General features: G+C 69.4%; 95 protein-coding genes, 1 tRNA gene and 1 riboswitch (2 of these 97 only partly in view). Of the genes, 54 read left to right on the top strand and 42 right to left on the bottom strand.

Annotated elements, in window-relative coordinates; all coding sequences use genetic code 11:
• A protein-coding gene (locus TSO352_RS17080) for a type II toxin-antitoxin system RatA family toxin (protein WP_109108524.1) crosses the window boundary here: on the top strand, positions 1–287 show its 3' portion. The gene continues 169 nt to the left of window position 1, outside the view; the window shows 287 of its 456 coding nt (coding positions 170–456); the start codon falls outside the window, past its left edge; its stop codon occupies positions 285–287.
• A gap of 88 nt (positions 288–375) precedes the next feature.
• Here the strand turns inward: TSO352_RS17080 and TSO352_RS17085 are convergent, their stop codons facing one another.
• From TSO352_RS17085 to TSO352_RS17095, 3 genes are read right to left on the bottom strand one after another with little or no spacing between them, the layout of a single operon-like run.
• Positions 376–564 (bottom strand): 4-oxalocrotonate tautomerase, encoded by a 189-nt coding sequence (locus TSO352_RS17085; RefSeq protein ID WP_109108525.1) that lies wholly within the window; start codon positions 562–564, stop codon positions 376–378.
• 40 nt (positions 565–604) lie between these two features.
• Positions 605–1,108 (bottom strand): CinA family protein, encoded by a 504-nt coding sequence (locus TSO352_RS17090; RefSeq protein ID WP_109108526.1) that lies wholly within the window; start codon positions 1,106–1,108, stop codon positions 605–607.
• Positions 1,109–1,151: 43 nt separating this feature from the next.
• Entirely contained in the window at positions 1,152–2,309 is a 1,158-nt protein-coding gene (locus TSO352_RS17095) for a bifunctional 2-C-methyl-D-erythritol 4-phosphate cytidylyltransferase/2-C-methyl-D-erythritol 2,4-cyclodiphosphate synthase (protein ID WP_109108527.1), read from the bottom strand.
• A gap of 161 nt (positions 2,310–2,470) precedes the next feature.
• Here TSO352_RS17095 and ccsA point away from each other — a divergent pair, with 161 nt between their 5' ends.
• The 13 genes from ccsA to TSO352_RS17160 all read left to right on the top strand — a co-directional run bounded on the left by ccsA (position 2,471) and on the right by TSO352_RS17160 (position 15,390).
• Entirely contained in the window at positions 2,471–3,301 is an 831-nt protein-coding gene (gene ccsA, locus TSO352_RS17100) for a cytochrome c biogenesis protein CcsA (RefSeq protein WP_109108528.1), read from the top strand.
• A 161-nt stretch (positions 3,302–3,462) separates the two neighbouring features.
• Positions 3,463–4,449 carry a tRNA dihydrouridine synthase DusB gene (gene dusB, locus TSO352_RS17105; protein ID WP_109108529.1) on the top strand — a complete coding sequence of 329 codons (987 nt, stop codon included), beginning with the start codon at positions 3,463–3,465 and terminating at the stop codon, positions 4,447–4,449.
• Positions 4,450–4,463: 14 nt separating this feature from the next.
• The gene (locus TSO352_RS17110) at positions 4,464–5,645 is read left to right on the top strand and encodes an ATP-binding protein (RefSeq protein WP_109108530.1); all 1,182 of its coding nucleotides are present in this window, start codon (positions 4,464–4,466) and stop codon (positions 5,643–5,645) included.
• Positions 5,645–7,090 carry a nitrogen regulation protein NR(I) gene (ntrC, locus tag TSO352_RS17115; RefSeq protein ID WP_109108531.1) on the top strand — a complete coding sequence of 482 codons (1,446 nt, stop codon included), beginning with the start codon at positions 5,645–5,647 and terminating at the stop codon, positions 7,088–7,090. The genes TSO352_RS17110 and ntrC overlap by 1 nt, the downstream gene beginning before the upstream one ends.
• Before the next feature lie 271 nt (positions 7,091–7,361).
• The gene (locus tag TSO352_RS17120) at positions 7,362–9,650 is read left to right on the top strand and encodes a PAS domain-containing sensor histidine kinase (protein WP_109108532.1); all 2,289 of its coding nucleotides are present in this window, start codon (positions 7,362–7,364) and stop codon (positions 9,648–9,650) included.
• Entirely contained in the window at positions 9,640–11,040 is a 1,401-nt protein-coding gene (locus TSO352_RS17125; protein WP_109108533.1) for a sigma-54 dependent transcriptional regulator, read from the top strand. Before TSO352_RS17120 ends, TSO352_RS17125 begins: the two co-directional genes overlap by 11 nt.
• A gap of 40 nt (positions 11,041–11,080) precedes the next feature.
• Entirely contained in the window at positions 11,081–11,374 is a 294-nt protein-coding gene (locus TSO352_RS17130; RefSeq protein WP_247872210.1) for a type II toxin-antitoxin system Phd/YefM family antitoxin, read from the top strand.
• A complete protein-coding gene (locus TSO352_RS17135; protein WP_247872211.1) occupies positions 11,346–11,789 on the top strand; it encodes a type II toxin-antitoxin system VapC family toxin in 444 nt (147 codons plus the stop codon). Before TSO352_RS17130 ends, TSO352_RS17135 begins: the two co-directional genes overlap by 29 nt.
• Before the next feature lie 40 nt (positions 11,790–11,829).
• Positions 11,830–12,558 (top strand): HAD family hydrolase, encoded by a 729-nt coding sequence (locus tag TSO352_RS17140; RefSeq protein WP_109108535.1) that lies wholly within the window; start codon positions 11,830–11,832, stop codon positions 12,556–12,558.
• A 61-nt stretch (positions 12,559–12,619) separates the two neighbouring features.
• Entirely contained in the window at positions 12,620–12,868 is a 249-nt protein-coding gene (hfq, locus tag TSO352_RS17145) for an RNA chaperone Hfq (protein ID WP_012974114.1), read from the top strand.
• A gap of 52 nt (positions 12,869–12,920) precedes the next feature.
• Positions 12,921–14,225 carry a GTPase HflX gene (gene hflX, locus TSO352_RS17150; RefSeq protein ID WP_109110697.1) on the top strand — a complete coding sequence of 435 codons (1,305 nt, stop codon included), beginning with the start codon at positions 12,921–12,923 and terminating at the stop codon, positions 14,223–14,225.
• 151 nt (positions 14,226–14,376) lie between these two features.
• Positions 14,377–14,697, top strand: a complete 321-nt coding sequence (locus tag TSO352_RS17155; protein WP_247872213.1) for a hypothetical protein — start codon at positions 14,377–14,379, stop codon at positions 14,695–14,697.
• 81 nt (positions 14,698–14,778) lie between these two features.
• Positions 14,779–15,390: a hypothetical protein gene (locus TSO352_RS17160; RefSeq protein WP_247872214.1), complete on the top strand. Its 612-nt coding sequence runs from the start codon at positions 14,779–14,781 to the stop codon at positions 15,388–15,390.
• A gap of 19 nt (positions 15,391–15,409) precedes the next feature.
• On the opposite strand, the gene TSO352_RS17165 is transcribed toward TSO352_RS17160, so the two are convergent.
• Complete coding sequence (locus tag TSO352_RS17165; protein WP_109108537.1) at positions 15,410–16,090, bottom strand: aspartyl/asparaginyl beta-hydroxylase domain-containing protein; 681 nt, start codon at positions 16,088–16,090, stop codon at positions 15,410–15,412.
• 118 nt (positions 16,091–16,208) lie between these two features.
• Between TSO352_RS17165 and TSO352_RS17170 the strand changes: the two genes are divergently transcribed.
• On the top strand, positions 16,209–17,036 hold the full coding sequence (locus TSO352_RS17170; protein ID WP_109108538.1) for an inositol monophosphatase family protein: 828 nt from the start codon (positions 16,209–16,211) through the stop codon (positions 17,034–17,036).
• 28 nt (positions 17,037–17,064) lie between these two features.
• On the opposite strand, the gene TSO352_RS17175 is transcribed toward TSO352_RS17170, so the two are convergent.
• From TSO352_RS17175 to TSO352_RS17190, 4 genes are all read right to left on the bottom strand, one after another.
• Positions 17,065–17,892: a universal stress protein gene (locus TSO352_RS17175; protein ID WP_109108539.1), complete on the bottom strand. Its 828-nt coding sequence runs from the start codon at positions 17,890–17,892 to the stop codon at positions 17,065–17,067.
• A 147-nt stretch (positions 17,893–18,039) separates the two neighbouring features.
• Entirely contained in the window at positions 18,040–18,981 is a 942-nt protein-coding gene (locus tag TSO352_RS17180) for an ABC transporter substrate-binding protein (protein ID WP_109110698.1), read from the bottom strand.
• Positions 18,982–18,997: 16 nt separating this feature from the next.
• Positions 18,998–19,765, bottom strand: a complete 768-nt coding sequence (locus TSO352_RS17185; RefSeq protein ID WP_109108540.1) for an ABC transporter permease — start codon at positions 19,763–19,765, stop codon at positions 18,998–19,000.
• Complete coding sequence (locus TSO352_RS17190) at positions 19,762–20,493, bottom strand: ABC transporter ATP-binding protein (protein ID WP_109108541.1); 732 nt, start codon at positions 20,491–20,493, stop codon at positions 19,762–19,764. Before TSO352_RS17190 ends, TSO352_RS17185 begins: the two co-directional genes overlap by 4 nt.
• A 35-nt stretch (positions 20,494–20,528) precedes the next feature.
• Positions 20,529–20,635: riboswitch (TPP riboswitch) on the bottom strand.
• Positions 20,636–20,754: 119 nt separating this feature from the next.
• Here TSO352_RS17190 and TSO352_RS17195 point away from each other — a divergent pair.
• The 3 genes from TSO352_RS17195 (at position 20,755) to TSO352_RS17205 (ending at position 23,217) form a co-directional block, all read left to right on the top strand.
• Entirely contained in the window at positions 20,755–21,894 is a 1,140-nt protein-coding gene (locus TSO352_RS17195; RefSeq protein ID WP_109110699.1) for an acetoin utilization protein AcuC, read from the top strand.
• 166 nt (positions 21,895–22,060) lie between these two features.
• Entirely contained in the window at positions 22,061–22,660 is a 600-nt protein-coding gene (locus tag TSO352_RS17200; RefSeq protein ID WP_109108542.1) for a hypothetical protein, read from the top strand.
• On the top strand, positions 22,657–23,217 hold the full coding sequence (locus TSO352_RS17205) for a hypothetical protein (RefSeq protein WP_109108543.1): 561 nt from the start codon (positions 22,657–22,659) through the stop codon (positions 23,215–23,217). Before TSO352_RS17200 ends, TSO352_RS17205 begins: the two co-directional genes overlap by 4 nt.
• A 66-nt stretch (positions 23,218–23,283) precedes the next feature.
• Here TSO352_RS17205 and TSO352_RS17210 read toward each other — a convergent pair whose 3' ends face one another.
• Positions 23,284–24,804, bottom strand: coding sequence for a hypothetical protein (locus tag TSO352_RS17210; RefSeq protein ID WP_109108544.1), 1,521 nt, complete (start codon positions 24,802–24,804; stop codon positions 23,284–23,286).
• Positions 24,805–25,091: 287 nt separating this feature from the next.
• Between TSO352_RS17210 and TSO352_RS17215 the strand changes: the two genes are divergently transcribed.
• From TSO352_RS17215 to TSO352_RS17225, 3 genes are all read left to right on the top strand, one after another.
• Entirely contained in the window at positions 25,092–25,826 is a 735-nt protein-coding gene (locus tag TSO352_RS17215; RefSeq protein WP_247872215.1) for a hypothetical protein, read from the top strand.
• Positions 25,827–25,984: 158 nt separating this feature from the next.
• On the top strand, positions 25,985–26,410 hold the full coding sequence (locus TSO352_RS17220; RefSeq protein ID WP_109108546.1) for a response regulator: 426 nt from the start codon (positions 25,985–25,987) through the stop codon (positions 26,408–26,410).
• 319 nt (positions 26,411–26,729) lie between these two features.
• Positions 26,730–27,215: a single-stranded DNA-binding protein gene (locus TSO352_RS17225; RefSeq protein WP_109108547.1), complete on the top strand. Its 486-nt coding sequence runs from the start codon at positions 26,730–26,732 to the stop codon at positions 27,213–27,215.
• A 102-nt stretch (positions 27,216–27,317) separates the two neighbouring features.
• Here the strand turns inward: TSO352_RS17225 and TSO352_RS17230 are convergent, their stop codons facing one another.
• Positions 27,318–28,220 carry a LysR family transcriptional regulator gene (locus tag TSO352_RS17230; protein WP_109110700.1) on the bottom strand — a complete coding sequence of 301 codons (903 nt, stop codon included), beginning with the start codon at positions 28,218–28,220 and terminating at the stop codon, positions 27,318–27,320.
• A gap of 124 nt (positions 28,221–28,344) precedes the next feature.
• On the opposite strand from TSO352_RS17230, the gene TSO352_RS17235 reads away from it, so the two are divergent.
• Positions 28,345–29,532 carry an MFS transporter gene (locus TSO352_RS17235; protein ID WP_109108548.1) on the top strand — a complete coding sequence of 396 codons (1,188 nt, stop codon included), beginning with the start codon at positions 28,345–28,347 and terminating at the stop codon, positions 29,530–29,532.
• A 6-nt stretch (positions 29,533–29,538) separates the two neighbouring features.
• Here the strand turns inward: TSO352_RS17235 and TSO352_RS17240 are convergent, their stop codons facing one another.
• On the bottom strand, positions 29,539–30,303 hold the full coding sequence (locus tag TSO352_RS17240) for a class I SAM-dependent methyltransferase (protein WP_109108549.1): 765 nt from the start codon (positions 30,301–30,303) through the stop codon (positions 29,539–29,541).
• 102 nt (positions 30,304–30,405) lie between these two features.
• On the opposite strand from TSO352_RS17240, the gene TSO352_RS17245 reads away from it, so the two are divergent.
• A complete protein-coding gene (locus tag TSO352_RS17245; protein ID WP_109108550.1) occupies positions 30,406–31,248 on the top strand; it encodes a helix-turn-helix transcriptional regulator in 843 nt (280 codons plus the stop codon).
• 16 nt (positions 31,249–31,264) lie between these two features.
• Here TSO352_RS17245 and TSO352_RS17250 read toward each other — a convergent pair whose 3' ends face one another.
• The 6 genes from TSO352_RS17250 to TSO352_RS17275 all read right to left on the bottom strand — a co-directional run bounded on the left by TSO352_RS17250 (position 31,265) and on the right by TSO352_RS17275 (position 42,073).
• Entirely contained in the window at positions 31,265–34,585 is a 3,321-nt protein-coding gene (locus tag TSO352_RS17250) for a M10 family metallopeptidase C-terminal domain-containing protein (RefSeq protein WP_109108551.1), read from the bottom strand.
• A 331-nt stretch (positions 34,586–34,916) separates the two neighbouring features.
• Positions 34,917–34,991: transfer RNA gene (locus TSO352_RS17255), tRNA-Gln, on the bottom strand.
• 116 nt (positions 34,992–35,107) lie between these two features.
• The gene (locus TSO352_RS17260; RefSeq protein WP_109108552.1) at positions 35,108–37,213 is read right to left on the bottom strand and encodes a glutamine amidotransferase; all 2,106 of its coding nucleotides are present in this window, start codon (positions 37,211–37,213) and stop codon (positions 35,108–35,110) included.
• The gene (locus tag TSO352_RS17265) at positions 37,214–39,973 is read right to left on the bottom strand and encodes a DUF4159 domain-containing protein (RefSeq protein WP_109108553.1); all 2,760 of its coding nucleotides are present in this window, start codon (positions 39,971–39,973) and stop codon (positions 37,214–37,216) included.
• A 198-nt stretch (positions 39,974–40,171) separates the two neighbouring features.
• Complete coding sequence (locus TSO352_RS17270; RefSeq protein ID WP_109108554.1) at positions 40,172–41,071, bottom strand: DUF58 domain-containing protein; 900 nt, start codon at positions 41,069–41,071, stop codon at positions 40,172–40,174.
• 36 nt (positions 41,072–41,107) lie between these two features.
• The gene (locus TSO352_RS17275) at positions 41,108–42,073 is read right to left on the bottom strand and encodes a MoxR family ATPase (RefSeq protein WP_109108555.1); all 966 of its coding nucleotides are present in this window, start codon (positions 42,071–42,073) and stop codon (positions 41,108–41,110) included.
• A gap of 109 nt (positions 42,074–42,182) precedes the next feature.
• Here TSO352_RS17275 and TSO352_RS17280 point away from each other — a divergent pair, with 109 nt between their 5' ends.
• Genes TSO352_RS17280 through TSO352_RS17290 form a run of 3 tightly spaced genes read left to right on the top strand, consistent with a single transcriptional unit; the run spans position 42,183 to position 44,963 of the window.
• On the top strand, positions 42,183–42,929 hold the full coding sequence (locus TSO352_RS17280) for a DUF1285 domain-containing protein (RefSeq protein WP_247872216.1): 747 nt from the start codon (positions 42,183–42,185) through the stop codon (positions 42,927–42,929).
• A 32-nt stretch (positions 42,930–42,961) separates the two neighbouring features.
• Positions 42,962–43,621 (top strand): CoA pyrophosphatase, encoded by a 660-nt coding sequence (locus TSO352_RS17285; protein ID WP_109108557.1) that lies wholly within the window; start codon positions 42,962–42,964, stop codon positions 43,619–43,621.
• 55 nt (positions 43,622–43,676) lie between these two features.
• A complete protein-coding gene (locus TSO352_RS17290) occupies positions 43,677–44,963 on the top strand; it encodes a CCA tRNA nucleotidyltransferase (RefSeq protein ID WP_109108558.1) in 1,287 nt (428 codons plus the stop codon).
• Here the strand turns inward: TSO352_RS17290 and TSO352_RS17295 are convergent.
• From TSO352_RS17295 to TSO352_RS17305, 3 genes are all read right to left on the bottom strand, one after another.
• Positions 44,939–46,153, bottom strand: coding sequence for a DUF2252 family protein (locus tag TSO352_RS17295; RefSeq protein WP_109108559.1), 1,215 nt, complete (start codon positions 46,151–46,153; stop codon positions 44,939–44,941). The two genes, TSO352_RS17290 and TSO352_RS17295, sit on opposite strands and share 25 nt — an antisense overlap.
• A gap of 448 nt (positions 46,154–46,601) precedes the next feature.
• Positions 46,602–48,155: an exopolyphosphatase gene (gene ppx, locus TSO352_RS17300; RefSeq protein ID WP_348770639.1), complete on the bottom strand. Its 1,554-nt coding sequence runs from the start codon at positions 48,153–48,155 to the stop codon at positions 46,602–46,604.
• Positions 48,156–48,177: 22 nt separating this feature from the next.
• Positions 48,178–50,325: an RNA degradosome polyphosphate kinase gene (locus TSO352_RS17305; protein WP_109108560.1), complete on the bottom strand. Its 2,148-nt coding sequence runs from the start codon at positions 50,323–50,325 to the stop codon at positions 48,178–48,180.
• A 175-nt stretch (positions 50,326–50,500) separates the two neighbouring features.
• Between TSO352_RS17305 and TSO352_RS17310 the strand changes: the two genes are divergently transcribed.
• From TSO352_RS17310 to trmFO, 5 genes are all read left to right on the top strand, one after another.
• Entirely contained in the window at positions 50,501–51,019 is a 519-nt protein-coding gene (locus TSO352_RS17310) for a histidine phosphatase family protein (protein ID WP_109108561.1), read from the top strand.
• An 82-nt stretch (positions 51,020–51,101) separates the two neighbouring features.
• The gene (locus TSO352_RS17315) at positions 51,102–52,736 is read left to right on the top strand and encodes a CYTH and CHAD domain-containing protein (protein ID WP_109108562.1); all 1,635 of its coding nucleotides are present in this window, start codon (positions 51,102–51,104) and stop codon (positions 52,734–52,736) included.
• Positions 52,737–52,898: 162 nt separating this feature from the next.
• Positions 52,899–55,766 carry an excinuclease ABC subunit UvrA gene (uvrA, locus tag TSO352_RS17320; RefSeq protein WP_109108563.1) on the top strand — a complete coding sequence of 956 codons (2,868 nt, stop codon included), beginning with the start codon at positions 52,899–52,901 and terminating at the stop codon, positions 55,764–55,766.
• Positions 55,767–55,829: 63 nt separating this feature from the next.
• Positions 55,830–56,027 (top strand): hypothetical protein, encoded by a 198-nt coding sequence (locus TSO352_RS17325; RefSeq protein ID WP_109108564.1) that lies wholly within the window; start codon positions 55,830–55,832, stop codon positions 56,025–56,027.
• Positions 56,028–56,213: 186 nt separating this feature from the next.
• Positions 56,214–57,557 (top strand): methylenetetrahydrofolate--tRNA-(uracil(54)-C(5))-methyltransferase (FADH(2)-oxidizing) TrmFO, encoded by a 1,344-nt coding sequence (gene trmFO, locus TSO352_RS17330; protein ID WP_109108565.1) that lies wholly within the window; start codon positions 56,214–56,216, stop codon positions 57,555–57,557.
• A gap of 19 nt (positions 57,558–57,576) precedes the next feature.
• Here trmFO and TSO352_RS17335 read toward each other — a convergent pair whose 3' ends face one another.
• On the bottom strand, positions 57,577–58,431 hold the full coding sequence (locus TSO352_RS17335) for a phytoene/squalene synthase family protein (RefSeq protein ID WP_109108566.1): 855 nt from the start codon (positions 58,429–58,431) through the stop codon (positions 57,577–57,579).
• 123 nt (positions 58,432–58,554) lie between these two features.
• On the opposite strand from TSO352_RS17335, the gene TSO352_RS17340 reads away from it, so the two are divergent.
• The 4 genes from TSO352_RS17340 to TSO352_RS17355 all read left to right on the top strand — a co-directional run bounded on the left by TSO352_RS17340 (position 58,555) and on the right by TSO352_RS17355 (position 62,414).
• Positions 58,555–59,427, top strand: coding sequence for a squalene/phytoene synthase family protein (locus TSO352_RS17340; RefSeq protein WP_109108567.1), 873 nt, complete (start codon positions 58,555–58,557; stop codon positions 59,425–59,427).
• 123 nt (positions 59,428–59,550) lie between these two features.
• Positions 59,551–60,435, top strand: a complete 885-nt coding sequence (gene hpnD / locus TSO352_RS17345) for a presqualene diphosphate synthase HpnD (protein WP_247872218.1) — start codon at positions 59,551–59,553, stop codon at positions 60,433–60,435.
• A complete protein-coding gene (gene hpnE / locus TSO352_RS17350) occupies positions 60,436–61,815 on the top strand; it encodes a hydroxysqualene dehydroxylase HpnE (protein ID WP_109108569.1) in 1,380 nt (459 codons plus the stop codon).
• Between the two features lie 5 nt (positions 61,816–61,820).
• Complete coding sequence (locus tag TSO352_RS17355) at positions 61,821–62,414, top strand: superoxide dismutase (protein WP_109108570.1); 594 nt, start codon at positions 61,821–61,823, stop codon at positions 62,412–62,414.
• 94 nt (positions 62,415–62,508) lie between these two features.
• Here the strand turns inward: TSO352_RS17355 and TSO352_RS17360 are convergent, their stop codons facing one another.
• The 4 genes from TSO352_RS17360 to yajC all read right to left on the bottom strand — a co-directional run bounded on the left by TSO352_RS17360 (position 62,509) and on the right by yajC (position 66,075).
• Positions 62,509–62,886, bottom strand: coding sequence for an Mth938-like domain-containing protein (locus TSO352_RS17360; protein ID WP_109108571.1), 378 nt, complete (start codon positions 62,884–62,886; stop codon positions 62,509–62,511).
• A 39-nt stretch (positions 62,887–62,925) separates the two neighbouring features.
• Positions 62,926–63,882, bottom strand: a complete 957-nt coding sequence (gene secF / locus TSO352_RS17365) for a protein translocase subunit SecF (protein ID WP_109108572.1) — start codon at positions 63,880–63,882, stop codon at positions 62,926–62,928.
• A gap of 11 nt (positions 63,883–63,893) precedes the next feature.
• A complete protein-coding gene (gene secD / locus TSO352_RS17370; protein ID WP_109108573.1) occupies positions 63,894–65,492 on the bottom strand; it encodes a protein translocase subunit SecD in 1,599 nt (532 codons plus the stop codon).
• A 151-nt stretch (positions 65,493–65,643) separates the two neighbouring features.
• Positions 65,644–66,075, bottom strand: coding sequence for a preprotein translocase subunit YajC (gene yajC / locus TSO352_RS17375; protein WP_109108574.1), 432 nt, complete (start codon positions 66,073–66,075; stop codon positions 65,644–65,646).
• A 225-nt stretch (positions 66,076–66,300) separates the two neighbouring features.
• On the opposite strand from yajC, the gene TSO352_RS17380 reads away from it, so the two are divergent.
• Entirely contained in the window at positions 66,301–67,158 is an 858-nt protein-coding gene (locus TSO352_RS17380) for an ATP-binding protein (RefSeq protein ID WP_109108575.1), read from the top strand.
• Here TSO352_RS17380 and TSO352_RS17385 read toward each other — a convergent pair.
• The 4 genes from TSO352_RS17385 to serS are packed head-to-tail and all read right to left on the bottom strand — an operon-like array spanning position 67,115 to position 71,074.
• On the bottom strand, positions 67,115–68,374 hold the full coding sequence (locus TSO352_RS17385) for a LysM peptidoglycan-binding domain-containing M23 family metallopeptidase (protein WP_109108576.1): 1,260 nt from the start codon (positions 68,372–68,374) through the stop codon (positions 67,115–67,117). The two genes, TSO352_RS17380 and TSO352_RS17385, sit on opposite strands and share 44 nt — an antisense overlap.
• A complete protein-coding gene (locus TSO352_RS17390; protein ID WP_109108577.1) occupies positions 68,371–69,024 on the bottom strand; it encodes a protein-L-isoaspartate(D-aspartate) O-methyltransferase in 654 nt (217 codons plus the stop codon). The genes TSO352_RS17385 and TSO352_RS17390 overlap by 4 nt, the downstream gene beginning before the upstream one ends.
• On the bottom strand, positions 69,021–69,803 hold the full coding sequence (gene surE, locus TSO352_RS17395) for a 5'/3'-nucleotidase SurE (RefSeq protein WP_109108578.1): 783 nt from the start codon (positions 69,801–69,803) through the stop codon (positions 69,021–69,023). Before surE ends, TSO352_RS17390 begins: the two co-directional genes overlap by 4 nt.
• Positions 69,803–71,074 carry a serine--tRNA ligase gene (gene serS / locus TSO352_RS17400; protein ID WP_109108579.1) on the bottom strand — a complete coding sequence of 424 codons (1,272 nt, stop codon included), beginning with the start codon at positions 71,072–71,074 and terminating at the stop codon, positions 69,803–69,805. The genes surE and serS overlap by 1 nt, the downstream gene beginning before the upstream one ends.
• 242 nt (positions 71,075–71,316) lie before the next feature.
• Between serS and TSO352_RS17405 the strand changes: the two genes are divergently transcribed.
• The 6 genes from TSO352_RS17405 to TSO352_RS17430 all read left to right on the top strand — a co-directional run bounded on the left by TSO352_RS17405 (position 71,317) and on the right by TSO352_RS17430 (position 80,006).
• Positions 71,317–72,540, top strand: a complete 1,224-nt coding sequence (locus tag TSO352_RS17405; RefSeq protein ID WP_109108580.1) for an MFS transporter — start codon at positions 71,317–71,319, stop codon at positions 72,538–72,540.
• Between the two features lie 109 nt (positions 72,541–72,649).
• Positions 72,650–73,255 (top strand): cupin domain-containing protein, encoded by a 606-nt coding sequence (locus tag TSO352_RS17410; protein ID WP_109108581.1) that lies wholly within the window; start codon positions 72,650–72,652, stop codon positions 73,253–73,255.
• A 463-nt stretch (positions 73,256–73,718) separates the two neighbouring features.
• Positions 73,719–75,008 carry a type III PLP-dependent enzyme gene (locus TSO352_RS17415; RefSeq protein WP_109108582.1) on the top strand — a complete coding sequence of 430 codons (1,290 nt, stop codon included), beginning with the start codon at positions 73,719–73,721 and terminating at the stop codon, positions 75,006–75,008.
• A gap of 160 nt (positions 75,009–75,168) precedes the next feature.
• A complete protein-coding gene (locus tag TSO352_RS17420) occupies positions 75,169–76,590 on the top strand; it encodes a saccharopine dehydrogenase C-terminal domain-containing protein (RefSeq protein ID WP_109108583.1) in 1,422 nt (473 codons plus the stop codon).
• Positions 76,591–76,745: 155 nt separating this feature from the next.
• Entirely contained in the window at positions 76,746–79,112 is a 2,367-nt protein-coding gene (gene lptD, locus TSO352_RS17425; RefSeq protein ID WP_109108584.1) for an LPS assembly protein LptD, read from the top strand.
• A 168-nt stretch (positions 79,113–79,280) separates the two neighbouring features.
• Positions 79,281–80,006, top strand: a complete 726-nt coding sequence (locus tag TSO352_RS17430; protein ID WP_109108585.1) for a hypothetical protein — start codon at positions 79,281–79,283, stop codon at positions 80,004–80,006.
• A gap of 9 nt (positions 80,007–80,015) precedes the next feature.
• Here TSO352_RS17430 and TSO352_RS17435 read toward each other — a convergent pair whose 3' ends face one another.
• Genes TSO352_RS17435 through TSO352_RS17450 form a run of 4 tightly spaced genes read right to left on the bottom strand, consistent with a single transcriptional unit; the run spans position 80,016 to position 84,394 of the window.
• Positions 80,016–82,046: a tetratricopeptide repeat protein gene (locus TSO352_RS17435; protein WP_109108586.1), complete on the bottom strand. Its 2,031-nt coding sequence runs from the start codon at positions 82,044–82,046 to the stop codon at positions 80,016–80,018.
• A complete protein-coding gene (locus TSO352_RS17440; RefSeq protein WP_109108587.1) occupies positions 82,031–82,399 on the bottom strand; it encodes a YdbL family protein in 369 nt (122 codons plus the stop codon). Before TSO352_RS17440 ends, TSO352_RS17435 begins: the two co-directional genes overlap by 16 nt.
• Positions 82,396–82,677, bottom strand: coding sequence for a YnbE family lipoprotein (locus tag TSO352_RS17445; protein ID WP_109108588.1), 282 nt, complete (start codon positions 82,675–82,677; stop codon positions 82,396–82,398). The genes TSO352_RS17440 and TSO352_RS17445 overlap by 4 nt, the downstream gene beginning before the upstream one ends.
• A gap of 7 nt (positions 82,678–82,684) precedes the next feature.
• On the bottom strand, positions 82,685–84,394 hold the full coding sequence (locus TSO352_RS17450; protein WP_109108589.1) for a YdbH domain-containing protein: 1,710 nt from the start codon (positions 84,392–84,394) through the stop codon (positions 82,685–82,687).
• Between the two features lie 188 nt (positions 84,395–84,582).
• On the opposite strand from TSO352_RS17450, the gene TSO352_RS17455 reads away from it, so the two are divergent.
• Positions 84,583–85,152, top strand: a complete 570-nt coding sequence (locus tag TSO352_RS17455; protein ID WP_109108590.1) for a peptidylprolyl isomerase — start codon at positions 84,583–84,585, stop codon at positions 85,150–85,152.
• Positions 85,153–85,225: 73 nt separating this feature from the next.
• Here TSO352_RS17455 and TSO352_RS17460 read toward each other — a convergent pair whose 3' ends face one another.
• Entirely contained in the window at positions 85,226–87,877 is a 2,652-nt protein-coding gene (locus tag TSO352_RS17460; RefSeq protein WP_109108591.1) for a serine/threonine-protein kinase, read from the bottom strand.
• Between the two features lie 258 nt (positions 87,878–88,135).
• Here TSO352_RS17460 and TSO352_RS17465 point away from each other — a divergent pair, with 258 nt between their 5' ends.
• Positions 88,136–89,032 (top strand): aldose 1-epimerase, encoded by an 897-nt coding sequence (locus tag TSO352_RS17465; protein ID WP_109108592.1) that lies wholly within the window; start codon positions 88,136–88,138, stop codon positions 89,030–89,032.
• Positions 89,033–89,038: 6 nt separating this feature from the next.
• On the opposite strand, the gene TSO352_RS17470 is transcribed toward TSO352_RS17465, so the two are convergent.
• Together TSO352_RS17470 and TSO352_RS17475 are read right to left on the bottom strand one after the other, a co-directional pair.
• Positions 89,039–89,899, bottom strand: coding sequence for a lysozyme inhibitor LprI family protein (locus tag TSO352_RS17470; protein ID WP_109108593.1), 861 nt, complete (start codon positions 89,897–89,899; stop codon positions 89,039–89,041).
• A 28-nt stretch (positions 89,900–89,927) separates the two neighbouring features.
• Positions 89,928–90,857 carry a hypothetical protein gene (locus TSO352_RS17475; protein WP_247872219.1) on the bottom strand — a complete coding sequence of 310 codons (930 nt, stop codon included), beginning with the start codon at positions 90,855–90,857 and terminating at the stop codon, positions 89,928–89,930.
• Between the two features lie 238 nt (positions 90,858–91,095).
• On the opposite strand from TSO352_RS17475, the gene TSO352_RS17480 reads away from it, so the two are divergent.
• From TSO352_RS17480 to TSO352_RS17495, 4 genes are all read left to right on the top strand, one after another.
• Positions 91,096–94,449, top strand: coding sequence for a transglutaminase family protein (locus TSO352_RS17480; protein WP_109108594.1), 3,354 nt, complete (start codon positions 91,096–91,098; stop codon positions 94,447–94,449).
• Between the two features lie 158 nt (positions 94,450–94,607).
• A complete protein-coding gene (locus TSO352_RS17485; RefSeq protein WP_109108595.1) occupies positions 94,608–96,662 on the top strand; it encodes a di-heme-cytochrome C peroxidase in 2,055 nt (684 codons plus the stop codon).
• A 298-nt stretch (positions 96,663–96,960) separates the two neighbouring features.
• On the top strand, positions 96,961–99,507 hold the full coding sequence (locus TSO352_RS17490; RefSeq protein ID WP_247872220.1) for a circularly permuted type 2 ATP-grasp protein: 2,547 nt from the start codon (positions 96,961–96,963) through the stop codon (positions 99,505–99,507).
• A 4-nt stretch (positions 99,508–99,511) separates the two neighbouring features.
• On the top strand, positions 99,512–100,447 hold the full coding sequence (locus tag TSO352_RS17495) for a transglutaminase family protein (RefSeq protein WP_247872221.1): 936 nt from the start codon (positions 99,512–99,514) through the stop codon (positions 100,445–100,447).
• On the opposite strand, the gene TSO352_RS17500 is transcribed toward TSO352_RS17495, so the two are convergent.
• From TSO352_RS17500 to TSO352_RS17520, 5 genes are all read right to left on the bottom strand, one after another.
• Positions 100,448–100,837 (bottom strand): response regulator, encoded by a 390-nt coding sequence (locus tag TSO352_RS17500; protein ID WP_109108596.1) that lies wholly within the window; start codon positions 100,835–100,837, stop codon positions 100,448–100,450.
• Complete coding sequence (locus TSO352_RS17505) at positions 100,830–102,401, bottom strand: ATP-binding protein (protein WP_109108597.1); 1,572 nt, start codon at positions 102,399–102,401, stop codon at positions 100,830–100,832. The genes TSO352_RS17500 and TSO352_RS17505 overlap by 8 nt, the downstream gene beginning before the upstream one ends.
• Before the next feature lie 215 nt (positions 102,402–102,616).
• On the bottom strand, positions 102,617–104,224 hold the full coding sequence (locus tag TSO352_RS17510; RefSeq protein ID WP_109108598.1) for a peptide chain release factor 3: 1,608 nt from the start codon (positions 104,222–104,224) through the stop codon (positions 102,617–102,619).
• Between the two features lie 135 nt (positions 104,225–104,359).
• Positions 104,360–105,400 carry an aspartate-semialdehyde dehydrogenase gene (locus TSO352_RS17515; protein ID WP_109108599.1) on the bottom strand — a complete coding sequence of 347 codons (1,041 nt, stop codon included), beginning with the start codon at positions 105,398–105,400 and terminating at the stop codon, positions 104,360–104,362.
• Positions 105,401–105,679: 279 nt separating this feature from the next.
• Complete coding sequence (locus tag TSO352_RS17520) at positions 105,680–108,178, bottom strand: glycogen/starch/alpha-glucan phosphorylase (protein ID WP_109108600.1); 2,499 nt, start codon at positions 108,176–108,178, stop codon at positions 105,680–105,682.
• Positions 108,179–108,360: 182 nt separating this feature from the next.
• Between TSO352_RS17520 and TSO352_RS17525 the strand changes: the two genes are divergently transcribed.
• The 3 genes from TSO352_RS17525 (at position 108,361) to TSO352_RS17540 (ending at position 111,862) form a co-directional block, all read left to right on the top strand.
• Entirely contained in the window at positions 108,361–108,846 is a 486-nt protein-coding gene (locus TSO352_RS17525; RefSeq protein ID WP_247872222.1) for an N-acetyltransferase, read from the top strand.
• A gap of 502 nt (positions 108,847–109,348) precedes the next feature.
• A complete protein-coding gene (locus TSO352_RS17535) occupies positions 109,349–109,822 on the top strand; it encodes a sigma-70 family RNA polymerase sigma factor (RefSeq protein WP_109108603.1) in 474 nt (157 codons plus the stop codon).
• Between the two features lie 438 nt (positions 109,823–110,260).
• Positions 110,261–111,862 (top strand): methyl-accepting chemotaxis protein, encoded by a 1,602-nt coding sequence (locus TSO352_RS17540; protein ID WP_247872223.1) that lies wholly within the window; start codon positions 110,261–110,263, stop codon positions 111,860–111,862.
• A 107-nt stretch (positions 111,863–111,969) separates the two neighbouring features.
• Here the strand turns inward: TSO352_RS17540 and TSO352_RS17545 are convergent, their stop codons facing one another.
• Complete coding sequence (locus tag TSO352_RS17545) at positions 111,970–112,830, bottom strand: SDR family oxidoreductase (protein ID WP_109108604.1); 861 nt, start codon at positions 112,828–112,830, stop codon at positions 111,970–111,972.
• A gap of 354 nt (positions 112,831–113,184) precedes the next feature.
• Between TSO352_RS17545 and TSO352_RS17550 the strand changes: the two genes are divergently transcribed.
• From TSO352_RS17550 to TSO352_RS17560, 3 genes are all read left to right on the top strand, one after another.
• Positions 113,185–113,409 carry a hypothetical protein gene (locus TSO352_RS17550; protein WP_109108605.1) on the top strand — a complete coding sequence of 75 codons (225 nt, stop codon included), beginning with the start codon at positions 113,185–113,187 and terminating at the stop codon, positions 113,407–113,409.
• Positions 113,410–113,593: 184 nt separating this feature from the next.
• Positions 113,594–115,084 (top strand): hypothetical protein, encoded by a 1,491-nt coding sequence (locus TSO352_RS17555; RefSeq protein ID WP_109108606.1) that lies wholly within the window; start codon positions 113,594–113,596, stop codon positions 115,082–115,084.
• Positions 115,085–115,183: 99 nt separating this feature from the next.
• Positions 115,184–115,343 carry the beginning of a glycosyltransferase family 4 protein gene (locus TSO352_RS17560; protein WP_247872224.1) on the top strand. It continues 1,049 nt past the right edge of the window, so 160 of the gene's 1,209 nt are visible here — the first part of the coding sequence; its start codon is at positions 115,184–115,186; the stop codon falls past the right edge of the window.

The following is a 115,343-nucleotide window of genomic DNA, read 5'->3' on the forward strand; positions in this document are numbered from 1 at the left end:
TGGTCCGCGAACGCTTCACCTCACGGGTGGAGTTGAACGAGCCCGAGTGCCGGATCAACGTCCAGTACACCGAGGGGCCGTTCCAGTACCTGAACAACCACTGGATCTTCAACGACCATCCCGGCGGCTGCTGCGTCGACTTCTTCGTCGATTTCGAGTTCCGCTCCAAGATGCTCCAGAAGATCATGGGCCTGCTGTTCAACGAGGCGGTGCGCCGCATGGTGCAGGCGTTCGAGACGCGGGCGAACCAGCTCTACGGGCCGGCCGGGGCCACGCAATCGGCGTGAGGCCCCGTGCCATGCGGAGGGCTCTGCCCGCGAAGCCAAGGCCCGCGGGCGCGGGCCGCCCGGCGTCTGAGGGAGCAGAAAAACTGCGTCAGGTCTTGTCGGACCACAGCTCGCCGCCGCTGGCCCAGTCGCTCTTCTTCACATCCTGAAAGATGATGTCGACCGCCGAGGGCGAGCAGCCGAGCACCGCGACGGTGGCCTCGGTCAGCGCCTTGGCGTAGGCGCGCTTCTGTTCGACGGTCCGGCCTTCGAAGAGCTGGATGTTGATGGTCGGCATCGATTTTCCCTTTCCTGTAAAAGAGCTTGCCCGGCGGTCTTCAGCGCAGGCTCGAGGTTGGCCGGGCCAGCCGCAGCCGCTCCAGCGCCGCCTGGACGGTTGCCATCCGCACGGCGTCGCGGTCGCCGGGGAAGGTGTACTCCTTGGCCTTGGCGGCGCCGCCGCGCACCGCGGTGGCGATGTAGACCCGGCCGACCGGCTTGTCGGCGGTGGCGCCGCCGGGGCCGGCGATGCCGGTCACCGCGACCGTGACGTCGGCCCGCGATTTGGCCAGCGCCCCGACCGCCATCGCCACGGCGACCTCCGGGCTGACGGCGCCGTGGGCGTGCAGCAGGCTGGCCGGGACGTTCAGCATCTCGGTCTTGGCGATGTTGGTGTAGGTGACGAAACCGCGGTCGACGACCTTCGACGAACCGGCGATGTCGGTCAGCGCCCCGGCGATCAGTCCGCCGGTGCAGGATTCGGCGGTCGCCACCATGTAGCCGGCCAGCCCATATTCGGCCAGCGTCTGGGCGGCGAGTTCGCGGATGTGGTCGGGAAACATGTCGGCCTCTCCCGGCTCGTGTCGCCGTGCTGTTTGACGGATCTTATCCCGGAAGCCGGACGGTCGCCACCGCCTGCGCGGCGATGCCCTCGCGCCGGCCGGTGAAGCCCAGCTGTTCGGTGGTCGTCGCCTTGACGCTGACCCGGCCGACCTCGATGCCCAGGATTTGAGCAACGCGCTCGGCCATGGCGGCGCGGTGCGGACCGACCTTCGGGCGCTCGCAGATGATGGTGATGTCGGCGTGGGCGATGACGCCGCTGCGCTCCGCCACCAGATCGGCGGCGTGGCGCAGGAAGCGGGCGCTGTCGGCCCCGCGCCAGCGCGGATCGGTCGGCGGGAAGTGGCTGCCGATGTCGCCGGCGGCCAGCGCGCCCAGGATGGCGTCGGTCAGCGCGTGCAGGCCGACGTCGGCGTCGGAATGCCCCTCCAGCCCATGGCTGTGCGGCACGCGCAGGCCGCACAGCGTCACGAAGTCGCCGTCGGTGAAGCGGTGGACGTCGAAGCCGCTGCCGGTGCGGATGTCGTTCAGACCGGCCATCACGATCCGCGCGGCGCGGGTCAGGTCGTCGGGGGTGGTCACCTTGAAATTGTCCTCGTTCGACGGCACCAGCGCGACCGGCAGCCCGGCGCGCTCGGCGACCGCGGCGTCATCGGTCAACGACAGGCCGGATGCTGCGCGGTGCGCCTCCAGAATGGCGGGAAAGCGGAAGCCCTGCGGAGTCTGCGCCCGCCACAGCCCCTCACGGTCGACGGTGCCGGCGCTGACGCCGTCCGTGCCGCGCTTCAGGGTGTCGGCGACCGGAACCGCGGCGATGGCGCCCGGCGCGCTGTCCAGCGCGGCGATCACCCGGGTGATGGTGTCGGCGTCGACCAGCGGGCGGGCGGCGTCGTGGATCAGCACGAGGTCGGGCGCGCCGGCCAGCGCCAGCGCCTCCAGCCCGTTGCACACCGACTCCTGCCGGGTGGCTCCGCCGGCCACCGGCTCCGCCAGCCCGAGGCCGCCGACCGCAGCGTCATAAGCGTCGCGCCACGCCGGGTCGATGACGACGCGCACGCCGCTGACCTGGGGGTGGCGTCGGAACGCCTCCACCGTCCGCCGCAGCACGGGTGCGCCGGCGAGGTCGAGATACTGTTTCGGCCGTTCGGCTCCGAAGCGTTGGCCGGAACCGCCGGCGACGATCAGAGCGATGCAGGTGGGCATGGGGCGAACCGTACGATATGATAGCCACTTGACGGAAACGTCGCGGAGCCTAGCCTGTCGCCGTGGTTCCGCCAAGTGTCGAGCCCGACCCGCACCGGAGACGATCTCCGGCGGGCCGGCGCCGGCATGACGTGGCGGAAAACGGGAGTGCGTTCGGGTCCATGTCGCAGAACATCCTACTCAGCCTCACGGCGCTGGTGGCCTTGCTGCCGGCCGCCCTCTATCCCTATCGTCGCATCGCCGGGCAGGGGGTGGACGGGCGTGGCTGGTCCTTTTGGGGCGCCTTGCTGCTCGCCGCCGCCGGTCCCGGCATGTGGGCGATCTTCCAGGTCGCCGGGCAGTGGCACACCGGCTTCTCCACCGCCCTGTGGGTCACCACCGCCGCCTGCATGGCGCTGTTCATCGGGCTCAGCCTGATCCACCGGACGGCGTGGCGTCTGGCGCCGCTGCTGCTGCCCTATCTGCTGGCGGTCTGCCTGCTGGCAACGCTGACGGAGGACGCGCCGGCCCCGCTGCTGCGTGGCAACGCGCCGGGCGTGTGGATCGACCTGCACATCGCGGTGTCGGTGTTCACCTACGCCCTGTTGACACTCAGCGCCGTCGCCTCTTTCGCGGCAGTGATCCAGACCCGGGCGCTGAAGAGCAAACGGCCGACGCCGCTCAGCCGTTTCCTGCCGCCGGTGGCGGAGAGCGAGCGGCTGCAACTGGCGCTGCTGGTGGCGTCGGAGGTGGTGCTGGGTGCCGGACTCGCCACCGGCATGGCGGTGCTGTATTTCGAACGCGGTCTGCTGTTCCGCCCCGACCACAAGACCTTGCTGTCGCTGGCAACCTTCGTGGTGATCGGCATTTTGCTGCTGGCGGAATACCGCACCGGGGTGCGCGGGCGGACCGCGGCGCGCACGATGTTGATCGTCTATCTGCTGGCGACGCTGGCCTATCCCGGCGTGAAGTTCGTGTCCAACGTCCTGCTCGGGCAATGGACCTGGAGTTGACCTCCACCCGCTGAAGGCCGGTTGCAGCCCGTGCCGGGTTGAGTCGAGGGCAGGGGAGCCGTACGGCTTTGGCTTCGCCCTTGCACACTGGCGTATCTGCGTGATAGCCTGCCCAAAATGTTGGCACTTTGTTGATTTGCCCATCAATCGGGCAGGTGAGAATGACCATTCAAATCGGCCCCATCACGCTCGCCGGACCGGTAATCCTGGCGCCCATGTCGGGCGTGTCCGACCTGCCGTTCCGCCGTCTGGTGAAGCGCGCGGGCTGCGGCCTTGTCGTGTCGGAGATGATCGCCAGCCAGGCGATGATCCGCGAGAACCGCCAGACCCTGCGGATGGTCGAAACCGAACCGGAAGAATTTCCGATGGCGGTGCAACTCGCCGGCTGCGAGCCCGAGGTGATGGCCGAGGCGGCAAAGCTGAACCAGGATCGTGGCGCCGCCATCGTCGACATCAACTTCGGCTGCCCGGTCAAGAAGGTGGTCAACGGCCACGCGGGCTCGTCGCTGATGCGGGACGAGGCGTTGGCCGGCCGCATCCTGGCGGCGGTGGTCAAGGCGGTGGACATCCCGGTCACGCTGAAGATGCGGCTGGGCTGGGACGACGGCAACCGCAACGCCCCGAACCTCGCCCGCATTGCCCAGGACTGCGGCATCAAGATGGTGACGGTCCACGGCCGCACCCGCATGCAGTTCTACACCGGCACCGCCGACTGGACCTATGTCCGCCAGGTGAAGGACGCGGTGTCGATCCCGGTGGTGGTCAACGGCGACATCGACAGCCTGGAGGCGGTCGACCGTGCGCTCGCCGAGTCCGGCGCCGACGGCGTGATGATCGGCCGCGGCAGCTACGGCCGGCCCTGGTTCCCGTCGCAGGTCATGCATCACCTCAGCAGCGGCGAGCGTCTGCCCGACCCGCCGCTGCACGAGCAGATGGGCATCCTGCTGGAGCATTTCGACAGCATGCTGAGCCACTACGGCCGTGACGGCGGCATGAAGGTCGCGCGCAAGCATGTCTCCTGGTACTCGACCGGCCTGCACGGCTCCAACGAGTTCCGGCAGGAGGTGAACCGCTTGGGTGATCCCGACGCGGTGCGCGACCGCATCCGTGCCTTCTATGAACCGGCAATCGAAAGGATGGCCGCCTGATGGACCCCGTACCCATGACCGCCCCGACCCAACGCGGCCGGCCCCGGTCCGGCGGCGCGCGGTCGCCCCGGCTGGAGGCCCTGGTGGTGCTGAACAGCCTGCCCGATCCGGTGCTCGTGGTCGATGGCGACGGCGAGATCCGCTTCGTCAACCTGGAGGGGCAGGAGTTCTTCGACCTGTCGGCCAACGCCATGGAAGGCATGCCGCTGCCCGACCTGCTGCCGCCCGACAGCCCGGTGATGGGGCTGATCGAGCAGGTGCGCCGCGGCAGCCGCCGGGTGTCGCAGGACGGGGTCATCATCGACACCCCGCGCATCGGCCCGCACCACGTCACGGTCCAGGTCGCGGCGATGGGCGATCCACCGGACCATGTGGTGCTGACCATCCACGAGCGGTCGCTGGCCCGCAAGATCGACAATTCGCTGACCCATCGCCATGCCGCCCGTTCGGTCACCGCGATGGCGGCGATGCTGGCGCACGAGGTGAAGAACCCGCTGTCGGGCATCCGCGGTGCGGCGCAGTTGCTGGAAGAGAATGCTGACGAGCAGGACCGGGTGCTGACCCGGTTGATCTGCGACGAGGCCGACCGTATCGTCGCGCTGGTCAACCGGATGGAGGTGTTCTCCGATGAACGGCCGCTGGAGCGGGCGGCGGTGAACATCCACACGGTGCTGGAGCATGTGCGGAAGGTCGCCCAGAGCGGCTTTGCCCGAAAAATACGCTTTGTCGAGCGCTACGACCCGTCGCTGCCTCCTGTTTATGGCAATCGCGACCAACTTGTGCAGGTTTTCCTGAATCTGGTGAAAAATGCGGCAGAGGCTGCACCGGAATCGGGCGGCGAGATCACGCTGATCACCTCCTACCAGCATGGTGTGCGCATGGCGCTGCCGGGCGGCGACGTGCGGCAGCATCTGCCGTTGCTGGTGTCGGTGCAGGATAACGGCGACGGCATTCCGGAAGATCTCCAGTCGAACCTGTTCGATCCCTTCGTGACCAGCAAGGTGAACGGGACTGGCCTTGGTCTTGCATTGGTGGCGAAACTCATCGGCGACCATGGCGGAACCATCGAGTTCGACAGCCAGCCTCGCCGAACCGTCTTCAAGGTGTCGCTGCCGATGTACGATGATTCGAAATTCGATGGTTCGAAGAGTGCCGAAACCGGCCCGCTGACCAGAGGCGGCCGAGGGAGTCGTTGATGAGCGCGGCGACCATTCTGATCGCGGATGACGATCGCGCCATCCGCACCGTCCTGACGCAAGCGCTCGCCCGCCTCGGGCACGAGGTGCGCACCACCGGCAACGCCGCCACGCTGTGGCGTTGGGTGGCCGACGGGCAGGGGGATCTGGTCATCACCGACGTGGTGATGCCGGACGAGAACGGCCTGGACCTGATCCCGCGCATCAAGAAGCTGCGGCCCGAGCTGCGCGTCATCGTGATGAGCGCGCAGAACACGCTGATCACCGCCGTCAAGGCGGCGGAGCGCGGCGCCTTCGAGTATCTGCCGAAGCCCTTCGACCTGAAGGAGCTGATGTCGGTGGTCGAGCGGGCGCTGAACACCAACAACCCGCCCGCCGCCATGCCCGGCGGCGACATGGAGGGTGAGGAGCAGCTTCCGCTGATCGGCCGGTCGCCGGCGATGCAGGAAATCTACCGGGTGCTGGCCCGTCTGATGGGCACCGACCTGACGGTGATGATCACCGGCGAGTCCGGCACCGGCAAGGAGTTGGTCGCCCGCGCGCTGCACGACTACGGCAAGCGGCGCAACGGCGCCTTCGTCGCCATCAACATGGCGGCCATCCCGCGCGAGCTGATCGAGTCCGAGCTGTTCGGCCATGAGAAGGGCGCCTTCACCGGCGCAACCAACCGGTCGACCGGCCGGTTCGAGCAGGCGCAGGGCGGCACCCTGTTCCTGGACGAGATCGGCGACATGCCGCTCGACGCCCAGACCCGGCTGCTGCGCGTCCTGCAGGAGGGCGAATACACGACGGTCGGCGGCCGCACCGCCATCAAGACCGACGTGCGCATCATCGCCGCCACCCACCGTGACCTGCGCACCCTGATCCGCCAGGGCCTGTTCCGCGAGGATCTGTTCTACCGGCTGTGCGTCGTGCCGATCCGCCTGCCGCCGCTGCGCGAGCGGACGGAAGACATCCCGCTGCTGGTCCGCCACTTCCTCAACCTCGGGATCAGCCAGGGGCTTCCGGCCAAGAGCATCGACCAGGCGGCGATGGACCGGCTGAAGCGCTACCGCTGGCCCGGCAACGTCCGCGAGCTGGAGAACTTGGTCCGCCGCCTCGCCGCGCTCTACTCGCAGGAGGTCATCGGCATCGACGTGGTGGAGGCCGAGCTGGCCGACGCCACCCCGGCGGCCCAGCCGGTGGAGGAACCGCAGGGCGAAGGGCTGTCCTCGGCGGTCGAGCGCCACCTGAAGGACTATTTCGCCGCCCACAAGGACGGCATGCCGTCGAACGGCCTGTACGACCGCGTGTTGCGCGAGATCGAACGGCCGCTGATCTCGCTCAGCCTGTCGGCGACGCGCGGCAACCAGATCAAGGCGGCGCAACTGCTGGGCCTGAACCGCAACACCCTGCGCAAGAAGATCCGCGACCTCGACATCCAGGTGATGCGCGGCATCAAGTAGCGGCGACCCGGGCTCCGCAACCCGCCCGTGCCAAAATTGTGACACAGCTTTGGCGCGGGCGCCGGGGGCGGCGGACAGGGCGACAATCGTGCAATCGGGCCGCGATCGCTCGACATAGAGCGTCCTGTCCGAAAGACAGAGCCATTGCAGCTTGGCAGAGCCGCAACAGAGGTGTATCTTTCCGGCAACAGATTAGCGCCGGACCATGTCTTCGACCTCTGAGAACCCGACATCGAGCCCCGCGCCCGGTCCGTCCCCCGGACCGACGCCTGTGTGGCAGAAACTCCTCCTGTGGTCCCGGCGGGTCGGCCTGGGCAAGCGGATGGCGTTCGCCCTGTCGATCGCGGCGCTCGCCGCCGGCTTCGCCACCTACGCGGCGATGACCGAAAGCGCGCCGTTCGGTCAGGCCAACCCGCGCACCGTCACGCTGCTGCTGACGCTCGACCTTGCCATCCTGCTGACGCTGGGCGTGCTGATCGCCCGGCGCATCGTGGCGATCCTGATCGGGCGGCGCCGCGGGTTGGCGGGATCGCGGCTGCACACCCGGCTGGTGCTGGTGTTCAGCGTGCTGGCGGTGGCCCCGGCCATCATCATGACCGTCTTCTCCACCGTGTTCTTCTATGTCGGGGTGCAGAGCTGGTTCAGCGACCGGGTGCGCACGGCGGTGAACGAATCGCTGGTGGTCGCCAGCGCCTATCTGCACGAGCATCAGCAGAACATCCGCGCCGACGCACTGGCCATGGCCAACGACCTGTCGCAGGAGGCGCGGCTGTCGAGCGATCGCCAGCGCTTCGAGCAGATCGTCGCCACCCAGGCGATGCTGCGCGCGCTGTCGGAGGCGATCGTCTTCAACGGCTCCACCGGGGCGATCGTCGCGCGCTCCGGCTACACCTTCACCCTCGAATTCGACCCGATCCCGGAAGACAAGCTGCAGCAGGCCCGCAACGGCGAGGTCGCGCTGATCGTCAACGAGTCGGACGACCGGGTGCGCGCTCTGGTCAGCCTCGACCGCGTGTCCGACACCTTCCTCTATGTCGGCCGCATGGTCGAACCGCGGGTGCTGCAGCACATGGCCTCGGCCGAGGGGGCGGTGAAGGAGTACACCGCGCTGGAGAACCAGCGCGGCAGCCTTCAGGTCACCTTCACGCTGATCTTCCTGGTGGTGGCGATGCTGCTGCTGCTGGCGGCGGTGTGGGCTGGGCTGAACTTCGCCACCCGGCTGGTCCGCCCGATCAGCGCGCTGATCGGCGCTGCGGAGCGGGTGCGCGCCGGCGACCTGACCGTCCGCGTGTCGGAGCCGCCGGGGGAGGACGAGTTCGTCCTGCTGTCCCGCGCCTTCAACCGCATGACCACCGAGATCGAAGGCCAGCGGCGGGAGCTGCTGTCGACCAACCGCCTGCTGGACGAACGGCGCCGCTTCACCGAGACGGTGCTGTCCGGCGTGTCGGCCGGTGTGCTGGGGCTGGACGCCGACGGCGTCATCAACCTGCCGAACCTGTCGGCGGCGCGGCTGCTGGGCGAGAACGATCCCGACCGGCTGGTCGGCGTGCCGCTGGTCGAGCTGCTGCCCGACATGGGCGACCTGATGGAGAACGCGCCGCGCCGGCCCGGCCGCGTGGTGCAGGACCAGATCCAGATCCGCCGTCCGGGCCGGCCGATGCTGACCCTGCTGGTTCGCATCGCGGCCGAGGTGCGCGGCGGCGACGTGCGCGGCTATGTGGTGACCTTCGACGACATCACCGAACTGGTGTCGGCGCAGCGCAAGGCCGCCTGGGCCGACGTGGCGCGGCGCATCGCCCACGAGATCAAGAACCCGCTGACGCCGATCCAGCTGTCGGCCGAACGGCTGCGCCGCAAATACCTGAAGGAGATCTCCAGCGACACGGAGGTCTTCACCATGTGCACCGACACCATCATCCGGCAGGTCGACGACATCCGCCGCATGGTCGACGAATTCTCCGCCTTCGCGCGCATGCCGCAGCCGGTGATGAAGCCCTGCAACATCAACGATCTGGTGCGTCAGGCGGTGTTCCTGCAGTCGAGCGCGCACAGCACCAAGATCCATTTCGACACCCGACTGCCCAGCGGCCCGCTGACCGTCGCCTGTGACAGCCGGCAGATTTCCCAGGCGCTGACCAACCTGCTGCAGAACGCCGCGGACGCCATCGAGGGGCGGGCGCCAGCGCCCGACGGGACGGAGCTGCCGCCCGGCGAGGTGTCGATCGCGGTCGAGGATGATGGCGAGAAGGTCACGGTCGTCGTCGAGGACAACGGCAAGGGCCTGCCCACCGACGAGCAGCGCGACCGGCTGACCGAACCCTATGTGACGACGCGGGTCAAGGGCACCGGCCTGGGGCTCGCCATCGTCAAGAAGATCATGGAGGACCATGGCGGCGTGCTGACCCTGGAGGACCGCGACGGCGGACCCGGGGCGCGCGTGATCCTGGTCATTCCACACCCGGTTGCGACCGTGGCGGACGCAGGCGCGGACGCGGGCGGCCGTGACGACAGGCCGGCGGAGACCGGCGGAGAGATGAGGCACGAAGCCCATGGCGCATGATATTCTGATCGTCGACGACGAAGCCGATATCCGGATGCTGATCGCCGGCATTCTGAACGACGAAGGCATCAAGACCCGCGAGGCCGCCGACGCCGATCAGGCCTTCGCCCAGGTGGCGGCGCGCCGGCCCAGCCTCGTCGTGCTCGACATCTGGCTCCAGGGCAGCCGGCTGGACGGCCTGCAGATCCTGGAACAGCTGATGCGGGACCACGGCAACCTGCCGGTCATCATGATCTCCGGCCACGGCAACATCGAAACCGCGGTGCAGGCGATCAAAGTCGGCGCCTACGACTTCATCGAGAAGCCGTTCAAGGCCGACCGCCTGCTGCTGATGGTGGAGCGCGCCATCGAGGCGGCGCGGCTGAAGCGCGAGAACCAGGAACTGAAGCTGCGGGCTGGCGGCGACATCGACCTGATCGGCCGGTCATCGGCGATCAACCAGGTGCGGCAGTCGATCGACAAGGTCGCCCCCACCGGCAGCCGCGTGCTGATCTCCGGCCCGGCCGGCGCCGGCAAGGAGGTGGTGGCCCGGATGATCCATGCCCGCTCGCGGCGCTCCGGCGGCCCCTTCGTCGGGCTGAACTGCGCCACCATGCGGCCGGAGCGGCTGGAGATGGAACTGTTCGGCACGGAGGCCGGCGTCGACGGTCCCGGCCGCAAGATTGGCACCTTCGAGCAGGCCCACGGCGGCACGCTGCTGCTGGACGAGGTCGCCGACATGCCGCTGGAAACCCAGGGCAAGATCGTCCGGGCCCTGCAGGAGCAGGTGTTCGAGCGGGTCGGCGGCGGCCAGCGCGTCGAGGTCGACGTCCGGGTGATCGCCACCTCCAACCGCGACCTGCAGGCGGAGATCGAGCAGGGCCGCTTCCGGCAGGACCTGTTCTACCGCCTGTCGGTGGTGCCGATCCGCGTGCCGTCGCTGGCCGAGCGGCGCGAGGACATCCCGGTTCTGGCCCGCCACTTCATGCAGCGTTCCGCCGAGGCGTCGGGCCTGCCGATCCGCGAGTTCGGCGAGGACGCAATGGCGGCGCTCCAGGCCTATGACTGGCCGGGCAACGTCCGCCAGCTCCGCAACGTCGTCGACTGGCTGCTGATCATGGCCCAGGGCGACCCGAAGGAGCCGATCCGCGCCGACACCTTGCCGCCGGAGATCGGCGCCATCACCCCCACCGTGCTGAAATGGGACAAGGGCGGCGAGATCATGGGCTTGCCGCTGCGCGAGGCGCGCGAGGTGTTCGAACGCGAGTATCTGTTGGCCCAGGTCACCCGCTTCGGCGGCAACATCTCGCGCACCGCGTCCTTCGTCGGCATGGAACGCTCCGCCCTGCACCGCAAGCTGAAGTCGCTCGGCGTGCATGGCAGCGAGAAGGGGAAGATGTTCATCGAGTGAGCGGCGGCTTGCATCCCGGCGCAGAAATGGTCATATAAGAATGACCATTTCTTTGGAGGTCAAGATGGGCTTGCCGGTGGTGACCGTCAGCGTGACGGAGTTCAAGGCGAAATGCCTGTCGCTCTTCGATGATCTGGAAGATCGCCGGGTTGCCAAGATCGTGGTGACCCGCCATGGCCGGCCGGTTGCAGAGTTGAATCCGCCCGACCGGGAATTGCCGCCGCTGTTCGGCGCCCATCCGGGGTCCGCAATGGTGGTGGGGGACTACGACCTGACACAACCGACATTCGAAGACGATGTCTTCGATGCAGAACGTGGGATCCTTCATCGGTGACCGCGGCATGATCCTTCTCGATACCCACGCGATACTCTGGCTCGACGCCGGGATCGAGATCACATCCGCGGCCCGCGACCGGGTCGAAGAGGAGAGGGGGGCAGGCGGAGTTCTGATCTCCACCGTTTCGGCGTGGGAAATTGGGACGCTGGCTCGCAAGGGTCGGATTCGCCTGGATCTGGAGCCGTCCACCTGGATGCAGCGCTTCCTCGCTGGTGCCGGGCTGCGCTGCATACCGTTGTCCGTCGAGGCGGCGCTCGGCGCGTCGAGTTTGCCGGAGCCGCTGCACAACGACCCTGCCGACCGGATGCTGATCGCCACCGCCCGTGAATTCGGCATTCCCCTGATGACCCGGGACCGACTGATTCATGACTATGCCGCCTCGACGGGCACCATTCGGGTGATCGGCTGCTGAACTGCAGACCGCGATCCCGCGACTTCACCGGAGCATCCTCTTGTCCGCCCCCATCACCCTGCCGCGCGCCGTCATCTACGACTGGGACAACACCCTGGTCAGCAACTGGGACACCGTGCGCGAGGCGCTGAACCACGCGCTGGTGTCGTTCGGCCTTGACCCGTGGAGCGCCGAGGAGGCGCGGGAGCGCATCAAGGCGTCGTTGCGCGACAGCTTCCCACGCATCTTCGGCGAGCGCTGGACCGAAGCGCGCGACCTGTTCTACGGCTATTTCGCGGCGCATCACCTGGACGGGTTGAAGCCGTTGCCCGGCGCCGGGGCGCTGCTGCGCCATTTCCACGAGCGCGGCGTCTATCAGGCGGTCGTGTCCAACAAGAACGGCACGTTCCTGCGGGCGGAGGCCGAGGCGCTGGGCTGGACCGGCTATTTCGGCCGGCTGGTCGGCGCCCAGGACGCGGAATTTGATAAACCGCACCTCGCCCCGGTGCGGATGGCGCTGGAACCGGCGGGGCTGGAACCGGGGCCGGACGTCTGGTTTCTCGGCGATGCCGACATCGACATGGAATGCGCCCATGGCGCCGGGCTCGTTCCGGTGCTAATAGGGCTCGGCGAGGGGAGCGGCTTCGACCGCTTTCCCCCCGCCCATCGTCACGCCGACTGCTCGGCCCTGCACAGCGTCGTGTATGGCTTGGTTGGCGGCGATGGTGATACCATATCCCTCAACACGGTTGTCGAGACGGTACCCACGCGCACCAAACCTTCACCGTAAACGGGGAGCGGACCGCCTAAGACAAGGGGTCCCAAGAACATTGAAGAAGGGGGCATGTTAAATGTCTGAAAAAAGCCAGAACGTGCAGGACGTGTTTCTCAATCACGTCCGCAAGAACAAGACTCCCGTAACCGTCTTTCTCGTGAACGGCGTGAAACTCCAGGGTATCATCACTTGGTTCGACAACTTCTCGGTTCTTCTGCGTCGCGACGCGCACTCTCAGCTTGTGTACAAGCACGCGATCTCGACGGTCATGCCCGCGCATCCCATTCAACTGTTCGAGCCGCCCAAGGAAGGTGAAAGCGTCTGATCCCTTGACCAATGGCGACGGCGGGGCCCCCCAGGGCGCCGCGCGGGCCATCGTGGTCCACCCCGTCCTCCGCAGCGAGGCGGACGGGGACATGCGTCCTCCCGAATCCCGGCTTGAGGAGGCGGTCGGTCTTGCCCAGGCGATCGAGCTGGACGTCGTCCACGCCGAAAGCGCCAAGGTGAACCGCCCGCAGCCTTCGACCTTGCTCGGCTCCGGCACGGTGGAGCATCTGGCGGAGATCGTGGAGGAGAACGAGGTTTCCCTCGTCATCATCGACCATGGTCTGTCGCCGGTGCAGCAGCGCAACCTGGAACGGGCGCTGAAGGCGAAGGTCATCGACCGCACCGGCCTGATCCTGGAGATCTTCGGTGCCCGCGCCCGCACGCGGGAAGGCATGCTCCAGGTCGAGCTGGCGTCGCTGACCTACCAGAAATCGCGGCTGGTGCGGTCCTGGACCCACCTGGAGCGTCAGCGCGGCGGTTTCGGTTTCCTCGGTGGCCCCGGTGAATCCCAGCTTGAGCTTGACCGGCGTCTGATCGGCGACCGCATCATCAAGATCAAGAAGGAGCTGGAGGATGTCCGGCGCACCCGCGGCCTGCACCGAAAGGCGCGCGCCAAGGTGCCTTATCCGGTGGTGGCGCTGGTCGGCTACACCAACGCCGGCAAGTCCACGCTGTTCAACCGGCTGGCCAACGCCGACGTCTTTGCCCAGAACCTGCTGTTCGCCACGCTCGACCCCACCATGCGGCAGGTGACGCTGCCGTCGGGGCGCAAGGTGATCCTGTCGGACACGGTGGGTTTCATCTCCGACCTGCCGCACGGCCTCGTCGCCGCCTTCCGCGCCACGCTGGAGGAGGTGGACGCCGCCGACATCATCCTGCATGTCCGCGACATCGCCCACATCGACAGCGACGCCCAGAAGGCCGACGTCCATGAGGTGCTGTCCGGCATGGGCATCGACCCGGAGACCGACGACCGGGTGATCGAGGTGCTGAACAAGATCGACGCGCTGGACGGCGACAGCCGCGCGGCGATCCTGACCCAGACCGCGCGCAACCCGCGGGCGGTGGCGGTGTCGGCCCTGTCCGGCGAGGGCATCGACGACCTCGACCGCCTGCTGGACCAGCGGATGAACGTGCACCGGCAGGTTGTCGACCTGGAGGTGGACCTGGAGGACGGCGCAGCGCTCGCCTGGCTCTATGCCAAGGGTGAGGTGCTGGAACGCCGCGACGACGAGGAGAGGGCGCACCTGCAGGTGTCCATCGATCCCGCCGACCTCGCACGGTTCGAAAAGCGGTTCCAGCCGTCCTCCGAACTGCCGTCGGACCCGCCCGGTCCGCCGCCGACGACGCCGTAAGGCGGACCTCGCCGAAGGGTATGGGGTGCAACCATAGGCTATGACCTGTTGCACCCCACTCCGGTCTTAAGACGAATGCGGCGTGGTCATTTCCTCCTGGGGCTCCGATGATGACAACGGAGCAAGGGCGCTCCCAGGAGGAGGACTGCCAATGCGGTTGCAAACCGACCCATCGTGCTTTTCGATCACGGCTTTCCTCGCCGATCAGGTTGCGCTGGTGGCCCGACAGGAGAAGCTTCCGCCCGGCGCGGCGCTTTTGCGCCTGCAGGAACTGTCGCGAACTCCCGAAGGACGGGCCACCCTGATGCGGCTGATCACCGCGGCCGCCGAACGGGAACCGAACGCCGACGAAGCGGCGAAGATCGCCGCCATCTGCCTTGAACTGACGGCGTGGGGCTATGGCGACAGCCGGCCGCGCGGCCGTTTCACCGACGGAACCGGCCGCGGACCGACCCACCGCGCCGCGGCATGACGCAAGCGGGGTTGTTGATGGGTGACGGCGTGGGCGGTGGCAGGCCATAATGGGTCCGTTCGCCATCGTCGCGGTTTCGTCGTGTTCCGTCCCGTCCCGTTGCCCATCCTGACCAGAACCGACCGCGTCTCCACCGTGTGGCGGGCGTTGCCGGTTCTGTTGGCGTTTGCTGCCGTGCCGATGGCGTGGGCCGAACCTCTGCCGCCCGGTGCGCCGCTGCCGCCCGGCTATGTCGAGGAACCGGAGGTACCGCCCGAAGACCCGCTTCCGCCACCGCCGGAGCCGCTGCCGGTGGCTCCCGACGAACCGGTGATCGTGGCGCCCGACGCGGTGGAACTGCTGAAGGAATGCAAGCAGCCGGTCTTCACCGACTGTTTCCGCCTGTGGCAGCCGCCCCCCCCACCACCCGCGCCGCCCGAACCGGAAAAGGACACCGCCGGCCCGGCGCCGCCGGCGCCCCCCGACCCGAGGGCGCCGCGCGAACCGGCGCAGGGCGGCCCGGTGCCGCCCCGGCCGCCCGATCCCGGCAAGGAGGCAGCGGCCGCCGCGGCCGATCGGGCGACCCTAGACGCGCTGTCGAAGGCGCTGAAGGACAGCGGGTTGGGCGACAAGGTGCTGCTGACCAACCCGGCCGGCGGCGACCCGACCCTGAAACTCGACAGCATGCCCGCCAAGCCCCCGTCGAAGCGCTGAGGTCCGGAGGGGGCAGGGGTCAGGCCGGCGCCATGCTCCGATACTGGAAGGCGGTCATGGCGCGCTGCGACAAGTCATACCGGCGTGCCACGTCGCTGCTCAGCGCCGCGGGGGCGAGGCTGCGGGCGTGGTCGTCGCTGGCGATGTCGACCAGCAGGACGATCCGCTGGGATTCGGGGGCGTTTTCCACCTGATGGGGAAAGGTGAAGTCGCCCGTCCACACAACGCCCGGCGGATAGGCGGCGGCACCGTCGCCGATCAGCGTCAACGCGCCCGGCGGCGCCAGGACCGGCACGATCAGCCGCGCCTCGGGCAGGTGCAGCGCCTGGTTGTCGAAATGCCAGCGCAGGAAGCCGCCCGGCGCCTGACGGTGGAGGTCGCAGCCCAGGACGCGGCAACCCAGCGCCTCCAGCAGCCGGCGCGCGCTCGGCATCGTCTGCAAGGCCGGTGTGGCGACGCCTTCCCGGAAGCAGCCGTCGGATCCCTGCAGGCGCCGTTCGACCAGACAGATCGACGACCAACTGCCGTCGTCGGCCAACATCAACCGCTGATCGGCGGGCCATTCCGCGTCGAGCGCGGCGAACTCCCGCTGAAGCGGCACCGGGTCGGCGGTGACGCTCAGCGGCGCGTGCAGCATCAATCCGCTGCCGACGGTGACCTGCTGCCAGGGATGCAGGACGGGTTGCGCAGGGTGGTGCATGGGGGCCGCGACCAATTCGGTTGTATATCCTCGCGATCATTAAACCATCTTGCGGTGGCCTGCCAGCCGGTCCGCAGGCAAGATGCCAGCGACCTTTCATCACCGCGAGCAGTCCACCATGACGGGCCTCTCCCTTCCAGACCTCGGCCTTCACGACGTCGAACAGGTGTCCGACCTGATCCGCGCGGTCGCCCGCAGCGAGATCATGCCCTATTTCCGCAAGCTCGACGCCTCCGGCATCCGGCAGAAGACCGGTCCGACCGACCTCGTCACGCTGGCGGACGAGGCCGCCGAACGGGCGCTGACCCCGGCGCTGTCGGCGCTGCTGCCCGGCAGCCGGGTGATCGGCGAGGAGGCGGCGTCGGAGGACGAGCGCGTGCTCGACCGCATCCACGGCGACGAGCCGGTGTGGATCATCGACCCGGTCGACGGCACCATCAACTTCGCCCAGGGGCGTGCGATGTTCGCGGTGATCGTCGCCCTGGCGCATCGTGGCGAGACGGTGGCGGGCTGGATCCACGATCCGGTCGACGGGCGGATGGCGACCGCCGTGAAGGGGCAGGGGGCGTGGCTCGACGGCCGGCGCGTCCAGGTCGCCCCGGCGGTGCCGCTGCCGGACATGGTCGGCGCCCTGTCCACCCGCTTCTGCGGTGAGGCGATGGGTCGGCAACTGGAACAGCGCGGCGCGGCGCTCGGCGAGCGGGTCTGCCTGTCCAGCGCGGCGCAGGAGTATCTGCGGCTGCTGGAAGGCCGGGCGCACTACTCCCTCTATCATCGGCTGATGCCGTGGGACCATGCCGCCGGCGTGCTGCTGCACGCGGAGGCCGGCGGCCATGCGGCGCTGATCGACGGCACGCCCTATGGACCGGGGCTGCTCAATGGCAGCATCCTGCTGGCGCCCGATGCGGTGAGCTGGCGGGCGCTGCGGGACCAACTGTTCGGGTGAGGCGCCGGCGGGGTGCCGAAGGTCGCGCTCAGTGCGCCATCAGCGCCGGCAGGGCCAGACCTTCCAGCACCTTGCGGGTGGCGCCGCCCAGCACCAGCTCGCGCAGGCGGGAGTGGCCGTAGGCGCCCATCACCAGCAGGTCGGCGCCCTGGTCGGCGCAGCAGGACAGGATCGTGTCGCCGACCTCGCCGGCGGAGCCGATGACCGACTGCGGCCGGGCGGCGATGCCATGGCGGTGCAGCCAGTCGGACAGCGCCGCCGCGTCGTTGGTGCGCTGGCCGAGCGGCTCCACGGTGACGACGGTGACGCTCTCCGCCGTTTCCAGGAAGGGCATGGCGGCGCGGACCGCGCGGGCCGATTCCCGGCTGTTCTTCCAGGCGATCAGCGCATGGCGGCCGATCGGCGCACCGACCGGTTGGGCCGGTGGCAGGACCAGCACCGGCGTGGCGGTCTCCAGCGGCAGCCGGTCGGGGATGTGGTGCAGCGAGATCCGCTCCCCCGCCCGCACCGCGGCCGACTGCGCGACGATGACCAGGTCGGCGTAGGAGGCCCGTTCGGCCAGCAGCTCGACATGGTCGCCCTCTTCGACCGCCCAGTCGTAGGGCAAGCCGTCCAGGGCGGCACGGACCTCCTGCTCCACCTTCTCGGCGTTCTCATGGGCGATGGCCGTCGCCTCCGCCATGAAGCCGTAGGAGGCGGCGCGGCCGGTCGCGCCCGCCGGCATCGACACCGGCGTGGCGATGTAGAGCACCTGGACATGGGCGGAGAAACGCTTGGCCAGCGCCGCCGCAACGGCAAGCCGGCCGGCGTGGGCATCGTCGTTGGCCATGTGCAGCAGGATGGTCTTGATCGGCATGCCCTCGCTCTCCCGTTGGTCTGGCTCTTCGTCGCCGGATGCTCCTGGCGCGCGACCCCGGTCGGGGTGCTGCGGCGGAGCGGTTGCCACTAGGTAACGCCCCGCCGGGCCGGATGGCAACGCCGCAAGCGACGCCGCCCGGGCCGGTTACTTGACGACAACGGCGTAATGGTCGACCGGCTCCACCGTCTTGATCAGGCCGCGCGCCTTCAGGAACTCGGCGAAGCGGCTGTAGCGCTCGGCGTCCAGCGCCGCCGGGCTGTGGGCGAAGCGGGGCAGGGTGTCGGCCCAGGCCCGGCGGTTCAGCTCGTCGTTCAGCTCCGGCCGGTCCTTGACGAAGGCAGCCTGCGCCTCTTCCGGGTGGTTGAGGATGTAGAGCGTCGCGCGCTCCACCGCCGCCAGGAAGCGCTTGAAGCGCGGGTCGTTGGCCTTGTCCTTGCGCGCCTCCAGGATCAGCTCGTCATAGGGCGGGACGCCCTCCTCCTCGGGGTAGAAGGCGCGGCCGGGGTGCTGTTCGATCGCCATCTGGTTCAGCTCGAAGTTCCGGAAGGCGCCGATCACCGCGTCGACCTGCCCCGACAGCAGCGACGGCGACAGCGAGAAGTTGACGTTGACCAACTCGACATCCTTCAGGCTGAGCCCCTGCTTTTCCAGCATGGCGCCCAGCAGCGCGTCCTCGAACCCGGCGATGGAATAGCCGACCTTGCGGCCCTTCAGGTCCTTCAGCGTCTTCACCGGCCCGTCGCGCAGCACGACCAGGGAGTTCAGGGGGGTGGACACCAGCGTGCCGATGCGGACCAGCGGCAGCCCCTCCGACACCTGAAGGATCAGCTGCGGCTGGTAGGACACGGCGATGTCGGCGCCGCCGGCGGCGACCAGCTTGGGCGGGTCGTTGGGATCGGCCGGGGCGGTCAGCGTCACCTCCAGCCCGGCGTCCTTGAAGAAGCCCTTTTCCTGGGCGACGACCAGCGGCGCGTGGTCCGGGTTCACGAACCAGTCCAGCATGACGGTCAGCTTGTCCTGCGCGGCGGCGGGCCATGCTGTCAGAAGGCTGGCGGCCATCAGGCCGGCGGTGAACAGGTGCTTCATCGGGAACATCCCCTTCTTACGGAACGGCATCGTCGGTGGGTTGCGTGTCGGGTTGCCAGGGCAGCGCCCAGCGGGCCAGCGCGTCGACGGCGGCGTAGAGCGCCACCGCGAACAGCCCCAGCACCAGCACGGCGGCGAACAGCAGGTCGATCTGCATGCGGGCGTTGGCGTGCAGCATCAGGTAGCCGAGACCGGAGGAGGAGCCGACCCACTCGCCGATCACCGCGCCGATCGGCGCCACCGCGGCGGCGACCCGCACCCCGGACCAGAAGGCGGGCAGGGCGGCCGGCAGACGGATCGTCCATAGGATGGCGGCGGGGGAGGCGCCCATGGTGCGGGCGAGGTCGAGCCAGCCCGGATCGGTGCGGCGCAGCCCGTCGAACAGGGCGGTCGTCACCGGGAAATAGATCACCAGCACCGCCATGGCGATCTTGGACAGCATGCCATAGCCCAGCCACAGCACCAGCAGCGGCGCCAGCGCGAAGACCGGAATGGCCTGGCTGACCAGCAGCAGCGGCATCAGCCAACGCCGCGCCGTGCGGAAGCGCGCCAACGTCAGCGCGCTGACCGCTCCCAGCGCCACCCCGGCGACCAGCCCGATCACGATTTCGGCCAGCGTGGTCAGCCCGTGCGTCCACAGCAGCGGCGCCTGCCGGACCATCGCGTCGGCCACCGCCAGCGGGCCGGGCAGCAGATAGCGGGGCAGGCCGGTGACCGACACCAGCGCCTGCCAGCCGGCGGCCAGAACCACCAGCGTGATCGCGCCGCGCAGCAGCGCCTTCATTCCCCGAGCCTCCGCAACAGCTCCGCCTGGAGCGCCAGCAGGGCGGGATCGTCGACGCGGCGCGGCACCGGGCCGGGCGGCGTCAGCGCCGGACCCATGGTGGCGGGCCGGCCAGTCATCACATGCAGGCGGTCGCCGATGCGCAGCGCCTCCAGCGGATCGTGGGTGACCATCAGGACGGTGCGGCCGGCCAGCGTTTCCGCCGCGGTGTCCTGCAGCCGCAGCCGGGTCAGTGCGTCAAGCGCCGAGAAGGGCTCGTCCATCAGGACCAGCGGCTTGTCCTCCATCAGGGTGCGGGCCAGCGCCACGCGTTGGCGCTGCCCGCCGGACAGGGCGGCCGGTCGGTCGCGCTCGCGGCCCGACAGGCCGACGCGGTCCAACAGGGCGCGGGCACGCTCCACCCGGGCGGCGTCGGGCCGGCGGTGGCGCAGCCGGTCGCCCAGCAGCACATTGTCCAGCACGGTCAGCCAGGGCAGCAGAAGATCCTGCTGCGCCATGTAGGCGATGCGGCCGGCCAGCGGCAGCCCGTCGCCGGTGACGACGACGGTCGGCGGCTCCGGCTCGGCCAAGCCGGCGAGGATGCGCAGCAGAGTGGTCTTGCCGACGCCGCTCGGCCCCAGCAGGCAGGTGGTCCGCCCCGCCGGAAGGTCCAGCGTCAGGTCGGCGAACAGCAGCGTCCCGCCGTAGGTCAGGCGCGCGCTGTCGATGGTGACCGCCAGCGGGGTCATCGCACACACAGGCGGTGGATGGAGGGGGAACGGGCGCGCGCGGCCATCACTGATCCCTACGCCGGCATGAACCGGATCAGGTTCCAGGGGTCGTCCCGTACCGGGACCTCTCAGCCGCCCATCGGCTCCCCCCAGTGAAGGCGGCGACTATAGGCGCGGATCATCCGTGACCGCAAGCGTCGCCGGTCGGGCCTGCCATCCTGCGGGATGGCACGGCTGGCTTGACCATAGCGTCCGCACCCCTAGTTTCTGGCGGGCATGATGGAGAGCACGTCCCTGACCCACACCATTTCGGCCCGTACCCCCCTGTTCATCGGCGGCGAGATCTACCGCGGTTCCACCTATGGCCCGAAGCATCCGCTGGCGATTCCCCGCGTCTCGACCGCCATCGACCTCAGCCGCGCCATGGGCTGGCTGCCGGAGGAGGTCTATCTCGACACCCATGTGGCGAGCGAGGCGGAGCTGGCGCGCTTCCACACCGCCGATTACATCGCCGCCCTGAAGCGGGCCGAGGCGGAACAGCGCGTCGACGAGGCGACGGCGGCCCGCCACAACCTCGGCAAGCTGGAGAACCCGGTGTTCGCCGAGATGTACCGGCGACCGGCGGCCAGTTCCGGATCGGCGCTGCAGGCGGCGCGGCTGCTGGCCGATCGCCCGGCCGGGATCGTCTACGCCCCGGCCAGCGGCACCCACCACGCCCGCCCCGACCGCGCCAGCGGCTTCTGCTATTTCAACGCGCCGGTGCTGGGCATCTTGGAGCTGCTCGACCACGGGCTGGAGCGGGTGCTGTACGTCGACCTCGACGCCCACCATGGCGACGGGGTGGAGGCGGCTTTCGCCGACGACGAACGGGTGCTGACCGTCTCGATCCACGAGGATGGCCGCTGGCCCTACACCGGCAAGGCGGACGATCGCGCCGGCGGCATGGCGCGCAACCTGCCGGTGCCGCCGGGCTTCAACGACAGCGAGATGGAGCATGTGATGGCGGCGGCGGTCCTGCCGCTCGCCTGTGCCTTCCGGCCGCAGGCGATGGTGATCCAGACCGGCGCCGACGCGCTGGCCGAGGATCCGCTGAGCCGGCTGGAGCTGTCCAACCGCGCGCTGTGGGACGCGGTGGCGGCGCTGCTGCCGCTGGCGCCACGGGCGCTGGTGGTGGGCGGCGGCGGCTACAATCCGTGGTCGGTCGGGCGCTGCTGGGCCGGGATCTGGGCGGTGTTGAACGGCATCGACCCGGCGGTGCCGCCGACGGCGGCGGCGGAAGTGGTGCTGCGGGCGCTGACCTGGTCGCGCGCCGCCGGCCGCAACCCGCCGGACCACTGGTTCACCACGCTGGCCGACGAGCGCCGGCCGGGGCCGGTGCGCGACGCGGTGCGGTGGGTGGCGGAGCTTGCCGCCGGTTGACGGGGGCGGCCAGTCCTCGCTTCTGACGAAATTCGATCCATCCTGTGACGATTCGTTGACGGCCTCGGATTGTTCGTCGATCCTCGTAGGTCAGCGCCGGCGCGGCCGCCACCGCATCCGGCGGGTGGCGGCGCCACCGGGTTCGGGAGGAGCAGGGGACGGGCGGATGTCGAACACCACGCTGTTCCTGATCGCCATCGTCATCATCATGCTGGCCGCCGTCCCGGTGGCCATGATGCTCAAGGATTTCCTGCCGAACATCCTGGAAAAGAGCAGCGGCCTGGAGCAGATCGAGAACCGGGTCTATGTGCTGCACGCCGAGGCGCACGAGTTGCAGAACCGCGTCAACCATCTGGTCCAGCGCCGGAACAGCCAGTCGTCGGACCGCAACCGGCTGGAAAGCGACATCCGCAAGGCGGAAAAGCTGATCCGGGAACTGGCAAGCCAGCCGCCGCTGTTCGTCCACGAGGTGGGCGACCCGCAGGCCGGCCTGATGAAGTTCGTCGCCACGGTCACCCAGGAAAAGGCGTCCTCCGCCGCCCGGGCGAACGGGGAGAGGGTGGCGGTCAACCCGATCTGGCGCTGCGCCAACGTGGCGGAGGTCTGGGCCTCCAGCTTCGACGAGGCCAAGCAGATGGTCGACGTCGCCTTCCCCTTCAAAATGGGCTTCGAGAAGTCGTTCATGCGCGGCGACGCGCGCAAGGGTGGCCGCCCCGCCGCCCCGGCGACGGCCGGTTCCGGCATGAAGATGGGTGCCGGCGCATGATGGTGAACTTCATCATCGTCCTGGCGATCATCGCCATCGGCGCCTGGCTCGGCAACGTGCTGCTGTCGGTCGAGCAGCGGGTGTCGCAGGCCCGCCAGCGGGTGCGCGGCGTGCGGGGAACGCTCGACAAGCTGGACGCCACCATCCACCGCCTGCACCGGGAAGAGGAAACGCTGCACGGCGAAATGGACGAGTTGGCGCGCGAGATCGTTGAACTGCGCCGCAAACAGTCCGAGGTCCAGCAGCGCCTGACCGAGGCCCAGGCCAAGCGTCGGCCGCAGATCCTGATCCTGACCGACCGCCGCAACCCGGGCGACAAGGAATGGCTGGTCACCGTGGTCAACCAACAGATCGGCGAGATCGACGCCACCCACCCGCTGGCCGTCGACTGGGCGCGCGGGCGCGAGTATCTGGTGTGGGCGGAATCGGACCGCGAGGCGGCCGAACGCGCCAACCGGCGGTTCAGCGCCCGTCCGGGTTATCAGGTGCGGTCGGTGACACCGGTCAAGGATGACCTCTACAACGCCGCCCCGGCCTCCCGCACCGCCGCCGCCTGAACGCGCGCATGAAAAAGGGGCGCCCTGCCGGATCGGCCGGGCGCCCCTTGTCTCATCCAACTCGTATCAGCGGCTGGACTTGGTGGCCGGCTGGGTCGGGCGGAGGGCGTCGTGCAGGTAGGGCGACAGCGCCAACCGCATGTTGCGCAGCCACTCGTGGATGATGATGAGCGAGCGCGAGGCCACCGGCGGCGTCATGCCCAGCTTTACCAGATCCTCGCGGGTCATCGTCGCCACCTGGTCCAGCCGGTGGCCGGTCAGGCGGGCCCAGGCCGGGGCGGTGCAGGGCGGCATGGAGATGACCTGCACCCCCTCGCGCTCCACCATCTCGGCCTTGCGGCGGGCGTACTGGCTGTCCTCCAGCTGCGAGAACGGGCCGGAGAAGCCGTTCTCCACCAGGACGCGCTTGGCCTTCGGGGCAATGGTCGCCACCCGCTCCAGCGTCGCCATGCCGGTCGACAGCGAGGCGAGGTCGACGGTCACCGGCACCATGAAGGTCAGCCGTTCGCCGTCGCCGACGTAATAGTCGAAGCCCGACACCTCGGCCCAGTTGAAGAACCACTGCGAGATGTTGCCGCCGAAGTCATACAGGCGGCCGCCGCGCTGCAGCTCCGGCCCGATCAGATCCCAGAACTCGTAGAAGCCGTCGCCCGACCCCATCATGTTCATGAAATCCTGGGTGATGCGGCGATGTTCGACCAGATCCGGGCCGAACAGGCGGGCGAGACGCTCGTTCACCTCGTATTCGACCACCTTCAACTGCAGGCCTTCGAGCATGGCGGTGGCCATCAGGTGATGGGACAGCAGCGTCTTGCCGACGCCGCCGCGGTCATTGAGGACGAAGATCGTGCCCAGCATGCGATCGCCTTTCCAGTGTACGTTTGTTGTTTCGTCGTGGGACATCACGGAGCGGGGGCTTTGCGCGGCCGCTGCGGGTGCCGGTTCGGGCTTGGGAATGGGGTCGATGGACGCCGCCGTGTCGGTCGCCTTGTCGGCCGCCCTGTCGTTCACGGGATCGCGGGCCACAGAATCGGGGACCGGCTCGGCGGGCGGGGGAGGGGATGCCTGGTCCGGTTCGGGCACCGGCACCGGCACCGGTCCGGCGGCGACGTCCGGGACAATCCCGTCAATGGGCACGCTCTCCTCCGGCTCGACCTCCGCCCGTGCCTCCGGTTCGGAGACGGCGGGTTGCTCCGGCTCCGGCTCCGGCTCCGGCTCCGGCGCGGCCTCCGCCGCCGCCGGTTCCCCGGCGTCGGGGCGGCCGACGGCCAGCGCGGCCTCGTGCACGGCGGCCAGGGTTTCCGCGGGCGTCGCGGCGTGGCCGTGGACAGGTTCGGCGGCGTGCTCCCGCCCCTCGTTCCCGACCAGGAAGAAGGCGGACCGCAGGGTCACGGCCGAGATCGGCTGGTTGTCGCGGGCGGTGACGCCCAGCTTCGCCAGCAGATCGGAGATTTCGGCCCAGGACAGGCCGCGTTCGCGCATCAGGCCGATGTCGGCATAGCTTTCGCGCACCGCCTGCATGGCGCTGCGGTTGCCAGCCGGGCGATCGGCAAGGAGCCGTTCAAGTTCCGAGCGGTCGATCGACACCGTATGGTATTCCGGCAAGATGAAATGGCGGCGGGGGGCCGCCCAGGCGTCGGATCACAAGGAATCCTTTCCCCCGGGGCCGAAAAAATAGTACAAGCGGCCGACACGCGCAAACGGTTTCCAAACGACTTCAACGGCGCTAAACATCGGTCCCGGACCGGGGGCGCGGATTGCGACGCGCCGCGACTTCGGCGTCCCTCCCGTGCCTCGCGTCGACGTCGCTGTTGGAACCGCCGTTCGCCTGTGGTGGTTTGCAGTGCAGGGGCTTGGAACCGGGGTAGTGCAGGATGCCTCACGATTTTGGTTCGTCGCGGGACCGGCGGTCACCATCCAAAGCCGGTGAGGGCGCCGGGATCGGCTTTCACGAATTGCGGCAGGCGTGCGAGATCTCGGCGTTGCGCGAGGATCTGGAACGCTTGGCCCACGAGGCCGGCGCCCTGCGCGACAGCGTGGAACTGGCGGTGGAGCAGGTGCGCGACCGCTTCGCCGCGCTCGGTGCCGAGGAGATGACCGACCCGGTCGCCCTGGCGCCGTTGCTGCAACTGGCGGTGACGACCCTGCTGGAGATTCGCGAACAGGCGCGGCAGCTCGACACCCGCACCGGTCCGCTGTCGGACGATGAGCGGCCATCCTGGCTGGGGGCCGCCGACGCCCCGCGGGTGCGCACCACGCTGCCGGACGATCTTGGCGAATCCCTGCCGCTCGTGCCGCCGGAGCCGCCGGCCCGTGTCGCCGTCCGGCCGGCCCCGGTCCTGGCCGCACCCGTTCCGCCGGCCCCGATGTCCGCTGCGATGACGCCGCCTCCCGCCAGGCCCGCTCCACCGCCTGTTGCCGCACCGCTTGGGCCGGTGGCGACCCAGCCGGCGCCGGAGCGGCCGGTGGAGGGCCGCCCCGCCTCCTGGCTGGCCAGCGAACCGGCCCCGGCCCCGCCGCCGTCGCGGGCGGCCACCGTGCGCAGCAATGGGTCCGGCACCCCGCGCCCGCCCGGCGGGATCGACTGGCTCGGGCCGGCCGGCCGCTGAGCGGGTGTCGGAGTCGCTGCGCTTTTTCGGCACCAGATCGCAAAAATGATCAGTATCTAAGCGAATTCGCTTGCAAATTCGGGTGACCACTATTACCTATAGCCTATTGGTAAATGGATTTTTACCAAAACACCAACGTGACTGTTGAGGTCGGTCGGATGCTGAAGATCGACGCCCCTGCCAGAGCCTGCACCGTTCCGCGCGGCCGCCTTCCCGGGCAGCCGTTGCGCCTGATCGTGGTCGAGGACGATGTGCCGGCCGCCGAGGCGCTGTCGGCCGTGGTCACGGATTTGGGGCACACGGTTTGCGGCGTCGCCCGCAACGCGGCGGAGGCGGCCGAACTGGTGGGGCGCGAGCGGCCCGATCTGGCGTTGATGGATGTGCGGCTCGGTGGCGACGGCATCGCCGCGGCCCGTCGGCTGAACCTGGACCACGGCATCCGTTCCATCTACCTGTCGGGCAACAGCGATCACGGCACGCTGGCCCGTATCACCGAAACCTATCCGCTCGGCGTGGTGCACAAGCCGTTTTCGCACGCCCAGTTGAAGGTGGTGCTGGATCTGGCGGCCCGTCGTCTGCGCTGACCGCTCATCCTCGGGCCTCCACCACGCGCTAAGCCGAAGGAATCGGTTTCCTGCGGCCTGTTCCTCTGCTATATTTGTTCATGGAGTGTTCTGGTGCGGACCGACGGGGCGAGTGCGTCGGGTCCGGCGTCGCCGGGGCATTTCCGACGGCGGTTGACCGGCGTCGGTCCGGCGTGCTTCGTTGCGCGGGACCGGGGGGATGGTCGCCATGAACAAGCCGGCCCTGCGAATGGGAACCCTCGGCATCTGGGTGCCTCCGCCGGGCATCCTGACGGGTCGGCATGGATGCTGGGACACTCGCGCTTAGGAGCAACGAGCGATGAATGTTTGGACGTTTACGGGACGCCTGGGCGCGGACGGCGAATTGCGCACCACCCAGAGCGGCGAAAAGGTGCTGGGTTTCCGCGTCGCCAACGACGTTGGCTTTGGCGAGCGCAAGACGACCCAGTGGGTCGACTGCTCGATCTGGGGCCGTCGCGCCGAGTCGCTGGCGCCGCACCTGACCAAGGGCAAGAGCGTCGTCGTGTCGGGCGAGGTGACGCTGCGCGAGTATGAGAAGCGCGACGGCACCCGCGGCGCCGGCCTGTCGGTCCGCGTTGCGGAAATCGACTTCACCGGCGGCGCCCGTGAAGAAGGCGCCGGTGGCGGCTTCAGCGGCGGCGGCAGCGGTGGTGGTTACGAGTCGCGCGGTGGCAGCGGCGGCGGCGGTGGCTATGGCGGTGGCTCGTCGTCCGGCGGCGGTGGCCGCAGCGGTGGCGGCGCTCCGCCCCGTCACGAGGACCTCGACGACGAGATCCCGTTCTGACCGTGGCGTTGAGCCGGTCGGTTCGAGAATTGGTCTGAAGATCGGCCGGATGCCCGTCATCCGGCCGATTTTTTTGGTTGGCCTTTTGTCATGCGGACGGCCTCACCCCGCCAGCCGGGCGCGCAGGCGGGGGGTCATGAAGTCCAGGAAGGCGCGGACCCGGCGCGGGGCGCGGTCGCGGCCGGTGTAGACCGCGTGGATGTCCTCGGTGTCGGCCAACGCATCATCCAGCACCGTCACCAGACGCCCGTCCCGCAGGTCGTCGCGGACGTGATACTCGGCGAGCCGGGCCAGCCCAAGCCCGAGCAGCGCCATGTGGCGCACCGTCTCGCCGTTGTTGGCCAGCACGCGGGTGAAGACCTCGCGGTCGATCAGGCGCCCGCCGGATTTCAGGGGCCAGACCGCAGCGGCACGGCGGAAGTTGAAACCCAGGCAATCGTGCGATTCCAGATCGGCGGCGGTCAGCGGCACCCCCTTGCGCTCCAGATAGTCTGGGGAGGCGACGATCCGCCGCCGTACCTCGCCCAGCCGCTGGGCCAGCAGCGCCGAATCGCTCAAGGGGCCGGCGCGAAAGGCGATGTCGACCCGCGCGGCGTAGAGGTCGACCACTTCGTCGGTCATTGTCGCGTCCAGCGTGATGCCGGGATGCGCGGCCAGGAACTCCGGCAGCAGCGGCAGCAGGCAGTGATGCCCGAATGGGACCGAGGCGTTGATGCGGATCAGCCCGGTTGGCGCCCGCGCCCCGCCGGCGATCTCCGCATCCAGCGCGTCCATCTCCGCCAGCAGGGTCTCCGCCCGCTCGCGGTACAGTTCGCCCTCCGCCGTCAGGCGCAGTCGGCGGGTGGAGCGCTCGACCAGCCGCACGCCCAGCCGCTCCTCCAACCGGCTGACCAGCTTAGCGGTCGAGGACGGCGTCATGCCGACATCGCGCCCGGCGGCGCTGAAGCTGCCGCGTGACGCCACTCGCAGGAACACCCGCATCTCCCAGGCCCGTGGATCGCTCATGCCGTCACCCGTCTCCGCCTTGTCATTGAATGACACAATCATGGGAACACGCTGGGCATTCCCGTTCCAGACCTTATGACGCACATGTCGTCGCCTGCACAGTCCGCAGGAATGGAGCCTGGATATGCCTCTCGCACTGCTGGCGCTGGCGATCAGCGCCTACGCGATCGGGACGACGGAATTCGTCGTCGTCGGTCTTCTGCCCACCGTCGCGTCCGACCTGAACGTCAGCCTGCCGCTGGCGGGCCTGGTGGTCAGCGTCTATGCCCTGGGCGTCACCTTCGGCGCCCCGGTGCTGACCGCCCTGACCGGGCGGATGCGGCGCAAGCCGCTGCTGCTCGGCCTGATGGGCGTCTTCATCGCCGGCAACCTGCTGGCCGGCGTCAGCCCCAATTACGAGACGCTGCTGGTCGCCCGGGTGCTCAGCGCGTTCGCCCACGGCGTCTTCTTCTCGGTCGGTTCGACCATCGCCGCCGATCTGGTGCCGGAGGACAAGCGCGCCTCCGCCATCGCCATGATGTTCTCCGGCCTGACCATCGCCATCGTCACCGGCGTGCCGATGGGCACCTGGATCGGCCAAACATTCGGCTGGCGCGCCACCTTCCTGGCGGTGTCGGCGCTGGGCATCGTTGGTGCGCTGGGGGTGGCGGCGCTGGTGCCGGCGCGGCTCAGCCAGCCGGCGGCGGCCGGGCTGGGCGCCCAGTTCGGCGTGCTGGCCAAGCCGCGCCTGCTGCTGGCCTTCGCCATCACCGCGCTCGGCTATGGCGGGACCTTCGTCGCCTTCACCTTCCTGGCGCCGATCCTGGAGACGATCACCGGATTCTCCAGCGCCACCGTCAGCCTGGTGCTGGTGCTGTACGGCGCCGCCATCGCGGTCGGCAACGTCGTCGGCGGCCGGGTGGCCAACCGCCGGCCGGTGCGGGCGCTGGCCTGGCTGTTCGCCCTCCAGGCGCTGGTCCTGATCGTTTTCACCTTCACCGCCGATTCGAAGATCCCGGCGCTGGTCACGCTGGCCGGCATGGGCGCCCTGGCCTTCGCCAACGTGCCGGGCCTCCAGCTCTACGTCGTCCAACTGGCGCAGCGCCACGCACCGGGGGCGGTCGACGTCGCGTCGGCGCTGAACATCGCGGCGTTCAACCTGGGCATCGCCGCCGGCGCCTTCTTCGGCGGGCAGGTGGTGTCCTCGCCGCTCGGCCTTGGCGCCACGCCGTGGGTCGGCGGGCTGTTCGTGCTGGGCGGGCTGGTGCTGACGCTGGCGAGCGGCGCGCTGGACCGCCGCGACCGCGCGGCGGCGGTGGCGGCGGCCTGCTGACCGCTCTCAGGCCGCGGCGGCTTCCAGCGTCAGGGTGTCGAGCAGGAAGCTGCCGTCGTCGGTGATGTCGAAGTAACGCCGGACTTCGGCCGAGGCGGTCCGCTGGATCGAGCGGATCGCCTCGGCATGCAGGTCCGGTGTCCGCGTCCGCGCGGTCCACACCGCGAACTCCATGCGCAGGCGGCGCGGCGTCAGCCCGGTCACGGCGAAGCCGGCGCGCGCCAGCGCCGCCATCCACTCCGCCGCGGTGAAGTTGCGGACGTGGGAGGGATCGCGCAGCACCTCCACCACCTGCAGGTGGGTGTCGAGGAAGGCTGGCGCCGGGGCGACGCAATCGATGAAGATCGCCCGGCCGTTTGGGGTCAGCACCCGCCGCGCCTCGCGCAGCCCGGTTTCGAACTCGCGCCAATGGTGGGCGCTGAAGCGGCAGAGCACGACGTCGAAGCGGCCCGCCTCGAAGGGCAGGGACTCGGCGGCCGCCTGTCGCGGGACGATGTTGGTCAGGCCACGCTCGGCCGCGGTGCGGCTCACCGCCTCCAGCATCTCCGGCGTCAGGTCGACCGCGACGACCTCAGCCACATGGGGCGCGGCGCAGTAGCTGACATGGCCGCCGCCGCAGCCCAGATCCAGCACACGCGCGTCGGCGCAGCCCGCCAGGGCGGCCTCGATCTGGTCCAGGTCGGCGCCGCCGGCGTGGACGGCGCTGGTGACGTAGCTGTCGGCGCGCGGGCCATAGCTGTCGGCGACGACGCTGTGATGGCTTCCGGTCATGCGATGTTCTCCCGTTCGGCGGTCATGGTCGATGACGGCAGCCTCGTCCCTTCCACAACCGGGTACAAGGCGGGTGTTTATCCTGGTATAAGCGCTTCCACCATGCAGACCTTTCCCGATTCCGCGGCCGACCAGCGCCGCGTCCTCGGCGCCTTCCTCCGCCGCCACCGCGAACGGCTGACCCCCGCCGAGGCCGGCATCCTCACCGGTGTCGCCGGTGGCGTCCCCTGGGGGGCGGGCCGCCGCCGCACACCCGGACTGCGGCGGGAGGAGCTGGCCCAACTCTGCGGGATGAGCCCGACCTGGTACACCTGGCTGGAGCAGGGCCGCGACGTGTCGGTGTCGCCGCAGGCGCTGGCCCGCATCGCCCAGGCCCTGCACCTGACCGCGGCGGAGCGCGCCTACCTGTTCGAGCTGACGCGCAAGCGGGATCCGGAAGCACCGCCCGCGGGCGTGCCGGACCGTCCGCCGCCGGCCCTGGTGGCGGTGCTGGACGCGATCTCCGCGCCGGCCTATCTGCTCAACCGGTTGTGGACGGCGGTCGGCTGGAATCCGCCGGCGGCGCGGCTGTTCGGCGACTGGCTGGGCAGCGGTGCGGAGGGTGAGCGGGAGCGGAACCTGTTGCGCTATGTCTTCCTCCACCCGTCGGCACCCGGCTTTATCCGGGATTGGGAGCACCGGGCGCGCCGTCTGCTGGCCGAATTCCGTGCCGACACCGCCCGCCGCTCCGACGATCCGGAGTTGCGGGCGCTGGTCGACCGGTTGCGGCAGGACAGCCCGCTGTTCGCGCGGCTGTGGGACGATCACGGCGTCCTGGAGCGGGAAGGGGGCCTGCGCGGTTTCAACCACCCGCTGGACGGCCCGCTGCTGCTGGAACAGGTGACGCTGCGCCCCGGCGGCCGGTCGGACCACACGCTGGTGATGCTGCTGCCTCCCGCGGCCTGACCGGCGCGACCCCGGCTCAGGAAAGCCAAAGGCCGCCGTCGGCCGCCGTGATGCGGCGTCCCTCGCGCGCGCCGAAGTTCAGGAAATGCGCCATCGGATCGACGCCGGCCGCGGCGACGTCGGGGTTGGCGGTCAGGTAGGCGGTGGTGTCCATCCAGGCCGACGGCGTGCGCCCCTCTTTCCAGCCGAAGGTTTCGTAATGCTCGTAGGCGCTGGTGACGGTGCCGGCCTGAAGGGCGGCGGCGACATCGGGGTTGTGGTCGAGATACCAGCCGGCATCGAACAGCGCGTTGGGGTCGCGTCCCTCCGCCTCGCCGAAAAGAAGGAAATGCTGCAGGCCGCTGGTGAAGTCGCCGTGCGTCACTGCCTGGGCGACGTCCGGATTCTGGGCGAGATAGAAGCTCTCGTCGAGCGCCACCGGCTTGAGCCGCCCTTCCGCGGCGCCGTAGCGCCGGTAATGATCCATGCCGCTGGTGAACTCGCCGCGCGCCACCGCCTGGGCGACATCCGGGTTGCGGGCGAGGTACAGCGTCTCGCTGATCTGGGAGGCGCCGGTGTCGGTGACGATGCCGGTGGGGGCATTGACCAACTCCACCCGGTCGTCGAAACGCAAAAGCTCCACCCCCTCCATCCGGTCGGTGCCGAGCGTGGCGCTGGTCATCACCAGCGAGCCATAGACGCCGCGGGTGATCTGCACGTCGTTGAATCCGGCCTCGACACGGACCGCGTCGATCCCCTCGTCCCCGCGCAGCAGGTCGTCGCCGGTGCCGCCCTGCAAGCGGTCATAACCCAGCCCGCCGAACACCGTATCGTTCCCGGCGTCGCCGTACAGCAGGTCGCGCCCGCCGCGGCTGCCGACGATGTCGTCGCCGGCCCCGCCGCGCAACGTGTCGTCGTCGGCCCCCAACACCATGATCTGCGCCGACGAATCGCCGATCGCCACCTGGGAACCGGCGCCGCCGCCGACCTGGACGCTGCCGACGATCACCAGGAAGCCGACATTGTCGACGTTCAGGATGGTGCCGGAGGGAAGGTTGCGGGCATCGACCACGATGGCCTCCGCCCCCGCTCCCGACCCGGTGATGGTGATCGGCTCGCCCGTTGCCGCGCCGCCGCTGAGGCTGGGCGTCACGGTGCGCACCGTCAGGGTGGCGGTGGATGGCAGGGTCGCGCCATAGGTCGTGATGGCCCCGGTCAGCGAGGCGCGTTGCGTCGGGTCGGACGACAGCGTGGTGACGCTGGCGGTCAGGGCATCGACCGCCGCACCGCGGTCCACCCGGTTCTGCGGCCCGGTCGCCGACAAGCCGACCCCCATCGGCAGCGCCGCCGTCAGGCCGGATCCGGACGTGCCGCCGATGGGCACGGACACCGGCGTCGCCGATGTCGGCGGGCTGATGGACACCGCAACCACCGTGGTGCCGCCGCCGCTGGTAACCGTGGTCTGCACCGACGTGCCGCCGATGGTTTCCGTCGTCGTGCTGGTGTCGGGAGGCGGGGACGGGGGCGGTGGAGGCGGCACGTAGAACCGGATGTCGCTGCCGCTCAACTGAAGATCCCCGGCGCTGTAGGACCCGACCAGCTTGACGACCATCTCCGCCGCGTCGGCGATGCCGTCGGTATCGATGTACAGCGACGTCACCCCACCGTCGGTCGCTCCAACCTCCACGCCATGGGCTGCGGTGGCGGTGCCGTCGCCCAGGCTCAGCAGATCGGCGAAGCTGTGGCCGATCAGACGAATGGTGTCGCCGAGGCCGAAATCGGTGATGGTGTCGGTTCCGTCGCCACCGTCGTTGAACAGGAACAGGTCCGATCCGCTGCCGCCGGACAGCGTGTCGTCACCGACGCCGCCGGTCAGCGTGTCGTTGCCGGTTCCAGCGATCAGGCTGTCGGTGCCGTCGCCGCCGCTGAGCGTGTTGACGCCATCGCCGCCCAGCAGGGTGTCGTTACCGGCCCCACCGTCCAGAGTATCATCGCCGACACCGCCAACCAGGCTATCGTTGCCGTCGTCGCCGTACAGCAGGTTGGCGCCGGCGCCGGCCGACAGCGTATCGTTGCCGGCTCCGCCATAGAGCGTGTCGTTGCCGAGGTCGCCGATCAGGCTGTCGTTGCCATCGTCGCCATACAGCAGGTTGGCGCCGCCGCCGCCCAGCAGTGTGTCGTCGTCGGCGCCGCCGGCCAGGGTGTCGTTGCCGTTACCGCCGGTGAGGCGGTCGAACCCGGTGCCGCCGCTCAGTGAATCGGCGCCCTCGCCGCCGATCAGGGTGTCATCGCCGCTGCCGCCGATCAGGGTGTCGTTGCCCACCCCGCCGTCGAGGCTGTCATTGCCGCCGTTGCCGGTCAGCGCGTTGTCGGCCGTGTTGCCCACCATGATGTCGTTGCCCGACCCGCCGAGGGCGTTCTCGATCAGCGACCGCGTGTCACCGTCGTAGAGGTAGGGGTTGGACAGATTGGCCGACGCGGTGATCCGCGGCACGGCCTCGCCGTCCACGATGTCATAGTCCAGGATCGCGTGCTGGGTTCCGAAATCGGTCCAGGCGCCGGGCTGGAGATCGACCGACAGGTTGGTGGTGTAATTGGACAAATTATAGGTGTCGATTCCGCCGCCATCCCAGATGGACGTGAAGACGACGTTGGCGGACGGATCGAAGGTGTAGATCGTCTCACCGTTGTTGGTCGTCCAGTTCGCACCATAGAGATGCTGGACCGCCGCGATGTCGTTCAGCATCGGCGCGAACGGGTAGCTGCCGTTGAGGATCGTGTAGCCGCTGATCGCCTCTCCCGGATAGCTGCGATAGCTCATCACCGAGGATGCGACCGAATCCGTCGCCGCGTCGGCCGCGGGGTAGCCGTTGATGCTGTCGTGCGGGTGCTTCAGCCCGAGAGCGTGGCCGAGTTCGTGGAGCAGCGTGAAATAGCCGTAGGCCCCGGCGGACCAGTCGCTGCCCGCGCCGGGCCAAACCGAGTTGCCCAGTTGCAGGTCGCCGCCTTCCGGCGCTGCGGACGGGAAATCAACGACGCGAGCGGTCGGATTGTCGGGTGATCTGTACCAATAGATGCGGAGATCGGCGTCGCTGGGCGTCGCCGCCTCGGTGAAGCTCAGCCCTGAGATGGCGCTCCAGGCTTCCAAAACCTCTTTGAAAACAAGCTTCTGAGAGCTGTTCAGAGTGTCGAAGTAGGTTGGATTTAGCGAATTTTCTAAAGAATAGTCCGACAAATCGGACGCGGCTGTCGGAAAACTGTAGGTCAGTGACGTCGACGTCCACTTCGTACCGTATAAAATGCTGTCGATCGCCGAATTGCCGGTCGGTCCGTCGGCAATGGAAATGCCCGTCGCCATTGATCACTGATTCCTCATCCGTACGGCATTTCTCTGCAATACGCAGGAAAATGCCGGCGTGCCGCGCTCTGCTATCCGTTCGGTTGGCTAGCGGGCTCACGTTATTACCACGAATGAGAAAGAAACCTGCGCACCCGTCCTGAATCAACCCATACGAAAGTAACATTGGGTTGCAGCCACACGATCCGAGCGATCTATGCCCCAGCGTTCGATCGGAGCGGCGGAGACTTTGAGGTGTGGCCAGGGAAGGGCGCTTGCCAGCGATGCGAAACGCACGGTGGTGGATCGGCTCAAGCCGACGCGCTGACGATGCTGGAAGGATTTTTGAAGTTGGCTGGGGCGGCAGGATTCGAACCTGCGAATGGCGGTACCAAAAACCGCTGCCTTACCACTTGGCGACGCCCCAACCGGCGCGGCGATGGTCGATCGCCGGAAGGAGCGGCACCATAATCGGAAGGTCGGCGGAGTGCAACAGGCTCCGCACAAAAATGTGGTTCCGCGTTCCGATGGCGTATGGCGAGGTCAGCGGCCCTCCCGCCGCCATGCCATCAGCAGGCCGCCCAGCACCAGGGCCAGCACCGCCCCCACCGGCAGCAGGGGCACGTCGGTCACGCCGGTGACGGTGAAATCGCCGTTGGCGCGCAGGCCGATCCAGCCGGCACCGGTCTGGCTGCGGCCGGGCTGGGTGCGGCGGACCTCGACGCCGGGATTCGGGCCGTCGTCGGTGTCGGTGATCCAATGGATGCTGCCGCCGGTCGCCTCGGCCACCGGTTGCATGCGGTCGCCAGTGGAGCGCACGTCGGCCAGTTCCGGCGTGTTGACGGCGCCCACCACCGCCAGGGTCGTCCGCTCGCCGTCGGAAATGCGGTAGATGCCGGGGGCGCTGGCGGTGACGGTGGCGACGGCACGGCCGGTCTTGTCGTCGGCCAGTTGCAGCGTGCTGGTCTCGTCGGACGGGGTGGTCACGGTGACCGCGCGCGGGTCGGGGGTCAGCGAACGGCGTTCCACCGTGATGCGGTTGCCGTCGACGTGGGCGCGCAGGTCATTCTCCTCCAGCTCCGGCTCCTTCATCAGCCAGTGGGCGAGGCGGCGCAGCAACTCCGCCTGGGGGCCGCCGCCTTCGAAGCCGCGGCTCCACAGCCAGATCTGGTCGGAGGCGAGCTGCGCCACCCGTCCCTTGCCGACCCGGTCCAGCACCAGCAGCGGGTGGTTGTCGGCGCCCTGCATCACGACGGTGCCGCTGTTCGGCGTCACGTCGACCTGATGGAGCCAGCGGCCCCAGGTCGGCGCGGCGTCCGGCCGGTCACCGGGCAGGCCGGCGGTCACCGGGTGCCGGCGCCCGACATCGGTCACCGTCGGCAGGAAGGGGCGGTCCATCGTCTGCCCGGTCGGCGCCGCCGGCAGGATGGCGCCCAGCGGCGTGCGGTAAAGCGACAGCGGGGTGGCGTAGCCCTGGCCGGAGGTTTCCAGCAGCGCACCGCCCTTGCGCACATATTCGGCGATGTTTTCGAGATACATCTGGGGCAGCACGCCGCGGCGGCGGTAGCGGTCGAAGATGATCAGGTCGAACTCGTCCAGCTTCACCTCGAACAGCTCGCGGATCGGGAAGGCGATCAGCGACAGCTCGCGGATCGGCGTGCCGTCCTGCTTTTCGGGCGGGCGCAGGATGGTGAAATGGACCAGATCGACCGCCGGGTCGGCCTTCAGCAGGTTGCGCCACGTGCGTTCGCCGGCGTGCGGCTCGCCCGACACCAGCAGCACGCGCAGCCGGTCGCGCACGCCGTTGACCACCACCGCAGCGCGGTTGTTGGCCAGCGTCAGCTCCTGCTTCGCCGCCTCCACCTCCATCTCCAGCACATTCTGGCCGCCGTGCGAGATCGGCAGGTCGAGGCGGAAGTCGCGGCCGACCGGCACGCGGACGGTCTGCGGGGCGCCGCCGTCCTGGCGCAGCGTCACCGCGGCATCGGCGGATTGGCGGGCCGGCATGTCGTCGACGCGGATGGTCAGCTCCACCGGCTTGCCGACGAGGCCGTAGTTCGGCGCCTGGACGATGGCGATGCGGCGGTCGCCCTCGTTGCGGTCGCCGCTCAGCAGGGTGTGGACAGGGCCGATGTCGGCCAGCTTCGACGGCACCTGCGGCACGTCATGGACCTGCCCGTCGGTGATGAAGACGGCGCCAGCCATCCGGCGGCGCGGCACATCGGCCATGGCGCGGTTCAGCGCGTCGAACAGGTGGGTCTCGTTGATGGTGCCGCCGCCCTCCGCCCCGTCGCCGGTGCGCACGACGCGGACGTCCAGATCGGCGAACGCCTTCAGCCGCTGGGTCAGCGCTGCCAGTTCCCGTTCGGTGCGGGCGCGGCGGTCGCCGATGGCCTGGCTGGGCGAATCGTCGACGACGATCACCGCGACGTCCTTGATCGGCTCGCGCTTCTCCTGGACCAGGGAGGGGTTGATCAGCGCCAGCGCCAGGACCGCCACCGCCAGCAGGCGCAGCAGCGTGCCGCGCGCCCGGCGCAGCGCCGCGACCAGCACCACCAGCAGGGCGAAGCCGATCAGGCCGCCCAGCATCGGCCAGGGCAGCAGCGGCGCCAGCGCCACGGAGGTTCCGGTGAGCAGATCGACGGGCATTTACTGGCCGAGCCTTTCCAGGATGGCGGGCACATGGACCTGATCGGCCTTGTAGTTGCCGGTCAGGGCGTACATCACGAGGTTGATGCCGAACCGGTAGGCCATCTCGCGCTGGCGCTCGCCACCGGGGATGACGGCGAACATCGGCTGGCCGTTGCGGTTGGCCGCCCAGGCTGCCGCCCAATCGTTGCCGCCGACGACCACCGACGACACGCCGTCGTTGGCCTTGCCTTCGCGCGCTTCGATCCACAACTGGCCGCCGGCCCAGCGGCCGGGGAAATCCGACAGCAGGTAGAAGGACTTGCGCAGCACATGGTCCGGCGGCACCGGGGCCAGCGGCGGGATGTCCAGACCGTCGACCAGCCGCTGCAGAACCTCCGCACCACCGCCGGGCGCCTGATCGCGGGTGTCGAACAGGATGGTGCCGCCGTTGCGCATGTATTCGTTCACCCGCTGCCGCGCCTGATCGGACAGCGGCCTCTGGCGGTCGGACACCGGCCAGTAGAGCAGGGGGTAGAAGGCCAGCTCGTCACGCTCCGGATCGATGCCGACCGCGCCCATCGCCTCCACCGCCGTGCGCAGGCCGAGCACGCTGACCAGCCCCTCCAGCCCGGCGCGCGAGGTGTCATCCAGCGTGCTGTCGCCGGTCTGGACATAGGCGAGGTAGGTCTCCGCCGTCACCTTGACCGCCTTGTCGACATCCAGCCCGACATCCAGCGCCCGGGCCGGCTGCGGTGCGGCGAGCAGGAGGGCGAGCAACAGCCCGGCCGCCGCCCCGCCGGCCCGGCGCAGGCTGGGCAGACGCAGCAGCCCGCGGAGTGCCAAAGCGATCAGCAGGTCGATCGACAGCAGCGCCAGGGCCAGGGCGAGCAACGTCGGCTTCATCGGCACCTCCCCACGGCCGCCATACCCGGACCGGCCGACGCCGGCGGGCAGGGGCGGCATCGGCTCGATGCTGGTGACGGCCGCCGACAGGTTCAACGCGCGGCGGGCGTCGTCGGTGCCATAGAAGCCCGGCGGATGGCGCGGACCGATCACCTCCGGACCGGCGTTGCCGGGAATCGGGAAGGCGGTGGGCGGCGGCGGCACCAGCCGGCCGGTGCCGTCCAGAACCTCCACCGGGTCGAGCGAGGCGGTGGCCGCCATGCCGGTGACGCCGCTGCTGAGGCCGGTCAGCCGGCGCAGCATGTCGACGAACAGGCCGGACAGCGGCAGGTTGGACCAGTCCGGGCTGGCGGTGGTGTGGACCAGCACGATCCAGCCGTCGCCGCGCTTCTGCGAGGTCACCAGCGGCGTGCCGTCGGCCAGCCGGGCCCAGGTGCGGTCGGCCAGATCCAGCGCCGGTTCGGCCAGGACCTGCCGGTTGACCTGGACGTCGGCGGGGATGCCCAGCCCCTCGAACGGCGACTTCGGCGGGAAGGGCTGGAGCTTCGCCGGCTCCGACCAGGACAGGGCGCCGCCCAGCGCGCGGTCGCCGATGCGCAGCCGCACCGGCACCAGCGCATCGGCGTGCTGGGCCAGTCGTGGGCCGGCGAAGCGGACCAGAACGCCGCCCTTCTTCACCCACTGCTCGATGTCCTGCACCTCGCTGCCGGTCAGGGCGCCGATGTCGGACAGGATCAGCACGGCGAGGTCGCGCTTCAGCAGGTCGAGCGTCTCGCCCTTGCGCACCTCGTTGTAGGGCGACAGCGCGCGTTCCAGGTAATAGAGGTCGGACAGCAGCGGCTGGCTTTCCCCCTCCGACCGGCCCGACACCAGCCCGACCGGGCGGCGGCGCCAGCGCTCGTCGAGCAGGACGGTGGCGCCCGCCGTGGTGTCACCCTCCACCCGCAGGCTGGCGGCATCGTTGCGCAACTCGGCCGGCAGGTCGAGCCGGACGTCGCGGACCTTCTGGCCCGGTTCGAACGCCACGGTCTGCCGGGTCAGCAGCCGGCCGTCGGTGGCGCCCAGCCGCACGGTCACCGGTTCCGGCTTCGACGGGTCGGCACGGACGATGCGGGCGGTCAGGGCGGTGCCCTCGGTCGAGGGCGGCAACAGCAGGTGCGGCGGGTGTTCCGCCGAATCGTCGAGCACGTCGGCGGACCCCAGCCGTTGCAGCGCCTCCGCCAGCGCGGTGGCCGAACGGTCGGCGGCCTTCCGGTCCGCCGCCTTCGGGTTGCCCAGCCCGTCGCTGAGCCACACCGCGTGGATCGAGCCCTGGCCGTTGCCCGGGGCGCCGAGGCCCTTCAACGCCTCCAGCGCCGCGGCGCGGTCGCTGGGCCAGGGCAGGGGGACCAGCGCCTGGGCCAGCCGCCGCGCCTCGGGCGCGGGCAGGGCGGCGGTTGCGCGGACCGGCAGACCGTCGGCCGGCGGGGCGGTCGGCAACAGGATCACCGGGCGTTGCTGGCGCTCGGCCTGGGCGATCAGCTCGTCCATCGTCCGCTTGCGGGTCGGCCAGTCGCGGCCGGCGGCCCAGCCATTGTCGACGACCAGCAGCAGCGGCCCGCCGCCGGGCAGCGCCGCCCGCGGGTTCAGCAGAGGCCCCGACAGCGCCAGGATGACCAGCGCCGCCACGATCAGGCGCAGCAGCAGCAGCCACCAGGGGGTGCGGGCCGGCGTCTCCTCCCGCGCGGTCAGGTCGCGCAGCAGGCGGATGGCGGGAAAGCGCACGGTGCGCGGCGCCGGCGGCGTGACACGCAGCAGCCACCACAGCACCGGCAGCGCGACCAGCGCGGTCAAGACCCAGGGGGCGGCGAAGGCGATCGGTCCGAGACCCAGCATTGGCGCGTCTTCAGGAGGAGGAAAGACAAGGGCGAGACGGACGCCGAGACGAAAACCGCATCGGTTTCCGCCCCGTTGTGGCCGTCATCCCCGCGAAGGCGGGGATCCAGGCTCCGCACCGCGTGACGTGGCGGGCCGCTCTGGATCCCCGCCTTCGCGGGGATGACGGTGCTTGATGCCAAGGAGTCGACCGCCCGCTCACACCGCCTCCATCGCCATCGCACCCCAGAGGGTGAGCAGCGCGGATTGCGGCGACCGGTCGGTGCGGTGGATGGCGAAGCTCCAGCCGGCGGTGCGGGCCAGCGCGGACAGGCCGTCCTGCTGCGCCTTCAGCCGCTCGCGGTAGGCTTCGCGGACGGCGTCGACGCGGGGGATCAGCAGCGGCTGCTCGCCTTCCATCCCGCGGAAATCGACGCGGCCCTCATAGGGCAGCGTCTCTTCCGCCGGGTCGAGGATCTGGACGAGATGGCCGCGCAGGCCACGGCCGGTCAGCCCGGCGACGGCGGCGTGGATGTCGGCCAGCGGGGACAGCAGGTCGCCGAACAGCACGACCTGGGCGTGGCGGGGCAGCGGTTCCACCCGCGGCAGCGGCTCCGGCGCCGCGGCGGCCTGCGGGTCGGTCATCAGGCGGGCGATGCGGTCGATGGCGGTCTTGCCGTGGTCGGGCCGGGCGCCGCCGTTCAGCAGCGCCACCCGCTCGCCGCCGCGGGCCAGCAGCACGGCGGTCGCCAGCGTCAGCAGGTCGGCGCGCTCGCGCTTGGTCGGCAGCGACGGGGCGGAGCGGAAGTCCATCGAGGCGGAGCGGTCGCGCCACAGCCAGACGCTCTGCGCCGCCTCCCATTCATTCTCGCGGACATAGACCGGCTGGGTCTTGGCCGACTGGCGCCAGTCGATCATCGAGGGCGCGTCGCCGGGCTGGTAGCGGCGGAACTGCCAGAAGGTCTCGCCCAACCCGACGCGGCGGCGGCCATGGACGCCCTGCGCCACGGTGGCGGCGACCCGCTCGGCCGCGACCAGCAGCGGCGGCAGGGCGGAGGCCAGCTCCTCCGCGCGGTGCCGGGCCAGCAGGGTGGCCGACTGGGGTACGGTTCGCGGCATCGCGGCTCCGGGTTGGGGGAGGGGCTGGACTGTGGCTCAGGCGAGCGGGGCGCAGAGGCGGTCGATGACGTCGTCCAGCGTCACCCCGTCGGCCCGCGCGGCGAAGTTCAGCGCCATGCGGTGCTTCAGGATCGGCTTGGCCAGCGCCACCACGTCGTCCAGCGAGGGCGCCAAGCGACCGTCCAGAACCGCACGGGCGCGGGCGGCCAGCATCAGCGACTGGCTGGCGCGCGGCCCCGGGCCCCAGGCGACGTGCTGGCGCACCTCCATCAGCTCCGACGTTTCCGGCCGGCCACGGCGGACGAGGTCGAGGATGCCGTCCACCACCCCCTCGCCGACCGGCACACGGCGGACCAGCCGTTGCGCCTGCTGCAGGTCTGCGGCGGTCAGCACCGTCACCGCGCGCTCGTCGGCGGCGCCGGTGGTGGCGATCATCATCCGCCGCTCGGCCTCGCGGTCGGGGTAATCGACGTCGATCTGCATCAGGAAGCGGTCGAGCTGGGCTTCCGGCAGCGGGTAGGTGCCTTCCTGCTCCAGCGGGTTCTGGGTGGCCAGCACGTGGAAGGGCTGGGGCAGCGGGTGGTACTGGCCGGCGACCGAGACGCGGTGCTCCTGCATCGCCTGCAGCAGCGCCGACTGGGTGCGCGGGCTGGCTCGGTTGATCTCGTCGGCCATCAGAAGCTGGCTAAAGACCGGGCCGGGGATGAAGCGGAAGGACCGGCGGCCGTTGTCGCCCTCCTCCAGCACCTCCGATCCCAGGATGTCGGCCGGCATCAGGTCGGGCGTGCACTGGATGCGCTTCTCGGCAAGCCCCAGCACGGTGCCCAGCGTCTCCACCAGCCGCGTCTTGGCGAGGCCGGGGACGCCGATCAGCAGCACATGGCCGCCGGCCAGCAGCGTGACCAGCGTGCGGTCGATCACCTCGTGCTGGCCGAAGATGACGCGGCCGATGCGGTCGCGCACCGAGGCCAGCCGGTCGCCCAGCGCCTCGATCTCCTCCATCAGCCGTTGCGGGTCCTCAGGCACGGGCGGCTGGCCCCTCAGGATGTCCTGTGCGCTCAAGGTCTGCTGCTCCCCGATAAAGGCCGGTCGTTAAAGAGGGATCCGATGGTTGACCCTGTTCATGCGCGTTGTCGACAACCATTTTCCGAAGGCCATTCCCAGAACGCTGGCCACGGCCGGAAAAACCAACAGGGTGGATCCGACGGCCGAGTGTGGCAAAAACAGTGTGGCGAAAATACGTTTCCGCAGGGGTCAGACGAATCCCAATCCCAACAAGGTCGGTAACCCGATGCCGAATGACAAGCACCCAGATGGGCAGGACATTTCAGGACAACCGACAAGGCTGCCCGCGCCGTTCGGCCGGATGCCGACGGAAGAGACTTACGACATCCGCATTGCGCGCGACGGCACCTGGTTCCACAATGGCGATCCGATCCGCAGGATCGAACTGTCGAAGCTGTTCTCCACCGTCCTGACGCGCGACGACGCCGGCGAATACTGGTTGGTCACCCCGGCCGAGCGTGGCCGGATCGTGGTGGAGGACGCGCCCTTCGTCGCGGTGGAGATGACGGTGTCGGGCAGCGGGACCGATCAGGTCGTCGCCTTCCGCACCAACCTGGACCATTGGGTGGAAGCCGGGCCGGACCACCCGATCCGTGTCGTGTTGAACGCTGAAACCGGGGAGCCGGCTCCCTACATCGACGTCAGAGGCCGGCTTGAGGCGCGTATCCTGCGGCCCGTGTTCTACGACATGGTGGAGCGCAGCGAGACGCGCCGCACCGAAACCGGCGAGTCCGAGGTGGGTCTATGGAGCAACAAGGTCTTCTTCGCGCTGGGCACGCTGCCTGGCGATTGAGCCTGGAGGAGGTTCGCCGGCGCTTCCCGGCGATGAGCACCGACGCGGTCGTGGAAAGCGCCGTGCAGTCCAACCGGTTACCGGCCCACCGGTCATCCGGCACCATCCGCGGCGACCACGACCTGAACCCCGAGATGGGACCGCCGTCGGCGTTGCGCGAGGCGGCGGTGCTGGTGCCGCTGGTCGACCGGCCGGAGGAACTGACGGTCATCTTCACCCAGCGCACGGCGACGCTGAGCGCCCACGCCGGCCAGATCAGCTTCCCCGGCGGCCGGATGGAGCCGGAGGACGAGCGGCCGGAGGACACCGCGCTGCGCGAGACCGCCGAGGAGATCGGGCTGGAGCGCGGGCGGATCGAGATCGTCGGCCGGCTCGACACCTATGTGACGCGCACCGGGTTCCGGGTGACGCCGGTGGTCGGGGTGGTGACGCCGCCTTTCATCCTGACCCCCGACCCGACCGAGGTGGCGGAGGTGTTCGAGGTGCCGTTGTCCTTCATCCTCGACCCCTCGAACCCTCAACGCCACAGCCGCGAGTTCCTGGGCAAGCCGCGCTGGTTCTACGCCTTTCCCTACCAGCAGCGCTACATCTGGGGCGCCACCGCCGGCATGCTGGTGAACCTGCGCGACGTGCTGGGCGTGCCGCGCCGGGGCGGGGCGGGGGAGGGTGGGTCCTCAACCGAGACGGCGTGATCGGCGTGCGTTGCCGGGTGGATCGCATCCCGGGAATCGGGTAGCGTCGCGCGCCATGACCGTTGCCGCACGCCTGTCCCCCCAGCCCTGGATGACCGCGCCCGAAAGCCGGGCGGTGTTCGCCGCCCTTGCCGCCGGCGGCGCCGACGCCCGCTTCGTCGGCGGCTGCGTGCGCGACGCGTGGCTCGGCCGGCCGGTCAAGGACATCGACATCGCCACCCACGCCCCGCCGGAGCGGGTGATGGAGCTGCTGGCCGCCGCCGGCATCCGCTGCATCCCCACCGGCATCGCCCACGGCACCGTCACCGCGCTGGCCGGCGGCAAGCCTTACGAGATCACCACGCTGCGCCGCGACGTCGAGACCTTCGGCCGCCACGCCCGCGTCGAGTTCACCGACGATTGGGTGGAGGACGCCGCCCGCCGCGACCTGACGATGAACGCGCTGAGCTGCACGCCGGACGGCGCCATGTTCGACCCGTTCGGCGGGCTGGCCGACCTCGCCGCCGGTCGGGTGCGCTTCGTCGGCGAGGCGCTGCGCCGGATCGACGAGGATGTGTTGCGGCTGCTGCGCTTCTTCCGCTTCCACGCCCATTACGGCCGCGGCGAGCCGGATGCCGAGGCTCTGGCCGCCTGCCGCGCGATGGCGCCGCGCCTGCCCACCCTGTCGGGCGAGCGGGTACGCGGCGAGCTGTTCCGCCTGCTGACCGCGCCTAACGCCGCCATGGCGTGGCGGCTGATGATGGGGCAGGGGGTGATGGTCCACCTGCTGCCCGAGGCCACCGACACCGGCCGGCTGGAACGGCTGATCGCCATCGAGCATGATCTGGCCCAGCCTGATCCGATACCGCCCGACCCGACCCGCCGGCTCGCCGCCGTGCTGGACAGCGACCGTGCCGGCGCGTTGCGCGCCGCCGACGCGCTGCGCCTGTCCAACCACGAGCGCGACCGCCTGCTGGCGCTGGTGGAGCCGCCGGTGGCGGTCGCCCCGGCCCTGACCACGGCGGAGGACCGCCAGGCGCTGCGCCAGGCGCTCTACCGCGTCGGCGATGCCGGGCTGTTCGGCGACCTGCTGCTGATGGCGGCGGCCGGCCGGGACGGCCCGCTCACCCTGCCGGCCCTGCGCCGGGCGCTGGTGGTCGCCGACGATCTGCCGGCCTTGCGCCTGCCCATTGCCGGCCGCGACCTCCTGGCGTTGGGCCTGCCGCGCGGGCCAACGATCGGCGACACGCTGAAGCGCGTGGAGGCGTGGTGGATCGCCGAGGACTTCCGTCCCGACCGCGACGCCTGCCTCGCCATGGCCGGCGCGTTGACCGCCGATCAGACGTCCGAGCGTTCGGCGTAGCGCCGGCAATGCTCCAGATAGGCCGCCTCGTGGCCGACCATCAGGTCGACGATGCTCGACCACAGCCAGGACGGCGCGTCCAGGCTCTTGGTGCGGTTGCGCGCCAGTTCGCCGCGCCAGGATTTGCGCGTCGCCTCGTCCATCTGGCGGGCGTGCGCCTTGCCGACCACCGCGGCGAGGAAGAAGGCGGCGCGGGTCGCTTCCTCCCGCGTCAGATGGTCGAAGTCCAGCTTGATGTCCTGCGGCAGCAACTCGCGCAGGAACACGGCGCGGTCGAGCAGGCGGGCAGGGCGCATGCGGTCGCCCAGATAGGGTGACAGGTTCTGCGCCCCGGTCACCACGCGTTCGGCGTTGTCCCGCGGCATCGACGCCTTGGCGGCGCGTGGGGCGGCGGCCTGCACCGCCTCCTTGATGTCGATCAGGCTCAGCCCGCCCTCGTGGTAATGCCCGTCGCCGACGCCCAGCAGCACGGCGATGCGGATGCGGCCGAGCGAACTGCACCCCTTGACCCAATAGGCGGCGTCGAGCAGCTCGATCCGGTCGTTGTCGTCGCGGGAGTGCAGGGCGGTCACCAATCGCCGCACCTGGTCCTTCTTGAACAGTTCCTCGACCGCCGCCCGTTCCTCGTCGGTCAGCGGCCAGAATCGCTTGCCGAGCGGGATGGTCGGCCGGACGTCCTTGATCCGGTCCTTCGCCAGATGCTTCCACGTCCGTCCGATCGCCTCGCGCATGCCGACCCGGACCACCGACGGCTTCTTGCGCATCGCCGAGCCGCCCAGTTCGTCGTCGAGGACCATCATGTAGCCCTCAATCATCTGCTCCAGCATCCGCGCCGTGGTGACGCCGGGCAGGTCGGAGCCGCGCGCCGCGGTCGCCAGCGACAGGCCAAGCCGGATCAGGTCGTGCCCCGGGTTGCCGATCACCGTCTGGTCGACATCGCGGATCTGGATGTCGATCCGCCCCTTGGCGTTGGCCACCGGCCCGAGATTCCCGACATGGCAGTCGCCGCAGATCCAGACGGGTGGTCCATCGGGCACCTTTCCGGTAGAGGCCTCCAGCCAGTCGTAGAACTTCACCGTGCTGCCGCGCACATAGGCGTGGGCCGACTGGGCCATCTTCAGATTGCGCCGCTGCGACAGAACCGCCTGGCGCTCGTCGGGGGGAATGCCGTGGTTTTTGGACGATGTCATTCATCAGGATCCGAAGTTGCGGTGCCGAACATGGGCACCACACCCGGACGACGCCATGCCGCAAGCTGTTGACCCAGAAGGAACCCACGCGCATGCCTTCGGAGGGAGGGGCTCTCCGGCGCGGCCAGTCCAACTTTGCGCTTACGCACGAAAAACGCATAAGCTAGATTATGGAAAATAATCGACACGCCGCGTCGATCGGGAGAGCACTGAACCGGACGGTTCCGTGACATCCGGTTCCAATCCGTGCAATCCGTATCAATGATCGCACGCGTTTCCAGCACCGTCGCCTTCAAGCGATTGCCCTGGGTCCGGCCCGTGCTGGCGCGTCTGCGCAGGCGCTCGAACCGGATTGGTGCTGGGGCCGCCCGGTCTGCCAGAACGCGTCTGCCAAACCGCGGCTCATGTGCGCCTCAAGGGGCGGCGCAACCCGTCCGTCGTCGCAGGTTTACTCCGCCGCCTGCGGCCGCAGCGGTTGCACCACGTCGCCCTTGAGGTTCATTGCCTTGGCCAGCGCGTCGATCCGGCGTTGAACCGCTTCGCCGGTCGGGACGCTGCCGTCGTCGGGCAGGGTCAGGACGATGCGGCCGTCGCCGACCTTCAGGCTGGTGCGCTCCAGCAGCGCGGTCGCGCCGCCCGACAGCGTGTGGGCGAGGCGCAGGGTCAGCCCCAGGACCAGCGCCTTCATCCCCTGCCCTTCGCTGACCAGCGACCGTGCGCCGGCCGTCATCGCGCCTTCCAGCGTGCCGGCGTAGCGGGCGTGGGCGACCAGGGCCAGGAAGGCGCGTTCATCATGGTCCAGCGCCGGGAATGGGTAGCGCAACACGCGCAGGAAGGCGTGTTCGGCGCGATAGTCCGGGTGGTCGGCCCAGCCGACGTCGCTCAGCAGGCAGGCGGCGTGGCGCAGGCGGATGGCGTTGTCGTCCTCGCCGGCGAACAGCCCGGCGGTCCAGCTCATCAGCAGCGACGGGTCGCCCATCCGCACGAAACGGCGGGCCCAGTCGCCGGCGGACGCCATCAGCGGGTCTTCGCGGCGGCCCTCCGGCGACAGCAACGAATAGAGATGCCCCTCGCGCAGGCCGTAGGCGGAGAAGACCAGCTTCGACGGTTGGACGACGCGCAGCAGCCGTTCCAGAACCAGGGCGGCGTAGGGCAGCGTGTCGAGCCGCCGGCGCGAGCCCGCCATCTTCTCCAGCGACGAGCGGCTCTGCCGGCCGAGCAGCGCGGTGAACTCCCGCGCGTCGGTCGCCGGGATGGTGTAGTGGTGGATGATGTGCAGCGGGTGGCCGGACTGCTCCATGTGCAGCTTGGCGATGGCGCGCCAGCTTCCGCCCACCGGGTAGAACGGACGCCCCTTCATCGCCGACAGCCAGGGCAGCGATTCCAGATGCTGGTCGATCAGCTTGGCCAGCCCGCCCTTGGCGCCGCTTTCCATCAGGCGCAGCGGTCCCAGCGGCAGGGTGACCTGCTCGCCGATCATCCCACGGTCGAGCGTCACCAGTTCCAGGCTGCCGCCGCCAAGGTCACCGACCAGGCCATCGGCCCCCGGCGTGCCCGACAGCACGCCCATCGCCGACAGCCGTGCCTCCTCCTCGCCGCTGATGACGCGGACGGTCAGGCCGGCGCGGCGGCCGATCGCCTCGACGAAGGCGGCGCCGTCCTTGGCGTCGCGCACCGCCGCGGTGGCGATGACGTCGAGCCGGCCGACGCGCATCCCCTCCGCCAGGCTGGCGAAGCGCTCCAGCGCGGTCAGCGCCTGGGCGACACCCTCGGGGTTCAGCGCGCCGGACCTCTCCACGCCGCGGCCGAGGCCGCACAGGACCTTTTCGTTGAACAGGGCCAGCGGCGACCGGGTCAGCCCGTCATAGACGACCAGACGGATCGAGTTCGACCCGATGTCGATCACCGCGACCCGCTCCGCCGCTCCGCCATCCGACAGCGCGGCAACCGGGCTGTCCTGCATCAGGTCGGCGGACCGGACCGGGCGCTTGTCCTTGATCATCGTCTCGACTCCGTCACCCACCTCAGGACACCGTCTGCAGCATCAACCGCGGCGGCGTGCGCTTGTTGCTCAGCGCGCTGCCGCGGCCGGACAGGCTGGGGTTCGTCATGAAGTAATTATGAGCGCTGAACGCGTCCGGGCCAGCCTTGATGCGATGATACACGCCGTCCGGCCCGAGCTTCCAGGTGCTGGCGTCGTCCTTCATGTTGGCGACCATGATCTGGTCCAGCACCTGTTCGTGCACGGTCGGATTCTCGATCGGCACCAGCGTTTCGATCCGGCGGTCGAGGTTGCGGGTCATCCAGTCGGCGGAGGAGATGAAGACCTTCGCCTGGTTGCTGGGCAGGCCGTGGCCGTTGCCGAAACAGATGACACGGCCATGCTCCAGGAAGCGGCCGACGATGCTGCGCACCCGGATGTTGTCCGACAGGCCCTTCACCCCCGGCCGCAGGCAGCAGATGCCGCGGATGATCATGTCGATCTGCACCCCGGCCTGCGACGCCTTGTACAGCTTGTCGATGATGACCGGATCGACCAGCGAGTTCAGCTTCACCCAGATCGCGGCCGGCCGTCCGGCGGCGGCGTGGGCGATCTCCGCCTCGATCAGGTCGGACAGGCGCTGGCGCAGGGTGATCGGCGCGATGGCGATCTTCTCCAGCACCTTGGGCGTGGCGTAGCCGGTCATGAAGTTGAACATCACCGCGGCGTCGTGGCACAGCGCCGGGTCGCAGGTGAAGAAGGACAGGTCGGTGTAGACCTTGGCCGTGATCGGGTGGTAGTTGCCGGTCCCGAAATGGACGTAGCTGCGCAGCGCCTTCTTCTCGCGCCGCACCACCAGCGACACCTTGGCGTGGGTCTTCAGGTCGACGAAGCCGTAGACCACCTGGGCGCCGGCGCGTTCCAGGTCGCGCGCCCAGCGAATGTTGGCCTCCTCGTCGAAGCGGGCCTTCAGCTCGACCAGGGCGGTGACCGACTTGCCGGCCTCCGCCGCCTCGATCAGCGCGGCGACGATCGGGCTGTCCTTGCTGGTGCGGTAGAGCGTCTGCTTGATGGCGACGACCTGCGGGTCGCGCGCCGCCTGCCGGATGAACTGCACCACCACGTCGAAGCTTTCGTACGGGTGGTGGACGACGATGTCCTTGTGGCGGATCGCCGCGAAGCAGTCGCCGCCGAAATCGCGGATGCGCTCCGGGAAACGGGCGTTGAAGGGGCGGAAGACCAGATCCGGACGCTCGTCGACGATCAGCTGCTTGGTGTCGGTCAGGCCGATCAGCCCATCCAGGATGAAGACGTCGTCGGAGGCGACGTTCAGCTCGTGGCGCAGGAACTCGCGCAGGTCGGTGGCCATGCCGCTGTCGGTGGCCAGCCGGATGACGCTACCGCGGCGGCGGCGCTTCAGCGCGCTTTCGAAGGTGCGGACCAGATCCTCCGCCTCCTCCTCGATCTCGATCTCGCTGTCGCGCAGCACGCGGAAGACGCCGTGCGCCTTGACCTGGAACGGCGGGAACAGGCGGTCGATGAACAGCATCACCACCCGTTCCAGCTGGATGAAGCGGATGTCCGACCCCGGCAGCCGGATGAAGCGTTCCAGCTGGGTCGGCAGCGGGACCAGCGCGTCGATGTGGCGGCCCTTCACCGGGTCATGCAGTTGCAGCGCCAGCGAAAATCCCAGGTTCGGCAGGAACGGGAAGGGGTGGGCGGGGTCCACCGCGATCGGCGTCAGGATCGGGAAGATGTCGTCGAGGAACTTGGCCTCCAGCCAGTCCTTCTCGCCCTCCGTCAGGCTGGCGGGATCGACCACGGTGATGCCGGCGTCGCGCAGATCGCTTCTCAGGATGCGCCACATCGTCTGCTGGCTGCCCATCAGGTCGCTGATCCGCTGCTTGACCGCGGCGAGCTGCTGGGCCGGCGTCAGGTTCTCCGGGCTGGGCGCCTTGACGCCGGCGGCCACCTGCCCTTTCAGGCCGGCGACGCGGACCATGTAGAATTCGTCGAGGTTGCTGGCGGAAATCGACAGGAAGCGCAACCGTTCCAGCAGCGGGTGGTTCGGGTTGGCCGCCTCGTCCAGGACGCGCTGGTTGAAGGCCAGCCACGACAGCTCCCTGTTGATGAAGCGTTCGGGAGCGCTGGGCTCGATGCCAACCGAATCGAGTTCCTGGAGATGGGTCACGTCAACCTCTGAAGTCTTTGCTCTGGACGTCGCAGCCCGGCCGCCGCGTGCGGCCGGAGCCCGTTATATGGTGGGCAGACAGAGTATCCCACATGCGTTACGGTTTCAGGACTCCCATTTGGCGATAGCCTCCCCTGCCCCGGCTTGCAGAAACCACCGGAAAACCGACGCCGCCATGAAGACGCTGTTCCTGCTGCGCCACGCCAAGTCGTCCTGGGACGATCCGTCGCTGGGCGACCACGACCGGCCGCTCACCCCGCGGGGTGAAAAGGCGGCGACGTTGGTCGGCGCCCATCTCGCCCGCCACCACGCCCGCATCGACCTCGTGCTGTGCTCGACCGCGCTGCGGGCGGTGGAGACGCGCAAGCGGGTGATGGCCGCCATCGGCGCGCCCTTCCCTCCGGTGGAGCACGAGCGCGGCCTGTACCTGTGCGGCGCCCGCACCCTGTTGGAACGGCTGCGCGACGCGCCGGATTCGGCGACCGGGGTGATGCTGGTGGCGCACAACCCGGATCTCCACGACCTCGCCAACGATCTGACGGGAAGCGGCGACCACGCTCTGCGCCACGCCATGGCGGAGAAGTTCCCGACCGCCGCCTGCGCCGTCCTGGTGTTCGAGACTCCGCACTGGGCCGACCTGGAGCTGGGCGCCGGCCGGCTGGCCGATTTTGTGCAACCGCGTAAACTCTCTTAACCTGCGGCCGGGGATTGGGGTATCCACGGATCCACCTGTTCTTGACCGGCCGCTGTGGCCGGCTTCGGGAGGATGCCGACCCGTGCCACCCACGATTCCGCCCGCAAGCCCGTCCCTGAGCCCGCCCGCCGTCCAGGGTGCCCCGGCGCCCGCCACCGTTCCAACCGCGTCGGTGCGCGAGGTGGAACTGAAGCTCCATGCCTTCCCCGCCGACCTCGCCCGGATCGCGACGCTGCCGGCGCTGCTGGCGCTGGCGGACGGACCGGCGGTGTCGCAGCGGCTGCGCACCGTCTATTACGACACGCCCGACCTGCGCTTGGCGGCCAACGGCGTGGCGCTGCGGGTGCGGCAGGAGGGCGACCGCTACGTCCAGACGCTGAAGACGGTCAACAGCGCCAGCCCCGGCGATTCGGCGGCGGTCGCGGTGCGGCGGGAGTGGGACTGGACGGTCCCCGGCGAGGCGGTCGACCGCGGCGTCCTGACCGATCCCGGCGTTGCCGGACTGGTGCCGGCGGCGGCGCTCGACGCGCTGGACTGCCTGTTCGTTACCGACTTCCAGCGCACCACCCTGCTGGTCCGTCCCGACCCGCTGACCGCGGTGGAGGTGGCGGTGGACGACGGCCGGGTCTACGCCGGCGGCCGGTCGCTGCCGATCAGCGAGGTCGAGCTGGAGCTGAAGGCCGGCCGGGTCGCCAACCTGTTCGATCTTGCCCTGACGCTGCAGGCGGCGGTGCCGATGCGGATCGGCACCGAAAGCAAGGCGGAGGCGGGCCTGCGGCTGGTGACCGGCCGCAAACCGGGACCGGTGGAGGCCGAACCGCTCGGCCTGTCGCCGCTGACCACGGTGGCGGAGGCCTATCGCCACATCCTGCGCCACGCCCTGCGCCAGTTCCTCGCCAACGAGGCCTGCGCGCTGGCCGGCGGCGACGTGGAGGGGCTGCACCGCATGCGCATCGCCCTGCGCCGGCTGCGCATCGCCCACCGCCTGTTCGCGCCGCTGGTCGCCGCGCCCGACGCCGACCGGCTGGTGGCGGAAAGCCGGGCACTGGCCAAGCGGCTGGGGCCGGCGCGCGGCTGGGACGTGCTGATGTCGGGGACCCTGGAGCCGCTGCTCGCCGAATCGCCATCCGCCGGGCCGTCCATCGACCGGGCGGCGCTGGAACGGCTTGCCGAGCTGGCGCGCTGCGCCGGGGCCGGTCCGGCGCGCGAGGCGATGGCGGCGATCCTGGCGCCCGGCTGCACCACCACCGTGCTGGCGCTCGCCGGCTGGCTGGAGCATGGGCGCTGGCTGTCCGACGCCGACGCGGGCCGCCGCGCCGCCCTGAACGCACCGGTCTCCGGTCTGGCCGGCGGCTGGCTGTCGGCCAAGCACGGCAAGCTCGGCATCAGGACGATGAAGCTGCCCGACGACGCCAAGGGGCGCGACAAGCTGCGGCGGCGCCTGCGCACGCTGCGCTACACCGCCGACTTCTTCCGCGGCCTCTACCCGGAGAGCGCCGCCCTGCCCTTCTTCGCCGCGCTGGACCCGTTGCAGGCCGCGCTGGACGCCGAACAGGATGCCGCCACCGGGGCCAGGATGCTGGCCGGGCTGCGCGGGGCCGACCGCGCGACCGTCGCAGCCGTCGCCGCCTGGATCGACCGCCGGTCGGACCGGCGGCGCAAGACCCTGTCGGAACTGTGGAAGCGATTCCGCGCCACCCCGCCCTTCTGGTCATGACCGCCCCGCGCCGGGCGTGCTGGCAAAGCCGACCCAGGCGCCTATATCGTCACGGCCGGCGACGGGTCTGCACAGCGAAAACGCGGCCGGCCCGTTTTTGGTGATGCCGCGCGGCGCAAAGCCGCTTTCCAACCGACCGGGCTTCGGGTAAAAGAACACTCCATGAACAAGTACATCAGCGTCCGCGGCGCGCGGGAACACAACCTGAAGAACGTCGATGTGGATCTGCCGCGCGACGAGCTGATCGTCATCACCGGCCTGTCGGGATCGGGCAAGTCGTCGCTCGCCTTCGACACGATCTACGCCGAGGGCCAGCGGCGCTACGTGGAGAGCCTGTCGGCCTACGCGCGCCAGTTCTTGGAGCTGATGCAGAAGCCCGACGTCGATTCGATCGAGGGGCTGTCGCCGGCCATCTCCATCGAACAGAAGACGACGTCGAAGAACCCGCGCTCCACCGTCGGCACGGTGACGGAGATCTACGACTACATGCGCCTGTTGTGGGCGCGCGTCGGCATCCCCTATTCGCCGGCCACCGGCCTGCCGATCGAAAGCCAGACGGTCAGCCAGATGGTCGACCGCGTCATGGCGATGCCGGAGGGCACGCGCCTGCTGCTGCTGGCCCCCTTCGTGCGCGGCCGCAAGGGCGAGTACAAGAAGGAAATCCAGGATCTGCGCAAGCGCGGATTCCAGCGCGTGCGGGTCGACGGCACCATGTACGAGATCGACGAGGTGCCGACGCTCAACAAGAAGCTGAAGCACGACATCGAGGTGGTGGTCGACCGCATCGTGGTGCGCGAGGGCTTGGGCAACCGCCTGGCCGATTCGCTGGAAACCGCGCTGGGGCTGGCCGACGGCATCGTCTGGGTGGAGAACGCCGAGACCAGCGAACAGACCGTCTTCTCGCAGAAATTCGCCTGCCCCGTCAGCGGCTTCACCATCCCGGAGATCGAGCCGCGGCTGTTCTCCTTCAACAACCCGTTCGGCGCCTGCCCGGCCTGCGACGGGCTGGGCAGCAAGATCTATTTCGACCCGATGCTGGTGGTCCCGGACGAGCGGCTGACGCTGGCCAAGGGCGCCGTGGCGCCGTGGGCGGGGTCGACCTCCAAATACTACGACCAGACGCTGGACAGCATCTGCAAGCATTTCGGCGTGGCGATGACGACGCCCTGGCAGGAGCTGCCGGAGCCGGTGCGCCAGACCATCCTGTTCGGGTCGGGCGGGTCCGCCATCACCATGACCTACGACGACGGCCTGCGCAGCTACCAGACCAACAAGCCGTTCGAAGGCATCGTCAACAACCTGGAACGGCGCTACCGCGAGACGGACAGCGCCTGGACGCGCGACGAACTGTCGAAGTACCAGTCCTCCCAGCCCTGCGAGGTGTGCAAGGGCGCGCGCCTGAAGCCGGAGGCGCTGGCGGTCAAGATCCGCGGCTGCAGCATCTCCGAAGCTACCGAGCTGTCCATCGCCGGCGCGGCCACCTGGTTCGGCGAGCTGAACGCCCATCTGCGCCCGAAGGACCAGGAGATCGCCTACCGCATCCTGAAGGAGATCAACGAGCGGCTCGGATTCCTCAACGCCGTCGGGCTCGACTATCTGACGCTCAGCCGCGGATCCGGCACGCTGTCCGGCGGCGAGAGCCAGCGCATCCGGCTGGCGTCGCAGATCGGCTCCGGCCTGACCGGCGTGCTGTATGTGCTGGACGAGCCGTCGATCGGCCTGCACCAGCGCGACAACGACCGGCTGCTGGAAACGCTGAAGCGCCTGCGCGACATCGGCAACACCGTCATCGTCGTCGAGCATGACGAGGACGCCATCCGCAGCGCCGACTATCTGGTCGACATGGGCCCCGGCGCCGGCCAGCATGGCGGCACCGTCATCGCCCAGGGCACGCCGGAGGAGGTCCGCAAGAACCCCGACAGCATCACCGCCCAATACCTGAACGGCACCCGTTTCGTGCCGGTGCCCGACACCCGCCGGCCCGGCCATCCCGGCCAGTTCCTGGAGGTGCAGGGCGCGCGCGCCAACAATTTACAGAACGTCTCGACGAAGATCCCGCTCGGCACCTTCACCTGCGTGACCGGCGTGTCGGGCGGCGGCAAGTCGACCCTGATCATCGAGACGCTGTACAAGGCGGTGGCGCGCAAGCTGATGGGCGCGCGCGAGCATCCGGCGGAGCATGACGCCGTGCTGGGGCTGGAGCATCTCGACAAGGTCATCGACATTGACCAGTCGCCGATCGGCCGCACCCCGCGCTCCAACCCGGCGACCTACACCGGCGCCTTCACCCCGATGCGCGACTGGTTCGCCGGCCTGCCGGAGGCCAAGGCGCGCGGCTACGGTCCCGGCCGCTTCTCGTTCAACGTCAAGGGCGGCCGCTGCGAGGCCTGCCAGGGCGACGGCGTCATCAAGATCGAGATGCACTTCCTGCCCGACGTCTACGTGACCTGCGACGTCTGCCACGGCAAGCGCTACAACCGCGAGACGCTGGAGGTCACCTACCGCGACAAGACCATCGCCGACGTGCTGGACATGACGGTCGAGGAGGGCAAGGAGTTCTTCAAGGCGGTGCCCGGCATCCGCGACAAGCTGGACACGCTGGAACGCGTCGGGCTCGGCTACATCCACATCGGGCAGGCGGCGACCACCCTGTCCGGCGGCGAGGCGCAGCGCGTCAAGCTGTCGAAGGAGCTGAGCCGCCGCGCCACCGGCCGCACCCTCTACATCCTCGACGAACCGACCACCGGCCTGCATTTCGCCGACGTCGAGAAGCTGATGGAGGTGCTGCATGCCCTGGTCGACCAGGGCAACACGGTGCTGGTGATCGAACACAATCTGGAGGTCATCAAGACCGCCGACTGGATCATCGACCTGGGGCCGGAGGGCGGCACCGGCGGCGGCGAGATCGTCGCCGAAGGCACGCCCGAAGAGGTGGCGACGGTGAAGCGCAGCTACACCGGACGGTACCTCGCCCCCTACCTGAAGGCGAAGCCGGCGGCGCGGAAATCGGCAACCCGAAAGAGAGCGTGAACAAACGCGACCTTCACCGTGTTCTTCCCGGCAGAGTTCGCAATGCACGGGAGAACAAGGGCGATGACCAAGACCATTCTGACCGGCGTCGGCGCCGCGCTGGGCGCGGCCCTGCTGCTGGCGGCCTGCGGTTCCGACAGCACCCGCACCACCAGCACGACGACGACCACGACCACCCCGAGCTATGGTTCCTCGACCGTCGCCCCGCCCCCCAGCGGTGCCACCACGATCGAACGCAGCACGACGACCAAGAGCGAGTGAGCCTGCGCGCTTCCTCCTGGTTCTGACAGACTCCTGATCGACTTGACGGCCGGCCTCCCCAACGGGGCCGGCCGTTCTGTTTGACGGGACCCCACGCAGGAATTCCGTTTCGGGGCTGTCGTTTTTGGATCGAACGACCTAGATTGCCGGCCAGTCATCCGCAGTCCTGTTTGGAAAATTGTTTCAATGACCGACACCCTTCGCCCCGTCCACGTCATCGGCGGCGGTCTCGCCGGCTCGGAAGCCGCGTGGCAGCTCGCCTCCCGCGGCGTGCCCGTCGTCCTGCACGAGATGCGTCCGGTCCGCCGGACCGAGGCCCACGACACCGACAAGCTGGCGGAGCTGGTCTGCTCCAACTCCTTCCGCTCCGACGACGCCGAATACAACGCCGTCGGGCTGCTGCACGAGGAGATGCGGCGCTGCGGCTCGCTGATCCTGCGCTGCGCCGACGCGCACAAGGTGCCGGCCGGCGGGGCGCTGGCGATGGACCGTGACGGCTTCGCCGATGCGGTGACGGAGGCGGTGTCGACCCACCCCCTGATCACCATCGAGCGCGAGGAGGTCGCCGGCTTGCCGCCCGAGGACTGGGACAGCGTCATCGTCGCCACCGGCCCCCTCACCTCCCCCGCCCTGGCCGAGGCGGTGCGCGACCACACCGGCGAGGAATCGCTGGCCTTCTTCGACGCCATCGCCCCCATCGTCTATCTGGAGAGCGTCGACCTGTCGAAGGCGTGGTTCCAGTCGCGTTACGACAAGCCCGGTCCCGGCGGCACCGGCAAGGACTACATCAACTGCGCCTTCGAGAAGGACGAGTACCGCGCCTTCATCGACGCGCTGATCACCGGCGAGAAGCTCGACTTCAAGGAGTGGGAGAAGAACACCCCCTACTTCGAAGGCTGCCTTCCCATCGAGGTGATGGCGGAACGCGGCGTCGACACGCTGCGCTACGGCCCGATGAAGCCGGTCGGCCTGACCAACCCGCACAAGCCGGAACGCCGCCCCTACGCCGTGGTGCAGTTGCGCCAGGACAACGCGCTGGGCACGCTCTACAACCTCGTCGGTTTCCAGACCAAGCTGCGCCACGCCGAGCAGGCGCGCATCTTCCGCATGATCCCCGGCCTGGAAAACGCCGAGTTCGCCCGGCTGGGCGGTATGCACCGCAACACCTTCCTCAACAGCCCGCGCCTGCTGGACGGCGCGTTGCGGCTGAAGTCGCTGCCCCGCCTGCGCTTCGCCGGTCAGGTCACCGGCTGCGAGGGCTATGTCGAGAGCGCCGCGGTCGGCCTGCTCGCCGGCCGCTTCGCCGCGGCGGAACGGCTGGGCCGGGAGATCAGCACTCCGCCCGTCACCACGGCGCTGGGTGCCATCCTCGGCCACATCACCGGCGGGGCGGCGGCCGAGACCTACCAGCCGATGAACGTCAACTTCGGCCTGTTCCCGCCGATCGACGACAAGATCCGCGGCCGCGACCGCAAGCTGGCCTACACCCGCCGCGCGATGGCCGACCTGGAAGGTTGGCTGTCGGCCTGACGCCGGCGCTGCGCGGGCGTCAATAGCGCCCGCGCGTCGCCGCCCAGCCCAGCCGAAGCTGTCGTAACGGGTGGGGCAGCAGCACGCGCGGCGCGAAGACGTCGTTGCCCGCGCGCGCGATCACGCCCAGATGCAGATCGGCCAGTGTCGCCGGCAGCAACGCCGGCAGCCCCGCCTTCGGCACCTGCCGGCGCAGGGCGCGCGCGTCGGCCAGATGCTTGCGGGCGACCGCCGCGATCTCGCCCACCACCGGGCGCAGTTCCGCGGTGGAGCGCCCGGCGAACAGGTCCTCGCTGGTGGCGCCGTGGCGGGCCATCAGGTCGGCCGGCAGGCGCTGCCGGTGCTGCCGCGCCAGGAAGGGCACGGCCCGCAGGATGCCGGCAAGCGCGTAGGCGATGCCGACATGCCGCCCGGCCGCCATCGCCGTCGCGTCGCGCACCCCCAGCACCTCCAGCGCCAACTGCACCAGCGGCGCCCCGGTCACCTCGGCGTAGTTGATCAGGCAGCTCAGATCGGCCGGCGGCGTGTCGTCCAGGTCGGCCTCGCGCGCGTCGATCAGCCGGTCGAACAGGGGACGGCTCAGATCGAGCCGGCGGGCGGCCTCGCTCAACGGATCCATCACGCCGTGGTGCGGTACGGGTCCATCCTCATAGACAGCCTCGATTCCATCGCGCCAGAATTGCAGGCGCATCTGGCCGAGGATCGGCTCGCTGACCACCTCGCGGGTCTTGGCGATCTCAAGGTTGAAGGCGTACAACGCGAACAGCGCCTCGCGCCGGTCGGCGGGGGCGAACAGACCTGCCAAAAAGTGGTCGTTGTCATATTTCCGGACCTCACGTCCGCAATAGGACAGGTCGGCGGCAGACTTCACCATGGGATGCCCGACTGGAAAAAAGGAGTGGAGTGAGCGAGGAGACAGGCCAAAGCCTTGCGCCACGCCTATATGAAGCACACACGGTCGCACCGCCAGCCCCGACGCGCAGCAGGCACGGATCCCATGACGGATTTCAACATCGCTCCGACGAAGCCCCGTAAGCCGAACCCGGTTGCCCGCAAAGACGAAAGCACGGAGAATTTCCCCGTCGCGTCGCGCCTGCTGCCGAAGCATCTTCGCCCGCACGTCATCGCCTTCTACCGCTTCGTGCGTCTGGCCGACGACATCGCCGACGACACGGACCTGGAGCCGGAGACCAAGCTGGCCTATCTGGAGGCGCTGGAACGCGCGCTGACCTCCGGCCAGGCCAAGCACGCCTACCTGAAGCCGGCGCTCGACCTGCGCGAGAGCCTGCAGACCACCGGCGTCAGCGACCGCCACGCGCGGCAGGTGCTGCGCGCCTTCCGCCGCGACGCGGTCGGCGCCCGCTGCCACAGCTGGAGCGACCTGCTGCTGTACTGCCGCTTCTCCGCCAACCCGGTCGGGCGCTACCTGCTGGAACTGCACGGCGAGGGCGTCGCCGCCGGTCCGGCGTCGGACGCGCTGTGCTCGGCGCTGCAGGTGCTCAACCATCTCCAGGACGCGCGCGACGACTGGACCCAGCTCGGCCGCTGCTACATCCCGCTGGTCTGGTTCGACGAGGCGGGGATGAGCGTCGAACGGCTGGTCGAGGTGGAAAGCGATGCCAAGCTGCGCGCCATCTTCGACCAGACGCTGGAGCACACCGACCGGCTGCTGGAACGCGCGGCGTCCCTGCCCGGCCTGATCCGGCACCGTGGCCTGCGGATGGAGGCGGCGGTGATCCTCAGCATTGCCGAATCGCTGTCGCGCCGGCTGAAGGCGCGCGACCCGATGAAGGCGCGGGTGACGCTCGGCACCCATCACAAGCTGGCCGCGGTGGCGCGGGGGCTGGCGCGGAGCTTCTCCGCCGCCTAAACTCCGGGGCCCACGCGCCTGCCCCGCGTGCAAGGCCCCGGACGCTCCCCCGAGAAGGTACCGATGACCCACCCGCCGCTGGAGTCGGCCCCGCCGGACCCGATGTCCGCTGCGACACCGGCCATGGCTGAGACCGTGCCTTCCGACACGGCGACGACGGTCGCCGCGCGGTCGGGCAGCACCTTCTACTGGCCGATGCGGCTGCTGCCCGCCTCGAAACGGGCGGCGATGTTCGCCATCTACGCCTATTGCCGCTGTATCGACGACATCGCCGACGAACCGGGCGACCCCGCCGCCAAGCGCGCGGCGCTGGACGTGTGGCGCCGTGACATCCGCGGCCTTTACCGGGGCGATGCCCCGACCAGCCCGCTGACCGCCGCGCTGAAGGGCGCCATCGAGCGCTACGGTCTGCCGCGCGCCGAGTTGGAGGCGCTGATCGACGGCATGGCGATGGATGTCTGCGACGGCGTGAGCGGCCAAGGGGTGCAGGCGCCCGACCTCGCGACCCTAAGGCTCTATTGCCGCCGCGTCGCCGGTGCGGTCGGCCTGCTGGCGATCCGTGTGTTCGACCGGGCCGACCCGGCGACCGAGCGTTTCGCCCTGGCGCTGGGCGAGGCGCTGCAACTGACCAACATCCTGCGCGACCTACGGGAGGACGCGGCGCTCGGCCGGCTCTACCTGCCGCGCGAGCTGCTGCTGGCCGCCGGCATCGCCACCACCCGGCCGGACGAGGCCCTTGCCCATCCCGCCCTGCCCCGGGCCTGCGAGGCGCTGGCCGCTCTGGCCGAGGCGCAGTTCGCCGAGGCGCGGGCGGCGCTGGCGGAACGTGGAGCGACGGCACGCGGCTCGCTGTGGGCCGCCACCGCGATGATGGTGCTGTACCACCGGCTGCTGCGCCGCCTGCGGGCGGGCGGCTGGCGCGACCTCGACGCCCGTGTCCGGGTCGGGCGGCGGGAAAGCGCCTGGGTGGCCCTGCGCTGCCTGATCGGCCTGCCGCCGGCCAGCTGAATGGCCGAGCCCACCCCGACCGTCCATGTCGTCGGCGCCGGCCTTGCCGGGCTGGCCGCCTCCGTCCGTCTGGTCGAGGCCGGGCGCCGGGTCGTGCTGTACGAGCAGGCACCGCAGGCCGGCGGGCGCTGCCGCAGCTTTCCCGACGCGACGCTGGGGCGGTCCGTCGACAATGGCAGCCATATGGTGCTGAGCGGCAACCGGGCGCTGCTGGACTATGCCCGGCGGATCGGCGCGGGCGACGCGCTGATGGAGCTGCGGTCGGCGGCCTTCCCCTTCCTCGACCTGCGCGACGGTGCGGAATGGACGCTGCGCCCCGGTGGGCTGTGGCTGTTCGATCCGGCGCGGCGCGTGCCGGGAAGCAGCCCGCGCGATTACCTCGCTGCCCTGCGCACGCTGACGGCCGGCCGCGGCGCCAGCGTCGCCGACCGCCTGCCGCCCGGTGGACCGCTGTTCGACCGGCTGTGGCGTCCGCTCGCCGTCTCCGCGATGAACGGACCGGTGGAGCGGGTGTCGGCCCGGCTGTTCGGCGCGGTGCTGCGCGAGACGCTGTTGCGTGGCGAGGCCGCCTGCCGGCCGGTGCTGACCCCCCATGGTCTGTCGGCCGCCTTCGTCGATCCGGCGCTGGAGCGGCTGCGCGCCGCCGGCGCCACGCTGTCCCTCGGCAGCCGTGTCGATGGGCTGCGCTTCGACGGCGACCGCGTGAGCGAACTGTCCGTTGGCGGTGTCGCCGTCGCGCTGGGGCCGGCCGACAGCGTCCTGCTCGCCGCCCCGGCCTGGGTGGCGGAGCGGCTGGTGCCCGACCTCGTCGTGCCGCCGCCCGGTCCGGCCATCGTCAATGTGCATTTCCGCCTGGACGAGCCGGTGCGGCTGCCGGGCGGCCTGCCCTTCCTCGGGCTGGCGGGCGGCACGGCGGAGTGGCTGTTCGCCCGCGACGGCCTGCTGTCGGTGACCGTCAGCGACGCCGATGCGCTGGCGGCCATGCCGGCGGAGGCCGTCGCGGCGCGCCTCTGGCCGGAGGTGGCGCGGGCGCTGCGACTCGATGGCCCGATTCGGCCCTACCGGGTGGTGAAGGAACGCCGGGCGACCCCCGACCAGTCCCCCGACTCGGTGGCGCGGCGTCCGGGGACGCGGACGCGCTGGCGCAACCTGCTGCTGGCCGGAGACTGGACGGAAACGGGACTTCCCGCCACGTTGGAGGCTGCCGTGCGCTCGGGAAACCGGGCTGCTGATGCTGCTTTGTCCAACGGAAATAACCCTATACGGCGCTTCGCCCCTTTTCCGGTCTTCACAATGTTCCGCCGTCGGCCTATTTGGACGGACGGAGGTGCCGTGCTCGCCAGGCCCGGCCCGGAAGGACAATCAAAGAAGAGAGGGTGATTCAAATGGCGTTCGAACTTCCGCCGCTTCCCTATGCGTATGATGCCCTGGCTCCGTACATCTCGTCGGAAACCCTGCATCTGCACCACGACAAGCACCACCAGACCTACGTCACCAACCTGAACAACCTGACCAAGGACACGCCGCTGGCCAACGCCAGCCTGGAGGAGGTCATCAAGGCTTCGGTCGGCGATGCGTCCAAGGTCGGCATCTTCAACAACGCCGCCCAGGTGTGGAACCACACCTTCTTCTGGCAGTGCCTGAAGAAGGACGGCGGCAAGATGCCGGCGGCCCTGGAGCAGCGCATCGTCGCCGACTTCGGCAGCGTCGACAAGTTCAAGGAAGAGCTGACGCAGGCCGCCCTGACCCAGTTCGGCTCGGGCTGGGCGTGGCTGTACCTGGATGGCGGCAAGCTGAAGGTCGGCAAGACCGGCAACGCCGACACCCCGCTGGCCCACGGCCAGAAGCCGCTGTTCACCATCGACGTGTGGGAGCACGCCTACTACGTCGATTTCCAGAACCGCCGCGCCGACTTCGTCAAGGCGGTCATCGACAACCTCGCCAACTGGGACTTCGCCGCCGAGCAGCTGGCTGCTTGATCGGTTTCTGTCCGAGGTATGAAAACGCAAAGGCGCCCCATCTGGGGCGCCTTTGTCGTTTCGGCGTCATGTTAGCTAAGGCCGCAGCCGCCGCCTACACCGGCAGCATCGCCGCCGCGACCCGCCGGCCTTCGGCGAGCAGGACGTTGTAGGTGCGGCAGACGGCGCGGCTGTCCATCAGCTCGACGACGATCCCGCGCTCGCGCAGGGCCTGCCGCAGTTCCTTCGGGATCAGCCTCATCGTCGCACCGGTGCCGAGCAGCAGGATCTCCACCTTCGGCTCGGCCTCGGTCACCGCGGCGAAGTCCGCCAGGGTGAGGGAGGCGACGTCGCCGACCTCCCAGGCCTGGGTGCGGTGGGGCAGCACGACCACCGCGCCGACCCGCCACTGCCCGGACACGCAGAACTGCCCTGGACCGTAGCCGTCGATGACCTGACGGTCGGACGGGATCATCGGCATGATGTCGGCCATGCTGCCCTCTCCTCTCGCTTTCCGGACGTCCTGCCCCGGTCAGGGCGTCGTCGCCGGCTCCTTTGCCGCCGGTCCTTCGACCGGGGCGCCGCGCCGCAGGCGGTTCTCGCCCAGGAACAGCAAGATGGGGGCGGCGATGAAGATCGACGAGGTGGTGGCGATGAACACGCCCAGCAGCAGCACGATGCCGAAGTCCTGCAGCGCCTCGCCACCGAACAGCGCCAGCGGGATGACCGACAGGAAGGTGCACATCGAGGTGCCGACGGTGCGGTTCAGCGTCTCGTTGATCGACAGGTCGATCAGGTCGCGCAGCGGCATCTTCTTGTAGATGCGCAGGTTCTCGCGCATCCGGTCATAGACCACGACCTTGTCGTTGATCGAATAGCCCATGATCGTCAGGATCGCCGCCACCGCCACCAGATTGAACTGGAGCCCGGTGACGGCGTAGAAGCCGACGATCTTGGTGATGTCGAGCAGCAGCGTCACCACGGCGCCCAACCCGAACTGCCATTCGAAACGGAACCAGATGTAGATCAGCATCGCCAGCATGGCGAGGCCGAGCGCCAGCATGCCGTTGGCGAACAGCTCGCCGCTGACCGAGGCGCCGACGGCCTCGACACGGCGCACCTGGGTGCCGGGAATGGCCTGGGCCAGCGTGCCGCGCACCTTGTCGGCGGCGACCTGCTGGGCGGCGTCGTCGCCGGGCTGCCGTTCCAGCCGGATCAGCACGTCCTGCGGCGAGCCGAACTCCTGCAGCGCCACCGTGCCCATGCCGAGGCCGCTGAGCGTGTGGCGCAGCGAGGCGAAGTCTGGGGCCTGCGGGGTGCGGGCCTCGATGACGATGCCGCCGCGGAAGTCGATGCCGTAGTTCAGGCCCGGATGGAAGAACAGGATGAGCGAGGCGATCGACAGCACCGCCGAGGTGATCAGGCCGGCGAACCGGCCGTTCATGAACGGGATCTTGGTGTTGTCGGGGACGAGGCGGAGATGGAACATCGGATGACCTTTCAGACCGGCAACGCGGCCGGACGCGTCCGGCGCAGCCACGTCACCATCATCAGGCGCACCAGCACGGTGGCGGTGAACATGGAGATGAGGATGCCGAAGGTGATGGTGACGGCGAAGCCCTTGATCGTGCCGGTGCCGAAGATGAACAGCAGCGCCATCTTGATCGCGGTCGTCAGGTTGCTGTCGACGATGGTGCTGTAGGCGCGGCTGAAGCCGGCCTCCATCGAGGCGAAGACGCCCCGGCCCTTCTTCGATTCCTCACGGATGCGCTCGTTGATCAGGATGTTGGCGTCGACCGCCAGACCCAGCGTCAGCAGGATGCCGGCGATGCCCGGCAGCGTCAGCGTCGCGTGCAGCAGCGACAGCGCCGCCAGCGTCAGCACGATGTTGATCAGCAGGGCGAAGCAGGCGAAGGCGCCGAACAGCCCGTAGGACGCGATCATGTAGGCGCAGACCATGACGAAGCCGACGACGACGGCGGTCAGGCCGGCGCGGATCGAATCGGCGCCGAGGTCGGGGCCGACCGTGCGCTCCTCGATCACCTTCAGCGGGGCCGGCAGGGCGCCGGCGCGCAGCAGGACGGACAGGTCGTTGGCGGCGGCGGCGGTGAAGTTGCCGCTGATCTGGCCCCGCCCGCCGGTGATCGGCTCGCGGATGACGGGCGCGCTGATGACCTTGTTGTCGAGCACGATGGCGAAGGGCCGTCCGACATTCGCCTTGGTCACCTCGGCGAAGCGGTTGGCGCCGGCGCTGTTGAACTCGAAGTTCACCACCCACTCGCCGGTCTGCGAGTTGGTCGAGGCGGTGGCGTTCTTCAGCGTGGCGCCGTCGACCTCCACCTTCTTGCGGATCACGTAGCGCGACTGGTAGCGGTCGCCCTCGGCCGACGGCAGGATCTCGGTGCCCGGAGGGGCGCGGCCGCTGTTGGGATCGGCGGTCACGTCGACCAGACGGAAGGTCATCTTGGCGGTGGTGCCGAGCAGCCGCTTGACGCGGTCGGGGTCCTCGACACCGGGCAGCTGGACCAGGATGCGGTCGTTGCCCTGGCGGGCGATCGTCGGCTCGTTGACGCCGGTCTCGTCGATGCGGCGGCGCACGATCTCGATCGACTGCTCGATGGCCTGGGTCGAGCGGTCGCGCAGGGCGACCTCGCTCAGCGCCACCGTCACGACACCGCCGTCGGCGGTCACCGTCAGGTCGGGCTGCCCGCCGCCGAGCGCCGTGCCGCCGACCGGGCTGGCGAGCTGGCGCAGCGCCTTCACCGCCTCGTCGGCCTGGGCCGGATCGCGCAGTTGCACGGTCACCGCCTTGTCGGCGGCGTTGATCGCGGTGTAACCGACGTTGGCGGTCCGCAACTGCTGCCGGGCGCCGTCGATCAGGCTTTCCACCCGGTCGCGGATGACCGTCGCCATGTCGACTTCGAGCAACAGATGCGATCCGCCGCGCAGGTCGAGGCCCAGCGCCACGCGGGAGTTGGCGTACCACGACGGCAGGGCGGCCAGCGTGTCGCGGCCCATGAAGTTGGGCAGCATCATGATGAACCCGGCGACGCAGGTCGCCACGATCATGTAAATCTTCCAGCGCGAAAAATAGAGCATGCGTCACTCGAATCCGATCAGACACCCGGTCCGGACGGCCCGGCCGCCAACCCGACATCAGCCCGGCATCGTTTCCGATGCCGGGGAGGCCGGCCGCCCGGACGGGAAGCGCCTTCGGGCTGGCCCTGTGTGAGAGGAGCCCGGCCGGTTCTTACTTGCGGCCGAACAGCTTGCCGATACCACCGGCGGCGGTGGTCGTCTCGGCCGGCTTGGCGGCGCCGTCGGCGGGGGCCGCCGGGGTGCCGGCGTCGCCGCCCTTGGCCGGCTCGGTCTTGGCCAGGACAAGGTTGACCGTGGAGCGCAGGCAACGGACACGCACGTTCTCGGCGATCTCGACGGTGATCTCGTCGTCGGCGCCGACCTTGGTGACGATGCCGATGATGCCGCCGCCGGTCACGACGCGGTCGCCGCGGCGGATCGCCGACAGCATGGTCTTATGCTCCTTCATCTTCTTCTGCTGCGGACGGATCAGCAGGAAATAGAAGACGACGAAGATCAGAACCAGGGGCAGAAACTGGACGAGCATGTCACTGCCGCCGCCAGCCGGCGCCGCCGTCTGTGCATAAGCCGTCGAAACGAACATCGGAAAGCTCCTTCAGAGTTTGGTCTCGCGCGGGGGTCGGCGTGCCGCCGGGACGCCGCGACTATAGCCGCCCATGAACGGGATGCAACGGTGATGCGCCACAATCCGCGGGGCGGCCACAGCTTGTGCGCTTGCGTCGCTGTGTTACGGTGCGGACGCGTCGGAAAGATGGCTGCGCAGGCGCCGGCTTTCCATGAAATTTTGCGAAAAGCTGCCAGGAAAACGATGTCCCCTGAAACGCTGCTTCCCCTGCTGACCCGCATCGCCGCCGCGCTGGAGCGTCTGGCGCCGCCGCCGCCCCTGCCGCTGGACGTCACCGCGGCCGACGCCTTCGTCTGGCATCCCGACCCCGACCGGCTGGAACCGGTGCCAGCCGTCAACCGGGTGGATATCGTCCTGCTGCAGGGGGTGGAGCGGCAGCGCGACATCCTGCTCGACAACACCCGGCGCTTCGCCGCTGGTCTGCCGGCCAACAACGCCCTGCTGTGGGGCGCCCGCGGCACCGGCAAAAGCTCCCTGGTGAAGTCGGTTCACGCCGTGATCTGCCAGGAACGCCCGGCCGAGCTGGCGCTGGTGGAAATCCAGCGCGAGGACATCCCCACCCTGCCCCGCCTGCTGACCCGGCTCAAGGGCGAGCGGCGGCGCTTCGTCCTGTTCTGCGACGATCTGTCCTTCGACCATGACGACGCGCATTACAAGTCGCTGAAGGCCGTGCTGGACGGCGGGATCGAGGGGCGGCCGGACAATGTGGTGTTCTACGCCACCTCCAACCGCCGCCACCTGATGCCGCGCGACATGATCGAGAACGAGCGGTCGACCGCCATCAATCCGGCGGAGGCGGTGGAGGAGAAGGTGTCGCTGTCCGACCGGTTCGGGCTGTGGCTGGGCTTCCACAACTGCGACCAGGACGCCTACTTCGCGATGATCGAGGGCTACGCCCGCCACTACGGCCTGGACATCCCGGCCGATCGGCTGCGCGCGGAGGCCGTCGAATGGTCGGTCACGCGCGGGAGCCGGTCGGGCCGGGTGGCCTGGCAGTTCATCCAGGACCTGGCCGGGCGTCTCGGGACGCCCCTTCGCTGAGCTTGCGGTCCATCTGATCGGACGGGTCGACCGCCTGGCTCCCCTTGCGCAGCTCGAAATGGAGCTGCGGCGAGGACACCGAGCCGGTCTGGCCGACCCGCGCGATCACCTGGCCGCGCTTCACCGTCGCGCCGCGCTCCACCTCGATCTTGTCGAGGTGGGCGTAGGCGGTGATCCAGCCGTCGGAGTGCTTCAGCAGCAGCAGGTTGCCGAAGCCGCGCAGCTCGTTGCCGGTGTAGGCGACGACGCCGTTGTCGGCGGCGACCACCGCGGTGCCCTTCGCCGCCGCGATGTTCAGGCCGTCGTTGTGCAGGCCGTCGGGCTTCGGGCCGAATCCGGAGATCAGCTTCCCCTTCACCGGCCACAGGAAGCGGGCGCCGCCGCGCGGTGGCGGGGCGCCGACCTCCGCCTTCGGCTCCGGCTTCGGCGGGGCGGCAGCGGCCGCGACCTCCTGCGGCGGGGCGGCGGCGGGCGGCGGGACCGGCGCACCGGCCTGGACCGGCTTGCTGCCGGGCGGACGCAGCATGGTCGGCGCCTGCCCCGGCTGGTAGGCCGGCTCCGGCGAGCCGGCCGGCTGGCTCTGCACCGGTGCGGGTTCGGACGGCGGCGTGGCGGGCTTCGACGGCGGCAGGGCCGTGGCGGTGATGCCCCCGGCGGGCGACGACGCGCCCGGAGGCGGCAACTCGGCCGCCTGGACCGACCCGCGGCCGGCCGGCGTGCCCTGCGGCATGGCCTGGGGCGTCAGCGGCACCGCACCACCCGACGCCACCCCCGACGCCGTCATGGACCCGCCGGTCCCGGACGCGTTCGATCCCGGCAGGCGCAACGGCTGGCCGACCTGCACCGCGTAGGGCGGGGTCAGGCCATTCAACTGGGTCAGTTCGCTGACGTCGACGTTGTGCATGCGCGAGATGCCGTAGAGCGTATCGCCCTTCTGCACCACATACTGGCGCGAGGTCGGCAGGACCAGCCGCTGCCCGACGTCGAGCTTGTAGGGCGGCGACAGGTGGTTGGCTTCGATCAGGTCGCGCAGCGGCACGTTGTAGCGGCGTGACAGGATGTAGGCGCTGTCGCCCTTCTGCACCGTGATGGCGCCGCCGGCCGAATCCGGCACGTCGCTGACATGGGTGAAGGGGGCGAGCCCGCCCGCGCGTTCGCAGGCGCCGAGCGCCAGGACCGCGGTGGACAGGAGAAGCGCCGTAAGAACCGGTTTCATGCGGAATGGACCTGTTGCGGCGGGTCGGACAGCAGCGGAACGAAACGGACGGGCCACAGGTCCTCCCGGGAAAGGCCAGCTTCGGAACGCCGGAAGCGCACGACCTTCTGGTCGCGGTGGTCGCTGCCGAGCGGAATGACCATGACACCACCAACGGCGAGTTGATCCGTCAAGTCTTTTGGAGCTTCCGGACCGCCGGCGGCTGTGACCAGTATCCGCGCGAAAGGCGCCTGCTCCGGCCAGCCGCGGGTTCCGTCGCCCAGCCGCGTGGTGATGGTGTGGATGCCCAGCGCCTGGAAACGCGCCTCCGCCTCGCGCAGCAGCGGTTTCAGACGCTCGATGGTGAAGACGCGGCGGCACAGCCGCGACAGCACCGCCGCCTGATAGCCGGATCCGGTGCCGATCTCCAGGACCAAATGTCGCGGGTGCAACTCCAGCGCCTGGGTCATCAGCCCAACCACCAGCGGCTGGCTGATGGTCTGGCCCAGCTCGATCGGAAGTGCGGCATCCTCCCACGCCCGGTCCTGGAAGGCCTCGGGCACGAACAACTCGCGCGGGATCCGTTCGATGGCGGCCAACACCTTGGTGTCGGTGACGCCGGCCCCGCGAAGGGCCATCAGCAAGCGGATCTTGCGCGGGTTGTAGCTCACACGAAAGCCTGCCTCAGCGTCTGCAGCGTCGGGGTGTGCGTCAGGTCGAGGAAGACCGGCGTGATCGAGATGCCGCCGTTGAACACCACATGGATGTCGGTGTCGTCGGCTACATCGGCCTCGCCGCGCAGCGTGCCGATCCAGATGTAGGGCTTGCCGCGCGGGTCGACCCGCTCCAGCAACTCGTCGCCGATCTTGCGCTTGCCGTGGCGCACCACCCGCATGCCGGTGACCTCCGCCGCCGGACGGGCCGGGAAGTTGACGTTCAGCAGCACGTTCTTCGGCCAGGCCACCGTCACCGCCTTGCGCACCACCTCGGCGCCGTAGGCTTCGGCGGCGGACCAGTCGATCGGCTGGCCCGTCTCGTAATGCTGGCTCATGGCGATGGCCGGGACGTTCAGCAGCGTCGCCTCCATCGCCGCGGCGATGGTGCCGGAATAGGTCACGTCCTCGCCGATGTTGGAGCCCTGGTTGACGCCCGACAGCACCAGCGTCGGGCGGGCGTCCTTCATGACATGGTTGACCGCCAGCAGCACGCAGTCGGTCGGCGTGCCGTCGACGGTGAAGCGGCGCTCGTCCAGCTTGCGCAGGCGCAGCGGCCGGTTGATGGTGAGCGAGTGGCTGGCCGCCGACTGCTCCATCTCCGGCGCCACCACCCAGACATCGTCGGACAGCGACCGCGCGATGGATTCCAGGACCTTCAGCCCCTGCGCGTGGATGCCGTCGTCGTTGGTGACGAGGATGCGGGTCTGGGACAGGTCGAGCGGCAGGTCGAACATCAGATGGAAATCCTCTCAACACCGCGCATGTACGGCCGGAGCGCGTCCGGGATCAGGATCGAACCGTCGGGCTGCTGGTAGTTCTCCAGCACCGCGATCAGGCAGCGCCCGACCGCCACACCCGATCCGTTGAGGGTGTGCACGAACTGAGTTTGCTTCTCGCCCTTGCTCCGGCAACGGGCCTTCATCCGCCGCGCCTGGAAATCGCCGCAATTGGACACGCTGGAGATCTCGCGGTAGGCGTTCTGGCCGGGCAGCCACACCTCGACGTCATAGGTCTTGCGCGAGGAGAAGCCCATGTCGCCGGTGCACAGCACGATGGTGCGGTAGGGCAGGCCCAACCGCTCCAGGATCGTCTCGGCGCAGCGGGTCATGCGCTGGTGCTCGGCCTCCGACTGGTCCGGCGCGGTGATGGCGACCATCTCCACCTTCCAGAACTGGTGCTGGCGGATCATGCCGCGGGTGTCGCGCCCGGCCGACCCGGCTTCCGCCCGGAAGCAGGGGGTCAACGCGGTGTAGCGCAGCGGCAGATCCTCCGCCGCGACGATCTGGTCGTTGACCAGATTGGTCAGCGGCACCTCGCTGGTCGGGATCAGGTAATGGTCGGACCCGGTCGTCTTGAACAGGTCCTCCTCGAACTTCGGCAGTTGGCCGGTGCCGAACAGCGCGGTGTCGCGCACCATCAGCGGCGGCGCGATCTCGGTGAAGCCGTGCTCGCTCGTGTGGATGTCCAGCATGAAGTCGGCGAGCGCGCGTTCCAGGCGGGCCAGCCCGCCCTTCAGCACGGTGAAGCGGGCGCCCGACATGCGGGCTGCCGCCTCGAAGTCCATCAGGCCCAGCGCCTCGCCCAGCTCGTAATGCTGCTTGGGGTTGGCGATGTCGGCCGGGGTGCCCCAGCGGCGCACCTCGACGTTGTCGGTTTCGTCCTTGCCGAGGGGCACGTCGTCGGCCGGGATGTTGGGCAATCCTGCCAGCAGGGCGTCGAGTTCGGCGCCGAGCGCGCGTTCCTCCTCCTCCACCTGGGGAAGGCGGTCCTTCAGGGTCGCCATCTCGTCCAGGATCGGCTGGGCGTCGCGGCCCTCGCGCTTGGCGAGGCCGATCTCCTTGGCCGCTTCGTTCCGGCGGGCCAGCATCTCCTGCATCTGGGTCTGCGCGGCGCGGCGGCGGCTGTCGAGGTCGAGCAGGGACGACGACATCGGCGCCAGTCCACGGCGGCCGATACCGCGGTCGAAGGCTTCGGGATTCTCACGGATGGCGCGAAGGTCGTGCATGGCTCGAACAGACTTCGAATGAGTGGGAGGCTGGTTATACGGCGCGCCCCGCCGAAGGTCCAGAGCAAGGCCGTTTTCACGCCTTCATCGAAAGGACTGCCCGGCAAACCCGTCGGTCCGGCAAGGTTCTGCGCCGCGGGCATGGCCGCCCCGCCGCCGCATCCTTGGACAGCGGGGCGATGGCGCGTCACTGTCGCTTTCGCACCGCAGCGACGGTGACGGAACAAGCGGGAGCCCAGCGCGTGCGCGACGACATCAAGACCGGTGCGGACAGCGCCGATCCCGGGACCGCCTATCTGGAGGCCGGCACCCCGGCCTACCGCCGCGCCAGCCGCATCCTGTTCGTCGCCGGCTTTTCCACCTTCGCCACGCTCTATTGCGTGCAGCCGCTGCTGCCGGACTTCGTGCAGGAGTTCGGGGTGTCGCCCGCCGAGTCCAGCCTGTCGCTGTCGCTGACCACCGGCGTGCTGGCGGTGGCGCTGCTGGTCGCCGGCGCCATTTCCGACGGGATCGGCCGCAAGCCGGTGATGGTCGCCGCCCTGGCCGCCGCCGGCCTGCTGGGCGTCGTCGGCGCGCTGATGCCGAACTGGCATGGCTTCCTCGCCGTCCGCGCACTGGAGGGGCTGGCGCTGAGCGGCCTGCCCGCCGTCGCCATGGCCTATGTCTCCGAAGAGGTCGATCCGAAATCGGCCGGCGTCGCCATGGGGCTCTACATCGGCGGGACCGCCATCGGCGGCATGTCCGGCCGGGTGCTGACCGCGGTGGTGACCGACCTCGGCAGTTGGCGGCTGGCGGTCGGCGTCGTCGGCGCGCTGGCGGTCGCCGCGGCGGTCACGGTGTGGCTGGCGCTGCCGCCGTCGCGCCATTTCGTCCGGCGTGCCGCCGGGTTGAAGGCGCTGGTGCGGGCATGGCGCGACCTGCTGACCGACGTCGGGATGCTGGGGCTGTTCTCGCTCGGCTTCCTGCTGATGGGCGGTTTCGTCACCGTCTTCAACTACATCGGCTTCCGCCTCAGCGAACCGCCGTTCGAGCTGCGCCCGGCGGTGGTCGGCGCCGTGTTCCTGGTCTACAGCTTCGGCGTCGTCAGCTCGCCGCTGTTCGGCGGCTGGGCCGGGCGGTTCGGCTCGGGCCGCACGCTGGCCGGCGCAGTGGCGCTGATGGTGGCCGGGCTTGCGCTGATGGAGGTCGACAGCCTGTGGGGCATCGCCCCCGGCATCGCCCTGTTCACCTTCGCCTTCTTCGGTGCCCATTCCATCGTGTCGGCCTGGATCGGCCGCCGCGCCGCGGTCGCCCGCGGGCAGGCGTCGTCGATCTATCTGTTCTGCTACTATCTGGGCTCCACCCTGGCGGGAACGTTGGGCGGGCTGTTCTGGCACCGCTATGGCTGGAGCGGCGTCGCCGGCTTCGTCGGCCTGCTGCTTTTGGTTGCCGTGGCGGTGACCGCCGGGCTGCAGCGCAGCCGCTGAGCAAGCGGCGAACCGTCGCACCCGCGCATCCGGCCGTTGCACCGCGCCCCGCGGCGTTCCAGTCTTGAAGCGGCGGGGTCGCCCCCGTCGCCGAGGGAGTGCGAATACGGTGAGTCACCTGACCGTCTACCTGGAACAGGACGCCCGGCGGCCGGAGCTGGCAACCTCCGATCATGCGCTGATGGAGGCCCATCTCGCCCTGGTCGGCGTGCTGTTCGAGCACTGGCACGGCGACCATGCCGTTTCGTTGCCGGCCGACGCCGGAACGGACGCCGTTCTGGATGCCTACGCCGTCCCGGTCGAGCGTCTGGCGCAGGCCCGCCGCTTCCAGTCGGTCGACGTGGTGCGCATCACGCCCGGAACGGCCGGCGTGGCGGCGCTGCGCGGCCGGTTCCTGGATGAACACACCCACGACGAGGACGAGGCCCGCTTCTTCGTCGAAGGGTCCGGCGCCTTCTACCTGCACGCGAACCGCCGGGTCTTCCGCGTGGTGTGCGAGGCCGGCGACCTGCTCAGCATCCCGGCCGGCGCGCCGCACTGGTTCGACATGGGGCCGCGTCCCCACGTCACCGCCATCCGCTTCTTCACCCGTCCCGACGGCTGGGTCGCCCATCCGACCGGCGACACCATCAGCGCCCGCTTCCCCCTGTACGAGCCGCAATCGCAGACGCTGTGCGGACCCGGGGATCCAGCCGACGCCATCGCCGCGGAATGACCGGAACTTCCGGTGCGGACGACGGCGCCGGCGACGCCCGGCGTCCCAAAAAATTCACTTGAATCGCGGCGCGAATAGCGTAAATGACTGCGAACGACGCACCCGCACGTGCCTATGGCCCTCTGTGGTTATGCTACGACGTACCGCGTCCTTTTTGGCAGAACCGACCATTCCAGTGGGTCGGTCCCGAGAGGGAGGTCAGTATGTACGCTGCCCACGGTGGGGCTGTGAGACGGTAGCCCGTCAGCCGGTAAACGACGCGCTGTTGCCCGGAGCTTCACAGCCCGGGGCCGCTGCTCGCACCGGCTGTTCCCGTCTCCCCCCTTCCCCATCCAATCGATCGCCGATTCCGCCGCGCCACCGCGCCTGACCGTCATTGCGTCCGGGCTGGTGACGTCGCGTCGCATCGCCGTCTGACCGCTGGGCCGGCTTTCATGCCCCGGCCCAGGGATAGGAGTGCGCCATGGGCTTCCTGCGTTCCCGTTCCGCCGTCACCCCGCTCCGCCGCGTCGGCCTGAATTCCGCCACCGTCAACGCCGTCTCGCTGTCGAGCGGCCGCCGCTCGTCGGTCGTCCAGGCGGTCGCGCTGCACCGCCCGGAAGAGCCGATGCACTGCATCCGCCCCGGCGTGCTGGCCGACACCGCGTCGAGCTTCCTCTCCGCCTTCGCCGAGGCCACCGACGCCGTGGCGCGCGGCGGCGACGTGCTGTACGCCGTCAAGTGCAACCCAGAACCCGCGGTGCTGCGCGCCCTGTGGGCCGGCGGCCTGCGCCATTTCGACGTCGCCTCCCCCGGCGAGATCCGGCTGATCCGCCAGATGTTCCCCGACGCCGTGCTGCACTACATGCACCCGGTCAAGGGCCGTCAGGCGATCCGCAACGCCTACCACCAGTACGGCGTCCGCGACTTCGTGCTCGACAGCCGCGAGGAGCTGGCCAAGATCCTGGAGGAGACGGACAACGCCGCCGACCTCGGTCTGGTCGTGCGCCTCGCGCTGCCGAAGGGCAACGCCGTCTACGACCTGTCCGGCAAGTTCGGCGCGGCCATGGCCGACGCCGTGGAACTGCTGCGCGACGTCCGTGCCGCGGCGCCCAAGGTCGGGCTGTCCTTCCATGTCGGTTCGCAGATGCTCGACCCGTCGGCCTACGAGCGCGCCATCACGCTCGCCGGCCGTGTCATCGCCGAGGCCGGCGTGGCCATCGACGTGCTCGACGTCGGCGGTGGGTTCCCGGTGTCCTACCCGGGCGTCACCCCGCCGCCGCTGGGCGACTTCATGGCCGCCATCGCGCGGGGCATCAAGGCGCTCGACCTGCCGGAGAGCTGCCGGCTGTGGTGCGAGCCCGGCCGCGCCCTGGTCGCGCCCGGCGTGTCGCTGGTCGTGCAGGTGGTGAAGCGGCGTGGCGACGAGCTGTTCATCAACGACGGCGTCTATGGCGCGCTGTCGGACGCCGGCGTCCCCGGCTTCCGCTTTCCGGCCCGCCTGATCCGCCCGTTCGAGGTGATGACCGACGCGGCCGACGCGGCGTTCAGCTTCTACGGCCCGACCTGCGACAGCGCCGACAAGATGAACGGTCCGTTCCACCTGCCGGCCGACGTCAAGGCCGGCGATTGGATCGAGCTGGGCCAGCTCGGCGCCTACGGCTCGTGCCTGCGGACGGCGTTCAACGGCTTCGACCAGGCCCGCGTGGTCGAGGTGTCGGACGCCCCGCTGCTGGCCACGCCGGGCTATGTCCTGCGCTCTTGCGCCGCCTGATCGGGACGTCAGGCCAAGCGCAAACGCTGGAATCTGTGGATAAAGCGTAAAGACACCCGTAACATTCACCGGTCCGGCGCGCCTCGCCCCTTCTTGATCGAAGAGGCGGGGGCGCCGGTCCATGTCGTTGTCAAAAACTACCTGGGGGGGACCAAACATCATGGCCCTGGACACGAAGCTCTGCACGTTCACAGGCCGCATGGTCATCGTTGGATTCGGTTCGATCGGCCAGGGTGTCTTGCCTCTGCTTCTGCGCCACATCGACGGTCTTACGCCCTCCCGGATCACCATCGTCACCGCCGAGGAACGCGGGCGTGAGGAGGCGGAGCTGTATGGCGTCGCCTTCCACAACAACCCGCTGGACAACGACAATTTCTTCCAGGTCCTGAAGCCGCTGATCGACAAGGGGGATTTCCTCGTCAACCTGTCGGTCGACGTGTCGTCGATCGCGTTGATCGAGTTCTGCCAGCGCATCGGCGCGCATTACACCGACACATGCACCGAACCCTGGGCCGGCGGCTACACCGACTCCAGCCTGTCGCCGTCGCTGCGCTCCAACTACGCGCTGCGCGAGTCGGCGCTGGCGCTGCGCGAGCGGTACGCCGGCGGGCCGACCGCGCTGATCACCCATGGCGCGAATCCGGGGCTGGTGTCGCATTTCGTCAAGCAGGCCCTGCTGAACGTCGCCGCCGACACCGGGGTCGTGACCGACGTGCCCACCGACCGCGACGGCTGGGGCCGGCTGGCGCAAACGCTGGGCGTCAAGACCATCCACGTCGCCGAGCGCGACACCCAGGTGTCGAACCAGCCCAAGCGGATCGGTGAGTTCGTCAACACCTGGTCGATCGACGGCTTTGTCAGCGAGGGCTGCCAGCCGGCCGAGTTGGGCTGGGGCACGCACGAGGCGCATTTCCCCGTCGACGGCCAGCGGCACGAGTTCGGCTGCGGGTCCGCCATCTACCTGATGCGGCCGGGCGCCGCCACCCGGGTGCGGACCTGGACCCCGCTGGAGGGGCCGTTCCACGGCTTCCTGATCACCCACAGCGAGGCGATCTCGATCTCCGACTATTTCACGGTGCGCGAGGGCGACCGGGTCGTCTACCGCCCGACCTGCCATTACGCCTATCACCCCTGCGACGACGCGGTGATGTCGCTGCACGAGCTGGCCGGCAAGAACTTCAACATCCAGGCCGAACAGCGCCTGATGATGCACGAGATCGCCAGCGGCATGGACGAGCTGGGCGTGCTGCTGATGGGCCACGCCAAGGGCGCCTACTGGTACGGCTCCCGTCTGGCGATCGACGAGGCGCGCGGGCTCGCCCCCTACAACAACGCCACCTCGCTGCAGGTCACCTCGACCGTGCTGGGCGGCATCGTCTGGGCGCTGGAGAATCCGAATCGGGGCATCGTCGAACCGGACGAGGTCGACTTCCGGCGCATCCTGGACATCGCCGCCCCCTATCTGGGCGAGGTGGTCGGCGCCTACGGCGACTGGACCCCGCTCCAGGACCGCAACGTCCTGTTCCCCGAGGACATCGACGAAGACGATCCCTGGCAGTTCAAGAACTTCCGGGTGGTTTGACAGAAACCGCATGAAGCGCCGCAGCCGGTGCCGCCGAACCGGCGGTGGCGGCTGCGGCAGCGGCGCCACAGGGCGGGGCGTCCGGTGGTAACATCGATCGTCCGACCACCGCGAAACCGTTGACTTGGCGGGGCGCTTCCCCCAATCGTTCCGGCATGCCCACGCACGTCTCCCGGCGCGTCCGCGCCAACGCCCGCACCGTCACCTCCCCGATCCTGCGCTCCGGCATTGTCGGGCTGATGGTCGCGTGCGGGGTCGTCGCCGCGGATCTGGCCAGCCCGGAAATGGCCAACGCCCAGTCGCAGAGCCCGGCCAAGCCGGCCGCGAAGCCCGCGGCGCCATCCGGGACCCAGCCGTCCGACGGCCAGAACGGGCCGAGGAAGCCGCAGGAACCGGTCCTGCTGACGGCCGACCAGGTCACTTTCGACGAGGTCAACAACCTCGTCACCGCGTCCGGCAACGTGGAGCTGGCGCAGGGCAAGCGCAGCGTCCGCGCCGACAAGATCACCTACAACCAGAAGACCAAGGTCGTCACGGCGACCGGGGCGATCCGGCTGGTGGAGCCGTCGGGCGACATCGTCTTCGCCGACTACGCCGAACTGACCGACGACATGAAGGACGTGTTCATCGAGAACATCCGCGTCCTGATGACCGACAACGGCCGCATGGCCGGCAACGAGGGCGAGCGGCGCGAGGGCAAGCTGACGCGCGTCAGCCGCGGCGTCTACAGCCCTTGCGACCTCTGCAAGGAGGACCCGACCCGCCCGCCGCTGTGGCAGATCCGCGCCGTCCGCATCGTCCACGACAATGAGGAGCACGAGGTCCGCTACAAGGACGCGACGATGGAGATCTTCGGGATCCCCGTCGCCTACACGCCCTACCTGTCGCACCCCGACCCCAGCGTCGATCGCAAGAGCGGCTTCCTGACGCCGTCCTTCGGCAACAACTCGAACCTCGGTGCGATCCTCAAGACGCACTATTACTGGGACATCGCGCCCGACCAGGACGCGACCATCGACCTGCACGAATACACGCAGCAGGGCCCGCTGCTCGGCGGCCAGTACCGCAAGCGGTTCGAGAACGGCCGGCTGGAGCTGGAGGGCGCCATCACCCGCGGCGACGTGTCCAACAGCAAGTCGGTGCCGAAGGAAACCCGCAACCGCGGTTACATCGCCGCCCGCGGCCTGTTCGACATCGACGAGACGTGGCGGGCTGGATTCGACGTCAAGCGGGCGAGCGACCCGACCTTCCTGCGCCGCTATTACGACTTCCGCGAAGACTACCTGACCAGCAAGGCCTACATCGAGGGCTTCCGCGGCCGGAACTACGCGGCGATCACCGCCTACAGCTTCCAGGACATGCGCTACGGCAACACCATCCCCGAGCCGGTGGTGCTTCCCTATGCCCAGTACAACGCGCTGGGCGAGCCGGGCAGCCTGCTGGGCGGACGCTGGTCGTTCGACAGCAGCCTGCTGTCGGTGTCGCGCTTCAAGGATGCCGGCCCCGACACCCAGCGTTTCGTCGCCAAGCCGGGCTGGGAACGGAACATCATTTCCAACACCGGCTTCATCACCACGCTGTCGGGCAGCGTGCTGGTCGCCGGCTACACCGCGCAGAACTTCAACGGGTCCGACGCGACCACCCGCGGCACCCAGAACATCGGCCGCACCCGCCTGTTCCCCCAGGCGCAGGCGACGGTCCGCTACCCGTTCGTCCGCTATGGCGAGAGTTCATCGCAGTTGGTCGAGCCGATCGCCCAGTTGACCGCCGCGCCGAAGCTGTCCAACCGGAAGCTGTTCCCGAACGAGGACAGCCTCGACGTCGAGTTCGACGACGTGAACCTGCTGGAGCCGAACCGCTTCACCGGCATCGACCGGCTGGACGACGGCGCCCGCTTCACCTACGGCCTGCGCACGGCGATCTACGGCAACAGCCAGGGGTCGGCCAGCCTGTTCCTGGGCCAGAGCCGCCGCCTGACCGACAGCAGCGCCGGCTTCACCGGCGGTTCGGGGCTGGAAGACCGGGTGTCCGACTATGTCGGCCGGCTCGACCTTCAGCCGGCCGACTGGCTCGACGTGAATTACGGCTTCCGCATCGACCATGATACGCTGCGGCCGCGGCGCCACTCGCTGAACGCGTCGGCCGGCGTGCCCTTGCTGCGCCTGTCGACCTCCTACGCCTACGTCGACCAGACCACCTCGCGCAACGCCATCACCCGTGACCGGGTGGAGCAGGCGTCGTTCGGTATGTCGTCGCAGTTCACCGACCATTGGAGCCTCGGCGTCTCCCACACCCAGGCGATGGAGCCGCAGCCGGGGCCGCGTTCCAGCCTGGCGACGCTGACCTACAGCGACGAGTGCCTGGTCTTCCAGACCATCGCGCGGCGCGACTACACCGTCACGACCAACGGCGAGAGCGACGGCAACACCATCTTCTTCCGGTTCGTGTTCAAGAACGTCGGCGAGTTCAAGTCGCCGGGCATCAACGCCAGCTTCCTCGGCGGCGGGTCGGCCAACCAGTGATGCCGGGCCAGTGATGCCAGGGCGGTCGGGCCGCCGATGAACGAGGTACCGACCCTTCCCTGCGGCCAACCGTAAGCGTTGCCGTAAGACCGTCGTCAAGGGGTTGCATCCCTTGGCTGTTACCGGTAGCCATAGTCGCCCGAACCTGACAGCCTGCTGCGACGCATCATGACCCTGGGACGTTACGACTACGAACGACGGTACCGCCGGCGCGTGTGGGCCGGTCTGATGAAGTTCGGGCTGCTGGCCGCGCTGGTGCTTGGCGTCGGGCTGTTCGCCTATCAGATGGGGATCGAGCAGCTCAAGGGCCGCGACGTCACCCTGCGCGAGGAAATCGCCACCCTGTCGCGGCAGAAGGCGGAGCTGGAGTTGCTGGCCACCCAGATGCAGCACGCCGCCAAGACCGCCGAGGCGCGCACCGCCGAATTGGAAGGCCGCCTGCAGCGCGAGGTCCCGACCGGCGATCTGGCGAAGCTGACCCAGCTGGTGGCGGAACGGCTGAAGGGCGGGCTGGACGCCAACCGCCTGGGCTTCGTCATCACCCAGGCGCAGACCCAGCGCAACTGCCAGCAGGCCGACACCAAGCGCTTCACCCTGTCCACCCCGCTGCTGAAGGGCGGCGCCCGCGGCGTCACCTTCGCCAACGGCGCGGTCAGCGTGTCGGGCGAAGGCCAGTCGGCCCACAACCCCCAGGGCAACGCGGAAAGCTGGTTCGATCCCGGCCAGCCGGTGACGATCAAGATCACCGGGATGGGCGGCAAGAGCACCTCGGTCACCGGCGTGCTGCCGCTGCACCAGTCGCTGGTCATCGACAACAACGAGTACCGCTTCACCATCGCCGCCGCCCAGCGCTCCTTCGTCGAGGTCACCGCGGACCGCTGCGCCTATCCGTAACGGCGCCGCCTACCGCACGGTGAAGCCGCGCGGCGCCTCGCCCGCCGCGTGGATCGCCCACATGGTGTCGTAGGCCGTCTCGATGGAGCGGGCGAAGCGGTCGGTGTCGAACAGCGGCGCGGTTGGCAGCGCCTCCGCCAGCCGGCGCTTCAGCGCGGCACGCTCGTCCGGCCGACCCGCCAGACGGACGGCGGTCTCCTCATAGGCATCCCAGTCCGCCACGGCCAGTTTCGGCAGCCCGACCGCGCGCAGCAGGCTGGCGGCGACGCGCCCGGCGAAGGACGGGCCGGGCACGGTCAGCACCGGCAGCCCGGCCCACAGCGCATCGCTCGCCGTGGTGTGGGCGCCGACCGGCGCGCTGTCGAGGAACAGGTCGGCCAGCCGATGCCGCGCCAGATGCGCCGGACCGGGCAGGCGCGGGGCGAAGACCAGCCGCTCCGCCGCGATCCCGCGCGACGCCGCCACGCGCCGCAGGTTGGCCGCGACCTCCGCCGGGCCGGCCAGCAGCCACAGCACCGATCCCGGCACCCGCGCCAGCAGGCTGCACCAGCGGTCGAACAGCGCCGGGGCGATCTTGTAGGGGGCGTTGAAGGCGCAGAACACCACGGCATCGTCCGGCAGCCCGCAATCGGCGCGGCTCGGCACCGGTCCGATGGCGCGCTTGCGGTCGTTGGGCTGGTAGCTGTCCGGCAGATGGACGATCCGTTCGCTGAAGAAGGGCTGGTGGTCGGCGGGGGCCACCACCGCGTCGGCGATCACGTAATCGATGGCCGGATGGCCGACGGTGCCGGGATAGCCCAGCCATTGCGCCTGGACCGGCGCCGGTCGGTGGGCGGCGATGCCGGGCCGGGCGTTCTGGGTGTGGCCCTTCAGGTCGACCAGGATGTCGATTCCGGCCTCGAAGATGGCCCGCGCCGCCGCCTCGTCCGGCCGGTGCGACAGGTCGATGAATCGGTCGAAGCCGGCCGCCAGCCGCGCCCGCAGCGGGCCATGGTCGTCGGGGCCGTAGGAGCAGCCGACGATCTCGAACCGGCTGCGGTCGTGCCGCTCGACCAGCTCGGCGATCAGCACCGCGGTGGCGTGCTCGTGGAAGTCGGCGGAGAGATAGCCGATGCGCAGACGGTCGCCCCGGCCGATGCGGCGGGGAAAGGCCGGCTGGATGCCGCGGGTACGCCACGCGCTGTAGCGTTCGGCACAGGCGCGCTCCAGCGCCGGCCCGGCGCCCTCCCCCAGGAAAATCCAGGGATGTGCCTGCTCGGTCCGCCCCTCGCGCACCAGCGCCACCAAGCGGTCGGACAACGCCGCCAGCCCGTCCCAGCGGCAGAGGTGCCGGCGCTGCTGCACCAGTTGGGCGAGTGCGCCGCCGGGATCGGGCAGGCCGATGCGAAGCGCGCGCTCGAACCCGGTGATGCTGTCGGCCCCATCCGCCGGGGAACCACCGCCCTGCCCCCGTTCCTTCAGCGTCAGGGCGAGGTTGGCGTGCCCCTCCGCCAGATCGGGGCGCAGGCACAGCAGCTTGCGGAAGCCGGCCACCGCGCGGTCGAGGTCACCGCGGTCGCGGTCGAGCGCCGCCAGCGCCAGCCACGCCGGCGCCAGACCGGCGTCGAGCGCCAGCGCGCGGCGCAACGCCGTCTCCGCTTCGCCCAGCCGGCCGAGTTCGCGCAGCAGGACGCCCTGGTTGCAAGGGGCGGGGGCGAAGCGCGGCATCAGCCGGGCCGCCTCGCCGTAGGCCGCGGCCGCTTCGGCCCGGCGGCCGAGCGCCTGCAGGGTGACGCCCCAGTTGAAATGGTTGCCGCCAAAGTCGGGCAACCACGCCAGGGCTTGGCGGTGGTGGCTCTCCGCCTCCGCCAGCCGGCCCTGGCGCCGCAGCGCCTCGCCGAAGTTGGAGCGGGCGACCGCCTCCTCCGGCGTGCCGCGCTGCCCCAGCCGGTCGAGCGCCGCGAACAGCGCCGCCAGCGACACGCCGTCGCCCGGCCGCTCGGCCAGACGGCGGCGCCACTCGGCGACGGTGACGCCGGCCTCGCTCACTTCCGCTGCCATTGCCCGGACGCGGTCATCACGTACTGGCCGGCCGGCGTGCGCTCGATCAGTTGCTGGCCGGCGACCGCCTGCACCTTGTCGAGCGCGGTGCCGTTGCCCTGGGCGATCTCGCGGTAACGGGCGAGGCGCTGGGCGTTCACCTGTTCCGCCAGCGCCTGGGCAGCGGCCGGCGCGCCGGACACGGCGCCGACCAGGCCGTCGGGCCGCTCGCCGATCTGGCCGGCGGCCTTGGCGGCGGCCAGTGGATCCTGCGCCAGCGCCAGGGTCGGCAAGGTGGCGGCGAGCAGGCCGGCGGCCAGAACGGCGCCGGATAGCCGCAGCATGTGGCGGCGGGAGATGGAACCGGTCATCATGGCGTCTTTCCCTTGGCCGTCTTGGGCACGGACTTGGTCGGCGCCGAATCGGTCGGCAGGCCGAACAGGGCGGGATCGTTGCGAATGGCGTCGTCCACGTCGCGCTCCAGCTTGACACGGACCTCCTGCTCGATGCGGACGTTCAGGTTGATCTCGATCGGCTTGTCGGGGGCTTCGATCTTGACCGTCGGCGAACAGCCGGCCGCCGCCGGGATCAGCAGGGCGGCCAGCAGGCGCAACGCCGGGCGAACGCGTGGGGGGGACGATGTCGTTACCATGGGGCGATCAGGGGTCCTTGTGGTCGGAGCCGGTCATACGGTCCCGCACGGTGTCGGGAATGCGGTAGACGTCGAGGTTCTGGCGCAGAATCCGGTCGAGCGCGCCCGACAGCTTAAGGTTAAGCGCAACCGGATGACCATCGTAGAATGACGGGTTGGCGCCGCGCAGCGACAGCCCGGCGACCAGCTCGCCGCCGGCCTCGCCGTCGACGGTGACGCGCAGGCCGTCGTAATGGAAGTCGGTCAGCGCCCCCAGCAGCAGCGCGGTCGGGCTGCCCTCCTCCCCGCTCAGGGCGGCGGGGGGATGGGCGGGGTCGTAGCGGAACGTGCCCGGCGCCGCGGCTTCCAGCACGCCGCCGTCGATGGTGACGCGGTCGCCAGCGAAGGTGACCGGCAGGGTTCCGGTCAGGCTGCCGGTCGCGTCCAGCCCCTCGACCTTGACCAGGGTCAGCAGCTTGGCGGCGTCGATGCCGTCGGCGTGCAGGGTGACGGTGCCGCTGGGCTTGGTCGGGCTCAACTCGAACGGGTCGGCGCTCACGGTGCCGCCGGCCCAGCGCCATTGCGCCTGATCGACGTCGAGCCGACCATCGCGGCCATAGCCGAACCGCAGCGTGCCGTCGGTCAGCGGGATACCGACGTCGAGCAGCCCGATGGTCAGCCGCTGCCCGTCGGGGATCACCAGCGGCGACAGGCTGGCCAGCGCGATGGTCCCGGCCACCCCGGCGAGCGTCACCGGCCCGGCCTGCCCCGCGACGGACTTGAGCGTCGCCTGACCGCTCGTCGTCAACCCGTTCTTGCCCCAGCCGACGATCGCCCGGCCCGACAGCGTGCCGGAGGCCTTGGCCAGCGTCGCCGCCGCCAGGGGCGAGATCGCGGCCAGACCGGGGCCGTCGGGCGGCAGGACGATCGGCCGGGTCACCGCCTCCACCTGCCCAGCCCGGGCGACCGGGTCGTAGCGGCCGGTCAGCGCCGCATTCAGCAGATTGTTCGCATCCTTGGCGGTGCCGGTGATCCGCCAGGGATCCTCCCCCGCCCGCTCGGCGGTGACGGCGACGGCCAGCGGGACGAACGGCGCCGGCTTCGCCGTGCTGCGCAGCCGCGCCACCGTCGCGTTGACCACCATCACGTCGGCCATCGCGCCGTCGGTCGCCACCGGGGCGCCGCCCTGTCCGGTCTGCGACAGCGTGACCGCCAGCCCCTCGCCGCTCAGCCCGCTGGACGGCGCGTCGAGCCGCGGCGCCCGCAATTCCGCCGCCAGCGCCAAGGCGGATGGTGACCAGCGCAGCAGCGGCCCACCCGCCGCGGCGCACAGCGTCGCCCCCTGCGGCAGGGCGAGCGGCTGGCCGCTGACCGTCAGCGCCTCCGCCGTGGCGGTCAGGCAGTCTTCGGGCGCGACCGTCACGCTGCCGCCGCCCACCGCCACGACCAGGGCGCCGGACAGCCGGACCCGGCCGGACAGCGGCAGGTCGAGCGTTGCCGCGGAGTCCGCCAACGCCCCGCTGTCACCGGCAACGCCCAGGCGCAGCCCGTCCCAGCCGTCGGCAAACCGCAAATCGGTGACGGTGATTTCGGCCCCGACGAGGCCGGCGCCGCGCAACGCCTCGGTGGCGGCGCGCCCCAGCAGGGTCGGTCCCGCCAGGATCGCGCCGCCGAGCGCGACGACGCCCAGCGCCACGGCAACCGCCGCCGTCCCTGCCAACGCCCGTCCCAGCCGCACCGCCCGTCTCCCCGCCCGTCCCTGTCGCCGCATGGCCTTGCCACGGTCACGCCAGGATGAACACCGGAAAAGGCTCCTGTCTTCCGTGACCTTTGGGGGATGACCGTCCTCGCCCTCTGCGGCTTTGCATTCGGGCACTTTTCCCCTATGGTCCGGGGCGCGGATTTCGGCTCATCGGAGTGTTTCGCATGAAGCGGTGGACCCGCGCGTTGCTGGCGGCCCTGTTCGCCACAATCTTCACTGTCTCGTTCTTTACAGTCTCGCAAGGGGAGGCGAAGGCCTTGGATCCGGAAAACACCCTCTACCTCGACCTGAAGGACGGTCGCGTGGTCATCGAAATGCGCCCCGACCTGGCGCCGAACCACGTTGCCCGCATCAAGGAACTGACCCGCCAGGGCTTCTACAACGGCGTCGTCTTCCATCGCGTGATCGAGGGCTTCATGGCCCAGACCGGCGACCCGACCGGCACCGGCTCCGGCGGCTCGGGCAAGAAGCTGAAGGCGGAGTTCTCCGCCACGCCGCACATCCGCGGCACCCTGTCGATGGCGCGCACGCCCGATCCGGACAGCGCCGACAGCCAGTTCTTCATCTGCTTCGCGCCGGCCGCCTTCCTCGACCGCCAGTACACCGTCTGGGGCCGCGTCGTCGAGGGCATGGAGTTCGTCGACATGATCAAGAAGGGCAGCCAGGCCCGCAACGGTCAGGTCAGCGACCCGGACAAGATCATCAAGATGCAGGTCGCGGCCGACGCGAAGTAACGTCGTCGTTCGTTCCGTCCATCCGCAAAAAGGGGACCGGTGCAGACCGGTCCCCTTTTTTCGTGTCCGCAGCTCAGGCCCCGCCGAGCGCCGCGGTCATCCCCCGCAGCAGGTCGCGCATCGACTGCGGCCGGTCCTGCCAGCGCATCGCCAACCCCGACATCAGCACCTTTTCGAATGCCGGCGTCAGCGCGACGCCAAGCTCGCCCGGTCGTGGCACCTTGTCGTTCATGAAGCGGGCGGTGGCGTCGGGCGGGGTGCGGCCGGTCAGCGCCAGATAGATGGTGGCGCACAGCGCGTAGACGTCCGACCAGGGGCCCTGCCGGCCCTCGTTCGAATATTGCTCCGGCGGGGCGTAGCCCGGCTTGAGGATGACGGTCAGCCCGGCGCCCGGCCGCACCGTCTGCCGCGCGGCGCCGAAATCCAGCAGCTTGCGGTCGCCGGCGTTGGTCAGGAAGATGTTGTCCGGGCTGACGTCGCGGTGGATCAGCCCGAGGTCGTGAATGGCCTGGAGCGCCTTGGCGATCGGCATCACCACGCCCAGCGTGCGGCGCACGTCGATCCGGCCGCCGCTGTCGGCCAGATACCTCTTCATGGTGCGGCCGTCCAGCAGCTCCATCACCAGATAAGCCGTGCCGTTCTCTTCGAAGAAGTCCTGGACGCCGACGATCTCGCGGATGTCGCGCAGCCGGGCCAACGTCCGCGCCTCCTCCAGGAACTTGGCGAGCCCGGCGGCGAAGGTTTCCGCGTGCTCGTCGGAAAAGGGCGAGACGGCGGCGGTGTTGGGAATGCGGGCGATCAGGTTGGCCGGGTAGAACTCCTTGATCGCGACCTTGACCTGCAGCCGCTCGTCCCAGCCCAGATAGGTGGCGCCGAAGCCGCCCTGCCCCAGCACGCGCCCGGTCTGGTAACGGCCGTGCAGCGGCGTGCCCGGCGCCAGATGGACGCCCGGCCGGTTGTCGGACCGCGCCGGAAACCCGCAGTCCCCACAGGTGACCGCATCGGGCCGGGCCCGGCGGGTGAAGCAGTTCGGGCACAGCGCGGCGCTCCACGCCGCGATCGGCGGTGCCGACGGCGGGACCGACGCCGCCATCACGGTTTCGCTCGTCCGCCGGGTGTCCGACGGTGCGCCCATGACGGTGTCGGCGCTGCGGGCCACCGCGGGTGGTGAGGCCGGAGGCGGCGGCAGGGGTGTCGGCGGCGGTGCCGGTGCGGTCGCCATCTGGCGCAGGCGGTCGAGCAGTTCCAGCAGGCGGCGCACCTCGGCCTGGGCGACGTCGCTGTCGGGCTGGGCCAGATCGGCCTGGAACTGCGGCTGGCGGACGATTTCCAGGATGTGCTGACGCATCAGCGGCAGGGCGCCGTCCTCGCGGATCAGGCTGGAACAGGTGACCTCGGCCAGCCGGATGGTGCGGCGGCGTAGCACCGGCTCCACCTGTTTCAACCGGGCGGCGAGCCGGCCGGACTTGACGTAGTCGTCGACCGACCGTTCGGCGCGGAGCGCGATGCGGTCGCAGGCGTCGGCCGGCAGCGGGGCGGAGCGGATGGCCGCCAGCGCGCGGGCGAAGGCCTTTTCCAGCAGCGCCGTGTCCGGCGTCTGCACCAACATGTTCTCGATCAGCAGCTCGTTGCCGACCGCCGCCTCCAGCGAGGCCATGATCTCGTCGGCGTGGCGTTCGCCGGCCGGAACCGCGGCGATGCGGGTCAGGTAGTGAATGCGGCAGATCAGGTCCGGCTGTCCTTCGCTGAGCCCGACGATGGAGCGGCGGTAGGCGCTGGCCCCCCCCTGCTCCAGCCGCCGCGAATAGCGCACGGTCAGCGCGTCGGCCATCGCCGCCCCGCCGATCAGCCCGTCGCGCGTCAGCAGATGGCCGGTCAGCGTCTTCAGCAGCTCCGCCTCCTGGTCGAAGGCGCCGCGCCCCAGCGGCTGCGGAGTCTTCAACTGCCGGCGAATGCGGTCGAGCACCGCGGCACGGGCCTGGGGCAGCTTGCCCTGGCGGAACAGGGCGTTCAGCACGCCGATGCGGTTCGGGCCGATCGCCTCCATCCCGATGCGGCCGAACAGCATCTCGCACAGCGTGCCGAGCAGCGTGCCCGGCAGCAGGTTGGCACCGAACAGCTCCGCCCCCGCGGCGGCCGAGGCGAGGATGTCGCCGATCATGCCGTCGGCCACCACCGCCAGCCGCTCGTCACGGTCCCACTGGTGCAGTTCCAGCAGGCGGTCGAGCTTGCCGGCCCAGCTCTTTATCTCGACCAGTTCCAGGCACAGCGCCACCCGCAGGTCGTGGTCGGCGTCGCCGGTCGGGGTCTTGCCGCCCAGCGCCAGCAGCCAGTCGACCGGGGCGCGCCCCTTCGGGATCGCGGCGAAGGCGACCTGGGCGGTGCGCGCCTTGCTCCAGCTTTCATCGACGGCGGCGCGGATCGCCTTGCGGCGTGCCGACTGCTCCTGTCCCGGCACGCGGGCCTGGACGGTGGCGATCTTGCCGATGGTGGTGTCGACCAGTTGCCCCTGGTCCAGCAGCGTCTTCAGTGGCTTGGCGAGGTGGATCAGCTCGGTCGGGGTCAGGAACAGCGGGTCCAGATACGACCGCAGCGCCACCCCGATCACCATCCGGGCCGGCAGGGCGTGATAGTCGGCCAAGTGGCTGCACAGCTCCGCCTCGTCGATGCCGCCGACGGAAGGGGACGGCACCGACGCCGCACGGCTGAGCAGGGAACTGGACACTCCGAACCTTTCGTACCGGTGGGCCCGACAGGATGGCCGATGCAACAAACCGAACGCGACCGCGTTCTTCGGTCCCACGACCGGCGCCGGCTGCGCCGGTCATGATGACGGGACGAGTGTAAAGAACGGGTGTAGGATACCGACATTTTTCCTCAAAGGCACACCAACTGTGTCAGCGGTGCGGTGTGCGGCGGCTGCCGTTTCCTTTGCTCTTCGCATATGCGATAAATGTTCAAACGCCGACGGTGGGAGAGACGTATGGTTCGGAACGACACCATCATCGCGTTGAGGCATGGTTCGATGCGGCTTGTGGCAACCCCCTGTTGCGGCGGTGCCCTGGCGCGTTGGAGCCTGTCAACCGACGATGGTCCGGTCGAGTTGTTCCGTCCCGCCACCGACCATGCGATGGCTGGCGACTTCGCGCCGGACATGGCCTGCTTCCCGCTGCTCCCCTTCTCCAACCGCATCGCCGGCGGTCGCTTCGTCTTCCAGGGGCGCGAGGTCGTGCTGGCGACCGATCCGGGATCGCCGCACCGCATCCACGGCCATGGCTGGTCCAGGCCCTGGACGGTGGAGGCCGCGGCCGACGACGCCCTGCGGATGGGGTTCAGCCATCACGCCGACGATTGGCCGTGGAGCTACCGCGCCACCCAGACGGTGGCGCTGGACGAGGAAGGGCTGACCGTCGCGCTGGAACTGATCAACGACTCGGACAGCGACATGCCGGCCGGGCTGGGGCTGCATCCCTACTTCGCCAAGCCGCCCGGCAGCCGGATCACCGCCGACGTCGCCGCGGTGTGGGACAACGACGACACCATCCTGCCGCTCCGCCGCCACCCGCCGCCGCCGGCCTGGGATCTGCGGCACGGCGTGGCGATGGACCATCTGGCGCTCGACAACGGGTTCACCGGCTGGACCGGGTCGGCCACGCTCGACCGGCCGCGGGACGGGCTGCGGCTGACCATGCTGGCCGACGGGCCGGTCGATCACCTGATCGTCTACGCCCCACCGGGCGAGCCCTATCTGTGCCTGGAACCGGTCACCCACATGACCGACGCGCTGAACCGGCCGCAGGAGCCCGACGCCGGCGTGATCGCGCTGCCCCCGGGCGAGCGGCTGTCCATCACCGTGCGGTTCCTGCTGTCGCGGCTCTGACCGGGCTCAGCGGCAGCGCACGAACTCCGCCGCGAAGGTCGCCGGCGGCGCCATCCGCAGCAACAGGCGGTCGAGCCCCCGCGAATCGGCCGGCAGGATCCGCAGACTGACCGACGCCTCGGAAACGGGCTCGGCCGTCGCCGTGCCCTCGGCGGCCGGCGGGGCGTTGCGGGTCAGCGCGACACCCTGCTGCGGGTCGCCGCCGGCGGCCAGTGCCCCGTCGAGCGGAAACAGCGGCAACCGTGAATCGACGGCGTGCACCGTCAGGTCGCGCCCAACCTCCAGGTAGGAGGTGCGGCAATCGTCGATCACCGTCCGGTCGACCGGATCGGCCTTGGCCCAGCGCCCGACCAGCGCCGTCATCGAGATCTGCCGGTTGATCGCCAGGGGCTGCTGCGGCACCGGCGCCAGACGCGGCGCCGCGGCGCCGCTGACCGTCAGGGGCAGATCGGCGACCGGCTTGCTCCGCGCCAGCCGCTCCGCTTCCAGCGCCGCGGTGCGCTGCTTCATCGACCGCAGCAGGCAGTCGCCGCGCGTCTTGGCAGCCTTCGCATCGGCCAGGTCGGCCACGGTCACCGGGCAGGCCTCGTCCCGGCGGGAGCGCCACAGGGTCTGCCCGGCGTCGATCGCGGCACGGCCGGTGTCGTCGGTGGTGGCGGCCAGGGCGTCCAGCGCCGCCGACAGGTCGGCCACCGCCTTGGTCAGCGCCGGCTCGCGGCACAGCAGCTGCTCGGCGGCGCTGGCGGTGGTGGCACAGCCCGGAGGCGTTTCCGCCGGGGCATCGTCGGCCAGCGCAGGGTGGATCGCCAGGACCGCAAGCAGGGAGCCGGCGGTCAGAAGGCCGCTCACCAGAAAGTTGGCACGCATCGGGGGGACCTTGCTCAAGACGCGGACATCAGGGGACCGGAAAGGCTTCCAGCACGGCCTTCACCTGCCGTTGGAAATCCTGGTCGGTGCGATAGCGCGTCACGACCGTCTTGTCACGCTCGACGAAGAAGAACAGATCGTCGCGGCTGGGCAGCGACCGCGGGTTGGGCTTGTCCAGCAGCTCGCCGTTCCAGTCGACGCGCGCCATGAAATAGACGGCGCGGGCGTACAGCATGAACAGCTTGTTGTCCGGCGCCAGCTTCTCCCGGCGCAACAGTGCGAAGTAGTAGTAGTTGCGGCCGTGGAAGTAGTTGGTGTGGATCGCCTGAAGCGCAGCGAACCGCTCGTCCGGGCTGTTGACCTTCTTGATCTGCTTTTCCAGCCGGAAGCCGGCGAAGAAATACTCCCGCGCCTCGTTCTCGAAGGAAAAGGGCATGCCCCGCATCAGCGCCATCTGCTCGCCGTAGCGTTTCAGGGCGCGGGTCATCAGCAGCTCCAGGAACCGCCGCTCCGCCGCCAGACCGTCGGGGATCTGCGGCAGCATCTCGAACACATGGCGCAGGTGGTAGGGGTGGCGCACGACGACGACCGGGACCGACAGCTTGCGTTTGCGGGCCGGCGCCCGTTTTTCCGCCACCAGCGTCACCGATGGCGACAGCGAGGCCATGGTCGCCTGGATCGTGTCGTGCAGTTTCCAGCGCATGCGGGTTTCCGCCGACTGGCTGCCCAGGTTCATGCGGGCGAAGAAACGCCGCATCCGGCTGCCGAAGGTCTCCCGCGGCAATTTGTGCGTCGGCAAATTGGGGACGACCAGAGGGTTGCCCAGGATGTCGGGCGTCGGCGGCAGGGGCTTGAAATTGAAATATTTTCCCGTGACGACACCGCGGCCGGCACCGCCTGCGCCGCCGCCGGACAGGCGCGCGTCGCCACTCGTCGAAGAAGCGGCCAATGACACCATCCAGACGCGATTCCCTGCATGAACGATGCGCCGATCAACACAGGATATAAAGGCTAACGCGAACGGAAGGAAGCCGCCGCGCGCGTCTCGCGTAACTTCGTGACTTTTTCGCAACTGCGGTAGGGTTGGAACGCTGGCGCCCTGTCGGGGTGGTTTCTTCGGTGATAGCGTTGCACAGGTGACCCCGGAGCGAACCGGGGCGCGAATATCACGGAACAGGCATGAGGCGGGGTTTTACATGGCGATCCACGTCGCGCTGAACCACAAGACGATCTATCGCTACGATCGGTTGGTGGGCCTCGGCCCACAGATCATCCGGCTGCGCCCGGCCCCGCACTGCCGGACGCCGATCCTCAGCTACTCGCTGAAGGTGACGCCAAAGCAGCATTTCCTGAACTGGCAGCAGGATCCGCAATCGAACTTCCAGGCCCGCTTCGTCTTCCCGGAGAAGACGCGGGAGTTCACGATCGAGGTCGATCTGGTCGCCGAGATCGCGGCGATCAACCCGTTCGACTTCTTCCTGGAGGAGAAGGCGAGCCACATCCCCTTCACCTACGACGACTGGCTGCTGCGCGAGTTGCGCCCCTTCCTGGAAACGGAGGAGCCGGGTCCGGAACTGGCCGCCTACCTGCAGGCCATCCCGCGCGAGAAGACGCCGACGATCGACTTCCTGGTGGCGGTGAACCAGCGCCTGCAGCAGGACATCGGCTACGTCATCCGGATGGAGCCGGGCATCCAGTCCTGCACCGAGACGCTGGCCAAGCGCACCGGATCCTGCCGTGATTCGGCGTGGCTGCTGGTGCAGATCCTGCGCAACCTGGGGCTCGCCGCCCGGTTCGTCTCCGGCTACCTGATCCAGCTGACCGCCGACCAGAAGGCGCTGGACGGCCCATCCGGCCCCGAAGCCGACTTCACCGACCTGCACGCCTGGACGGAAGTGTTCCTGCCCGGCGCCGGCTGGGTCGGCCTGGACCCCACCTCCGGCCTGCTGGCCGGCGAGGGGCACATCCCGCTGGCCTGCACGCCCGATGCGTCGTCGGCGGCGCCGATCTCCGGTCTGGTCGACGAAGCGGAGGTCGAGTTCACCCACGAGATGTCGATCAGCCGCATCTATGAGGCGCCGCGCGTCACCAAGCCCTACAGCCCGGAGCAATGGGCGGCGGTCGAGGCGCTCGGCCACCGGGTCGACGAGGAACTGACCGCCAACGACGTCCGCCTGACCATGGGCGGCGAGCCGACCTTCGTGTCGATCGACGACATGGACGGCGCGGAATGGAACACCACCGCGCTCGGCCCCAACAAGCGCAAGCTGGCCGCCGACCTGATCCACCGCCTGATGGCGCGCTTCGCCCCCGGTGGGCTGCTGCATTTCGGCCAGGGCAAATGGTACCCCGGCGAATCGCTGCCGCGCTGGGCGATGACGGTCTACTGGCGCCGTGACGGCGAGGCGCTGTGGGCCAACAGCGATCTGCTGGCGCGCGAGGACACCGACTACGGCCACACCGCCCAGGACGCCGGCGTCTTCCTGATGGCGCTGGCCAAGCGACTGGGCCTCGACCCGAACCTCGTGCTCGGCGCCTATGAGGACCCCTGGCACTATCTGCGCAAGGAATCGCAGCTTCCGATCAACGTCGACCCGCTGAACAGCAAGCTGGAGGACAAGGAGGAGCGCGAGCGCCTGGCCCGCGTCTTCACCCGCGGCCTGAACGAGCCGGTCGGCTTCGCCCTGCCGATCAACCGCCGCATGACCCAGCAGGGCCCGGTCTGGCTGTCCAGCACCTGGCCGCTGCGCCAGGACAAGCTGGTGCTGATGCCCGGCGACAGCCCGGTCGGCTACCGCCTGCCGCTCGGCTCGCTGCCCTGGGTGTCGAAGAGCGACTACCCCTACGCCTGGGAGACCGACCCGTTCGAGGAGCGCGCCCCCCTGCCCCCACACCCGGTCCAGCGCCGGCAGGAGGTGCGCGGCGCGGTGCAGGACGCCGACCGCGGCGTCCACGGTGACAAGCGCAGCGCCCAGCGCCAGCGCGTGATGGCCGAGATCCGCGACGAGTTGCCGGAGGACGGCAAGTCGGCGTGGTGGATCGTCCGCACCGCCCTGACCTGCGAGGCGCGGAACGGCCGGCTGCACCTGTTCATGCCGCCGATGAGCACGCTGGAGGACTATCTGGCGATGCTGGCCGAGATCGAAGGGACCGCGGTCGAGCTGGAGATGCCGGTGGTCATCGAAGGCTACCAGCCGCCGAAGGACCCGCGCCTGAACTCGCTGGCCGTCACCCCGGACCCGGGCGTGATCGAGGTGAACATCCACCCGGCCCACAGCTGGGACGATCTGGTCCGCAACACCATCACGCTGTACGAGGACGCGCGGCAATCCCGCCTGGGCGCCGAGAAGTTCATGATCGACGGGCGCCATTGCGGCACCGGCGGCGGCAACCATGTCGTGATGGGCGGCGCCACCGCGGCGGACAGCCCGTTCCTGCGCCGGCCCGACCTGCTGCGCAGCCTGATCACCTATTGGCAGAACCACCCTGCCCTGTCCTACGTGTTCTCCGGCCTGTTCGTCGGCCCGACCAGCCAAGCGCCGCGGGTGGACGAGGCGCGCGACGACCAGCTCTATGAGCTGGAGATCGCCTTCAACCAGATCGACCAGGCGGCGGCGTCCGGCCATTGCCCGCCCTGGCTGGTCGACCGGGTGCTGCGCAACCTGCTGGTCGACGTTCAGGGCAACACCCACCGGGCGGAATTCTGCATCGACAAGCTCTACTCGCCCGACAGTTCCACCGGGCGGCTCGGGCTGGTCGAGTTCCGCGCCTTCGAGATGCCGCCGCACGCGGAGATGAGCCTGACCCAGCAGCTTCTGATGCGGGCGCTGGTCGCCCGTTTCTGGAAACACCCCTACAAGGGCAAGCTGGTGCGCTGGGGCACCGATCTGCACGACCGCTTCATGCTGCCGCACTTCCTGCAGCAGGACATAGGCGACGTGCTGCAGGATCTGCGCGACCATGGCTATCCGCTGCAGGACAACTGGTTCGCACCGCACGTCAACTTCCGTTTCCCGACCTACGGCCACGTCAACCAGCGCGGCATCACCATGGAACTGCGCATGGCGCTGGAACCCTGGCACGTCCTGGGCGAGGAGCCGGGCGGCGGCGGCACGGTGCGCTACGTCGACAGCTCGGTGGAGCGGGTGCAGGTCCGCGTCGCCGGCCTGATCGACGCCCGCCACGCCATCACCTGCAACGGCCGGCGCGTGCCGCTGATCCCGACCGGGGTGGAGGGCGAGTTCGTCGGCGGCGTGCGGTACCGCGCGTGGCAGCCGCCGTCCTGCCTGCACCCGACCATCCCGGTGCACACGCCGCTGATCTTCGACATCCTGGACACCTGGGCCAACCGGTCGATCGGCGGCTGCACCTATCACGTCATGCATCCGGGCGGCCGCAACTACGAGACCTTCCCGGTCAACGCCAACGAGGCGGAGGGCCGGCGCCTCGCCCGCTTCTTCCCCTTCGGCCACACCCCCGGCCCGATGGACGCCCCTCCGGAAGAGCGCAACCCGCAGTTCCCGATGACGCTGGATCTGCGACGCGGATGATGGAGGCAGTGCCGTGCACGGTGCAGAAGGGTTTTGTTCGCGGCACTCTCCTTTCCATCGGTATAAGATGAATTGACTACACGCTTTACGATTATCAGGAATACCCTCACCCACTGAAGGCCGAGAACGCCGACGATCAGAGTGGGGGTATATCCAGAATGAAGCTGTCCGTTTACGCGACCCTGGGGGCGGCCGCGCTGCTGCTGAGCGCCTGTGCCGAACCGCCGCAGCCGCCGCGTCCGGTGCCGGTCAAGCCGCCGGTCGAGATCAACGGCCTGTGGTACCTGGACCAGGGCTGGTCCGACGACGCCCGCCAGTGGTACTACAACACCACCCAGGGCTCGCAGATCATGCGCTATGACTGGTTCATGGCGTTGGAGGATCCGCAGACCGGGCAGCCCTTCGTCAAGAGCATCCCCCGCTACGGCTACGCCGCCGGCACCGCCAGCGGTTGGAACCCGAACCTGTTGCCGGTCGGCTTCGTCAAGGACACCGATCCGGACAAGACCGAATGGTTCGGCATGACCTGCGCCGCCTGCCACACCGGCGACGTGACGGTCAACGGCAAGACCATGCGCATCGACGGCGCGGTCACCACCGGCGACCTGTACGGGTTCATCAGCGGGCTCAGCGCCGCCGTCCACGCCACGGTGACCAGCGACGCGGCGTTCCAGCCCTTCGCCACCCGGGTGCTCGGCGCGACCGCGACCGACCAGCAGAAGCTGGCGCTGTACAACGGGCTGAAGGCGTTCGACCAGTCCTTTGCCACCTTCGTCAAGGACAGCACCCCCGACACGCCGTGGGGGTCGATGCGCACCGACGCCTTCGGCATGATCTTCAACCGGGTGTCGGTCATCGACCTGAACATCCCGAAGAACAACCGCCCGCCGAACGCCCCGGTCAGCTACCCCTACCTGTGGGACGCGCCGCACCAGCCGAAGGTGCAGTGGAACGGCCTGCTGCCCAACACGACCGCGTTCGACGCGCTGGGCCGCAACGCCGGCGAGGTGCTGGGCGTGTTCGGCAAGGTGACGCTGAAGCCGCCGGCCGACGCCGCGCATTACTACTACGCCTCGACCGTCCGCGGCACCAATCTGGTCGACATGGAAAACCAGCTGCGCAAGTTGCGGTCGCCGGTGTGGCCCGACAGCCTCGCCGGCAGCGTCGACATCGTCAAGGCGGCGGCCGGCGAGACGCTCTACAAGGACAATTGCGAGAGCTGCCACGCCATCCTGCCGCGCGGCGAGACCTACAGCACGGCGCCGATCAAGATGGTGTCGCTGTTCGACTGGGCGCAGCCGGACAACGCCGCGGCGGTGCTCGCGGCCTTCAACACCATCTGCACCAAGGGCGTCGACGCCGCCGTCGCCGACAAGTCGATCTCCATCAACTACGGCGCCGATCCCAAGATGGCGGTCGACGCGCTGTGCCGCACCGTCGACACCGGCGCCATCGCCAACGTCGCGATGCCGCCGCAACTGCTGGGCGGCACGCCGCTGAAGAACCCGGATCTGGCGGCGAACCTGCTGTCGAACGCGGTGATCGGCGCGGTCTTCGGCGATCTGGTGCGCGAACCGAAGCTGCTGATGGCCCTGCTGAAGGGCGACGACGCTCCCGCGCCGTGGCTCACCGCCTCCGCCCCCGCCGGATGGGCGCCGGAGTCGCAGACCAAGGGCGGCACCCTCGACACCACCCCGCTCGTCAAGCCGGGCGTCAAGGGCACCGCCGACCATCAGAAGGTTATCGCCGCCCTGACCGGCCGCGGTCAGGTGAAGCCGACCGTCGGCGCGGTTCCGGCGGGCAACCGGACCGTCAGCGCCCTGGCGAAGGCCCAGCCGACCGTCTCCTCGAAGACGACGGCCACCAAGACGGCGACCTCCGCCGACGAGGCGCTGGCCGCCAAGATCAAGGAGCTGATGGCCTACAAGGCGCGTCCGCTGGACGGCGTCTGGGCGACGGCGCCCTACATGCACAACGGCTCGGTCCCCAACCTGTACGAGATGCTGCTGCCGGCGTCGCAGCGATCGGCGGCCTTCCGCATGGGCAGCACCGCGATCGACCCGGTGAAGGTCGGCGTGGATTCCGCCTCGCCCGCCGCGACCTTCGTCTACGACACCAGCAAGCCCGGCAACCGCAACACCGGCCACGAGTTCGGCGCCGGGCTGACCGACGCCCAGCGTTGGCAGCTGCTTGAGTATCTGAAGACGCTCTGACCCGCCACGGTCACCCGTCTGCCTTGACAGGCCGGAGCGTCGCCCCCGCGCGGCGCTCCGGTTTTTCGTGTCGGCCCGACCTGCCGGCGCGGTTTCCGGAAAGCTTGGCCTAGCGACATGATCGGCCTGGAATCTTTCCTCTTTCGGATGGTTCCGCCGGTCGCCAACCTTGCATCGCCGGGCGGGGACGTTCAGACTGCTGCTCTGTTCATAGGCAAAAAGCATCAACCCGACCTTGTCCCAGTTCGATCCCCCCTTCCGTCCGCCGGCGTCCGCATCCCTGCCCGGGATACCGCCGGTGCCGTTCACCCAGGGATCGCTGTTCGGCGAGGCCGACGCCATCGGCTACGGTTCCGGCCAGGTCTATGACGAGATGGTGACCGGCCAGGGTCGGCTGCGGCCGCACTGGCAGACCTTCATGAGCACGCTGGGCCCGCTCGACGCCGGTCAGATGGCCGAGCGGTGGGAGGAGGCGCGGCGCCTGCTGCACCAGAACGGCGTCACCTACAACATCTATGGCGACCCCAACGGCATGGAGCGGCCGTGGCCGCTCGACATGATGCCGCTGCTGCTGCCGTCGCACGAATGGAAGGCCATCGAATCGGGGCTGATCCAGCGGGCGTCGCTGCTGAACGCGATCCTGACCGACCTCTACGGCCCGCAGACGCTGACCCGCTACGGTCGCCTGCCGCCGTCGGTGATCCACGCCGATCCGGGGTTCCGCCGCGCCGTCCACGGCATCCGCGTGCCGAACGACGTGCATCTGCATTTCTACGCCGTCGACCTCGCCCGCGCGCCGGACGGGCGCTGGTGGGTCCTGTCCGACCGCACCCAGGCACCGAGCGGCAGCGGCTACGCGCTGGAAAACCGTGCGGTGATCGCCAAGGTGCTGCCCGACAGCTTCCGCCATTGCCAAGTGGAGCGGCTGACCGGCTTCTTCGACACCTTCAAGGAGACGCTGCTGTCGCTGGCCCAGCGGCCGAACGGCGCCGGCGGCACCCCGCGCGTCGTCCTGCTGACGCCCGGCCCCTACAACGAGACCTATTTCGAGCACGTCTATCTCGCCCGCTACCTCGGTATCACGCTGGTCGAGGGCGCCGACCTGACGGTGCGCGACCGGCAGGTCTTCCTGAAGACGCTGTCGGGGCTGGAGCCGGTCGATGTGATCCTGCGCCGGCTCGACGCCGACTTCGCCGATCCGCTGGAACTGCGGGCCGACAGCTCGCTGGGCGTCGCCGGCCTGATCGAGGCGGTGCGCGCCGGCAACGTGGTGATGGCCAACGCGCTCGGCTCCGGCCTGATGGAATCGATGGCGATGAAGTCGTCGCTGCCGACCCTGTGCCGCCATCTGCTGGGCGAGGAGCTGCGGCTGCCCGGCGTCGCCAGCTGGTGGTGCGGCAACGACGCCGAGCGCGCCTACGTCATCGACCATCTCGACGGGCTGGTGGTCAAGCCGGCCTTCCCGTCCCTGTCCTTCGAGCCGATCTTCGGTGCCCAGCTCTCCGCCGCCGAGCGGTCGGCGCTGATCGAGCGGATCAAGCGCCGGCCCTGGTACTTCGTGGCGCAGGAGCAGATGGCGCTGTCCACCGCGCCGGTCTGGCAGGACGGTCGCTTGCAGCCGCGCCCGCTGGTGCTGCGCGTCTTCCTGTGCGCCACGCCCAGCGGCGGCTACGCCGTGATGCCCGGCGGCCTGACCCGGGTGTCGAGCGAACCGGGCCGGCTGGTGGTGTCGATGCAGAGCGGCGGCGGCAGCAAGGACACCTGGATCCTGGCGCCGCGCCGCGCCGACGTCGCGACGTCGCAGCCGCGTCTGGCGCTGGCCAACGAGCCGTCCGCCGCCGGCATCCGCACCTCGGCCAACGACCTGCCGAGCCGGGTCGCCGACGGGCTCTACTGGCTCGGCCGCTACGCCGAGCGGGCGGAGGGCGCCTTGCGCCTGCTGCGCGCGACGCAGAGCCGCCTGATCGACAGCAACACGCCCGGCGCCGGCGCCCAGGTGCGGCCGCTGCTGGAGCTGCTGGCGGCGCTCGGCATGATCCCGGCGGAGATGGCGCGCATCACCGAATCCGGGGCCAACCGCGGCCTGCGCGAGGCGCTGCACGCCGCCGTCACCGACCCGGAGCACCCCAACAGCCTGCGGTCCCAGGTGCTGCGCCTGCACCGCACCGCCTATTCGGTGCGCGACCGCCTATCGATGGACATGTGGCGGGTGGTGTCGGCGATCGACCGCCAGACCCGGCCGCCCAAGACCCGGTTCGACGCCGCGGCGCTGCTGCTGCGGCTGGACGACGTGATGATCGGCCTCGCCGCCTTCTCCGGCCTGGAGCAGGAGAGCATGACGCGCGGCGCCGGCTGGCGCTTCCTCGACATCGGCCGGCGCATCGAACGGGCGCTGCACATGGTGGCAGTGATGCGCGGTATCCATGTCGTCGACCTCGACCGGCTGGAGGAGCCGGCGCAGGCCGCGACCCTGTCGGTCCTGCTGGAACTGGGCGAGAGCGTCATGACCTACCGCGCCCGCCACCTGACCAGCGTGCAGCGCACCTCGGTGCTGGAACTGCTGCTGGCGGAAGAGGCGAACCCGCGGGCGCTGGCCTTCCAACTGGCGGCGCTGGAAGCCCACATGCGCGCCCTGCCCAACCAGGGCGCCGGCAGCGGCGCCGACCCGACCGGCGGTGCGCTGTCCATCATCGCCGCCGCCCGCGCCAGCCTGGGCCGGACCGAAGGGCTGGCCTCCAGCGAGACGGTGCGCGCCCTGCTCGACACGCTGGCGATGTCGCTCCCCGACGTGTCCAACTTCCTCGCACACGCGTATTTCAGCCATGCCTTCGCCCGATCGGCCTGACCCGATGACGTCCCCCGCCGACACCTCGATGCGCTACCGCGTGCGCCACGCCACCGAATACGACTATGGCGAGGACGTGCCGATTTCCCACCATCTGCTGCACCTGACCGCCCGGCCGCACCCGCGCCAGCGCATCCGGCGCAGCCAGTTGACGATCGACCCGGTTCCGGCGGTGCGCAGCCAGCGCATCGACTATTTCGGCAACACCGTCACCTACGTCGCGGTGCAGGAGCCGCACCGCGGCTTTTCCGTCGTCGCGGAGAGCGAGGTGGAGGTGTTCGACGCCCCGCCGCTGGCGCCCGACGACTCGCGGCCCTGGGAGCAGGTGCGCGACAGCCTGCGCGCCCTGTCGGGCCCCGACGACGGGGCGGAGATCACGCAATACTGCTTCGACAGCGCGCTGGTGGTGTCGAGCCCGGAGCTGCTGGACTACGCCCGCGCCAGCTTCACCGCCGGCCGTCCGGTGATGGCGGCCTGCATCGACCTGATGAACCGGATCAACGCCGACTTCGCCTTCGATCCCACGGCGACGACGATTGCCACGCCGATGGCGGAGGTGATGCGCAAGCGCCGCGGCGTCTGCCAGGATTTCGCCCACATCGCCGCCGGCTGCGCCCGCGCCATCGGCCTGCCGGCGCGCTACGTGTCGGGTTATCTGCGCACCCTGCCGCCGCCGGGTCGGCCCCGGCTGGTCGGCGCCGACGTCAGCCACGCCTGGGCGTCGATCTGGTGCGGCAACACCGGCAGCAGCGTCCAGAGCGGCATCCCGGGCGGCTGGCTCGACATCTGCCCGACCAACGCCTGCGTCGTGAACCGCGACTTCATCACCGTGGCCTGGGGCCGCGACTACGACGACGTCAGCCCGGCCCGCGGCGTGCTGGTCGGCGGGGCCGGCCACGGGCTGACGGTCAGCGTCGACGTGGAGCCGCTGGAGGACTGATCAGGCGTCCTGCGGTTCCGGTACCGGCCCCAGCATCCGCTGCAAGGTTTCGTAGATCGTCCGCGGATTCACCGGCTTGCTGAAGATCTCCAGCGGCTTCCAGCGCTCGTGCGTCAGGTCGCTGTCCTGGGTGAGATAGCCGGTCATCACCACCACCGGCAGGTTGTTGTCCTGCTCCCGCACCGCACGGATCAGCGCGTGCCCGTCCATCTTCGGCATGCGCAGGTCGGTGACCAGCGCATCCGCCGGATCGCGCGCCAGCCGTTCCATCGCCTCGACGCCGTTGGCGGCGACGCTGACGCGGAACCCCCTGAAGGTCAGGAAATCCTCCAGAGCCATGGCCGCCAGCACCTCGTCTTCGGCAATCAGGATGTGGAACGGCTCAGGCATGCGACAACTCCCAATCGCGTGAGGGCACCGGCTGGCTCGGCAGGGTGATGGTGAAGCGGACGCCGCGGCGCCCGCCGCCGAGGTCGATGTTGTGGGGCTCGATCCGGCCGCCCATGCGGTCGATGATGCCGTAGCCGATCGACAGGCCGAGGCCGGAACCCTTGCCGACCTCCTTCGTGGTGAAGAAGGGATCGAAGATCTGCGGCAGCACCGCGGGGGCGATCCCGCCGCCGTCATCGGTCACCTGGATGACCGTGCTGTGTGTGTCGATGTCATCCACGACCGCCACCATGATCCGTCCCGACGTCCGACCGGCCGCACGCTGCGCGTTGATCGCGTCGCGCGCGTTCGAAAAGAGGTTGAGGACGACCTGCTCCAATTCAAGGGGGCGTCCGCTCACCGGCAGTCCTGACGTCGTCGATGTCGTGGTGATCTCGATATTTTCCAACGAATACTGGTGCCGCACCAGATCGATGGCGTTGTGGACGCTGTCGCCGGGGAGGAAGAGCTGGGTGCCGCCACCGTCGCGCCGGCCGAAGGCGCGGACATGGTCGATCAGCTTGGCCATCCGCTCGGTCTGCTCGATCACCAGCGACAGGGCGCGTTCGGTGCGGGCGGCGTCGGCGACCCCCTCGCGCAGGCGGGTCAGCGTGTTCTCGGTCCACAGGCGGATGACGTTCAGCGGCTGGCTCATCTCGTGCGCCATGCCCGCGGCCAGCGTGCCCAGGGTGGCCAGCTTGGAGGTCTGGACCATCTCCTCCTGCAGGCGCTTGCGTTCGGTGACGTCGCGGCCGCTGCCCAGGATCTGGATCACGCGACCGTCGGCGTCCTTCACCGGCACCAGCATGGTGTGGAACACCCGCTCGCCCACCGGCAGGGACAGCGTTTCCTCGTAATCGATGCTGTCGCCACCATCACGGCACTGGACGTAGCGGCTGAGCACCGCCGACGCGACCTCCGGCGACAGCGCATCGTCCACCGGCTGGCCGCGCAGCCGTTCGGCGTCCAGCCCGGTCGCGCGCGCCAGCGCCGGGTTGATCGCCTCGTAGACGAACTGCCCGTCGGGGCGAACCTCGACGATGAACAGCGCCTCCGCCAGATTGTTGAAGAAGCTGGAATAGCGCAGTTCCATCTGCCGGCGGACGGCGATCTCGCGTTCCAGCGCGGCGTTGCTGCGTTCCAGCTGTGCCGGGCTGGGCAGAGCCAGCAGGCGCGGCATCAGCCACCACAGCGCCGCCGCGGTGGCGAGCGAGGCGAAGGCGGTGATCAGCTTCACCACCCCTTCCACGACGTAATCCGCGCTCCACAGCGTCCAGACGCTGAGGAAATGGGTGCTGCCGCAGGCGACGATGAACAGGGCGAAGAGCTGCGCCACCCAGCCGAAGGCGAGGTCGCGCCGGCGCTGGACGAAATAGATCAGCGCCAGCGGGATCGAAAAATACGACAGGCCGATGAGGATGTCGGAGCCGACATGGAGCGCCAAAATGTCGGGACGCCACAGCAGGCAGACGCCATGCGGAATGAATCCGCTCGTGTCCAGAAGCTCGTCTAATCCCAACGCCATGACCGCCCCCTTCCGACCCTACCCGTTCGCCGGATGCTGATGATTAAGCGTCGAAACCATAACCCGTTGGCACACGTTCGGACACCGAACGAACGCCGTCAAGACGCCATCCGTCCGGTCCATTGAGACAACGTGTTTCCGAAACAAACCGCCGCGTGCGGGGAGCGGCCCGGCCGACGGGGTGACGCCGGCCGAACGCCATGGACACCGCGGCGTCACGCCGCGGTGTGGACCTTGCGGTTCTGCTCGCGCGTCTTGAGGAAGCGCAGGGCGGGAAAGTCTTCCTGCGAACGGTTCAGGTGCCAGGCGTTGCGGGCCAGGAACACCAGGGCGCCGTCATGGTCCTCGGCCAGCGCCGACCGGTTCAGCTCGATGAATTTCTCCAGCTGGACCTTGTCGTCGGTCTCGATCCAGCGGGCGGCGTCCAATCCGGCCCCTTCGAAGCGGGCGGCGATGCCGTATTCCGCCTCGATGCGGGCGGCCAGCACTTCGAACTGGAGCGGACCGACCACGCCGACCACCCAGTCGGCGCCGGTCAGCGGCTTGAACACCTGCGAGGCGCCCTCCTCCGCGAAATGCTCCAGCGCCTTGCGCAGGTGCTTGACGCGCATCGGGTCGTCGGGCCGCACGCGCTGCAACAGCTCCGGCGCGAAGCTCGGCACGCCGGTGAAGCGCAGATCCTCGCCCTCCGTCAGCGTGTCGCCGATGCGCAAACTGCCGTGGTTGGGGATGCCCATGATGTCGCCCGGCCACGCCTCTTCCGCCACCTCGCGGTCGCGGGCGAGGAACAGCACGGCGTTGTTCACCGCCATCAGCTTGCCGGAGCGGATGTGCTTCAGCTTGGCGCCGCGCTTGTAGCGGCCGGAGCAGAGGCGGACGAAGGCGATGCGGTCGCGGTGGTTGGGGTCCATGTTGGCCTGGACCTTGAACACGAAGCCGGTGACCTTGTCCTCGTCCGGCTGGACGGTGCGTGGGTCGGCCGGCTGCGGGCGCGGCGGCGGCGCGTTCTCCGCCAAGCCGGACAGCAGCTCGCGAACGCCGAAATTGTTGATGGCGGAGCCGAAATAGATCGGCGTCAGGTGGCCGGCGCGGTAGGACTCCAGGTCGAAGGCCGGCATCAGCCCGCGCGCCATCTCCACCTCTTCGCGCAGCTTGGCGACGGCGTGAGCCGGCAGCAGCTCGTCCAGCTTGGGATCGTCCAGGCCGTTGCACTCGATGCCGGCGTCGATCTCGTCGCCCTTGCTGCGGTCCATCAGGACCAGCCGGTCGCGGATCAGGTCGTAGCAGCCGAGGAAGTCGCGGCCCATGCCGATCGGCCAGCTCGCCGGGGTGACCTCCAGCGCCAGCGCGCTCTCGATCTCCGAAATCAGGTCGAACGGGTCGCGGGCCTCGCGGTCCATCTTGTTGCAGAAGGTCATGATCGGCACGTCGCGCAGACGGCAGACCTCGAACAGCTTCAGCGTCTGCGCCTCGATGCCCTTCGCGCCGTCGATCACCATCACCGCGCTGTCGACCGCGGTCAGCGTGCGGTAGGTGTCCTCCGAAAAGTCCTCGTGGCCCGGCGTGTCGAGCAGGTTGAAGGTGCGGCCGTCGAAATCGAAGGTCATGACCGAGGCGGTCACCGAGATTCCGCGCTCGCGCTCCACCTTCATCCAGTCCGACTTGGCGCGCCGCTGCTCGCCGCGCGCCTTGACGGCGCCGGCCATCTGGATGGCACCGCCGAACAGCAGCAGCTTTTCCGTGAGCGTGGTCTTACCGGCGTCGGGGTGCGCGATGATGGCAAAGGTCCGACGGCGGGAGACGGCGTCCTGAAGTTCGGACATGCGCGATATTCCGTGACTGAGGCGTGACGAGGTGCGAACGGCGAAAGGGCCGACAGGCGAAACACGCCCATCGGCCCCCGTCGCATTACATAGCAGTGCAGGCCCTAGGATTCCAGAGCCTTGCCTCCGCCCCGGTTACAGCGCCAGTTCGGCGATCTGCACCGCGTTCAGCGCCGCGCCCTTCAGCAGCTGGTCGCCGCAGACGAACAGGTCCAGGCCATGGTCGCCGAACACCAAGTTGGTGCGGATGCGGCCGACCTCGACATCGTACTGGCCGGTGGCGTTCAGCGGCATCGGGTAGACGCCGTTGGCGGGATCATCCACCAGCTTGACGCCGGGGGCATCGGCCAGCACGGCGCGGGCGGCGTCGGGCGTGACCGGCTGGATCGTCTCCAGCGTGATCGCCTCCGAATGCGCGCGGTAGGTCGGGATGCGCACCGCGGTGCAGCTCAGCGCCAGATCGTCGAGCTCCAGGATCTTCCGCGTCTCCCAGGTGACCTTCATCTCCTCCTTCGTGTAGCCGTTCTCCTGGAAGGCGTCGATCTGGGGGATCAGGTTGAAGGGGATCGGGTGGCGGAAGACGCTGTTGGTGACCGGCTTGCCGTCGAGCTGGTTGCGGGTCTGCTCCTCGAGCTCGGCCATGCCCTCGGCACCGGCGCCGCTGGTCGCCTGATAGGTGGAGACGATGGCGCGCTTGATGCCGAACGCCTTGTGCAGCGGCCCCAGCGCCACGACGGCGATGGCAGTGGTGCAGTTCGGGTTGGCGATCAGGCGGGCGCCGGCGGCGTAGGCGGCGCGGAAGACGTGGGCGTTGATCTCCGGCACGATCAGCGGGATGTCGGCGTCGTAGCGGAAGGCCGAGCTGTTGTCGATCACCAGCGCCCCGGCCGAGGCCAGATCCTTGGCGTGCGCCTTGGCGAAGTCGCCCGACACCGCCAGCAGCACGACGTCGTAGCCCTTGACGAGGTTCGCGTCGAAGGCGGTCAGCGTCAGCGCGCCATAGGGAGTGTCCTGCACCTTGCCGGCCGAACGCTCGGAAGCGAACAGGCCCAGTTCGCCGACCGGGAACTTGCGGTCGTGAAGGACCTTGACCATCTCGCGGCCGACGGCGCCGGTGGCACCGACCACGGCGACGCGGAGGGACTTGGAAGAGGCGGAGGCGTTGTTGCTGCTCATGTCGGGGTTCCGTCCTGTCTATCGCACTGTTGATCGGACCGGCCTATCGGTCGTTCGGACAGCGGACCCCGGATACGACGAGGCCCCGTCCGATGTCCGGCGGGGCCTGCCTCGTGGAAGAAACGCTGGTCGATCCGATCAGCACGCACCACGCAGCAGCCCGCCGAAGCGAGTCGCTTTTTTAGTCGTGGTGGTGGTGATGGCCTTGCGGTTCATGGTGGCTGTCTTATCCGAATGCGCAGGCTTTGTAAAGCGCCTGCGCATTCGCCCGATCCGATGTTACCGGAACCCTTCGCCGTCGTGGTTCGGGTGCACCGGGTGTACGTCCCAGATCTCCTGGGCGTACTCGTTGACCGTACGGTCGGACGAGAACCAGCCCATGTTGGCGGTGTTCAGGATCGCCTTGCGGGTCCATTCCTCCGGATCGCGGTACAGCTCCATCGCGGCGTCCTGGGCCCGGCAATAGTCGGCAAAGTCGGCCGTCACCAAGAAATGGTCGCCGCCGTCGGTCAGCGCCTGGACGATGGGGTGGTAGCGGTTGCGGTCGTCCGGCGAGAAGGCGCCGGTGGAGATCATGTCGAGCGCCCGCTTCAGGCTGGGGTTCGACGCGATGACCTCGCGCGGGTTGAAGCCGCCGCTGGCCCGCAGGTCGTTCACCTCGTCCGCGGTCATGCCGAAGATGAAGATGTTGTCGGCGCCGACATGCTCGCGGATTTCAACGTTGGCGCCGTCCAGCGTGCCGATGGTGAGCGCGCCGTTCAGCGCCAGCTTCATGTTGCCGGTGCCCGACGCCTCCATGCCGGCGGTCGAGATCTGCTCCGACAGGTCGGCGGCCGGGATGATGATCTCCGCCGCGGTGACGTTGTAGTTCGGCAGCAGCACGACCTTCAGGTTGTCGTGCACCGACGGGTCGTGGTTCACCACCTTGGCGACGTCGTTGATCAGTTTGATGATCAGCTTGGCCATGTGGTAGGACGGCGCCGCCTTGCCGGCGAAGATCTTGGTGACCGGCACCCAGCTGACGGTCGGGTTGTCGCGCATCTCGTTGTAGAGCGCGATGGTGTGCAGCACGTTCAGGAGCTGGCGCTTGTACTCGTGCATGCGCTTGACCTGGACGTCGAAGATGCTGTCGACCAGCACCTCCTCGCCGGTCTGGCGGGTGATGTAGGCGGCCAGCCGCTTCTTGTTCTTGCGCTTGGCCCGGCGGAACTCCTCGCGGAACACCACGTCGTCGGCCTTCTCGACCAGCGCCGAGATCTGCGACAGGTCGGAGATCCAGCCGGTGCCGATGCGGGTGGTGATCAGCTCCGACAGGGCCGGGTTGGCCTGCTTCAGCCAGCGGCGCGGGGTGATGCCGTTGGTCTTGTTGGTGATGCGGTCGGGGAATTCCTGGTGGAAGTCGGCGAAGACGGTCTGCTTCATCAACTCGGTGTGCAGGGCCGACACGCCGTTGACCTTGTGCGAGCCGAGGAAGGCCAGGTTGCCCATGCGCACCCGCCGCTCGCCCCGCTCGTCGATCAGCGAGAGCTGCGACAGGCGGGCGTTGTCGCCGTCGGCCCGCGCCTTGGTCCGGTTCAGGAACTTGGCGTTGATCTCGTAGATGATCTGCATGTGGCGCGGCAGCACCCGCTCGATCATCCGCACCGGCCAGGCTTCCAGCGCCTCGGGCAGCAGGGTGTGGTTGGTGTAGGCGAAGGTGGCGCGGGTGATGTCCCACGCGTTGTCCCAGCGCAGGGCGTGCTGGTCGACCAGCAGGCGCATCAGCTCGGCGATGCCGATCGCCGGGTGGGTGTCGTTCAGCTGGATCGCCGCCTTGTTGGGCAGGTTGTCGAAGCTGGTGTGGTGCTGGAGGTAGCGGCGCAGGATGTCCTGCAGCGAGGCCGAGGTGAAGAAATACTCCTGCTTCAGCCGCAGCTCCTTGCCGGTCTCGGTCGCGTCGTTGGGATAGAGGACGCGGCTGAGGTTTTCCGACAGGATCTTCTGCTCGACCGCCTTCATGTAGGCGCCGTCGTTGAAGTGGCCGAAGTTGAAGTCGCGCGTGGCGCGCGCCGACCACAGGCGCAACGTGTTGATGGTGTCGCCGCCATAGCCGACCACCGGCGTGTCGTAGGCCATCGCCAGCACGCGGTCGGCGTCGACCCAGCGGTAGGCGCGCTCGCCGACGCTGTCGCGGAACTCCTCGACGCGGCCGTAGAACTGGACCGGGTACAGCACCTCCGGCCGGGCGAATTCCCAGGGGTTGCCGAACTGCAGCCACTGTTCGGGGTATTCGACCTGCCAGCCATTCTCGAACCGCTGCTCGAACAGGCCGAACTCGTAACGGATGCCATAGCCGTAGCCGGGCAGCCCCTGCGACGCCATGCTGTCCAGGAAGCAGGCGGCCAGGCGGCCAAGGCCGCCGTTGCCCAGCGCCGCATCGGGCTCGGAGTCGACGACGTCGTCCATCGACAGGCCCAGCCGGTCGAGCGCCTGCCGGCATTCGTCCATGATGCCCAGGTTCGACAGGCTGTTGGTCAGGAGGCGGCCGATCAGGAATTCCAGCGACAGGTAGTAAACCCGCTTGGCGTCTTCCTGATAATAGCTGCGCGTCGTATCCATCCAGCGGTCGACGACACGGTCGCGCACCGCCAGCGCCACGGTGTGGAACCAGTCACGCCGTGTCGCGGCCCGGGCATCCTTGCCGACCGAATAGACCAGCCATTCCAGAAAGGACCGTTTTAGGCCGTCCACATCCAGACTGCGGCGTTCGATGTCACGCGATTTGTACCGAGCGTCCATGTCCTGACTTTCTGCTTGAAAGGCCAACGGGAGCGGGCGGCTGGAAGGACGGCGCTCCAAACTTGCGGGTCAGTGTCGAGGTTCTTGGTTAAACAAAGCTTTCCCTGAGCGGACTGCACCGTCGTTTTGCTGCGGGAAAAGGGAGTAGGATGGAATCCTCCACACCCATTCGACCGTCAACGATGCGTCACGAAATCGATCCTGTCCACTGCGATGCAGCATCCGCCGGCCTTCGCCCGGCCGAGGCCTCCGACATTCCCGCCCTGCTGGCGATCGAGGAGCAGTGCTTCCCGACCGACCGCATGACGCGGCGCAATTTCCGGTACGCGATCCTACAGGCGAAAGGTGTGGTCCTCGTGGCGGATTGCCAGGGGTGCCCGGCCGCTTACGGCGTCGTCGGTTTCCACGCCGGCACGCGACTGGCCCGGCTGACCTCCTTCGCGGTCGATCCCGCCCACCGCGGGCAAGGTGTCGCCCGCCGCCTGCTGGCGGCGTTGGAGGACGCGGCGGCGGCCCATGGATGCCGGGCGATGCGGCTGGAGGTGCGGCAGGACAACGCCGCCGCCATCGGTCTCTACACCGCGGCCGGCTACCGCTGCTTCGACACCTACCCGGCCTACTATGAGGACGACATGGCCGCGCTGCGGTTGGAAAAACCGCTTCCCTGAGGATGGCCATGGCGCCATGCCGGCCGGTCGGCGCCGTGCGATCGATCGGGGTAAGCCCGGCAAGCGGAGGCGTGACCGGAATCGCCGCCATCTGCCACCGATGTCACTCTTTCCCGATCCCGTGGTGGAACATCGGCACCGGGCGCTGCGTTTAGAACGCGAGACGATCAACGACGGGCAACAACGGGACCGCCTTCATGACGCAACCGCCGACCGGATCGTTCCGCAGCGCCCCGCCAGGGCCGGCGACCGGAACATGATGATCGGGTGGCCGCCGGCCGGCGTTCGGGCCACGCGCAACCGAACCCGGGCCACGCAGGCCGCCTGACACCGCCAGACTGCAAGACACCGTCCGTCTATCGAACCGGCAGCCCAATGAACCGGCAGCGCATCCATCCGTGCGCCGGAACGACCATCGACGTCCCTGTCGGCGCCCACCAGCGGCGCAAGCCCCGATGTGGCGGACAGCGGACGCACAACAGACCGCGGAGGAAGGACAACCATGGCGTACTCGTTCGAACACGAACTGATCCGCTGCATGCCGAACCTGCAACGCTACGCCTGCAAGCTGACCCGTGACGCCAACGCGGCCGAGGACCTGTTGCAGGACTGTCTGGCCCGCGCTCTGTCGCGGCAGCATCGTTTCGAACCCGGCACCAACATGCAGGCGTGGCTGACCACCATGCTGAAGAATCTGCACTTCAACAACCTGCAGCGCGACCGTCATGTGACCAAGGTGGAGTTGTGGGACGGCGCCATGTCGGTCGACGCGGCGCAGATGTCGCGGCTGGTCTTCCGCGACGTCGACCGCGCCTTTTCCTCCCTCACCCCCAGCCAGCGCAAGGTGGTAAAGCTGGTCGCCATCGAGGGACGTCCCTACCAGGAGGCGGCGGAGACGCTGAACGTCTCGATCGGCACGATCCGCTCCCGGCTGTGCCGCGCCCGCGAGCGGCTGAACAACCTGATGACCGCCTGACCTCATCCTACGCCTTGCGTCGACGCCCCCGCACCGGTCGTGCGGGGGCGTTCGCGTTCCGCGTGTCCACCACCCAGGTGAAGCAGACATGAAGAGCGCTGTGACTTCGGCAGTCCATATCCCTCAACCGCCCAACAACTTGACGCAGATCAAAATGCCAAGCCGTCAGCTCATGGTAGGTGGTGGCAAGGCCTGACAAAACCTTTGAAATCGAAGAAAGTCATTGTTGGATAAATTTTTCCCGTTAAGGTTTCGTATAGACTTGTCGCGCTTAGATAGAAGAACACTGCATGTATATCCCCCAATACATGCAAGTTCTGGCGATATTTTATCGAATGAGGAACCGCGATGAATCCGCTCGCACGTGTTGGCGTCGGTCCGAAAATCTATTCCGTTGTGTTCCTTCTCAGCGCTGTCACGGTCGGGCTGTTCGCGTACATGAGCAGCACCCTGAACAGGGTCGATGACAGCTATTCCCTCCTGATCAGCACCGATGTCCGCTTCGCCCAGAGCGTCGAGCGGATGCGTGGTGACGTCGCCAATTTCGGGCGCCAGGTGAACAACCTTCTGCTGCTGCAGGATCCGTCCGGGGTTCCGGCCCTGGTCAAGACGATGTCGGGCATCCAGGCAAAGATCGCCGAATCCGAGGCCGAGATCACGCGCCTCGTCAAACCGGAACACCGGGCCACCGTCAGCCGGATGAGCGAGATACTGGCGTCAGTCAAGCGCGCCATCCCGGAGATCGTCACCGCGAAGGAAAACGCCGACCACGCCGGGGCGATGGCGCTCTACGGCAAGGAAGGGCGGCCGCTGATCGTCGAGGCCTTCAACACCGCCGCCAAACTGTCGGACGACGTGAACGTCGAAGTCGGCAAAGCGTCGGACCGGTTGAGCGACGAAACCGATACCGCCACTTGGCGGTCGATCATGGTCGTCACCGTCATGCTCGCTCTGGGTAGCGCCGTTTCGGTGGTCATCGCGGTGTTCGGCATCGGCCGCCCGATCCGGGCGCTGGGGGTGGTCATGGGGCGGCTGGCGAGCGGCGATGCGTCCGTGACCGTCGACGGCAGCGATCGCGGCGACGAGGTCGGGGCGATGGCGCGGACGGTCGAGATCTTCAAGCAGAACCTGGTCCGCAACCGCCAGATGGAGGAGGAGGCGCGGGTGGCCGAACAGCGCGCCGCCGCCGAGAAGACGCGCGCCATGAACGACCTCGCCACCAGCTTCGAGGCCAGCGTGCAGGGTGTGGTGGGCGCGGTGTCGACCGCCGCCAACCAGCTTCAGGGCAACGCCCAGGGCATGTCGTCGGTCGCCGAGGAAACCACGCGGCAGGCCTCCTCCGTGGCGGCGGCGAGCGAGCAGACGCTGTGCAACGTCCAGACCGTGGCGTCGGCAGCGGAACAACTGTCCAGTTCGATCAGCGAGATCGCGCGCCAGTTGGAAACCGCCACCCGCATCAGCCGTTCCGCCGTGGATGAGGCGCAACGCACCAACACGACGGTCGAAAGCCTCGCCCAGGCGGCAGAGCGGATCGGCAGCGTCGTGCAGCTGATCCAGGAAATCGCCAGCCAGACCAACCTGCTGGCGCTCAACGCGACCATCGAGGCGGCCCGGGCGGGCGAGGCCGGCAAGGGCTTCGCCGTCGTCGCATCGGAGGTGAAGAGCCTCGCCAACCAGACCGCGCGGGCGACGGAGGAGATCTCCGGCCAGATCCAGGCGATCCAGAAGGAAACCCAGGGGGCGGTCGGCGCCATCCGCGGCATCGCCGACACCGTGCAGCAGGTGAACCAGATCGCCACGTCCATCGCGTCGGCGGTGGAGGAGCAGACCGCGGCCACCGGCGAGATCTCGCGCAACGTCCAGCAGGCCGCGCAGGGGACCGCCGAAGTGTCGCGCAGCATCGTCAGCGTGAACGAGGCGTCGCAGGAGGCCGGCCGGTCCGCCTCGGACGTGCTGCAGGCCGCCGGCAGCCTCGGCGTCCAGGCCCATGAGCTGCGCGCATCGGTCAATGACTTCATCACCCGCATCCGCGCCGCCTGACCGCCACCACGAACCGGTCCTCACGGCCCGTCATGCCATAACGTCATGAAAAGGCCCCCTGCACCCATGGTGCGGGGGGCCTTTCCGATTCCGCCAGGGTTGCGGCCTCAGCCGTTCACCACCGTGCCGCCGTTCGGGTGCAACACCTGCCCCGACATGTAGGACGAGTCGTCGGAGGCCAGGAACACGTAGGATGGGGCAACCTCGTCAGGCTGGCCGGCGCGCTTCATCGGCACGTTGCCGCCGAAGCTCGCGACCTTCTCCTCGTCGAAGGTGGAGGGGATCAGCGGAGTCCAGATCGGCCCCGGCGCAACGGCGTTGACGCGGATGCCGCGCTCGGCCAACGCCATCGACAGCGACCGGGTGAAGGCGACGATGGCGCCCTTGGTCGCCGAATAGTCGAGCAGTTCCGGGCTGCCCTTGTAGGCGGTGACCGAGGTGGTGTTGATGATGCAGGCCCCCTCGTGCATGTGCGGCAGGGCGGCCTTTACCATGAAGAACTGAGCGAAGATGTTGGTGCGGAAGGTCCGCTCCAACTGCTCCGCGGTGATGTCCTCGATCGACTTCTGCGGGTGCTGCTCGGCAGCGTTGTTGATCAGGATGTCGATCCGGCCGTGCTCGCCGATCATCCGCTCGACCGCCTTGCGGCAGGTGTCCTCCTGGCCGGCGTCGCCGCTGAGGATGGTGCAGGGCTGCCCCTCCGCCTCCACCAGACGGCGGGTTTCGCGGGCGTCCTCGTCCTCGTTGAGGTACAGGATGCCAACCTTCGCCCCTTCGCGCGCGTACAGAACGGCGATCGCCCGGCCGATGCCGCTGTCGCCGCCGGTGATCAGCGCCACCTTGTCGCGCAGCTTGCCACTGCCGCGGTAGCCGGGTCTGGTTTCCGACGGTTGAGGTGTCATCGGAGCCTGATGGCCCGGTTGGGTGTTCTGGTGTTGGGGCGGCTGTCGGCTCTCTTGCTGAGCCATTGGCATTCTCCTTGCTGGCCAGTCCTCATCGGAGACTCGGATGGGATGCGTTGCACAATGACAACAGCCTCCAATGCGCCGCGTTCCGGCTGACGGCGGGCAGGAACAATCGGTCACATCGGCCTGTTACTTGGCCGGATGACGCGAAAGAGGATGTCGATGCCGGATTGCTCGCCTCGAAAGGGGGCGGAGATCGCGCCGTTTGTCGGACTGGTACGACCGAGGATCATGCCCGTAAGATGGTCGGGAATGCCCTTTCGGCGGACTTCCCGGCAACGGCGGAGCCACCGGACGTATCACGGTTGATCGTGTCCCAGGGGTAATCCCCGGCGACCCATCCGGGAACGACAGAAGATGAAGCGTGTGACGATGACCGATATCAACGCCTATCTGGATGGCGCCCTGGATGACCAGGAGCGTACGGAGTTCGAAAACGCGGTGGAGGGTGATCCCGACGCCAAGGCGCTGCTCGCCCTCCACCGCCAACATGTGGAGGAGCTTCATCGCCTGTACGACCCGGTCCTGAACGAGGAGGTTCCCCCACGCATGCTTGACCTGTTGCGCAAGCGGAACGGTTGACGCCGCCGCTGCTCCGCCGCGGGCCCGCGTCCGGCACGGGCGTGGTCGCGGCGGTGGCCGCATTTTTTTCATCCCTCACGCCTCGCCATGCGCTATGGGAGACGCGGTGGCCGGACGCCCCTCCCCCGGCCCTTTCCCGGGCGACCCGTCCCAGGCGGGCACGACCGGATCGGACGGATGAAGCATGGCGCGCAGACGAGCGGAACCGAGCATCCTGCTCGGTCCCATCCTGTATTTCCGTGGTGAGCAGCGTGACCGCTGGTGGCTGTCGGCGCTGTTCGTGCTGGACGGCGAGGTCGAACCTGACGACTTGCGGGTGGACGGCGTCACGCTGCCCGTGCCGCCCCGCCATCTGGCCGCCTGGCGTCGCCGCCATGTCTGGCGTTTCGACTTTGCGGTGCCGCGCGGCATGCGGGACACCGACGTCGCCTATGGCTTTCCCGACGGGCCATCCTGGAGCGTGGTCATTCCGGGTCGGTCATCCTATCCACGGATAGCGGTTCTTTCCGGAAGCGGAATGAATGGCGGGGCCTCGGCGGAACGCGATGAGCCGGCGCTGTGGCCCGAATTGACCGAGCAGCACCGCAGCGACCGCTACCATCTGATGCTGCACACCGGCGGGCAGGTCGACGGCAACGCCGTGCTGGAGGCTTCCCCGCAGCTTGCCGCCTGGGCCGGCGCGCGGGCGGGCCGCCCGGCTCTGGCCGGTCTGGCCGAAGAGATGATGAACGCCGGGTTCGAACGTTACCTCCGGACCTGGAGCGGCGCGGCGGCGGCGCAGGCGCTGGCCTCGATCCCATCGGTGATGATGTGGGACGGCCACGACCTCGGCGATGCGCTGGCCGCTGCCTGGGAAGGGCACGGTGAGGCCGACGACGCCACCCGGACGTTGCGTCCGCTGGTGATGGCCGCGCGCCGGCATGTCCAACTGTTCCAGACCGGCTCGGTCCCCGACGCGCCGCCGGACAGCCTGTGGGGCTCCGCCTGCGGCACGCTGGCGCAAGGCTTCACCGTGGGCGAGGCCGGGCTGCTCGCGCTCGACCTGTGGAGCGACCGCAGCCGCGGACGGATGCTGTCGGAGCGCAGTTGGGTCCTGCTGCCGGACTGGCTGAACCGCTTCGCCCAATGCCGCCACCTGATCCTGCTCAGCGGCACGCCGCTGCTGGCCCCGGGCATCGGCCTGCTCGACCGCCTCGGCGCCCTGCCCGGCGCGCTGCCGGGCGCGCTGGTGCCGGACGCGGTGCGCCGGCGGCTGGGTGGGATGTGGCCGGCGCACCGACGCCGCGCCGACTGGGAACGGATGGTCGGCGTCCTGGCCGATTTCTCGCGGCGGAGCGGCTGCCGGGTCACCGTCGCGTCGGGCGGGCTCGCCGGGGTGGCCGGCCGCGGTGTGCTGCGCGGTGGCGGGTTGGAGATGTGGCAGCTTTATGGCCCCGGCTTTGCCGTCGCCCCTGCATCGGGCTGGCGGTCGCGTCTGCTGGGCGGGCACCTGCTGGGCGCCCGGCACGACCACACCCTGCCGGGCCACCGGTTCGAACTGCCGGCCTTTGCCGATGGCGGACGGCGCACGCTGGAGGGACGCGGCTGGCTCGCCTGCACCTTCGACGGCAAGGGCCAGTTGCACGCCCGCTGGTGCCTTCCCGGCTCGCCCGGCCGCCACGTCCAGGCGATTTGACCGGGTCTTACGCCGCAACCATCCGGCGGTGTCGCGGCAAAGACACCCGCGCCTTGCGTGCAAGATGGTTGAACCCCGGCTGCACACCCGGCTAGGCTCATGGCGTTTTTGCCATCGCCCAAGGTCGTCATGACGCGCAACTTCGCCATCACGTGGCAACTCACGGAGATTCACGGCTGGGGGATGGTCGGGGTCCACACCGCCCTGCACCTGATGGAGCGCGGCGCTCCCCCGCTTCTGCTGGACACCCCGGCGTTGG

This window comes from Azospirillum sp. TSO35-2, assembly GCF_003116095.1.
Classification (GTDB): Bacteria; Pseudomonadota; Alphaproteobacteria; order Azospirillales; family Azospirillaceae; genus Azospirillum.

Excerpts from the sequence above, each read along its gene's own strand:
- TSO352_RS17085 (WP_109108525.1), bottom strand. The coding sequence starts at position 564 with ATGCCGACCATCAACATCCAGCTCTTCGAAGGCCGGACCGTCGAACAG.
- TSO352_RS17090 (WP_109108526.1), bottom strand. The coding sequence starts at position 1,108 with ATGTTTCCCGACCACATCCGCGAACTCGCCGCCCAGACGCTGGCCGAA.
- TSO352_RS17095 (WP_109108527.1), bottom strand. The coding sequence starts at position 2,309 with ATGCCCACCTGCATCGCTCTGATCGTCGCCGGCGGTTCCGGCCAACGC.
- ccsA (WP_109108528.1), top strand. The coding sequence starts at position 2,471 with ATGTCGCAGAACATCCTACTCAGCCTCACGGCGCTGGTGGCCTTGCTG.
- dusB (WP_109108529.1), top strand. The coding sequence starts at position 3,463 with ATGACCATTCAAATCGGCCCCATCACGCTCGCCGGACCGGTAATCCTG.
- TSO352_RS17110 (WP_109108530.1), top strand. The coding sequence starts at position 4,464 with ATGACCGCCCCGACCCAACGCGGCCGGCCCCGGTCCGGCGGCGCGCGG.
- ntrC (WP_109108531.1), top strand. The coding sequence starts at position 5,645 with ATGAGCGCGGCGACCATTCTGATCGCGGATGACGATCGCGCCATCCGC.
- TSO352_RS17125 (WP_109108533.1), top strand. The coding sequence starts at position 9,640 with ATGGCGCATGATATTCTGATCGTCGACGACGAAGCCGATATCCGGATG.
- TSO352_RS17130 (WP_247872210.1), top strand. The coding sequence starts at position 11,081 with ATGACCATTTCTTTGGAGGTCAAGATGGGCTTGCCGGTGGTGACCGTC.
- TSO352_RS17135 (WP_247872211.1), top strand. The coding sequence starts at position 11,346 with ATGCAGAACGTGGGATCCTTCATCGGTGACCGCGGCATGATCCTTCTC.
- hfq (WP_012974114.1), top strand. The coding sequence starts at position 12,620 with ATGTCTGAAAAAAGCCAGAACGTGCAGGACGTGTTTCTCAATCACGTC.
- TSO352_RS17155 (WP_247872213.1), top strand. The coding sequence starts at position 14,377 with ATGCGGTTGCAAACCGACCCATCGTGCTTTTCGATCACGGCTTTCCTC.
- TSO352_RS17165 (WP_109108537.1), bottom strand. The coding sequence starts at position 16,090 with ATGCACCACCCTGCGCAACCCGTCCTGCATCCCTGGCAGCAGGTCACC.
- TSO352_RS17170 (WP_109108538.1), top strand. The coding sequence starts at position 16,209 with ATGACGGGCCTCTCCCTTCCAGACCTCGGCCTTCACGACGTCGAACAG.
- TSO352_RS17175 (WP_109108539.1), bottom strand. The coding sequence starts at position 17,892 with ATGCCGATCAAGACCATCCTGCTGCACATGGCCAACGACGATGCCCAC.
- TSO352_RS17180 (WP_109110698.1), bottom strand. The coding sequence starts at position 18,981 with ATGAAGCACCTGTTCACCGCCGGCCTGATGGCCGCCAGCCTTCTGACA.
- TSO352_RS17185 (WP_109108540.1), bottom strand. The coding sequence starts at position 19,765 with ATGAAGGCGCTGCTGCGCGGCGCGATCACGCTGGTGGTTCTGGCCGCC.
- TSO352_RS17190 (WP_109108541.1), bottom strand. The coding sequence starts at position 20,493 with ATGACCCCGCTGGCGGTCACCATCGACAGCGCGCGCCTGACCTACGGC.
- TSO352_RS17195 (WP_109110699.1), top strand. The coding sequence starts at position 20,755 with ATGGAGAGCACGTCCCTGACCCACACCATTTCGGCCCGTACCCCCCTG.
- TSO352_RS17200 (WP_109108542.1), top strand. The coding sequence starts at position 22,061 with ATGTCGAACACCACGCTGTTCCTGATCGCCATCGTCATCATCATGCTG.
- TSO352_RS17205 (WP_109108543.1), top strand. The coding sequence starts at position 22,657 with ATGATGGTGAACTTCATCATCGTCCTGGCGATCATCGCCATCGGCGCC.
- TSO352_RS17215 (WP_247872215.1), top strand. The coding sequence starts at position 25,092 with ATGCCTCACGATTTTGGTTCGTCGCGGGACCGGCGGTCACCATCCAAA.
- TSO352_RS17220 (WP_109108546.1), top strand. The coding sequence starts at position 25,985 with ATGCTGAAGATCGACGCCCCTGCCAGAGCCTGCACCGTTCCGCGCGGC.
- TSO352_RS17225 (WP_109108547.1), top strand. The coding sequence starts at position 26,730 with ATGAATGTTTGGACGTTTACGGGACGCCTGGGCGCGGACGGCGAATTG.
- TSO352_RS17230 (WP_109110700.1), bottom strand. The coding sequence starts at position 28,220 with ATGAGCGATCCACGGGCCTGGGAGATGCGGGTGTTCCTGCGAGTGGCG.
- TSO352_RS17235 (WP_109108548.1), top strand. The coding sequence starts at position 28,345 with ATGCCTCTCGCACTGCTGGCGCTGGCGATCAGCGCCTACGCGATCGGG.
- TSO352_RS17240 (WP_109108549.1), bottom strand. The coding sequence starts at position 30,303 with ATGACCGGAAGCCATCACAGCGTCGTCGCCGACAGCTATGGCCCGCGC.
- TSO352_RS17245 (WP_109108550.1), top strand. The coding sequence starts at position 30,406 with ATGCAGACCTTTCCCGATTCCGCGGCCGACCAGCGCCGCGTCCTCGGC.
- TSO352_RS17250 (WP_109108551.1), bottom strand. The coding sequence starts at position 34,585 with ATGGCGACGGGCATTTCCATTGCCGACGGACCGACCGGCAATTCGGCG.
- TSO352_RS17260 (WP_109108552.1), bottom strand. The coding sequence starts at position 37,213 with ATGCCCGTCGATCTGCTCACCGGAACCTCCGTGGCGCTGGCGCCGCTG.
- TSO352_RS17265 (WP_109108553.1), bottom strand. The coding sequence starts at position 39,973 with ATGCTGGGTCTCGGACCGATCGCCTTCGCCGCCCCCTGGGTCTTGACC.
- TSO352_RS17270 (WP_109108554.1), bottom strand. The coding sequence starts at position 41,071 with ATGCCGCGAACCGTACCCCAGTCGGCCACCCTGCTGGCCCGGCACCGC.
- TSO352_RS17275 (WP_109108555.1), bottom strand. The coding sequence starts at position 42,073 with ATGGAGGAGATCGAGGCGCTGGGCGACCGGCTGGCCTCGGTGCGCGAC.
- TSO352_RS17285 (WP_109108557.1), top strand. The coding sequence starts at position 42,962 with ATGAGCACCGACGCGGTCGTGGAAAGCGCCGTGCAGTCCAACCGGTTA.
- TSO352_RS17290 (WP_109108558.1), top strand. The coding sequence starts at position 43,677 with ATGACCGTTGCCGCACGCCTGTCCCCCCAGCCCTGGATGACCGCGCCC.
- TSO352_RS17295 (WP_109108559.1), bottom strand. The coding sequence starts at position 46,153 with ATGACATCGTCCAAAAACCACGGCATTCCCCCCGACGAGCGCCAGGCG.
- ppx (WP_348770639.1), bottom strand. The coding sequence starts at position 48,155 with ATGATCAAGGACAAGCGCCCGGTCCGGTCCGCCGACCTGATGCAGGAC.
- TSO352_RS17310 (WP_109108561.1), top strand. The coding sequence starts at position 50,501 with ATGAAGACGCTGTTCCTGCTGCGCCACGCCAAGTCGTCCTGGGACGAT.
- uvrA (WP_109108563.1), top strand. The coding sequence starts at position 52,899 with ATGAACAAGTACATCAGCGTCCGCGGCGCGCGGGAACACAACCTGAAG.
- TSO352_RS17325 (WP_109108564.1), top strand. The coding sequence starts at position 55,830 with ATGACCAAGACCATTCTGACCGGCGTCGGCGCCGCGCTGGGCGCGGCC.
- trmFO (WP_109108565.1), top strand. The coding sequence starts at position 56,214 with ATGACCGACACCCTTCGCCCCGTCCACGTCATCGGCGGCGGTCTCGCC.
- TSO352_RS17335 (WP_109108566.1), bottom strand. The coding sequence starts at position 58,431 with ATGGTGAAGTCTGCCGCCGACCTGTCCTATTGCGGACGTGAGGTCCGG.
- TSO352_RS17340 (WP_109108567.1), top strand. The coding sequence starts at position 58,555 with ATGACGGATTTCAACATCGCTCCGACGAAGCCCCGTAAGCCGAACCCG.
- hpnD (WP_247872218.1), top strand. The coding sequence starts at position 59,551 with ATGGCTGAGACCGTGCCTTCCGACACGGCGACGACGGTCGCCGCGCGG.
- hpnE (WP_109108569.1), top strand. The coding sequence starts at position 60,436 with ATGGCCGAGCCCACCCCGACCGTCCATGTCGTCGGCGCCGGCCTTGCC.
- TSO352_RS17355 (WP_109108570.1), top strand. The coding sequence starts at position 61,821 with ATGGCGTTCGAACTTCCGCCGCTTCCCTATGCGTATGATGCCCTGGCT.
- TSO352_RS17360 (WP_109108571.1), bottom strand. The coding sequence starts at position 62,886 with ATGGCCGACATCATGCCGATGATCCCGTCCGACCGTCAGGTCATCGAC.
- secF (WP_109108572.1), bottom strand. The coding sequence starts at position 63,882 with ATGTTCCATCTCCGCCTCGTCCCCGACAACACCAAGATCCCGTTCATG.
- secD (WP_109108573.1), bottom strand. The coding sequence starts at position 65,492 with ATGCTCTATTTTTCGCGCTGGAAGATTTACATGATCGTGGCGACCTGC.
- yajC (WP_109108574.1), bottom strand. The coding sequence starts at position 66,075 with ATGTTCGTTTCGACGGCTTATGCACAGACGGCGGCGCCGGCTGGCGGC.
- TSO352_RS17380 (WP_109108575.1), top strand. The coding sequence starts at position 66,301 with ATGTCCCCTGAAACGCTGCTTCCCCTGCTGACCCGCATCGCCGCCGCG.
- TSO352_RS17385 (WP_109108576.1), bottom strand. The coding sequence starts at position 68,374 with ATGAAACCGGTTCTTACGGCGCTTCTCCTGTCCACCGCGGTCCTGGCG.
- surE (WP_109108578.1), bottom strand. The coding sequence starts at position 69,803 with ATGTTCGACCTGCCGCTCGACCTGTCCCAGACCCGCATCCTCGTCACC.
- serS (WP_109108579.1), bottom strand. The coding sequence starts at position 71,074 with ATGCACGACCTTCGCGCCATCCGTGAGAATCCCGAAGCCTTCGACCGC.
- TSO352_RS17415 (WP_109108582.1), top strand. The coding sequence starts at position 73,719 with ATGGGCTTCCTGCGTTCCCGTTCCGCCGTCACCCCGCTCCGCCGCGTC.
- TSO352_RS17420 (WP_109108583.1), top strand. The coding sequence starts at position 75,169 with ATGGCCCTGGACACGAAGCTCTGCACGTTCACAGGCCGCATGGTCATC.
- lptD (WP_109108584.1), top strand. The coding sequence starts at position 76,746 with ATGCCCACGCACGTCTCCCGGCGCGTCCGCGCCAACGCCCGCACCGTC.
- TSO352_RS17430 (WP_109108585.1), top strand. The coding sequence starts at position 79,281 with ATGACCCTGGGACGTTACGACTACGAACGACGGTACCGCCGGCGCGTG.
- TSO352_RS17435 (WP_109108586.1), bottom strand. The coding sequence starts at position 82,046 with ATGGCAGCGGAAGTGAGCGAGGCCGGCGTCACCGTCGCCGAGTGGCGC.
- TSO352_RS17440 (WP_109108587.1), bottom strand. The coding sequence starts at position 82,399 with ATGATGACCGGTTCCATCTCCCGCCGCCACATGCTGCGGCTATCCGGC.
- TSO352_RS17445 (WP_109108588.1), bottom strand. The coding sequence starts at position 82,677 with ATGGTAACGACATCGTCCCCCCCACGCGTTCGCCCGGCGTTGCGCCTG.
- TSO352_RS17455 (WP_109108590.1), top strand. The coding sequence starts at position 84,583 with ATGAAGCGGTGGACCCGCGCGTTGCTGGCGGCCCTGTTCGCCACAATC.
- TSO352_RS17465 (WP_109108592.1), top strand. The coding sequence starts at position 88,136 with ATGGTTCGGAACGACACCATCATCGCGTTGAGGCATGGTTCGATGCGG.
- TSO352_RS17470 (WP_109108593.1), bottom strand. The coding sequence starts at position 89,899 with ATGCGTGCCAACTTTCTGGTGAGCGGCCTTCTGACCGCCGGCTCCCTG.
- TSO352_RS17475 (WP_247872219.1), bottom strand. The coding sequence starts at position 90,857 with ATGGTGTCATTGGCCGCTTCTTCGACGAGTGGCGACGCGCGCCTGTCC.
- TSO352_RS17480 (WP_109108594.1), top strand. The coding sequence starts at position 91,096 with ATGGCGATCCACGTCGCGCTGAACCACAAGACGATCTATCGCTACGAT.
- TSO352_RS17485 (WP_109108595.1), top strand. The coding sequence starts at position 94,608 with ATGAAGCTGTCCGTTTACGCGACCCTGGGGGCGGCCGCGCTGCTGCTG.
- TSO352_RS17495 (WP_247872221.1), top strand. The coding sequence starts at position 99,512 with ATGACGTCCCCCGCCGACACCTCGATGCGCTACCGCGTGCGCCACGCC.
- TSO352_RS17500 (WP_109108596.1), bottom strand. The coding sequence starts at position 100,837 with ATGCCTGAGCCGTTCCACATCCTGATTGCCGAAGACGAGGTGCTGGCG.
- TSO352_RS17505 (WP_109108597.1), bottom strand. The coding sequence starts at position 102,401 with ATGGCGTTGGGATTAGACGAGCTTCTGGACACGAGCGGATTCATTCCG.
- TSO352_RS17510 (WP_109108598.1), bottom strand. The coding sequence starts at position 104,224 with ATGTCCGAACTTCAGGACGCCGTCTCCCGCCGTCGGACCTTTGCCATC.
- TSO352_RS17515 (WP_109108599.1), bottom strand. The coding sequence starts at position 105,400 with ATGAGCAGCAACAACGCCTCCGCCTCTTCCAAGTCCCTCCGCGTCGCC.
- TSO352_RS17520 (WP_109108600.1), bottom strand. The coding sequence starts at position 108,178 with ATGGACGCTCGGTACAAATCGCGTGACATCGAACGCCGCAGTCTGGAT.
- TSO352_RS17525 (WP_247872222.1), top strand. The coding sequence starts at position 108,361 with ATGCGTCACGAAATCGATCCTGTCCACTGCGATGCAGCATCCGCCGGC.
- TSO352_RS17535 (WP_109108603.1), top strand. The coding sequence starts at position 109,349 with ATGGCGTACTCGTTCGAACACGAACTGATCCGCTGCATGCCGAACCTG.
- TSO352_RS17540 (WP_247872223.1), top strand. The coding sequence starts at position 110,261 with ATGAGCAGCACCCTGAACAGGGTCGATGACAGCTATTCCCTCCTGATC.
- TSO352_RS17545 (WP_109108604.1), bottom strand. The coding sequence starts at position 112,830 with ATGGCTCAGCAAGAGAGCCGACAGCCGCCCCAACACCAGAACACCCAA.
- TSO352_RS17550 (WP_109108605.1), top strand. The coding sequence starts at position 113,185 with ATGAAGCGTGTGACGATGACCGATATCAACGCCTATCTGGATGGCGCC.
- TSO352_RS17555 (WP_109108606.1), top strand. The coding sequence starts at position 113,594 with ATGGCGCGCAGACGAGCGGAACCGAGCATCCTGCTCGGTCCCATCCTG.